The sequence below is a fragment of the Parafrigoribacterium soli genome (genome assembly GCF_040227235.1).
GTDB lineage: Bacteria > Actinomycetota > Actinomycetes > Actinomycetales > Microbacteriaceae > Parafrigoribacterium_A > Parafrigoribacterium_A soli.
This window is the reverse complement of record NZ_JBELNZ010000002.1, coordinates 566570-681671: the sequence shown is the minus strand read 5'-3', so window position 1 is coordinate 681671 and position 115102 is coordinate 566570. Positions and strand designations below refer to the sequence as shown.

Here is a 115102-nt window from a genome sequence, read left to right as displayed (position 1 = left end):
CGCATCCCGGGCCAGGAGGCCGAGCGCGCAGCCCAGGCCGATGCCGCCACGAGCGGCGAGGCATCCGAGGGCCTCGACCGCGTACCCGGCCAGGAGGCCGAGCGCGAGGCCAGGGCAGACGACTCCCACGGCGATGACGCCGCGGGCGAGGGCGCGCAGCAGTCGCGCAACTCCCGCAACCGCAACCGCAACCGCGGAGAACGTGGTGACCGCCAGCAGAACGACCGCCAGCAGGGCGACCGTCAGCAGGCCGACCGTCAGCAGGCCGACCGTCAGAACGACGAGCAGTCCGGCGACGGCAACCGCGGCAACAACCGCAACAACCGCGGCAACAACAACGACCGCGGCAACAACGACCGCCAGCAGAACGACCAGGATGATCGCGGAGGCCGCAACCGGTACCGCGACCGCAAGCGTCGCGGCCAGGGCGGCGACGACTTCGAGCCCGAGATCACCGAGGATGACGTGCTCATCCCGGTCGCCGGCATCCTCGACGTTCTCGACAACTACGCCTTCGTTCGCACGAGCGGCTACCTCCCCGGCAACAACGACGTCTACGTCTCGCTCGGCCAGGTCAAGAAGTACAACCTGCGCAAGGGCGATGCTGTCGTCGGTGCCATCCGCCAGCCGCGCGAGAACGACAACAACGGTCGCCAGAAGTACAACGCGATCGTGAAGATCGACTCCATCAACGGACTTCCCGTCGAGCAGGCAGCCGAGCGAGTCGAGTTCGGCAAGCTCACGCCGCTGTACCCGACCGAGCGCCTGCGTCTCGAGAGCGAGGCCAGCAAGCTCACCACCCGCATCATCGACCTCGTGTCGCCGATCGGCAAGGGCCAGCGCGGACTTATCGTCTCGCCGCCAAAGGCGGGCAAGACCGTCGTGCTGCAGGCCATCGCCAACGCGATCGCCAAGAACAACCCCGAGGTACACCTCATGGTCGTGCTCGTCGACGAGCGCCCAGAAGAGGTCACCGACATGCAGCGCACGGTGAAGGGCGAGGTCATCGCCTCTACCTTCGACCGTCCGGCAGAGGACCACACCACGGTCGCCGAGCTCGCGATCGAACGCGCCAAGCGTCTCGTCGAACTCGGTCACGATGTGGTCGTGCTGCTCGACTCGATCACCCGACTCGGCCGCGCATACAACCTGGCCGCTCCGGCATCCGGTCGTATTCTCTCCGGCGGTGTCGACTCATCCGCCCTGTACCCGCCGAAGCGCTTCTTCGGTGCGGCTCGCAACATCGAGGATGGCGGCTCGCTCACCATCCTGGCGACCGCGCTCGTGGAGACCGGCTCGAAGATGGACGAGGTGATCTTCGAGGAGTTCAAGGGCACCGGCAACATGGAGCTTCGCCTGTCGCGCCAGTTGGCCGACAAGCGCATCTTCCCCGCGGTGGATGTCAACGCGTCCGGCACGCGCCGCGAAGAGATGCTCATGGGCACCGACGAGGTCAAGGTCACCTGGAAGCTGCGCAGGGCCCTCGCGGGTCTCGACCAGCAGCAGGCGCTTGAGATCGTGCTCGGCAAGCTCAAGGAGACCAACTCCAACGTCGAGTTCCTCATGCAGATCCAGAAGTCGCTGCCCGGAGCCTCGGGGACCAAGGAAGACTGAGAACGTGTTCGAGTCAGTAACAACCCTGCTGGCCGAGCACGAGGAGCTTCAGGATCAGCTCGCCGATCCCGAACTGCACTCCAACCCGGCCAGATCGAAGAAGGTCAACCGCCGGTACGCGGAGCTCAGTCGCATCGTCGCCGCATACCACCAGTGGCATAAGTTGACGGATGACCTCGCGGCAGCCACCGAAATGGCGGGGGAGGACGAGTCCTTCGCCGCCGAGGTGCCCGTGCTCACCGAGCAATTGGAGACCGCGCAGGAGCGTCTTCGCAGGCTGCTCATCCCGCGCGACCCCAACGACGGTCGCGACGTGATCATGGAGATCAAGATGGGGGAGGGCGGCGCCGAGTCGGCGCTGTTCGCCGGGGACCTCCTGCGGATGTACCTGCACTTCGCGGAATCCAAGAAGTGGAAGACCGAGATCATCGAGCAGACCTCGAGTGACCTCGGCGGCATCAAGGATGTGCAGCTCGCCATCAAGGGCCACGCGAGCGATCCCGCAGAGGGCGTGTGGGCGCAGCTCAAGTACGAGGGTGGCGTGCACCGGGTGCAGCGCGTCCCGGCGACCGAGTCGCAGGGCCGAATCCACACCTCCGCCGCCGGCGTCCTCGTCTTCCCCGAGGTCGACGAGCCCGAAGAGGTCGAGATCAGCCAGAACGACCTCAAGATCGACGTCTACCGCTCAAGCGGCCCGGGCGGCCAGTCGGTCAACACGACCGACTCCGCCGTTCGCATCACCCACCTCCCCACGGGAATCGTGGTGGCGATGCAGAACGAGAAGAGCCAGCTGCAGAACAAGGAGGCGGGGATGCGTGTGCTGCGCGCTCGCATCCTCGCTCATCAGCAGGAGCAGGCGGATGCCGAAGCCTCGGCCGTGCGCAAGAGTCAGATCCGCACGATGGACCGCTCCGAGCGCATCCGCACGTACAACTTCCCGGAGAACCGCATCGCGGACCACCGCACGGGCTACAAGGCCTACAACCTCGACACCGTGATGAACGGCGCTCTCGGCCCCGTCATCGAATCGTGCATCCAGTGGGACGAAGAGGCACGGCTCGAGGCCCTCGGCGCCGACGACTGACGGTCGAGTTGCCGTCGGCATTACCCGCGGGTTGAGTAGCGTGCGAGGAACGAGCCCGCGTATCGAAACCCGCACGGGGTGACAGCTCAGAAGCGCTAGATTGGAACGCCATGCCCGCCACGATCGCCGACCTGCGCAACCGCGCGATCGAGGCCCTCGCGGCCGCGGGCATCGAGTCGCCCGACGTCGACGCGGATTTGCTGGTCGGCCACGTGCTGCAGCTCAGCCGCGGTGAGGTGCAGGCAAAAGCCATCACGGGCACCGAGGTCAGCGAACCGGATGCCGCAGCCATCCGCGACATTGTCACCCGCCGGGCAGCCCGCGAGCCGCTCCAGCACATCACCGGCCGGGCACCGTTCCGTTCGCTCGAACTCGCCGTCGGTCCCGGTGTCTTCGTGCCGCGACCGGAGACCGAGCACGTCGCCCAGTTCGCCATCGATGCCCTCGCGGCAGCGGCATCCGCATCGCCGATCGGTGTCGACCTCGGTACCGGCAGTGGTGCGATTGCTCTCGCTATGGCCACCGAGGTCCCGCATTCCACGGTCTACGGCGTTGAACTTTCGCCAGACGCCTTCCCGTGGACCGAGCGCAACTTCCGCGAGAGCGGCGCCACGAACGCCACCGCCCTCCTCGGTGACCTCGCCGACGCGCTGCCCGAACTCGACGGCACCGTGGCGGTCGTCGCCTCGAACCCGCCATATATTCCGACGGATGCGATTCCCCGCGACCCCGAGGTGCGCCTGTTCGATCCGGCGCTCGCGCTCTACGGTGGTGCAGACGGACTGGATGTCATCCGCACCGTCTCCACGGTCGCTCGTCGCCTGCTCTACGTGGGCGGCACTCTCGTGCTGGAGCACGGCGAACTGCAGGCCGCGCAGATCGCGGAGCTGCTCGCCGCGGACGGCTGGCACGCGATCGCCAGCCACCGCGACCTCCTCGGCCGTGACCGCGCGACGACGGCGCTCCGCTAGGGCCCACGTTCCCTGAGCTTGCCGAAGGGCGTCCACCCCCAAGCGGCGCGGCCTCTCCCGTTGCGCCACATGGCGGGTGTGCCACCGCGCCACCCACCACCTGCCGCAACGAGCGCCCCGAAATGGCGCAAGCTGGCGCCTCAGTGGCGCCTCAGCGGCGCTTCGCGGCCTCGCGCTCGCTTTTCTCCGCTTCACGACTCGCCTTCTCCGCGTCGCGCTGCTCGCGCTCGGCTGGTGCGCACTCATCCTCGTGATCGCCGTGCTGTGGGGAGCGGTCCTGTTCCGCCTCAAGGCCGGTCGTCGCTGACGAGAGGCCTCGGTTCAGGCCGAGCGGGCCGCTGCGAAGGCCTCGACGGCCGCCAGCAGTCCGCTCGGCTCGGTGAACAGATGCCCCGTGATGCCACAGGACTCCGCTCCTGCGATGTTCTCGGGCAGGTCGTCGGCGAAGAAGGCGTCGGATGCGTCGACGCCGTAGCGTTCGAGCACGGCCCTGAATACCTTCGGGTCGGGCTTGCGAGCGCCGTAGTCGCTCGAGGTGAAAAGGTGATCACCGAACACCGGCACGAGCTCGGGCGCGAGCGTCTTGATGTGCCTCGAGGTGAGTGGCCCATTGTTTGTCAGCAGGGTCACCTGACCGAGCTCGGATGCGCGCTTCACCGCGGCGATGGAGTCAGGCAGCGCCGTCATCGCACCACCGCGTGCGCTCAGCCAGTCGTCTTCGCTCAGAACAAACCCAATGGCCTCATTGAACGCGAGCAGATAGTCCTCGGGGGAGAGGTAGTCGCCGGCCTCGGCCGCGGCCTCCCCGCCCTGGTTCCACCACCGTTCGCGAAGCTCGTCCTGCGGCAGTCCGGTGATGCGGCTGAGGGCCGTCATTCGCGCATACCAGTCGAACTCGTACAGCACGTCGTCCATGTCGAAGATGTAGAGCAGGCTCATCCGTTTCGTCCCGCGAAGCGATCGATCGCGTCGTTCAGTGCGTCGACCTGCGGTACTCCGTCGATGGTCAGAAAGTGGTGCACGTGCATGCCGAGGGATGCGGCGCTCGCCACGTTCGCCCGCGAATCGTCGATGAAGAGTGTGTCTTCCGGTCGCGCGTCGTAGTGCCGCAGCGCTCGCAGGTTCGCCTCGTCATCCGGCTTCCGCGCCCCGAGCTGGAAGCTCACGAGCACATTCTCACCGAGGATCTCCGCGACATCCGGCGCCGTGTGATCGAGTGTCTCGGCAAACGGCGAGGGGTTGTTGGAGAACAGCGAGACGGTGCCGAGGGCGCTGCTGCGACGGAGCGCAGCAACGCTTCCGGTGATCGGCGTGCTCGCCTCGTGACGGGATTCGCACCACTGCTCGAGTGACAGCGGATACCCGGTGACCTCGGCAAACTTCTCGAGGTATTCGTGGGCGTTGCGCCAGGCACCCGCCTCAGCGCGCGCCTCGTAGCCTCCCGCCCACCAGCTCTTGGCCAGGTGATACTCGCTCGCACCCGTGATGCGAGCAAGCGCTGGCAGTCGCCGGCGAAAGTCGTAGGCATAAAGGGTCTTGTCGAAGTCGAACAGGTAGAGGTCCACTTCACTCCCTTTCCTCGATCCAGCCTAAACGCCGCAGGCGCGCGCGTGAGCGTTTCACGCACAGGCGCTCCCGCTACGATGTTCTTCGACATGGCGACCATCTATGACTGCTCGGATCAGAGCGAACTCCTCACTGGTATGCGGCTCGCACGCGCGGCGATCGGGCGGGGCGATCTGATCGTCATGCCCACTGACACCGTCTACGGCGTGGCCGTCGACGCGTTCAACTCCGACGCGGTGCTGCGACTGCTCGACGCGAAGAACCGCACGACGGCCTCGCCGCCGCCCGTGCTGGTGCCCGGCATCCCCACGCTCGACGCGCTCGCCGAGGTCGTGCCGGATGAGGTGCGCGCCCTGGTCAAGGCGTTCTGGCCAGGCGGCCTCACCGTCATCCTGCCCGCCCAGGAATCGCTCAAGTGGAACCTCGGGGAGACCCACGGCACCGTGGCCCTGCGCATGCCCGACGACCCCATCGCCCTCGAACTGCTCTCAGAGACCGGGCCGCTCGCGGTCTCTTCGGCGAACCTCACCGGCGAGCCCGCGGCGATGACGGTGCACGATGCCGAGCGGATGCTGGGCGACAGCGTCGAGGTCTACCTCGATGGCGGCATCGTGGGCAGCCGCTATCCCGCGGCCGGCGACGGCACGGGCTCCACCATCGTGGACGCGACCGGACTCTTGCGGCCAGGCGGCACCATCAGCATCGTGCGCCACGGCGTCATCTCCGACGAGGCGATCACTGAGGTTCTGGATGCCATGCCCACGGTGTCGCTCGCGCGCGCTGACCTCGTGGCAAGCCCCGCCGCGGAGCCTGCGGTGAAGGAGCCTGCGGTGAAGAAGCCCGCCGCGAAGAAGCCAGCCCCGGCGGCCGCGGCGAAGGCAGCGACCCCTAAGAAACCCGCTGCCAAGGCACCCGCGGCCAAGAAGCCCACCGCTAAGGCACCCGCGGTGAAGAAGCCTGCCGTTGCGCCGGCGGTCACGGCTGGGGCGGGAAAGCGCGCGGTGAAGCCGCCCGCCACGGCGAAGGTGGCCCCCGCGAAGAAGACGCCCGCGAAGGCGACCGCCGCGAAGAAGACGCCGACGAAGAAGCCAGCCGGCGAGACGGTTCCGAGCGAAACTACGCCATGAGGCTGGTCTATTACCTGCTGGCGGGCGTGCTCTCAGCGGGTATCACCTTCGGTCTCGCGGTGGTCATCTGGAAGCTCAGCAACCGGTACCGCCTCTATCCGAAGATCCGGGCTCGAGACGTTCATACCCGACCGACCCCCCGCCTCGGCGGCGTCGCGATGTTCATCGGCATCGGTGTCACCGTGGCCATCGCGTCGCAGTTCAGCCAGTTCCATCTCGTCTTTGCGCGACCGGGCCCCGTGCTCGCCATCTTCGGTGCCGCGCTCATCATCGTGCTCATCGGCGTCGCCGACGACATCTGGGACCTCGACTGGATGACGAAGCTGGCTGGACAGCTGATTGCCGCGGGACTGCTCGCCTGGCAGGGCGTGCAGCTCACCTCGATCCCCATCGTGGGCGGGGTCATTGTGTTGTCCTCCTACGCGGGGCTCGTCACGACGGTGCTGATCATCGTGCTCGTGATGAACGCGGTCAACTTCATCGATGGACTCGACGGCCTCGTGGCGGGTGTCGCCATCATCGCGAACATCGTCTTCCTCATCTACAGCTGGATCCTTGCCACCTCCATGGCCCAGGCGGAATACTTCAACCTAGCCTCGCTGCTCACGGCCGTGCTCATCGGCGCCTGCGTCGGCTTCCTGCCGCTCAACTGGCATCCGGCGCGACTCTTCATGGGGGACGCCGGAGCACTTCTGGTGGGGCTCCTAATGGCGACCTCCGCCATCTCCGTCACCGGCCAGGTCGACATCGCATCGCTCCAGTACACGAAGCAACTCGCGCCCGCGTTCATCCCGATCCTGCTTCCCCTCGCGGTGCTCATCGTTCCGCTGCTCGACTTCGCCCTCGCGGTCATCCGCAGGCTCAGGGCGGGCAAGTCGCCGTTCACCGCCGACCGCAAGCATCTCCACCACCGGCTTCTCGATATGGGGCACTCGCATTTCCACGCCGTCCTGATCTTCTACGCCTGGACAGCGGTGGTCTCGGTCGGCTGCCTGCTCTTCCTCTTCGTGCAGGCGGTTTGGGCGATCACCATCATCGCGGTGGGCCTGGTGGTCTGCACCTGGTTCACCATCGCGCCACTCACCAGACGCAAGGTCGCCGAGGCCGCCGTGCAGCTGGCAGAGACCGGTGACGTCGAACAGGCGGATGCCGCACGCTTCGACCCGCTCGACGAGGCCGCGAACCAGACGCCCGCGGGTGCCCACGGCACGTCCGATGCCCGGGCCGAGCAGGATGCCGCCGTCGGAGCCCTCGTGCGCGGCGACGGCGACGCGCAGAAGCGCCCCAGTCAAGACCTCCCGCAACAGAAAGAGAGTGGCACCGCATGAGCGCCGTTCCCGTATTGAAGAAGATCCTGCTCTGGGGCGGCGTTCTCGCCCTCGGCCTCGTCGTGGTCGGATCCGTCGTCGGCTACCTCGTGGCGGGATGGGCGGGCGTCGCCGGGGCACTGATCGGCACCGCGATGGCCGTGCTGTTCCTCGCCATCACTGCCCTCAGCATCCTCATTGCCACACGTTTCGGCCTCGCGGGCTTCTTCGCCATCGTCATGGGCGCGTGGATCCTGAAGTTCATCGTCTTTCTCATCCTCGTGTTCCTGCTGAAGGACCAGCCGTGGCTGCAGCCGACCGTGATGTTCGTGTGCCTCGTCGTCGCGGTCGTCGGAACCCTCGTCGTGGATCTCGTCGAGATCGCGCGATCCCGCATGCCGTACGTCAGTGACATCTCCCTTCCCGGCGATGGCACCGCGGATGCCGCGGGGGCAGCGTCGAGCGACCAGGCGGGGGATGCGCCGACCCGCTGAGATTCGGCCGGACGCAAATCTCTTGATAGAGTTTGAGGCGTTCGCCTCCCCCCTTTTTCCTCGCCGCGTGATGTCACGCCCCGATTCTGGAGTTAGCGCTGTTACTTAACGCCGTCACGTCGCTCCTCCCGCTTGCCACCGAAGGTGGCAGCGGAGATGGGGGTTTCCATGGGCCGTCGATCGAGGAATTCTTCCCCGACGTCATCCTCTTCGCGAACACGCCGTTCGAGATGAACCGCATCATGATGATCCGGGTGCTCGTCGCTGTGGTCATCGTGCTGGTGTTCTGGCTGGGGACGCGCAAGATGCGCATCATTCCCACGCGCGGCCAGAGTCTCATCGAGATGGGCCTCGACTTCGTGCGCGTCAGCATCGCGGAAGACCTGCTCGGCAAGAAGGACGGGACCCGGTTCCTGCCGCTGCTCACCGCGATCTTCTTCATGGTGCTCGGCCTCAACCTCACGGGTGTCATCCCGGGTCTGAACATCGCCGGCACCTCGGTCATCGGCGTTCCGCTGCTACTCGCCGTGATCGCCTACGGCACCTTCATCTACGCCGGTGTGCGCAAGAGCCCGAAAAACTTCTTCAAGAACGCACTCTTCCCGCCGGGCGTCCCCGGCGGCCTGCTTCCGCTTATCGCGGTGATCGAGCTGATCTCCACCTTCGTGCTGCGGCCGATCACGCTCACCCTCCGACTCCTGATGAACATGATGGTCGGCCACTTCCTGCTCGTGCTGTTCTTCGCGGCGACCCAGTTCTTCCTGTTCACGGCGGGCGGCTGGTACAGCCTCTTCGGAATCGGAACGTTCGCCTTCGGCATCGCGTTCACGCTGTTCGAACTGCTCATCATCGTGCTGCAGGCATACATCTTCACCCTCCTCACTGCTGTCTACATTCAGCTGGCAGTGCTCGAGGAACACTAAGCAAGGTCCGGCACCCGCCGGATCAGCAATAACGGAAGGAAACACCACTCGTGGATGCAACGAACCTCGCCGCCCTCAGCGGCAACATCGCCACCGTCGGTTACGGCCTGGCTGCGATCGGCCCAGGCATCGGCATCGGCATCGTCGTCGGCAAGACCGTCGAGTCCGTCGCTCGCCAGCCTGAACTGCAGGGTCGCCTCACGGTGCTCATGTACATCGGTATCGCCTTCACCGAGGCGCTCGCCTTCATCGGCATCGCGACCTACTTCTTCCTCAAGTAATGCTCGCCACAGTCCTCAGGGCGGCGGGAGGTGAAGCCGCGCCCAACCCGATCCTTCCCACGATTCCCGACCTCTTCTGGTCGTTCGTGGTGTTCGTCATCATCCTGGTCGCGTTCTGGTTCCTCATCCTTCCGAGGATGAAGAAGATGCTGGATGAGCGCGCTTCGCTCATCGAGGGTGGCATCAAGAAGGCCGAGATCGCGCAAGCCGAGGCCGCATCCGCTCTCGACAAGTACACGGAGCAGCTCGCCGAGGCTCGTGCCGAGGCCGCGAAGATTCGCGACCAGGCGCGGGCGGACGGAACCCGCATCCTCACGGAGTTGAAGGAGCAGGCACAGACCGAGGCTGCACGCATCCTCAGTAACGCGACGACGCAGATCGAGGCGGAGCGCCAGGGCGCACTCGTGTCGCTGCGCGCGGAGGTCGGCTCGCTCGCGATCGACCTCGCTTCCGGCGTCATCGGCGAGAGCCTGGCTGACGACAAGCGCGCGGCCAGCGTGGTCGACCGCTTCCTCGCGGAGCTCGAGGCCTCCGAAGGAGCTACGAAGTAGTCATGGGTTCAGCGACCAGAGAAGCACTCTCCGCCTCCACAGCGGCACTGTCGGCGCTGTCGGCCGATCAGGTGACCCTGCAGCTGGCGGAGGAGTTGTTCGCCGCCAGCCGCGTCATCGGTGACTCCGGCCAGCTGCGATCGCTGCTCTCTGATCCAGATGCAGGCGAGAAGGAGGCCGTGATTGCCGCGGTCTTCGGCTCCTCGGTATCCGACACGACCAGGCAGCTCCTGTTCGACATCGCGTCGCGCCGCTGGTCGAACGATCAGGACCTGATCGCCGGCCTCGAGGAACTCGGCTACCGTGCCGCCGCGGAATCGGCGGACTCGGCGGCATCGATCGATCGCGAACTCTTCGAGTTCGCGGGTGTTGTCGCCTCGAACAGCGAGCTGGAACTGGCCGTGGGCAGCAAGCTCGACGCCGCGGGCAACAAGGTTGCGCTCGTGGAGCGCCTGCTCGCGAACAAGGCCAGCGCGCAGACTACCGCGATCGTGAGGCACCTCGTGCAGGCGCCACGCGGCCGTCGCTTCGGTGCTGCGGTCCAGCACGCAGCATCCATCGTGGCGGCTCAGGCAGGCTTGGCCGTCGCAACGGTCACGAGTGCCGTCCCGATCGCACCGGCCCAGCTGGCGCGGCTCGAGAAGGGCCTGGCAGCGAGCTACGGTCGTGAACTCCGCATCAATCAGATCGTCGATCCCGAGCTCATCGGTGGCCTGCGGGTGCAGATGGGCGACGAGATCATTGACGGCAGCGTCGCGAGCAAACTGGGCGAACTTCGGCTCCAGCTCGCGGTGTAGTCGCACCCAGACCGTGCAGTAGTCGAACGCCGCAGGGTGTTCGAGAGAAAGATCCAGAATTCGGGAACAAAGCTCCCGTAAAGGTAAAGGGAAAAAATGGCAGAGGTAACGATCAGCCCGGACGAGATCCGCGACGCGCTTCGAGAGTTCGTCAAGTCGTACGACCCCACGAAGACCTCGAAGACCGAGGTCGGCCAGGTCGTCGACGCCGCCGACGGCATCGCTCACGTGCAGGGTCTTCCCGGTGTCATGGCCAACGAGCTCATCCGCTTCGCGGACGGCACCCTCGGCCTCGCGCAGAACCTCGACGAGAACGAGGTCGGCGTTATCGTGCTCGGCGAGTTCAGCGGCATCGTCGAGGGCATGGAGGTCACTCGCACCGGCGAGGTGCTCTCGGTTCCCGTCGGCGACGGCTACCTCGGCCGCGTCGTCGACCCGCTCGGCAACCCGATCGATGGTCTCGGCGACATCGCCTCGGAGGGCCGTCGCGCCCTGGAACTGCAGGCGCCGGGCGTCATGCAGCGCAAGTCGGTGCACGAGCCGATGCAGACGGGCATCAAGGCCATCGACGCGATGATCCCGATCGGTCGCGGCCAGCGCCAGTTGATCATCGGTGACCGCCAGACCGGTAAGACGGCCATCGCGATCGACACGATCATCAACCAGAAGGCCAACTGGGAGTCCGGCGATGTGAACAAGCAGGTGCGCTGCATCTACGTCGCCATCGGCCAGAAGGGCTCGACCATCGCGAGCGTCAAGGGCGCCCTCGAAGACGCCGGCGCCATGGAGTACACGACGATCGTCGCATCCCCGGCATCCGACCCAGCAGGCTTCAAGTACCTCGCTCCCTACACCGGTTCGGCCATCGGCCAGCACTGGATGTACGGCGGCAAGCACGTTCTCATCGTCTTCGACGACCTGTCGAAGCAGGCCGAGGCCTACCGCGCCGTGTCGCTGCTGCTGCGTCGTCCGCCGGGGCGTGAGGCATACCCCGGTGACGTGTTCTACCTGCACTCCCGCCTGCTCGAGCGCTGCGCCAAGCTCTCGGATGAGCTGGGCGCGGGTTCGATGACCGGCCTGCCGATCATCGAGACCAAGGCCAACGACGTCTCGGCGTACATCCCCACCAACGTGATCTCGATCACCGACGGGCAGATCTTCCTGCAGTCCGACCTCTTCAACGCCAACCAGCGTCCAGCGGTCGACGTCGGTATCTCCGTCTCCCGTGTCGGTGGTGACGCTCAGGTCAAGTCGATCAAGAAGGTTTCGGGAACGCTGAAGCTTGAGCTCGCGCAGTACCGCTCGCTCGAGGCCTTCGCGCTGTTCGCCTCCGACCTGGATGCGGCCAGCCGCCGCCAGCTCGCTCGCGGTGCCCGCCTCACCGAGTTGCTCAAGCAGCCGCAGTACTCACCCTTCCCGGTCGAGCAGCAGGTCGTTTCGATCTGGGCAGGCACCAACGGAAAGCTCGACGAGGTTCCGGTCGAAGACATCCTGCGCTTCGAGCGCGAGCTGCTCGATTACCTCGCTCACAACAGCAAGGTTCTCGAGACGCTTCGCGAGACCAACGTGCTGAGCGATGAGACGGTTGCCGAGCTCGAGAAGGGCGTCGACGCCTTCAAGCTGGAGTTCCAGACCGGCGAGGGCAAGCCTCTCGCATCGGTCGGCAAAGAGGTCTTCGAGGCCACGGCCGAGGAAGACGTCAATCAGGAGAAGATCGTTCGCCAGAAGCGCTAACCGCTCGTTCCCTGAGCTTGTCGAAGGGAACGCTTCGACAGGCTCGCGACCGATATCAGAAGAACTAAGAGGAAGAAAGACATGGGAGCGCAACTTCGGGTCTACCGGCAGAAGATCAAGTCTGCCCAGACGACCAAGAAGATCACTCGGGCCATGGAGCTGATTTCCGCTTCGCGCATTCAAAAGGCGAAGACGCGGATGGCGGCATCCGGTCCGTACTCGCGTGCCGTCACGCGCGCGGTCTCGGCCGTGGCCAGCTTCTCCAATGTCGACCACATCCTGACCACCGAGCCCGAGAAGGTCGAGCGCGCCGCCATCGTCGTCTTCGCTTCTGACCGCGGGCTCGCGGGCGCGTTCAACTCGAACGTGTTGAGGGAGGCCGAGGAGCTCACCACTCTGCTGCACGGCCAGGGCAAGGACGTCGTCTACTACCTCGTGGGTCGCAAGGCAGTCGGCTACTTCGCCTTCCGCAAGCGCGCCTCGGTGCGCAACTGGGTCGGTGGAACAGACAATCCGCAGTTCGACACGGCGAAGGAGATCGGCGACGCGCTCGTCGAAGCCTTCGTCACGCCGGCCGCAGAGGGCGGGGTAGACGAGATCCACATCGTGTACAACCGCTTCGTCAGCATGCTCACGCAGACCCCCGAGGTTGTGCGACTGCTGCCGCTCGAGGTCGTCGAAGGTATCGAGCCTCCGTCGAAGGATGAGCAGCTTCCGCTGTACGAGTTCGAGCCGGAGGTGGACGGGGTGCTCGACGCACTGCTGCCCGTCTACATCGAGAGCCGCATCTTCAACGCGATGCTTCAGTCGGCGACGTCGAAGCACGCGGCAACCCAGAAGGCGATGAAGTCGGCGAGCGACAACGCAGACAAGCTCATCACCGATTACACCAGGCTCGCCAACAACGCCCGCCAGTCCGAGATCACCCAGCAGATTTCCGAGATCGTCGGCGGCGCCGACGCACTCGCGACCAAGTAGTAGCTCACGAGCAACAACCAGGAACTACGAGAATAGAGAACAGATGACTACGACAGACTCAGGCGCGAAGACGCCTGCAGCCAAGAAGCCGGCGACGAAGAAGCCAGCCGCCGCCAAGGCTTCGGCCGCATCCGAGAAGCCCACCGGCTCGGCCGGTGTCGGCCGCATCGCCCGTGTCACCGGGCCAGTCGTCGACATCGAGTTCCCGCACGACTCGATCCCGGGTATCTACAACGCCCTGAAGACGAGCATCACCATCGCGGACAAGACCTCGGAGATCACCCTCGAGGTTGCCCAGCACCTCGGTGACGACCTGGTGCGCGCCATCGCCCTGAACCCCACGGACGGCCTCGTCCGCGGCCAGGAGGTGCGCGACACCGGCGAGCCGATCACGGTTCCCGTCGGCGATGTCACCAAGGGCAAGGTGTTCAACGTGATTGGCGACGTGCTCAACGGCGAGCCCGGCGAAAAGATCGAGATCACCGAGCGCTGGCCGATCCACCGCAAGCCCCCGGCCTTCGACCAGCTCGAGTCCAAGACCGCGCTGTTCGAGACCGGCATCAAGGTCATCGACCTCCTCACCCCGTATGTGCAGGGTGGAAAGATCGGCCTGTTCGGTGGCGCCGGTGTCGGCAAGACCGTGCTCATCCAGGAGATGATCCAGCGCGTCGCGCAGGACCACGGTGGTGTCTCCGTGTTCGCCGGTGTCGGTGAGCGCACCCGTGAGGGCAACGACCTCATCGCGGAAATGGAAGAGGCCGGCGTCTTCGACAAGACGGCCCTTGTCTTCGGCCAGATGGACGAGCCGCCAGGAACGCGACTTCGCGTGGCGCTCTCGGCTCTCACCATGGCCGAGTACTTCCGCGACGTGCAGAAGCAGGATGTGCTGCTCTTCATCGACAACATCTTCCGCTTCACGCAGGCCGGCTCAGAGGTCTCGACGCTGCTCGGCCGCATGCCGTCCGCGGTCGGCTACCAGCCGAACCTCGCGGATGAGATGGGCATCCTCCAGGAGCGCATCACCTCGACGCGTGGTCACTCGATCACCTCGCTGCAGGCGATCTACGTTCCCGCCGACGACTACACCGACCCCGCGCCGGCCACGACCTTCGCGCACCTCGACGCCACCACGGAGCTCAGCCGTGAGATCGCATCGCGCGGTCTTTACCCGGCCGTCGACCCGCTGACGTCGACCAGCCGCATCCTCGACCCGCGCTACCTGGGTGAGGACCACTACAACACGGCCATCCGCGTGAAGGCGATCCTGCAGAAGAACAAGGAACTGCAGGAGATCATCGCCATTCTCGGTGTCGACGAACTGTCTGAGGAAGACAAGGTCACGGTGTCGCGTGCGCGCCGGATCCAGCAGTTCCTCTCGCAGAACACGTACATGGCGAAGAAGTTCACCGGTGTCGAGGGTTCGACGGTTCCGCTGAAGAACACGATCGAGTCCTTCTCGAAGATCGCCGATGGCGATTACGACAGCGTTGCCGAGCAGGCGTTCTTCAACGTCGGTGACCTCGACGACGTCGACAAGAAGTGGGCCGAGATCCAGAAGGAGAACGGCTAGCAATGGCCGAACTCACGGTGAGCATCGTCTCCGCGGACAACGAGGTGTGGACCGGCGCCGCGTCGATGGTCATTGCGCGCACCACGGAGGGAGAGATCGGCATCCTGCCGGGTCACGAGCCTGTGCTCGCGATCCTCTCCACCGGTGAGGTGCGGGTGACGACCGGAGGCGCCACGATCACGGCAAACGCCAGCGACGGATTCCTCTCGGTCGAGCACGACACCGTGACGATCGTCGCGCGTAACGCCGAACTGGTCTCGAACCAGGCCTAGGCGGCGCGCGGTGCTGATTGCGATGGCGGGGTTGCCAGGCTCTGGAAAGAGCACGATCGCCCAGGTGCTGGGCGGGCGGCTCGGCGCATCCGTCGTCTCGGTTGATCCCCTGGAAGCGGCGATCCTGAAGGCGGGCATCGACAGCGATCAGCCCACCGGGCTCGCCGCATACCTGGTCGCCGAGACCATCGCAGAGTCGGTGCTGGTTTCCGGCCACGACGTCATCGTCGACGCGGTCAACGCGGTCGATCCGGCGCGCGAGCAGTGGGTGGGGCTCGCGCAGCGACAGGGCGTGAAGCTCAAGTTCATCGAAGTGGTGTGCCCGGATCCCGAGGTGCACCGCCAGCGGCTCGAGAATCGTGCACAGCGTTTCGCGCAGCTCGCCGAGCCGAACTGGCACGCGGTTGAGCAGAGTCTCGACGAGTACTCGAAGTGGGCCGGACCGAGCGCCGCGGTCGCGCGCATCACGATCGACTCGGTGCAGCCGCTCGGCTCGAACGTCGAACTGGCGCTCGCGTTCCTCGAAGACTGACGGTGCCCGCGCGAGCCGATCTGTGCTGATCCTGCTGCCTCCGTCGGAGACGAAGCGGGACGGCGGCGTTGCCGGTTCCGCGCTCGATCTCGCGTCGCTCAGGTTCCCAGGGCTCAGTCGACAACGGCGGTCCGTCGTCGCCGCACTCAGGAAGCTGGCCGGCAACCGCGCGAGCATGGCGGCGGCACTGCACCTTGGACCAACGCAGCACTTCGAGGTGCAGCGTAATCGCGAATTGCGCACCTCGGCGGTGATGCCCGCGCTGGATCGCTACACGGGCGTGCTCTTCGACGGGCTGGATGCCGGATCGCTGCCCGCCGGGTCGCGCAGCTTTGCTCTCGAGCATGTGGTGATCCACTCGGCCCTCTTCGGCCTGATCGGCGCCGCTGATGCCATTCCCGCGTACCGACTTTCGCACGACTCCCGGTTGCCCGACCTGTCGTTGAAGCGCACCTGGCGCGATGCGATCGCGGCGCAACTCTCGGGCCGCTCGGAACTCATTCTCGACCTGAGGTCCGAGGCCTATGTCGAGCTCGGTCCGTCGGTCGGGGCGCCACGGTCATACTTCCTCCGTGTGGTCAGCGAGGGGCCCGATGGCACGCGCCGAGCGCTCAACCACTTCAATAAGAAGGGCAAGGGCGAATTCGTGCGCGAGCTGGCTCTGGCGGCGATCGATCACGAGGATGTCGATTCGCTGCTGCGGTGGGCCGCGGACTCCCGCATCCGGCTGAGCCTCAGTGCCGGGCGCGAGCTCGAACTGGTGGTGTGAGCCGAGCCGAACGGCCTGCGCCCTTCGCTTGGCTAGGATGGCAACGAGCAGAGGAGAACTGTGGAATACGACCCCAATCCGATACTCCCGGCCTACGGTGTGCTCTTCGGGGTCGCCTTCGTCGTGTTCTATCTGCTCATCCTCGCCGGCGTCTATGCGGTGTTCGCGTGGTTGCTGAGCCGGGTGTTCCGCAAGGCGGGCATTCCCGCCTGGAAGGCCTGGGTGCCGATCTACAATTTCTGGGTCTTTCTTGAACTCGGCGGTCAGCCGGGCTGGATTGCAATCCTGGCTGTCGTTCCCTTTGCGGGCATCGTGGCCACGGTGTTCATGTGCATAGCGGCATACAACGTCGGGCTTGCGTTCGGAAAACCGGGCGCGCTGGTCGTGCTGTTTATCTTCGCGCCGTGGCTGTGGTTCGCCATAGTGGGGCTCGATGCGGAGCCCTGGCAACCCTGGCGTTCGCCGGCGTCGCCGGTCTACGGCACCAACGTTTTTCCACCGCGGCCGCCGACGCCGGGGTACTAGGGGCTAGCTGTCGCTCCGCCAGCACCCGGTGACATGATCGTCGACCATGCCGGTGGACTGCATGAGTGCGTACATCGTGGTGGGCCCCACGAAGCGGAAACCGCGCGCACGCAGTGCCTTGCTCATCGCCGTGGACTCCGGAGTCACCGCGGGCACGGCACCGAAATCGGCCGGTCGTGCTCGGTCGCTCGTCGGCGCGAAGCTCCAGAGGAGTCGGTCGAGCGCGCCCGGCTGCTCGCGACCCAGTTCCAACACGAGTCGCGCGTTCGAGACCGTGGCCTCGATCTTCGCCCGGTTTCTGATGATGGCGGCGTTCTGCGTGAGCGCGTCGACATCCGCGGTGCTCAAGGCGGCGACGCGTTCGGGATCGAAATCGAAGAAGGCCTCTCTGAAGGCCGGACGCCTGCGCAGGATCGTGATCCAGGAGAGGCCCGCCTGGAAGCCCTCGAGGCTGAGCTTTTCGAAGAGTTCACGGTCGCCGTGCAGCGGCGTGCCCCACTCCTCGTCGTGGTAGCGGCGATACTCCGCATCGGAGGCGCTCCACGCACAACGATCGCGACCATCGTCGCCGCGCACCAGGGCAGACCGGACGGCGGGACCGGCAGCGGTTGCGGTTTCGCTCACGACACAGCCGCGATTCCCTCGTGGTCGAGTAGCCACTGCTTGGTGGGGATGCCATTGCCGCCGCTGTAGCCCGTGATGCGATGGTTCGACGCGAGCACGCGGTGGCAGGGCACGATGATGGGAATGGGGTTCGCGCCGACGGCGCCGCCCACAGCGCGACCGGCGGTGGCGCGACCGGTCGCAATGCCGAGCTCGCCATAGGAGATGACCTCACCGAATTTCAGCTCGGAGAGCTGCTGCCACACCGCCTCCTGGAACGGCGTGCCAGACCAGGTGACGGGGAGGTCGAAGCTGTGCCTCGTGCCCGCGAAGTATTCGGTGAGCTGCGAGGCGGCGCGCTCGAGCAGCTCGTTCGAATGCTCGGCCAACTCTTCGAGGGGGAGATGCCCGGCCCGCTCCATCGAGAGCGAGGTGATGGCCGAGTCGGTGGCCGTGAGTTCGATGCGACCGATCGGGCTCTCGATGCGACGCAGGAACTGCGGGGAAGGTGAAGGGATCATGCCTCGACTGTAGCCGCGGCATCCGACCCCTCTCTGGCGTATTTCGGACATGGGATCAACTCGGTCTATCGAGCGGGTTGTGGAGGAGAGGTCGAGCGGCCGTACGCTGGCAGCATGGCTGAAATCGAATACCGCAATCTTGGGCGCTCCGGCCTCGTCGTCTCCACGATCGGCCTCGGCTGCAACAACTTCGGCAGGGCGAAGACCGCGACCGAGACGCAGGCGGGCACGGACGCGGTGGTGCACGCGGCGATCGATGCGGGCGTCACACTGTTCGACACCGCAGACATCTACGGCTCCGAGCGCGGGCTGAGCGAGCGCCTGATGGGGCACGCGCTCAAGGGCAGGCGCGGCGAGATCGTGCTGGCGACCAAGTTCGGCATGGACATGGCCGGGACCAACGGCCCCGACTGGGGCGCGAGGGGGTCCAGGCGCTACATCCGCCTTGCCATCGAAGCCTCGCTCAGGCGCTTGCACACCGACTGGATCGATCTCTACCAGCTGCACCAGCCTGACCCGCTGACTCCCATCGAGGAGACCCTGGCCGCGCTCGACGAGCTCATCACTGAGGGAAAGGTGCGCTACATCGGGCACTCGAACCTGGCGGGCTGGCAGATCGCGGATGCCGAGTACCGCGCGATCCTCGGCGCGCATCCGAAGTTCATCTCGGCGCAGAACGAGTACAGCCTGCTCAGGCGAGATGTCGAGGCCGAGGTGCTGCCCGCGGTCAATGCCTATGGACTCGGCTTCCTGCCGTTCTTTCCCCTCTACAACGGACTGTTCACCGGCAAGTTCAATCGTCGCGGCGGCCCCGCCGACAGTCGGATCATGGCACTGCGGCCGCACGTGCTCGAGGACGTGAACTGGGATGTGATGGAACGGTACGAGGCGTTCTGCTCCGAGCGCGGAATCAGCATGCTCGAGGCGACCTTCGGTTGGTTGCTGGCGCAGCCGGGGCTCACGAGCGTGATCGCCGGTGTGACAAAGCCCGAGCAGATCGTGCAGAACGCCGCGCAGGCGACGGCCTGGAAGCCGACGGCTGAGGAAGCTGCGGAGATCTCCGAGCTCTTCGTTTGAGTCCGGGCCCTTCGCTCCCCACCGGCACGGCCGCCCGATTCTTCGAGCCGTCCGGAACCGGCGGCGTGGGCCCAGGCTCAGGGGGCGATCAGTCGCCCAGTGTGAGCACGATCTTGCCGAGGCCGTGGCCGGACTCGAGGTCTTCGTAGGCGGCGCGCACCTCGTCGAGCGGGTAGCTCGCGCGCAGGGGAAGCACGAGCTCACCGTTCGCGACGAGGGTCGCGAGTTCTTCGAGCTCCTCGGCGGTCTTGCCGCCACCGCCAACGGAACCGAGCCCGTATTTCTCGGCCGCGTCGTGGTCGGCGATCGTGTTGATCCGCTGCGGCGGGATGCCGAGCAGCAGCGCCGCCTCGATGCTGTCGCCGCCGACGTTGTCGAGCGCCGCGGTGAAGCCCTGCGGGGCTGCCTCGCGAAGGCGGTCGAGCATCCCGGACCCGTAGGCGACGGGGGTGACCCCGAGGCCGCGCAGAAACTCGTGATGGCGCTCGCTCGCCGTGCCGATGACGGTGGCGCCAGTGCGCCTGGCCAGCTGCGCGCTCAGCAGCCCCACTCCTCCCGCGGCACCCGTGACAAGCACGGTATCGTCCGCGCCGAGTGAGAGGGATGCCGTCGAGCGCTTCGCGGTGTTGCCGACGAGCCCGACGCCGCCGGCGATCGCCCAGTCCAGCGCCGCCGGCTTCGGCGCGATCGAGGATGCCGGCACGACGACGTGCTCCGCCTGTGCGCCGCGACCGATCCATCCGAGTACCTCGTCGCCGACCTGCCAGTCGCCCGCGTCGGCGCCCACCTCGTCGATGACGCCCGCGAATTCGGAGCCCTGCCGGCTCGGCAGCACGAGCTTGGGAAGGACCCCGTGGCGGACCTTCACGTCGAAGGGGTTGAGCCCGGCCGAACGCACGGTGACGCGCACCTGGCCTGCGTCCGCGTGCGGCTCGGCCACGTCGATGACCTCGAGCACTTCGGGTGATCCGTACCTGCTGAAGCTCACCGCTCGCGACATCCGTCTCTCCCTCTCGACGATCTGAGGTCTCGTCCCTTCGATCCTAGGCAGCCGCGCCTCGATACCATGACAGGACGGCAAGCGATGGGAGCGGACAGTGGCGGATGACCGCGGTCGCTCCATGATCGCCCGCGCGGCGAGCGTGCTGCGGGCCTTCGATCAGCAGCGCGACTCGCTCACCGTATCTGAGCTTGCCGCGGCGGCCGGACTTCCGCTTGGCACCACCCACCGCATCGTCAGCGACCTCGTGCAACAGAGGCTGCTCAATCGCGAGGGCACGCACTATTCGATTGGCACCGGGCTCTGGGAACTCGGCGAACTCTCGGCGGTCAGCCTGAGGTTTCGCGAGGTCGCCCTGCCGTTCCTCCTCGGGCTGTACGAGGTGACCGGCGAGAACGTGCACCTCGCGATCCTCGACGGCTTCGACACGCTTTATGTCGCGCGCCTCGTGGGCCCGCGCTCGGTGCCGACGATTTCGAGGATGGGCGGCAGGCTGCCGCTGCACACTACGGGCGTGGGCAAGGCCCTGCTCGCCTTCCAGAACGAGGAGTTTCTCACCGACTTCTTCGCCCGGCCGCTCGCGACGCCGACGCGGCACTCGCTCACGAACGAGGCCGCCGTGCGGGCTGAGATCGCAACGACAAGGGCGCGCGGCTACAGCACCACGCACCAGGAGATGACGCTCGGTACGGCCGCGCTTGCGGTGCCGATCTTCGTCGACGACGAGGCGCCGTTCGCCTCGGTCAGCCTCGTGACGCACCTGGCCAGGGTGGACGCCAGGCGCAACGTACCGCTGCTGAAGGCCTCGGCCGCTGACATCGGCGCGGCACTGCGGGTGAGCCTCGCGGGCGGTCGTCGCTGGCCCACCTCGTTCCGCTCGTAGGGAGCCTTCCACTGAGCGGAAAATAGTCCTAGGTGAGCCGCTGCAACACTGGGAACCTTGACGGGTGAGCAATGACGCGAATCAGGCCGCTACTGCGGTCGACCCCCAGCAGCCCCCGAGCCAGGCCGACATCTCGGCCGAGATCGCCGAGAAGCACAAGCGATACCAGGATGGCGTCGCCGCGGGTGCGCCGCGATCGGAGCGCGTGGAGCTGGACTTCCTGCCATATCGCAGCAGCCTGCTGCGGCATCCGACCAAGGACCTGCACCACGTCGATCCCGAGACGATCGAGCTCGCCTCGCCCGCCTTCGGCCACCGCGATGTCGCCGAGGTTGAGGCAGACCTCACCATTCAGCACAGCGGAGAGCCGCTGGGCGAGCGGATGATCGTGACCGGCCAGGTGCTCGACGGCGACGGGCGGCCCGTGCGCCACCAGCTCGTGGAGGTGTGGCAGGCGAACGCGGCCGGACGCTACATCCACAAGCGCGACCAGCACCCCGCGCCACTCGACCCAAACTTCACCGGCACCGGCCGCTGCATCACGGACGAGAACGGCTTCTACCGCTTCCAGACGATCAAGCCGGGCGCCTACCCGTGGCGTAACCACACCAACGCGTGGCGGCCCGCGCACATCCACTTCTCGATCTTCGGCTCGGCATTCACGCAGCGGATCATCACCCAGATGTACTTCCCGGGCGACCCGCTGTTCCCGCTCGACCCCATCTACCAGTCGATCGTCGACGAGGATGCGCGGGCACGACTCGTCGCCACCTACGACCACGACCTCACCTCGCCCGAGTACGCGCTGGGCTACCGCTGGAACATCGTGCTCACCGGCACGAAACGCACCTGGACCGAACCGGAGGACGCAGAATGAGCGCGCAGAGGCTTCCGGTGACCCCGGCCCAGACGATCGGCCCGTTCTTCGGGTTCTCGCTCCCGTACGACGGGGGAGAAGACCTTGTCGCTCGCACGCATACCGCCGCCGTGCGCCTGCACGGTGCTGTTCTCGACGGCGCGGGAGCTCCGATTCCCGACGCCCTCGTCGAAATCTGGCAGGCGGATGAGCGGGGCGAGATCTCGACGAAGCCCGGCTCGCTGCGCCGCGACGGCTACACCTTCACCGGCTTCGGACGGGCCGCAACCGACGGGGCCGGCAACTACCAGTTCACGACCGTCGAACCCGGGCGAGTCGAGGGTGGCGGGCTTCCGTTCATCTCTGTCGTGGTGTTCTCGCGTGGGCTCCTCGGCACACTGCACACCAGGATCTACCTGCCGGAGCACGCGGCGGAGTTCGCGGCCGACCCGCTGCTCGGATCCCTGGATGAGCGTCGACGGGCCAGCCTCGTCGCAACGCGCGAGGCCGACGGTACTCTTCTGTTTAACCTGCATCTGCAGGGTGACGAGGAGACCGTTTTTCTTGACTTCGACTGAACACTCGACGGCCGGCTCCGCGAGCGCAGACTTCGGCCTGCTCTCGCCGCAGTGGGTGGGGTCTGCCGTGGCGGAGGCGACATCCGACCTGGCGGTGATCGCGGCGATCGTCGACGTGGAGGTCGCCCTCGTGCGCGCCTACGAGACGCTCGGGATTGCGCCGGCCGGGATGTCGGTCATAGTGCGCTCAGTCGCCGACACCGCCTCGTTCGACGTCGCCGATATCGCGCTGCGCGCGAGGGCCGGTGGCAATCCCGTCATCCCACTCATCAAGGACCTGCGCGCCGCGGTCGCCTCGGCCAACGCGGATGCTGCGCTCTGGGTGCACCGAGGCGCCACGAGCCAGGACGTTCTCGACACGGCACTCATGCTCGTCGCCAGTCGCTCGATCGCGCTCATACTCGCGGATGCCGAGGCCTGCGTCCACGCGCTCGCCAGCCTGGCAGATCACCACCGCCGCAGCATCATGGCGGCGCGGACGCTCACCCAACACGGCGTTCCCACGACCTTCGGTCTCAAGGCGGCCGGATGGCTCGGGGGAGTCTCCGAGGCCCGCAAGAGACTCACCTCGGCCGACTTTCCGGTGCAGTGGGGCGGAGCGGGAGGAACCCAGGCCTCCTTCGAGCTGCTCGGCGGCGCGGGCACCGGCGCGAGACTCTCCGATGCCATCGCGGCGACCCTCGGCCTCGCGACACCACCCGTGCCGTGGCAGACGCAGCGTGCACCCGTCACGCGCATCGGTGACGCGCTCGTCACCCTCATGGACGCGCTCGGCACGGTGTCGAGCGACGTGCTCGTGCTCGCCCGCCCGGAGATCGCGGAGCTCGCGGAACCGTCGAGTCCCGGTCGCGGCGGATCATCGGCGATGCCGCAGAAGCAGAATCCGATCCTGAGCGTGCTCATCCAGTCGGCCGCGCGCAAGGCGCCAGGCCTCGCGGCGGAACTGCACCGCTCGGCGAACGCTGTCGACGAGCGACCCGACGGCGCCTGGCACGTCGAGTGGCAGAGTCTTCGCGAACTCCTGCGCCTGGTCGGTGGCGCGACCGCGATCGCTGCGGAACTCCTCTCCGGCCTCGTCGTGCATCCCGACGCCATGCTGCGCAACCTCCGATCGAGCGGCCCGCTCATCGTGGCCGAGCGACTCATGCTGGAGTTCGGCCCCCTCGTCGGTTCGGCGAGGATGCAGGAGCTCGTCACGCAGACCGCCGCCGATCCCGGCTTCGACCTCGCCGGCGCGCTCCGCGCGGAAGCGGCACTCGAGGGCATCGGGAACGCCGCGATCGAGGAGGCGCTGTATCCCATCGCCTACCTCGGTGATGCCGAGCTTCTCATCGACCGCGCGCTCGCCGCGGCGGTGCTCGAGGTGCAGTCGTGACGGTCCCGGTGCTGACCGCTGCCCGCACCGAGCGTGCAGGCGCACCGACCCTCGTGCTCGGGCCTTCGCTCGGCACGACGACGCGGCTGTGGTCCGCTGCGATCCCGCTGCTCGCGCCGCACTTCGACATCCTCGCCGTCGACCTTCCCGGGCACGGCGCATCGCGCGCCGCAACGGAGCCTTTCAGCACGGGCGAGCTCGCCGACGCGGTCGCACGGGTCGCGGCGCTCGCGGGAGTGGAGCGCTTCTACTATGCCGGGGACTCGCTCGGCGGGCAGCTCGCGCTGGAACTGGCGCTGCGGCATCCGGAGAAGGCGATAGCGGTCTCGATCATCTGCTCGGCCGCCAAGGTGGGGGAGCCCGCGGCCTGGCTCGAGCGCGCCGCTACGGTGCGCTCGCAGGGCACGCCCGTGCTCGTCGGGCCGTCCGCCGGCCGCTGGTATGCGCCGGGCTTCATCGAGAAGCATCCGGAACTCGTCGGCGCCATGCTCATCGAACTCTCCGACACCGATGACGAGAGCTATGCGCTCTGCTGCGAGGCCCTCGCGGGCTGCGACCTTCGCTCGCGGCTCACCGAGATCGACGTGCCGGTGCTTGCGCTGTGGGGGGCACTGGATGTCGTGATCCCGCCCGCGGATGCCAGGGCCGTCGCCGAGGGCGTGCGGCGCGGTCGCGGCATCGAGCTTGCCGGCGTGGCCCACCTCGCGCCCGCCGAGAGCCCAGCCGAGGTCGCGCAGGCGCTCATCGAGTTCTTCAGCACAGGGCCGGAACACGGAACCGAATCGAGGAGAGACCAGTCGTGACGAACGATTCCCGCAGCAACCGTGACAGCTACGACGAGGGCATGGCCGTGCGTCGCCAGGTGCTCGGCGCGAACCACGTCGATCGCGCCACGGGGTCCATCGATGAGACGACCGCCGACTTCCAGGACCTCATCACCCGCTACGCCTGGGGTGAGATCTGGACGAGACCGGGTCTCGACCGGCGGATGCGCAGCGCGATCACGATCACCGCGCTCATCGCGCACGGGCACTACGACGAACTCGGGATGCACCTGCGCGCCGCCCAGCGCAATGGGCTGAGTCGCGCGGAGATCACCGAGATCTTGCTCCAGGTCGGGGTCTACTGCGGGGTGCCGGCCGCGAACTCCGCCTTCGCCATCGCCCAGAAGGTCTTCGCCGAGGAACCACCGACAGACTGATCCGCAGGCGTCTCTCGCTTGCTGAGTGAGCACTCACTCAGTTATCATCGTCGGGTGCCAGATTCCGAGACGCTGAAAGCACCGAGCGGGCGCGCCAGGCCGCTCTCGGTCGATGATCGCCGAGCGATGATCCTCGAGGCCGTCACGCCGCTCCTGAAGGAGCACGGCCGGGACATCAGTTCCAAGCAGATCGCCGAGGCGGCAGGCATCGCGGAGGGCACCGTCTTTCGGGCCTTCGGTGACAAGGAGAGCCTCATCGAGGCGGGGATCGTCAAGCTTCTCGACCCCGAGCCGCTGCGTGACGACCTGCGGGCCATCGACCCGGCGCTTCCGCTCGATCAGAAGGTACTCGCCGTGATCATGCTGATGAGGCGGCGCTTCGGCGAGGTCTTCAAGATCATGGCGATGGTTGGCGGCGGACCGCCGCCGAGACGGGATCAGCGCCACGAATTCGCGGTCATCATCGCCCGCCTGCTGCAGCCGGAGGCCGAGGAACTCAACTGGCCGCCGGAGCGGGTGGCGCATATCATCCGCCTCATCAGCTTCGCCTCATCGCTCCCCGTCCTCAACGAACACACCGAGTTCACCGAGACCGAGCTCGCCTCGATCGTGCTGTACGGCGTCGCCGGGCACCCTCACACACCGGACCACACCGCATCCATCCGAACGAAAGAAAGCCGGCACTGACCGCCCATGTTGCTCAAGATTCTTCGTCGCTACCTCAAGCCCCACTGGCCACTGCTCGTGGGCGTCGGCCTGTTCCAGGCCGCGCAGTCCATCGCCTCGCTGTTTCTGCCGAACCTCGTCGCCGACATCATCGACAACGGCGTGGCCAAGGGCGATGTCGGCCACATCCTCATGGTCGGGTCGATCATGCTCGCGATCACCCTGGGCCAGGTCGCCTGTGCGATCACGGCCGTCTACTTCGGGGCGAAGGCGTCGATGCTGCTCGGTCGCAACCTGCGGGGCGCGATCTTCCACCGGGTCAGCGCGTTCTCCGAGCGCGAGGTCTCGCAGTTCGGCGCACCGTCGCTCATCACACGCACGACCAATGACGTGCAGCAGGTGCAGATGTTCGTGCTGATGACCTGCACGCTGTTCGTGTCCGCGCCGATTCTCGCCGTCGGCGGGGTGATCGCAGCGATGCAGCAGGACCTCGGACTGTCCTGGCTCATGGCCGTGAGTATCCCTGTACTGCTGATCTCGATCGGCCTCATCATCTCGCGCATGGTGCCCCTGTTCCAGTTGATGCAGAAGCGCATCGACAAGGTCAACCAGGTCCTGCGGGAACAGCTCACGGGCATCCGGGTCATTCGTGCCTTCGTGCGGGAGAACGTCGAGACCGCCCGCTTCGAGAAGGCCAACGGCGAGTTGACCGAGACCGCGCTCGGCGCAGGCCGGTTGTTCGCGCTCATGTTCCCGATCGTCATGCTCGTGCTCAACGTGTCGAGCGTCGCCGTGATCTGGTTCGGCGGCCTCCGCGTCGAGTCCGGCGAAATGCAGGTCGGCGCGCTCATCGCCTACCTCAGCTACCTGCTGCAGATTCTCATGGCCGTGATGATGGCGACCTTCCTCGGCGTCATCCTCCCTCGCGCCTCGGTGAGCGGTGACCGCATCGGGGAGGTGCTGGAGACGAAGTCGTCCGTGGTCATGCCCGTGAATGGCGTCACGTCGCTCGAGGCCCGGGGAACCGTCGAATTCGTGGATGTTTCCTTCGCCTATCCCAAGGCCGAAGAGCCCGTTCTGCGCAACCTCAACTTCGACGTGCGCGAGGGGCAGACCACGGCGATCATCGGCAGCACCGGCGCCGGCAAGACGACGCTCGTCAACCTCCTGCCCAGGCTCTTCGACGCCACGGGTGGTGCGGTCTTCGTCGACGGTGTCGACGTGCGAGAACTCGACCCCGACCTGCTGTGGAGTCGAATAGGGCTCGTTCCGCAGAAGCCGTACCTGTTCGCGGGCACGGTCGCCAGCAACCTGCGCTACGGCAAACCGGATGCGACCGACGAGGAGCTGTGGGAGGCGCTCACGATCGCCCAGGGCAGACACTTCGTCGAGGAGATGGAGGGTGGCCTCGAGGCCGCGATCGCCCAGGGCGGCACGAACGTCTCGGGTGGACAACGGCAGCGTCTCGCTATCGCCCGGGCGCTCGTGAAGAAGCCGGAGATCTACATCTTCGACGACTCATTCTCCGCACTCGACAGTGCGACGGATGCGCGGCTCCGCACGGCCCTCGCCAAGCATCGCAGCGACGCGACCATCATCGTCGTCGCGCAGCGCGTGGCGACCATCGTCGATGCCGACCAGATCATCGTGCTCGAAGGCGGGCAGATCGTGGGTCGCGGCACGCACGAGGAACTGCTGACGACATCCGCCACCTACGCTGAGATCGTCGAGTCCCAGCTCACCGCAGAGGAAGCAGCATGAGCGCGACGACGGAAGAGCGAGAGCGACCGGCGCGGCCGCCGATGCGGCGCGGCCCGATGGGCGGGGCAAGCATGCCCGCCGAAAAGGCCATGAACTTTGGGCCGTCTGCCAAGCGACTGCTCAGTAGGCTCAAGCCGCACTGGATCGGCGTCGCCTCGGTGTTCCTGCTCACCGTGATCAGCGTCACGTTCAGCGTGATCGGGCCCAAGCTGCTCGGACAAGCGACCACGCTCATCTTCGAGGGCGTGATCTCGAAGGGGCTGCCCGCGGGCGTCACCAAGGCGCAGATCATCGCGGCGGCGCGGGCGAAGGGCAACGACGGCCAGGCGGACCTCCTGAGCGGAATGCACCTGACGCCGGGTGTTGGCATCGACCTGCAAGCGCTCAGCACGGTACTCATGTGGGTGCTCGCGCTCTATGTGCTCTCCTCCGTGTTCGGCTGGCTGCAGGCCTACGTGCTCAACGAGGTAGTGCAGCGCATCGTCTTCCGCCTGCGGCAGGACGTCGAGGAGAAGATGAATCGGCTTCCGCTGCGCTACTACGACAAGATGCAGCGCGGTGAACTGCTGAGCCGGGTCACCAATGACATCGACAACGTGTCGCAGAGCCTGCAGCAGACGCTGAGCCAGATGGTCACCTCCCTGCTCACGGTCGTCGGCGTTCTCGTGATGATGTTCGTCATCTCCTGGGTGCTCGCCCTGATCGCGCTCGTCACGATCCCCATGACCGTCGTCATCACGGCGCTCGTCGCCAAGCGCTCGCAGAAGCTCTTTGTGCAGCAGTGGAAGTTCACGGGCGAACTGAACGCCGACATCGAGGAGAACTTCACCGGTCACTCCCTCGTCAAGGTGTTCGGTCGCCAGCGCGAGGTCGGCACGGTCTTCGACGACAAGAACGAGCAGCTCTTCACGGCGAGCTTCGGTGCGCAGTTCGTCTCGGGCATCATCATGCCCTCGATGATGTTCGTCGGAAACCTCATCTACGTGGCGATCGCAGTGGTCGGTGGAGCCTTCGTCGCGGGTGGATCGATGCGCCTCGGTGACGTGCAAGCCTTTCTGCAGTACTCGCGCCAGTTCACCCAACCGCTGACTCAGCTCGGCAGCATGGCCAACCTGATCCAGTCGGGGGTCGCCTCGGCCGAGCGTGTCTTCGAGCTACTGGACGCGGATGACCAGTCCGCGGATCACGCGCCCGCGCAGTCCCCGACGGCATCCGCCGGGCGGCTCGTCTTCGAGAATGTCTCCTTCCGTTACACGGAGGAGAAGCCGCTCATCGACAACGTGTCGCTCGTTGCCGAGCCCGGACACACCATCGCCATCGTCGGACCGACCGGCGCGGGCAAGACCACTCTGGTCAACCTCATGATGCGGTTCTACGAGCTGGACTCCGGTCGCATCACGCTCGACGGCGTCGACATCGCCGAGATGTCCCGCGACGACCTTCGCGGGCGGATGGGCATGGTGCTGCAGGACACCTGGCTGTTCGGCGGAACCATCCGCGACAACATCGCCTACGGTCGCCCGGATGCGACGGAAGAGGAGATCATCGACGCGGCCACGGCGACCTATGTCGACCGCTTCGTGCGCTCGCTGCCCGACGGGTACGACACGATTCTCGCCGACGAGGCGGAGAACGTGAGCGCGGGGGAGAAGCAGTTGCTCACCATCGCGCGCGCGTTCCTCGCGAAGCCGAGCGTGCTCATCCTGGACGAGGCGACGAGCTCAGTCGACACGCGCACCGAGGTGCTCGTGCAGAAGGCCATGGCTGCGCTGCGTTCGGACCGCACGAGCTTCGTGATCGCGCACCGGCTCTCGACCATTCGGGATGCCGACCTTATCCTCGTGATGGAGAACGGCCAGATCGTGGAGCAGGGCAACCACGCCGAGCTGCTTGAGGCGGACGGCGCGTACGCCCGCCTGTACGAGGCTCAGTTCGCCGGGCCCGCGAGTGACTCGTTGGTCGACGAGGCGTAACTCGTCGTTCCGTCGGGATCGCGCCGAAGGCTCCGCCCACAGAGGCCCACCACGCCTCCGCCTTCGGCGCGATCCCCGACGGTGAGGTTTCGCGCAGGAAGGTCGCGAACGCCTCTTACCTCGCGCGCTACTCGACTAATACGAGTCAGTGACCGGTGAGGGGTGCCATCAGACGGGCGGTCACGGAGGGGCGGCGGGTGACGCGCTCCTCCAGGTCTGCCGCCTCCATCGCGAGGAGGCCGAGGTTCGATCCAGCGAAGCGCAGTGGCTCGATTTCCCACTCGGGGGAGCGGTGGTTGGTCCAGGGCAGACGTGTGAGTTCGGTCTCGCGCCCCGTCACGAGATCGGCGAGGGTTCGCCCCGCGAGGTTCGTGGTGCTGAGTCCGTCCCCCACGTAGCCTCCCGCGGTCGCGATGCGGGTCACCGGGTCGAAGCTCGCGTGCGCATGCCAATCGCGGGGCACGCCGAGCGGGCCGCCCCAGCGGTGGGTGACCGCCGCATCCGCAGCCTGGGGAAAGAGCTCGATGAGCGTTCCGCGCAGGTGCTCGAAGACGCGCGGCACCCGGTCGTACTCGGGGCGGATGCTGCTGCCCCAGTGATAGCGCGCACCGCGGCCGCCGAAGGCAAAGCGATTGTCTGCCGTTCGCTGCCCGTAGATGAGCAGGTGGCGATAGTCGGCGAAGGTCTGGCCGTGCTCGATGCCGATCTCGCGCCAGGTGTCGTCGCTCAGCGGCTCGGTCGCGATCATGAGCGAATAGAGCGGGAGTACGCGGCGGTGAGTCTTCGGCAGGGTGGACCCGTAGCCCTCGGTCGCGATGACGACCGTCTCGGCCGTGACGGTGCCACGAGAGGTGAGCACCGATCCCGTGCCCCAGTCGAGCACCTCGGTCGCTTCGTAGATCGTGGCTCCGAGTCGTTCGACGGTGCGGGCGAGACCGCGCACGAGCTTCGCCGGGTGCAGTCTCGCGCACGCGGGATCAAGTGTTGCCGCGAGCATCCCGGTCGGGCCGGTGGGGCTCGGCAGGAACCCGACGCGGTCGACGCCATAGTGCGCGGCCTCCGCGACCTCGGCCCTCGCGCGCTCGAGTTGCGGTCGCGACCGGGCGTAGCCGATCGTGCCGGCCTTGACGTAGTCGCAGTCGATGCCCTCGGCATCCGTCACCCTGCCGACCTCGTCGACCGTGCCGATCATGGCCCGGCGCATCGCGAGTGCCGCGGCGCGGCCATGACGGCGTTCAAGTGCCGTGGTGGATGCCGGGAAGAGTGTGGAGCACCAGCCGCCGTTGCGACCGGAGGCGCCGAAGCCCGTGATGTGCTTCTCGAGCACGACGACGCGCAGGCCGGGGTCGCGCTTGATCAGGTAGTAGGCGGTCCACAACCCGGTCAGCCCGCCGCCGACGATGGCAACGTCAGCGGTGGTGTCACCGGGGAGCGATGCCCTCGGCGCGAGGTCATCCACTCCGGACTCGGCGAGCGAGTCCATCCAGAACGAGAGCGCGCGGTAATCGGCCACGATGGTCGTTCGGTCGCTGAGGAGGACTACGCGCCTAGATTTTCGTCCAGGCCTCGGTCAGGACGCCGCGCAGGATCGACTCGATCTCGTCGAACTCCTTCGGGCCGATGGTGAGCGGCGGCGCGAGCTGAACGACGGGGTCCCCGCGGTCATCCGCCCGGCAGTACAGCCCGGCCTCGAACAGCGCCTTGGAGAGGAACCCGCGCAGCAGGCGCTCGGACTCGTCGTCGTTGAAGGTCTCCTTGGTGACCTTGTCCTTGACCAGCTCGATACCGAAGAAGTACCCGTCGCCGCGCACGTCGCCCACGATCGGCAGGTCGAGCAGCTTCTCGAGGGTCGCGCGGAAGATCGGCGAATTGGTGCGCACGTTCTCGTTGAGCTTCTCCTCCTCGAAGATGTCGAGGTTCTCGAGCGCGACCGCGGACGAGACCGGATGTCCACCGAAGGTGTAGCCGTGATAGAACGCGGTGTCGCCGTGCTTGAACGGTTCGTACAGCCTGTCGCTGATGATCGTCGCGCCGATCGGGGAGTAGCCGCTCGTCATGCCCTTCGCGCAGGTGATCATGTCGGGCTGGATGCCGTAGGTGGTCGAGGCGAACATGTTGCCGATGCGGCCGAAGCCGGTGATGACCTCGTCCGCCACGAGCAGCACGTCGTACTTGTCGCAGATCTCGCGCACTCGCTTGAAGTACCCGGGCGGCGGGGGGAAGCATCCGCCGCTGTTCTGCACCGGCTCAAGGAAGATCGCGGCGACGGTCTCGGGGCCCTCGAACTCGATCATCTCCTCGATGCGGTTCGCGGCCCACTGCCCGAACGCGTTGAGGTCGTCGGCGTGCTCCGGGGCGCGATAGAAGTTGGTGTTCGGTACGCGGAAGCCACCGGGGGTCACCGGTTCGAACATCTCCTTCATGGCGGGGATACCCGTGATGGCGAGGGCGCCCTGCGGGGTGCCGTGATAGGCGACGGCACGGGAGATGACCTTGTGCTTGGTGGGCCTGCCCTGCAGCTTCCAGTAGTACTTGGCGAGCTTGAATGCGGTCTCGACCGCCTCGCCGCCACCGGTGGAGAAGAAGACACGGTTGAGGTCGCCCGGCGCGTAGCCCGCGAGGCGGTCGGCCAGTTCGATGGCACTCGGATGCGCGTACGACCAGAGGGGGAAGAAGGCGAGCTCCTCAGCCTGCTTGGCCGCGACCTCGGCGAGTCGCCTGCGACCGTGGCCGGCGTTGACCACGAAAAGTCCGCTCAGGGCGTCGAAGTACTTCTTGCCCTTGGAATCCCAGATGTGGTGCCCTTCGCCCTTGACGATGATGGGCACGCCCGGGCCGTCCTCCATGACGGACTGCCTGGCGAAGTGCATCCAGAGGTGATCCTTGGCCTTCTGCTGCAGCGCCGCCTCGTCGTACTTGCTCGAAGGCGACCCTGCGGACGGTTTCGGCGTCTCGACGGTGGTTGTCATGATTACCTAGTTCCCCAGTTATAGAACTGTTTCTGCAGTTTGAGATAGACGAATGTTTCGGTGGACTGCACGCCGGGAATGCCGCGGATGTCCTGGTTGAGCAGTTCGATGAGGTCGTCGTCGTTCTCGCAGACGACCTCGGCGAGGATGTCGAAGCTGCCCGCCGTGAGCACCACGTAGTCGACGGCGGGGATGCGGCCGAGTCGCTCGGCGATGACCGTGGTGTCGCCGGTCGCGCGCACGCCGATCATGGCCTGCCGGTAGAAGCCGAGCTGCATCGGGTCGGTGACCGCGACCACCTGCATGACCCCGGAATCCGTGAGTTTCTGCACCCGCTGGCGCACGGCCGCCTCGCTGAGACCAACCGCCTTGCCGATCTCTGCGTAGCTGCGGCGGCCATCCGACTGCAATTGTTCGATGATCGCCTTGGAGACGTCATCGAGTTGCACGGCCTTGGTGGGCTTGCTCGAAGGTGTCATGCGTTGATTCTGTCAGTGAAAGCCGCTTCTCACAAGCGAATCCGCAGCCGTCTCGTAGTTGGACAACGAAATCGGTGGCAAGTTGCTGGCCAAGGGGGCGGCCGCTCGCTATCGTGGAGCCATGGAGAATCCCCTGCTGACCAACTTCATCGACGGCGAGCACAGGGCCGCCGAAGCCGAGGCGAGCTTTGCCGTCGTCGATCCGGCGACGGAGGAGACATACGCGCTCTCGCCGGTCTCGGGCACGGCGGATGTCGATGCGGCCTTCTCCGCTGCGGCCGCGGCCTTCGAGACCTGGGGCGACACCACGCCTGCCGAGCGGCAGCTCGCACTGTTCCGCATCGCGGACGCCATGGAGGCGCGCGCCGACGACTTCGCCGACGCGGAATCGAAGGACACCGGCAAACCACGCGCGACGCTGGTCGAGGACGAGATCCTGCTCTCGGTCGACCAGATCCGCTTCTTCGCGGGCGAGGCACGCAATCTTCAGGGCAAATCCGCCGGTGAGTATATGAGGGACCACACCTCCTTTATCCGCCGGGAGCCGATTGGTGTGATCGGGCAGGTGACCCCGTGGAACTATCCGCTCAACATGGCCGTCTGGAAGTTCGCCCCGGCGCTCGCCGCAGGCAACACCACGGTGTTGAAGCCGTCTGACACGACCCCGTCGTCCACCCTGCTGCTCGCCGAGGTCGCCGCGGAGTTCCTGCCGAAGGGCGTTCTGAACGTCGTCCTGGGTGACCGCTCGACGGGTGCCGCCATGGTCGACCACCCGACGCCGCAGATGGTGTCGATCACCGGTTCGGTGCGAGCGGGCATGGAGGTCGCCCGCGCGGCCTCGCGCGACCTGAAGCGCGTGCACCTGGAACTCGGGGGCAAGGCGCCGGTCATCGTCTTCGACGACGCCGACATCGAGCGCGCGGTCGAGGGCATCGCCGCGGCAGGCTACTTCAACGCGGGGCAGGACTGCACCGCTGCGACGCGGCTGCTCGTGCAGTCGGGCATCCATGACGAGTTCGTCGCGGCGCTCGCAGCGCACGCCCGCGACCACGCCAGGACCGGAGCGCCGGGGGAGCCGGATGTGCTGTTCGGCCCGGTGAACAACGCGAACCAGCTGGCGCAGGTGCAGGGTTTCATCGAGAGGCTGCCCGACAACGCCGTCATCGAGCTCGGCGGTCACCGGCAGGGCTCGAGAGGCTTCTTCCACGAGGCGACGATCGTCTCCGGCCTCGGGCAAACGGATGAGGCGGTGCAGAACGAGATCTTCGGCCCGGTGATCACCGTGCAGAAGTTCGGCGACGAAGCCGATGCGCTGGCCTCCGCCAACGACGTGCGTTACGGTCTCGCCTCGAGCGTGTGGACGCGGGACCACGGCCGCGCCATGCGCTTCGCCAAGAACCTCGACTTCGGTTGCGTCTGGATCAACACCCATATTCCGATCGTCGCGGAGATGCCGCACGGCGGCTTCAAGCACTCGGGCTACGGTAAGGACCTCTCGAGCTATGGCTTCGAGGACTACACCCGGATCAAGCACGTGATGAGTTACATCGGGGGCTGATTCGGTACGGGTGGCGCGCGTGCGGCGTGCGGAGTCCTAGGCTGGCTGCGTGAATGAGGATCTCGACGACACGGTCATCGTGCCGTCGCGCCGCATTTCGCCGCGTCAGGAGGACATCGACGAAGACACCGTGGTGCCGACGAAACCGGCACAGGCGGTGAACGTTCGGGCGGCCGTTGGAACGACCGGCGGAGCCGCCGTTGGCGCTCCCGCCGAGAACGGGGCGGAGACTCGCCCTCCCGCTTTGGTTGAGCCTGCCGCGACCAACCGCCGACGAGTGCCCCTCACCCACAGCCGACTGAACGAGACCCTTCGGGCGCCCTCGGCAGCGCGCGAGGTCGACGTGCTCCCACCCGCTGTCACCACCACCTCCCGCCCGGCGCCGGTCGTGCCAGTCACGCCGCCCGAGGCCCCCGAAACCATCGCGCCGCGCTACACCCGCGAAACCGCGGCGCCGCGCTATGCGCCCGCGGCCGTCCCGCCGCTGCTGCCGCCGGTCCCGATTCCGACCACTCCGGTCTCCAGCGCTCACGGCTTCCGCATCGGCGATCGCGCACCGGTCAGCCTCGATGTGCCGGCACTGATTGGCAGGCGGCCTACGGCTCCGCGCGTGCCCGGTAAGGTCTTCCCGCGTCTCGTGCGCGTGTCATCTCCGCTCAGCGAGGTGTCGAGCACCCATGTCGAACTCCGCCAGGAGGGCAGTTCCGTGATCGTCACCGACCTGAGGTCCACGAACGGCACGATCGTGCGGATGCCCGGGTCTCGGCCGGTGAAGCTGCGTCAGGGCGAGTCGATCGTGGTGCGTCCGGGGACGCAGGTGGACATCGGCGATGGCAACGTGCTGCACATCCTCCCCCCGCCCAGGCTCACGGTTCCCGGCGACGCGGGCGAAAGGGGCTGGTCGTGACCGAACTTGGTAGCAGCACCGCCGGGTTTGAGGTGGCACTGCCGGGCAGACAACCGGGCGAGCTCGTGCTGTCGTGGGGTGCCGCCACCGACATCGGTCGCAGGCGCGACCACAACGAAGACAGTTTCGTGGCTCGTCCACCGATCTTCGCCGTAGCCGACGGTATGGGCGGTCACTCCTCGGGGGATGTGGCGAGCGAGGCGGTTGTGACCCGCCTGGCCGACGCGGTATCCGGCGACTTCACCAGCCAGGATGTCATCACGGACGCGCTCAAGGCCGCGACCTCGGACATCGCGATGGCGGCGGATGAGCGGAAACTGGGCGTCGGAACGACGGTCACCGGCGCGGCCCTCACGCTCCAGGCGGGCAGGCCGTACTGGGACATCTTCAACATCGGCGATTCGCGCGTGTACATGTTCGAGCACAACGAACTCGTTCAGGTCACCGTCGACCACTCGGTGGTGCAAGAGCTCGTCGACGCGGGCATCATCAGCGAAGAGGATGCCGAGTCGCATCCGGATGGAAACATCATCACGCGCGCCGTCGGCTTCAACGCGGAACCGATGCCCGACCACTGGCTGCTGCCGCTTCGAGCCGGGCTGCGACTGCTCCTGTGCTCGGATGGACTGAGCAAGGAGGTCGGCAGCGAACGCCTGCGACTTCACCTTGCCTCGGGGCTGAGCGCGAGCGAGACCGCACAGGCGCTCGTCGACGCCGCGCTCGCGGCCGGCGGGCGGGACAATGTGACGGTGCTCGTCGTGGACGTCGTCGCGTATGGTGAGGCCACGACAAACGCCCCCCAAAAGGGGGGCAAACAGGCCCGTCATCAGGGGATTTAGTACTGATGGCACTCGCGCAGGCATGCCTACAATAGGACACTGGGCCTGACGGCTGCCCTGTTCGACGTTGCACGGATGCCGCCGGGATGAGCGAGGGGGAGCCATGGCACGACGACTGCCGTCTCAGCCTCCCGTGCTGCCCGGTTTCTCCCATATTCACGTGCTCGGATCCGGCGGCTTCGCCGACGTCTTCCTCTACGAACAGAACATGCCACGCCGCCAGGTCGCGGTCAAGGTGATGTTGAGCGAAATGGTCAACGACCACGTGCGCCAGATGTTCCAGGCCGAGGCGAACCTCATGGCGCAGCTCAGCGCTCATCCGTCGATCCTCACCGTGCACCAGGCGAGCGTCTCCTCCGACGGCCGGCCGTACCTCGTGATGGAACTGTGCTCATCGTCCCTCAGTGAGCGCTACCGCAGGGAGCGCTTGCCGGTGCCCGAGGTGCTGCGCATCGCGGTCAAGATCGGCAGCGCGGTCGAGACCGCGCACAGGGCGGGCGTGCTGCACCGCGACATCAAGCCTTCCAACATCCTGATGACCGCCTACGGGCATCCCGTGCTCTCCGACTTCGGCATCGCGGCGACGCTCGGCGAATCCGATGCGCAGGAAGCGATCGGGATGTCGATCCCGTGGTCGGCGCCGGAGGTGTTGATGGACGAAACCTCGGGCACCGTCGCATCCGAGGTCTGGTCGCTCGCGGCCACCGTGTATTCGCTGCTCGCCGGACGCTCGCCGTGCGAGATTCCGGGAGAGTCCAACAAGCCATCCGATCTGGTCTCGCGCATCAACCGCGCCAAGATCCAGCCGATCGGCCGCAGCGACGTGCCCGCGAGCCTCGAGCGGGCGCTCACGAGGGCGATGTCCCGCAAGCCGGAGAATCGCCCGCAGACCGTGCTCGAACTGGTGCACGAATTCCAGGCGATCGAGACTGAACTCGGCGTGCCGCAGACACCGATCGAGGTCGCGATGGATGACTGGGCCCTCGCCACGGCCTCGGACCTCGAGGATCGCACCCGCATCCGCGGCGTGGCCGGGGCGGTGTCCTCCACGAAGGCGCGTCGCCGCCGTCGCGCGGTCTCTGCCGACGCGAGCTACGCGGCCGTGGGAACGCTGCACCGCCAGGCTGCGGTGGGGCCCAGCACGAGCACCAGGCCGGCCACTCAGGGCAAGGGGATGCGCGCGCTCGCCTGGGGCGTCGTGGCGAGCGCGGTTGTCGTCATCGTGCTGCTCGCCACGGTGACGCTCGTGCTGCTCAGGTCCGGCAACGGCGGGATACCGCAGGTGACCGATGTCGCCGCAACGACAACGGCGCGCTCCATCGTCTTCAGCTGGAGCGATCCCGGGATCACGGTCGACGACTCGTACCAGGTGACGACGAGCGATGGGAAGTCGAGCATCCAGAGCGCGACGAAGTTCCCCGTCGACGCGCAGCCGGGCGACCGAGTCTGCATCACCGTGGCGGTCAACCGTGCGGGCAAGGTCGGCCCTCCGAGCACCGAGAAATGCGTCAACTTCACCGGATGATGGTCCCCGATGTTTAGGCGCTGGCTCTCCACCCGTACCTCGCTCCTGGTCACCGTGGTGAGCGCGGTCATCGTGGGCGTGCTCGTGGTGGCGGTAGCCATCGTGTCGAACGGCTACACCGCCCAGCACCTCGACCTGAACGACGGCTCGGTGTGGGTCTCCAACGGGGCGAAACAGGTCATCGGCCGCGCGAACACCCAGGTGCTCGAACTCAACACGGTCGTCGCGAGCACGGGCGTCGAGCTCAACGTGGTTCAGGACGATTCGGCCGTGCTGCTCGTCGACGAGAGCGACAGCAAGGTCGACATTGTCGATCCGGCGACCTCCAAGGTCACCGACAGCGTTCCGCTGCCGTCCGGAAAGCCCGAGGTGTTCCTCGCCCACGGCCAGGTCGTCATCCACTCCCGCGCGACGGGTGAGCTGTGGATAATGCCGTTCGGCTCGCTCCCGAAGTTCGATGCCGAGTCGCAGCCGACGCTGAGCCTCGGCACCGATTCCGTCGTGAGCATGACGCCGGAGGGTGTGCTCTACGCCTACTCTGCCGAGGCCGCCCAGGTGTACCGCGTCGACGTGTCGCAGTCCGACGCCGTGACCCAGACCACCGCGGTCCCCGGCTTCGGGAACGCTCGGAGTGTCATGTCCATCACCTCGGTGGCAGATACCTGGGCACTGCTCGACGCGACCTCGAGGAAGCTCCTGGTCGGCGGCCGTACCGTCGACCTGACCCGGTTCATCAGGTCCGACACCGCACCGGCGCTGCAGCACGCGGCGGCCGCGGGAAACGCGGTGCTCATCGCCAATCGTGACGGGCTCATCAGCGTGCCCCTCGCCGGCGGCGATCCCCAGTCCCTCGTCAGCGGTAGGAGCGGGTTCGCCGCGGCCCCCACGGTGGTCAACGGGTGCGCGTTCGGGGCATGGTCAGACGGCACGGCGTGGCGTCGCTGCGGTGAAGGTGCGGCCACCACCCTGCTTCTGAGGAGGGTGCCGGCGGCCGCCGCCCGGCTCGAATTTCTGTCCAACGGTGACCGCGTCGTCTTGAACGATCCGCGTGGTGGCGGCTCCTGGGCGGTGCAGCAGGACGGCGAGCTCATTGACAACTGGGCAGACCTCATCGTGGTCAAGCAGGATCAGCGACAGGTCGAGCAGAACGACGAGGACACCCCTCCCGAGTACGAGAAGACGCAGGTGCCCCCCGTCGCGGTCGCGGACGACTTCGGTGCCAGACCGGGTCGCTCGAGCGTGCTGCCCGTGCTGCTGAACGACTATGACCCGAACGGCGACGTTCTCGTCGTCTCCTCCGTCACGCCCATCGACGAGAGCGTGGGCCGACTCGACCTGATCAACAACCAGCAGCAGGTGCAGCTGACGCTCGCGCCGACCGCGAGTGCACCCATCAGCTTCGAGTACACGGTGTCCGATGGGCGCGGCGGCAGTGCCACGGCCATCGTCACGGTGACGGTGCGAACCCCCGGCGAGAACTCGGCGCCGGTACAGGTGCGGCACACGAGGGCGCTCGTCGCCCAGGGCGGCCGAGTGACCACCCCCGTGCTCGGCGACTGGGTCGATCCGGATGGCGATGCGTTCTACCTCTCCGGCGCGTCCACCTCGGAGCCCGACACCGTCAGCTACAAGCCGGAGGGCACCGTCGTCTTCACCGAGGGCGGTGCTGCCAGCGGGCTGCGCTCGGTGACGCTGACGGTCTCCGACGGAACGGCAAGCGGCACCGGCAACGTCGCGGTCACGGTGAAGCCCGTGGGCAAAGTGCCGATCCTCGCCGACCCCTTCGTCGTGCTCAGCTACGCGGGCCAGGAGACGACGGTCTCGCCGCTCGACCACGTTCGCGGCGGCACGGGCGTGCTTCGCCTCGCGAGCGTGCCCTCGAAGGCCGGCGCCACCATCACCCCGAGTCTCGAGACCGGAACCTTCCGCTTCACGAGCGACACCCCCGGCACCTACTACGTCGACTATGTGGTGAACGATGGGGACCAGACGGCCAATGGTGTGGTCAGGATCGACGTCGCCGCACCGCCGGATGCGAACACGAAACCGATCACGATTCCGAAGACGATCTTCGTCACGTCCCTGGGTACGCAAACCGTCGACGTCGCGACGACCGACATCGATCCGGCCGGCGGCGTGCTGCTGGCAACGCGCATCGCGAACCTGCCCGAGGCATCCGGTGTGCGGGCGGAGATCCTCGACCAGAGCACGGTGCGGGTCACGCTGACCGCGCCGCTCGAGGCCGGGCCGGTGCGCTTCAACTACTGGGTGACGAACGGCCTCGCGGAGGCCGAGGGCGTCATCACCGTGGTGGAGATCCCGGAGCTGGCGCGACTTCAGCCCCCCATCGCGAACGATGACAACGCGACGGCGCGCGTGGGTGACGTCATCAACATTCCCGTGCTCGCGAACGACGTGCAGCCGGATGGCAAGGAGCTGACCCTCAAGCCACAGCTCTCGACCGCACTCAGCGGCAGTTCGGGCCTGCTCTTCGCCTCGGGCGACGTGCTCCGCTACCTGGCGCCATCGCGGCCGGGCAACTTCACCGCCGTGTACGAGGTGGCCGGGCCGGATGGCCAGGTGGCTCAGGCGCAGGTGCACATCGCCGTGCGCGAGGCCGTGCAGGCCACCAACAGTCCGCCCGCTCCGCTGACGGTCACCGGCAGGGTCGTCGCCGGTGAGACCGTGAGGATCAAGATTCCACTCGGCGGCACAGACCCGGATGGCGACTCCGTGCAGCTGCTCGGTCAGGCGACGAACCCGCAGAAGGGTTCGGTGACCACGGTCGGAACCGACTACATGGACTACGAGGCCGGCAGCTACTCCGCGGGCACGGATACCTTCACCTACACGGTCATCGACTCACTCGGGGCACGAGCGACGGGAACCGTGCGGGTGGGAATCAGCCCGAAGGCCGAGGGAGCTCGCAACCCGGTTGCGACCCAGGACGACGTGCTCGTTCGTCCCGGCCGCACCGTGTCGGTGCGGGTGCTCGATAACGACTCCGACCCCGACGGCGGGCTGCTCACCGTTACGAGCGTCAAGCCGAACGGCAGTGACGTCACCGCGAACATCGTCGACGACTACGTGCGGGTCACGCCCCCGAAGACGCCCGGCCGCTACGGCCTCGTCTACACGATCGAGAACAGGTACGGTGGAACGGCCTCGGCATTCATCACCGTCACGGTCGATCCGAATGCGCCGCGCGCCTATCCGATAGCGAGCGACACCGTGCTGACCCTGTCCGACATCCTGGGCCAGGACAGCGTCAACGTCGACGTCTTGAAGAACGTCTTCTTCGCCGACGGTGCTCCGAGTGAGCTGAACGTGTCGATCATGCCGGGGTACGGCTCGTCCGCGAGCGTGATTGCAGGCAAGCGGGTGCGGGTGGCGATCGGACAGAAGAGCCAGATCATCCCCTTCGCGGTCGCGAATCCCGATGATTCGAGCATCGTCTCCTACGCCTTCATCTGGGTGCCCGGTCTCAACGACGCCCTGCCGCAGATCAACCGCAAGGCGCCGCCGCTGCAGGTGCGCAGTGAATCGACGCTGACCATCGACCTCAACGACTACGTGGTCGCCGTCGACGGCAAGCGCGTGCGCCTGACCGGTTCGAGCACCGTGCAGGCGACGCATGCCAACGGCGACAACCTCGTCGTCAACGACCACACCCTGAGCTTCACCTCGTCGTCGAAGTACTTCGGGCCGGCATCCATCTCGTTCGAGGTCACCGACGGATCGAGCGCGACCGACCCCGACGGGCGCAAGGCAACCCTCGTGCTGCCGATCACCGTGACCCCCAGACAGAACCAGCCGCCCGTCTTCAACGGCGGCGTGATCGAATTCGAACCGGGCCAGTCGAAGCACCTCGACCTGCTCAAGCTCACGACGTACCCCTATCCGAAGGACGTCGACGAGCTCGCTTACTCGGTGCTCGCACCGCTGCCGACGGGGTTCAGCTACACGCTCACCGGTCAGAAGCTCACCATCAAGGCGAATGAGAACGCGGTGAGCGGCAGTACCACCGCGATCGTTCTCGGGGTGCGCGACGACGTGACGACTGGGCAGTCCGGGCGAATCGAACTGGATGTCGTGGCCTCCAGCAGGCCGCTCGCCTCCGCCGCACCAGACACGGTCACCGTGCCGCGCGGGCAGACCAAGACGGTGGACGTGCTGGCCAATGACGAGGCGACCAACCCCTTCCCCGGCCAGCCGCTGCGGGTCGTGGCGATCAGGGGACTCGACGGCAACGCCATTCCGGCGGGCCTCCACGTTGCGCCGAACGCCGATAAGAGCAGGCTCACGGTCACGGCCGATCAGTCGGCGAAGCCGGGCGACACCAGCCTTCAGTATCAGGTGGCAGACGTCACCGGCGACCCGAATCGTTACGTCTGGGGCACGGTCACCATCTCGGTGCAGGACCGACCGGATGCGCCGACCGGCGTGCAGGAACTCTCCTTCGGCGACGGCGTCGTAAGGATCGCCTGGACCGCGGCGCAGTTCAACAATTCACCGATCATCGGCTACGACGTGACGACCGTGCGCGCGGACACGGGAGCGGTGTTCGGCAAGACGCGGTGCCTCGTGACGAGCGGTTGTGACATCCCGACGCCCGGAAACGGCCCGGATGACGCCGTTCGGATCTCGGTCACGGCCACCAACGGGATCGGTGAGTCTGACCCGGGCTCGCTCGGGCGCACGGTCTGGTCGGATGTGCTGCCGGCCGCCCCGGCATCCATCACTGCCACCGCGACCAACTCGGCGCCTGGCGGCGGTTCGGTGCGGGTCAACTGGACCACCGTACCCACCCCGGCCCACGGCAGCGCTGTGGTCGGCTACACCGTCCTGATCGGCGGGATGAGCGTCGACGTCGGGCCGGGCCAGAACAGCTACGAGTTCCTCAACGGCGGCGGCGAACTCGCCACCAACAACACCTACACGGTGACCGTGATCGTCAGGAACGGCGCGCAGGTGACCAGTTCGGCGGACTGGAACCGGGGCACCACCTCGGTCACGACCGTGGGTCCGCCGAGCCAGACCGCGGGGGGAGTCACCGCGATCAGCGACGCGGCGACCGGCAACATGCAGGTCAGTTGGGGTGCGAGTGACCCCAACGGGCGTCCCTCGGTGAGCTACCGCGTCAACCGGTACAACGCGGACCAGGCTCCACCGACAACCTGCCCGAGCGGCGGTACCGCTGGGGTGACGTCACCCTGGACAGACACGACCGCCGTCGACGGGCACTCCTACTTCTACGTCATCAGCGCGGACAACGGGCTCTACTGCACTCCGACCGTGTCGGCGAAGGCGATCAGCCAGACGGCGCCCGGTCAGGCCAGCGGCACCGCAAGCATCGAGGACCACGGTGGCTCCGGCCAGTTCGACGTCCAGGCCGGATCGACGGCCTCGGTCGCATCCGGCACCGCGACCCGCTACGAGTATCGGTTGAACGGCGGCGGCTGGGCAAGCGTGGCAGCGGGCCAGTGGCTCACCTCGGCGGCGGATGCGAGCGTGTACGGCACAACAGTGACCATCGAATACCGCGGGTGCCGTGACGCGACCGAGAACTATTGCGGTGCGGCGTCCGCGCCCATCCAGCTCGTTCCGGTGAACACGCGCGCCAGCATCCTCAGTTGCCAGGTGGGGAGCACTCCGCGCTCGAGCGTGCCGCTCAACGCGGGATCGCCCGTCGTGCACTGGCTGTACTCCTACGACGACGGACTCGGGTGGTCGAGCTATGTGGAGGACGCTCCGGCGCCTCCTCCCGCCGTCGCCGGTGGCACGACATCCGTGCGCGTGAAGGCGGTCGTCGAGATCGGTCCGCCACCGTATTACACCGACCCCGGCTACGGCGAGGGAACGTGCACGACATGATAGGTATTCACCGAACGATGATCGACTCCAGCCGAAAGAACCGAGGGGCAGCGCAATGACCATGACACCCGAACAGGCCGCCTGGTTCTCCGACATCTTCAACCGGCTGGTTGCGAACGTCGACCAGGTGCTGCTCGGCAAGACATTCGTGGTCAAGCTCTCCTTCACCGCACTGCTCAGCGAGGGCCACCTGCTGCTCGAGGACTTCCCGGGAACGGGCAAGACCTCGCTCGCTCGCGCGATGGCACAGAGCGTGAAGGGGCTGAACAACCGCATCCAGTTCACGCCCGACCTGCTCCCGGGCGACATCACCGGCGTGAGCATCTACGACCAGCGCTCGGGTAGCTTCGAGTTCCACCGCGGACCGATCTTTGCCAACATCGTTCTCGCCGACGAGATCAACCGAGCGAGCCCCAAGACCCAGGCGGCCCTGCTCGAGGTCATGGAGGAGGGGCACGTGACGGTAGACGGCGTCAGCCACGATGTCGGCGCCCCGTTCATGGTCATCGCCACCCAGAATCCGATCGAGCAGGCGGGCACCTATCGGCTGCCAGAGGCCCAACTCGACCGATTCATCATGAAGGCCTCGATCGGCTACCCCGATCACGCCTCGACGCTGCGGATCCTCGAGGGCGCCGGCACCAAGGCACACGAGGTGACCGTGCCCGCGATCGCCACCGCGGATGTCATCCTCGAGATGGGCGCGCTCGCCCGCACGGTGCACGTCGACCCCTCGATCAACGACTACGTCTCGAGGATCGTGGATGCCACGCGCACCGCCGTCGAGGTGCGTCTCGGTGTGAGCGTGCGCGGTGCCCTCGCTCTCATCCGCACGGCGAAGACCCTGGCGGCGGCAAACGGTCGTCACTACGTCATCCCCGACGACATCAAGGCGCTCGCCGAGCCCGTGCTCGCGCATCGTCTGGTGCTCGACGCCGAGGCGGAGTTCGAGGGTGTAACGCCCTCGAGCATCATCAGCCAGATCCTCATCGAGACCCCGCCGCCCGCCGACAGGCAAGCGGTGTGAACACCAGGACCGACTCGTCGCGGACCACGACACGGTCTGTGCGCGGCGTCACGTCAACGAGGTCCGCGCGCTTCGATTCCGTCCACGACACCTCGACAGAGGGGCTGACGAACGCCAGGACGAAGATCGTCGGAAACCGCACGGGGTTCCTCGCAGACCTGGTGATCGCGTTCGTGCGGGCGACCAAAGGCATCCGTGGCGCCATCGCGGTCGGGTGGACCCGGGCCTCGGCGGTCGTCACACCGCTCGGATGGTCCTTCACGCTTTTCGTGCCCGTCGCGTTCTTCTTCGGCTACCTGCTGTCCTGGCTCGAGCTCGTTGCCATCGCCTGGGCCGGGCTCGTGCTGGTGATCGTGGCCGCGATCTACCTGATCGGGCGCACGGTCTTCGTCGTGCAGCTCGGCGTCCCGCATCGCCGCGTTGTCGTGGGGGAGGAGGCGACCGGCGTGGTCACCCTGACGAACCCCACCAGGCGACGCCTGCCCGGGCTCAAGGTCGAAATTCCCGTGGGAGACGGGCTCGCCGAACTCGCCCTCCCGGGCCTCGCGCGAGGAGCGGTCGCGACCCACACCTTCGCCATCCCCACGACGCGCCGCGGCGTGCTCTCGGTCGGTCCCGTGCGCACGGTGCGCGCGGATCCCATCGGTCTCGTGCGCAGGGAACTGTTCTGGACGGACTCGACCGAGCTGTTCGTGCATCCGAGAACCATCGCGATCCCGAGCACCAGCACGGGGTTCATCCGGGACCTCGAGGGTTCTCCCACCCGCGACCTCAGCAACAGTGACGTCTCGTTCCATGCACTGCGCGAGTACCTTCCGGGCGACGAACGGCGCAACATCCACTGGAAGAGCACGGCCAAGACCGGCACGTACATGGTGCGGCAGTTCGAAGAAACCAGGCGCAGCCACCTCGTGATCGCGCTGAGCCTCGCGAGCGCCGACTATGCACATGACGACGAGTTCGAGATGGCGGTGAGCGTGGCCGGATCGCTCGGCACGCGCGCCATTCGCGACGCCCGCACCGTCTCCGTCGTCGCGAGCGAACGCACGCCGGAATTCGCCAAGCGCAAGGTGTTCGCGGTGCGTAACCTCAGCACCGTTACGGCGTCCAGGCTGCTCGACGATCTCGCGGTGGTGGAGAAGGCAGACTCGGCGCTCGCGATCCTCGACGTGGCGAGGGTGACATCCGAGCAGGTCAGCGGGATTTCGGTCGCGTTCCTGGTGTGCGGCTCGACGCCCACGCCGGCGCAGCTGAGGGCGGCGTCCACCCGCTTCCCGATCGGCGTCGAGGTGGTCGCGATCGTCTGCGACCCCGAGACGGTACCTGGACTTCGCCGTGTCGCGGGACTCAGCGTGCTCACCATCGGCTTTCTCGAAGACCTGCGCAAGTCCCTCGCACGATCGGCCGCCGCGTGACGACTCACACTCCGCGCGCGAGCTTCATCGTGGTCAACACCGCGATGATGTGGTTGGCGACCGCCGTGGCCTCGGTCGCACTATGGCCGATCTACCGCAGCCAGGCGATCATCGTGCTCGTGGCGATCACCACGGTCGCGGCATCGGCACTGGCGATCCTCGGTGCCCTGTACCGGTGGCGCAGTTACGTCATGCTGCTGGCGACTTTTGGCCTGTACCTCCTCCTCGGTGTGCCGCTCGCCGTGCCCGATCGTGCGCTCTACACCGTGCTTCCCTCGATCGATGGGATCCTCGCTCTGCTGAGTGGTGCGGCACTCGGTTGGAAGCAGCTGTTGACCATCACCCTTCCGGTGGGCAGCTACCAGGCGCTGCTCGTCCCCACCTTCCTGCTCGTGCTCGTCACGGTGGTGGTCGGACTCTCGCTCGCGCTGCGGTCCAGACGCGGCGACCTCGGCGCGCTCGCCCCCGCCGTTCTGTTCATCACCGCCCTCGCCTTCGGCCCGGAGCGCGCGACCTGGCCGCTGCAGGTCTCACTCGGTCTACTTGCGACGCTCCTCGTCTGGCTCGCCTGGCGTCGCTGGCATCGCAGACGTGAGGCGATCAGACTCCTCGCGCGCGTGGGAACCGCCGGCGACGGCACCCCGGCCACACTTCCACAGCTGCACGGATTCTCGGGGTTCCGCGCCCTCCTGAGCGCCGGCATCATCCTCGCCATCGCCGCCGCGTCCGGAATTGCGGCCTCCGTGCTCGCGCCGCCGACCGGGCCGCGCGAGGTCGTGCGTTCCGCGATCGTGCAACCCTTCGATCCGCTCGACCACCCCAGCCCGCTCAGCGGCTTCCGGAGCTATGAGAAATCGCCGCGAGCGGGTGACACGATGCTGGTCGTCACGGGACTGCCCGCGGGTTCCCACCTCCGCATCGCCACGCTCGACAGCTACAACGGCGTCGTGTATTCGGTGGGCAGCGGTCAGCCGGATGCCGCATCCGGCTCGTTCACGCGAGTGCCGTACACGTTCGACCAGTCCGCGGTGCGCGGCCGTCAGCTCACGCTGACCGTCAGCGTCGGCGACTACTCCGGAGTGTGGGTGCCCACGATCGGCAAGCTCGAGAGCATCGACTTCCGCGGCAGCAGAGCGACGACGCTGCGCGATTCCTTCTACTACAACGACAACAGCGGAACCGCCGCGGTCGTTCGTCCGCTCACCAAGGGTGACAGCTACAGGCTCACGGCCGTGCAGCCCGTGCAGCCGAGCGCGGCGCAGCTGGCTTCGCTGAAACCCGGCACGGCGCGCGTGCCCGACGTCGAGGTCGTGCCCGACAGCCTGCTGACCGTTCTGAACGGCTACGTGGGCGGGACGACGGGCGAGGGACCGAAACTCGTCGCGATGCTCGCCGGGCTGAAGAAGAACGGCTACATCAGCCATGGTGTCGCGCCGAACGAGCCGCTCAGCCGCTCCGGTCACGCCGCCGACCGCATCACACAGTTGCTGACCGAGCCGCGCATGATCGGCGACCAGGAGCAGTACGCGGTGACCGCGGCGCTCATGGCGAGGCAACTCGGCTTCCCGGCGCGTGTCGTCTTCGGATTCGCGCCCGCGACCGTCTCGGTGGACGGTTCCACCGTCATCCGGGGCAAGGATGTCTCGGCCTGGATCGAGGTGGACACCGCGCAGTACGGCTGGGTCACCATCGACCCGAACCCTCCCGTGCGCGAGATACCCAAGGAACAGCCGAAGGATCCGAAGCAGATCGCGAGACCGCAGTCTCCCGTGCAACCGCCGCCGGAGCAGCCGCACAAGCACGAGACTCAGACACCGCCCGACAGCACGCAGGACAACCCCGCCGACGCTGACGCACTGCTCGCAATCATCTTCGCGGTGCTGCGCATCACAGGGTGGGTACTCCTGGCTATCGCCATTGCACTCTCGCCGTTCCTCGCCGTCATCGCCGCAAAGTATCGCCGCAGGGTGCTGCGGCGACGCGCGCCGCTCACGGTCGATCGCATCAGCGGCGGATGGCAGGAGTTCGAGGACGCCGTGATCGACCACGGCTTCGTTGCGCCCGCCTCATCCACGCGAACCGAGATTGCTGGCGTGGTGGGCGGTATGCAGCCCCTCGTGCTCGCCTCCATTGCAGACCGAGCCGTGTTCTCGCCCAACGATCCGAGCGACGACGAAGCGGATCAGCTGTGGCGCTCCGTTCGCGAGCTGCGCTCCTCGCTGGATGATGGCCTTACCCGCTGGGAGCGCATCAAGGCCCTGATCTCCGTGCGATCGCTCGGTGGTTATAGTGTGAAGAACCTGTTCAAGCGATAGAGGGTGCCCCGGTGAACTGCTCGTACTGCGACGCGGAACTTCCCGCTGGCGCCATGTTCTGCGGAGAATGCGGCCGTGCCGTCGCCGCGGAACCCGCCGCGAAGGCCGCCCATGCTCGCGGTAACGGACATCGCAGGGCCACCGCCCCCGGCGGCTCGCCGGCGGCCGTGAGCGATGCCGGCGTTGGTGCAGGCGCACCGCATCCGGAACCCGCGACCGAGGCTCGCGCGGAGGCCGCCAAGCCGGAACTGGTCGACCTCGTGACGACCTGCGAGCAGTGCGGTGCGGAACTCGGCAGCGACGACATCTTCTGCGGGGAATGCGGCTACGTCACCCGCTCGGCGAGCCGCCACTTCAGTCGTCCCCGCGACACCGCCATCATCCAGGCCGCGCAACTCGAACGCGATGCCCTGTCGGCCGCGGCGTCCCTCGCGCGAGAGACCCCGAGAGAGCCCGAGGCGCAGTGGGGCCTCGACGAGCAGATCGACCAGATGGATGACATCGAGGCCACTCGCATCGTGAGCCATCGCCGAACGGGCGCACGGTTCGTGCTGCAGTTCAGCACGGGCGAAAGTTTTACGGTCTACGGCACAGGCCTCGTGGGACGCAACCCACAGCCGGAACCGGCGGAATATTTCGACCACATCGTCAGGGTGCTCGATCCGAGCAGGTCGGTGTCGAAGACACATCTCGAGTTCGGGCAGGAGGCCGGCGCGTTCTGGGTCAAGGACCGCTTCTCCGGCAACGGCTCGATCGTGCGCGAGCCGGAGGGCGATCCCGTGCGCTGCCAGCCCGACCGGCGCTACCGGGTCGTGCGGGGCACGCGCGTCGAGATGGGCGAGCAGTTCTTCATCGTCAGCTGACCCGTCCCGGGAGCGACCTCTCCTCAACCGGTCATCCCATGCTGAGGTAGTGCAGCGCCGGGGCTCTGTTGCTCCGGGCGAGCACGCCCACCTGCTTGGCTGGGCGCGTGGCCCCGTACATCACATCACGTCAGGTTTCCGGAGGGCCCGCAGCGTCAGAGCCGCGCGTGCCGATCGTTCCGCGAGGTTCGGTGCCGCTCTCGCTGCCACGTCCGCCGCAACCGCCCGAGCGCAGGGGATTCCCGCTCGTCGCGACACTCGCACCCGTGCTCGGTTCGGTGGTGCTGTGGGCGGTCACCCATTCGGCCTACGTTCTCGTGTTCGCCCTGCTCGGGCCGCTCGTGGCGGTCGCAAGCCTCGGCGACGCGGCACTGCAGGGGCGTCGCCGCCGCACACGAGAGCGCCAGCGTTTTGCCGCGGATGTGGCAGCGAGCGAGGAAACGATCGCCCGCGAACACGAGGCGGAGCGCAGCGAGCTCGCCGGCACGCACCGCGCACTGAAGCACCTTCTGCGAGCTCCGGTGCGCGATCCGGAGCGCTGGCGTGGTTCGCTCGACTCAGAACTGCCCGTCGTCGTGGGAACCGGCAGCATCGCCAGCAGTCTGGGCGCGGAAGTCGCGACCAGCCCGAGTGGTGAGCCGGACGAGTTCGCGGCACAACTCGATGCGCTGCGCAGCAGTGCGGCGGTGCTGCACGATGCGCCGGTCGTCGTGGACGCCCGCCTCGGCATCGGTGTGTGCGGTGCGCCAGCGCTTGCTTCCGCGGTGGCGCGGGGCATCATCCTTCAGCTGGCAAACCAGCTGTCACCGGCGGGAGTCGAGCTCGACGTGGCCGCGGGAGACGAGGAGGCGTGGCTAGCGGCGCTGCCGCATCCGCTCGTCGAGTCTGCGAAGGACGGCACCGTGCTCTTCCGCCGGCGCGGGCAACACACCGCGGCGTTGCCTGGCGAGTTCGCCATCGTCGCCGTGGCAGAGACCGCGGACGGCCTGCCGCGAGACTGTCGCACGGTGTTGGAGGTCGCGGTCGCATCGCTCGCACGACTTCGCCCGCGGCCCGTTGGTCTCCTCGACGAGGCGGTCGCGCCCGAATTCGTCTCGCGCGAGCAGGCGCGCGTCTTCGCGACGCGGCTTGCTCGTGCCGCCGAGAGTGCGGGACTGGGGGATGGCTCTGCGGTCCTTCCGGACGTGCTCGCCTTCGCGACGCTCTACCCTCGTTCGGCCGCCCCGGCGCACGACCCCGCCGCTTCTCGTCGCGACTCGCTGGCCTGCACGCCGGTCGTGACGGCCGCGGGTGCGCTCACTCTCGATCTCGTGCGCGACGGTCCGCACGCCGTCATCGGTGGCACGACCGGCAGCGGCAAGAGCGAACTTCTCATCGCCTGGGTGCTCGCCATGGCCGCGAGTCATCCTCCGAGCTCCGTGAACTTTCTGCTCGTGGACTTCAAAGGCGGTTCCTCGTTCACCGCCGTGCAGCGGCTGCCGCACAGCGTCGGCGTCATCACCGACCTCGACGAGCGCTCCGCTCACCGCGCGCTCACGAGCCTCCGCGCCGAACTGCGGTATCGCGAGCGGGCGATGGCGGATGCTGGGATGCGGTCCATCGAGCAGCTCCCGCAGCAGCATCCGCTGCCCAGGCTCGTGATCGTCGTCGACGAATTCGCCGCCATGGTGCAGGACTTTCCCGAACTGCACGAACTGTTCGCCGACATCGCGGCGCGGGGCAGATCGCTGGGAGTGCACCTGATCCTCTGCACGCAGCGGCCGGCCGGTGTCGTGCGAGACGCCATCCTGGCCAATTGCACCCTGAGGATCTCGCTGAGGGTCACGAGCGCCGCGGACAGCAGCGCCGTCATAGGAACCGGCGCCGCCGCCGAGCTACCCCGGCTTCCTCTCGGCCGAGCGCTGCTGTGCCTGGCCGGAGATCAGCCGCAGCCCGTGCAGATCGCGCTCGCTGAGGAGGAGGACAGCGCGAGTGTCGCGGCCAGGTGGGCGGATGCGAATGCCTCACCGCGCAGACCCTGGTGCGAGGAACTGCCCGCGAGAATTCGGCTGCACGACCTGCCGGGGCACGGCTCTCGAGGCGGCGACGGCATCGACTTCGGACTTCTCGACCGCCCGCAGGAACAGCGGCTCGACGTGGCGCGGTACAGTCCGCGGCGTCAGGGCAGCCTCCTGGTCATCGGTGGGCACCACTCCGGCAAGAGCGGACTGTTGGATGTGCTCCGCGCCGATCGCGCCGCCGGTTGCGTTCTCGTCCCACGGGAGCAGGAGGCGGCCTGGGACGCCATCACCGGGCGGCTCGGGTCGGTGCGCGCGGGGAACGCAGCACCCGCCCTGCTTCTCATCGACGACCTTGACGTGCTCCTCGGCAGCTTCTCCGAGGAGTATGCCCACGCACTCTCGGAGGTGGTGGTGGCGCTGCTCAGGGAGGGTGGCCGGGCGGGCACTCACCTCGTGATCACCGCGAGGCGCCTCTCCCCGAGTCTGCAGTCGATCGCGGCGCTCTGCGACTCCAGACTTCTGCTGCGGCTGCCCGATAAGCAGGAGCACGTGGTCGCCGGTGGCGAGGCGAGCGAGTTCGACGCGCGACTGCAGCCGGGCGGCGGCTATTGGCGCGGACATCGGGTGCAGCTCGCTCTCCCCGACGAGGACGAGTCCGCGGCGGAACCGCCTGCTGCGAGCGACGAGCAGCCCGACTGGAGCGGATGGGGCGGCCTGGTCGTGGTGACAGCGCATCCGGCGGAACTGCTGAGGAGGCTGGGAACGGAGGCGGGGGACAGCGCGCCCGCCGCCATCCGCGGGTTGCCGGGCTGGCAGCTCACGACGGTGCAGGGCAGGTCGACGACCGATCTCACGGCACTGTCGCTCGACTCACCACCACCGGGCAGGCTGCTGCTCGCCGACCCCGAAACCTGGCAGTCGCAGTGGACCCTCTTCGGCACGCTGCGCGTGACCATGCCGATCCTCTTCGACGGATGCGGCACCGCCGATTTTCGGGCCCTCAGCCGCTCGCGCGAGCTGCCGCCTCCGATCGCCGCCGGTTCGGCCGCGGTGTGGCTGCTGACTCCGGACGGCAGGGTGGAGCGCGCCCTGCCGCCATGGGCCGAGGCCCAGACGTGACGGCCCGTGAGACGCTAGGCGAGAACCGCGGCGACCTCGACGTGATCCAGCCGGTTCGCGGTGGCGACCGCGGCGTTCACCACGGCGCCATCGTGCACGTTGAGGCCGGAGGCGAGCGCGGAATCGGCACGCAGGGCCGCCCGCCAGCCGAGGTTCGCGATCGCGCGCACGTAGGGCATCGTCGCATTGGTGAGCGCATAGGTCGAGGTGTTCGGAACAGCACCCGGCATGTTCGCGACGCAGTAGAAGAGCGAGTCGTGCACGGTGAAGGTCGGGTCGGCGTGGGTTGTTGCGTGGGAGTCTTCGAAGCATCCGCCCTGGTCCACGGCGATGTCGACCAGCACGCTGCCCGGCTTCATCCTGGAGACGAGCTCGTTGCTCACGAGCTTGGGAGCCTTGGCGCCAGGCACCAGCACGGAGCCGATGACGAGGTCGGCCGCGACGCAGGCCCGTTCGATCTCGAATCCGTTCGAGGCGATGGTCTGCACGCGCCCCGCGTAGAGCGCATCCAGTTCGCGCAGCCGCTGGATGTTCGTATCGAGCACCGTCACCTGGGCACCGAGGCCCACGGCCACCGACACGGCATTCGTGCCGGCGACCCCGCCACCGAGCACGACGATCTTCGCGGGATGGGTTCCCGGGACGCCGGGAACAAGAAGCCCCGGCCCGCCGTTCGGCTTGAGCATCGCGTTCGCGCCGACGATGGGCGCCAGACGCCCGGCGACCTCGCTCATCGGGGCGAGCAGCGGCAGCGCCCTCGACGGCAGTTGCACGGTCTCGTAGGCGATGGCGGTGACGTGCTTCGCCAGTAGCTCGGTGGTGAGCTCGGGCTCCGCGGCCAGGTGTAGGTAGGTGAACAGCAGCAGGTCGTCCCTGAAGTAGCCGTACTCGCTCGCGATCGGCTCCTTCACCTTCAGGAGCAGTTCGGCCGCGGCCCAGGTGGACGCGGCATCCGCACCGATCGTCGCACCGGCGGCACCATAGTCTTCGTCCCGGATCGAGGATCCGAGTCCCGCACCGGTTTCGATCAGCACCTCGTGTCCGTGGGCGACGAGATCGTGCACACCGGCCGGCGTTATCGCCACCCGGAACTCGTTGTTCTTGATTTCCCGGGGAACGGCGACTCTCATGACACTCCAGCTTTCACAACGTCCGAAGCGACGCTTCGGGGAACGCAACGGCACTGTTGATTCCGTCTGTAGCGTACTCGCCCAACACGAACGATTCCGCATCAAAAACAGGCGCTGTGTGCTGATTTCGTGACATTCCGGGCGAAATGTAGTGGTTTCGGTCATAAGCAGGTGCGACGGAGGCCCGGACTGTGTCAGTATCTACCAAACAACAGGACAAAGCCGTCCACTCGATACGCACCTGTCGATAGAGGAGTTGCATCCACATGTCCAGAGCACTGCCCGAAGACCCATTCATCCGCAGCCTCGTGCAGCAGGCGCAGCGCGCGCAGTTCTCGAGACGACACATCCTGAAGGGCGCGGGGATCGGTGCGGCCGCACTTGCGCTCGCCGCCTGCTCAAGCACCGGGGTGACCAAGCCGAAGTCCGCGAAGGACGTCTCGGACACGGACAAGACGGTGCGCTGGGACAACTGGGCGCTTTACCTCGACGTCGACGAGGCCGGCAACTATCCCACTCTCGAGGCCTTCGAAAAGAAGACCGGCATCAAGGCCACGTACACCGAGGCCGTGGATGACAACAACACCTACTACGGCAAGGTCAAGGACCAGCTGAAGCTCGGCCAGGACATCGGCTGCGACACGGTCTGTCTCACCGACTGGATGGTCGACCGCCTCATCCGCTTCGGCTACACGCAGAAGTTCGACGATGCCAACATCCCGAATAAGAAGAACCTCGTGCCCGCGCTGAAAGATGTCGACTTCGACCCGGGCCGCAAGATGTCGCTGCCGTGGCAGGGCGGATTCGCGGGCATCGCTTGGAACAAGGACCAGCTGCCCGGCGGCCTGAAGTCCGTCTCCGACCTCTGGGACAAGTCGCTCAAGGGCCGCGTGGGCGTGCTCTCCGAGATGCGCGACACGATGGGCTGCATCATGCAGGACCTCGGCACGCAGATCGACGGCAAGTGGGGCGACGACGACTACAGCGCCGCGATCGACGTGCTGCAGAAGCAGGTGGATGACGGCCAGATCCGCAACATCAAGGGCAACTCCTACAAGGAGGACCTTCAGAACGGCGACACCCTCGCGGCGATCGTCTGGTCTGGCGACATCACCCAGCTGAACGCGGAGGCCGGCGACCACTGGGAGTTCGCCATCCCGACCAAGGGCGGCACGCTCTGGAACGACAACTTCGTCATCCCGGTGGGCTCCGACCACAAGAAGAACGCCGAGACGCTCATCAACTACTACTACGACCCCGAGGTCGCGGCGCAGGTGGCGGCATACGTGAACTACATCCCGCCGGTCAGCGGCACGAAGGAAGCGATGATGGCGCTCGATCCGGAGCTCGCCGACAACCAGCTCATCTTCCCGAGTGACGAAACCCTGAAGAAGGCGCACGTCTTCCGTAGTCTCTCCAGCAGCGAGGAGCAGAAGTACAGCACGCAGTTCCAGGCAATCCTGCTCGGGGCCTGAGGCATGGCATCCGGGGCCTTCGCCGAAAGCGGGGCAGACCTCGAGCTCGAGGGAATCAGCAAGCGATTCCCGGGCTTCACCGCGATCGAGCGGCTCGACCTCACGATTCCCGCGGGCTCGTTCTTCGCTCTGCTCGGACCATCCGGCTGTGGCAAGACGACGACGCTTCGACTCGTTGCCGGGCTCGAGGAACCGACGGCGGGCAGGATTCTCATCGGCGGCAAGGATGTGACGCCGCTGAAGCCATACCAGCGCCAGGTCAACACCGTGTTCCAGAGCTACGCGCTGTTCCCCCACATGACCGTGCTCGAAAACGTGGCGTTCGGACTCCGCAGGCGTCGGATCGCCGATCCGGTGGGCAAGGCCCACGAGGCGCTGCGGCTGGTCGAGCTCGACCACCTGGCCACTCGCAAGCCGCAGCAACTCTCCGGTGGCCAGCAACAGCGGGTCGCACTGGCCCGCGCCGTGGTCAACCGGCCGGCGCTGCTGCTGCTCGACGAGCCGCTCGGAGCGCTCGACCTCAAGCTGCGTCGCCAGATGCAGCTCGAGCTCAAGTCGATCCAGGATGAGGTCGGCCTCACCTTCGTGCACGTCACGCACGACCAGGAGGAAGCCATGACCATGGCCGACACCGTCGCTGTGATGAACAAGGGCCGTATCGAGCAGCTCGGCGCTCCGGAGGAGCTCTACGAACTGCCGCGCACGGCCTTCGTCGCGAACTTCCTCGGGCAGTCCAACCTCTTCACCGGCAACGTCTCCGGCACGACGAGCGACAGCATCACCGTGAGCATCGATGGCGTCAAGATCACCGTGCCGAAGGCCAGGGCGCAGCGGCACACGGGCGAGGTGACCGTCGGCATCCGTCCGGAGAAGCTGCTGCTGCACACCTCGGACCCGAAGACCGCGGCCAGCACGAACTCGCTCGGCCCCGGCCGGGTCATCGACGTGTCGTTCAGCGGCGTGAGCACCCAGTACATCGTCGCCTTCCCTGGCATCGGTACCGTCACCGTCTTCGCGCAGAACCTCGACTTCGGGCCCGTCGTTCCCGACGGAACCGAGGTGTGGGTCAGCTGGCGCGTCGACCACGGCTTCGGGCTCGAGGATGAGGCGCTGTCGCAGCCGAGATTCCCCGCAGACACCGACACGGCCACCATCGCCGTGCAGAGAAAGCGCGCGCTGATGTCGGAGCTCGAGGAGGCCTAGCGTGGCGTTCAGCGCATTCGCCACCGGCACGGCACAGGAACAGGCTCCGCGGCGCAAGAGCCGCATCGCGCTCTTCCTGCTGCTGCCCGGCATCCTGTATCTGATTCTGTTCTTTCTCGTGCCGCTCGTCTCGCTCGTGATCACCTCGTTCCAGCAGCCGATCGTGAACGGCGACATCGGCGAGTACCAGACGGCGTTCCGCTGGGAGAACTACACCGACGTGATCGGTCTCTACGGCGAGCACATCCTGCGCTCCTTCATCTACGCGATCCTCGCGACGATCTTCGCGCTGCTGTTCAGCTATCCGCTGGCCTACTTCATCGGCGTCAAGGCGAGGCGCTGGCCGCTCATCCAGAACCTCATGCTCGTGCTCGTGATCGCGCCGTTCTTCATCAGCTTCCTGCTGCGCACCCTCGCCTGGAAATCGCTGCTCTCCGACGAGTCGGTCGTTGTCACGGGGCTCAAGGCGCTCGCGCTGATGGCACCGGATGCCCACTTCACCGGCACGCCGGCCGCGGTCATCTTCGGCCTCACCTACAACTTCATCCCGTTCATGACGCTGCCGCTGTATGCCACTCTCGAGCGGCTCGACACGAGGCTGCTCGAGGCAGGCGGCGACCTGTACTCCAGGCCGTTCACGACGTTCCGAAGGGTCACCATTCCCCTGTCGATGTCCGGCATCGTCTCCGGCGTGCTGCTCACCTTCATCCCGGCCGCGGGTGACTACATCAATGCGAGCAGAGACTTTCTCGGCGGGACCGGCACGGCCATGATGGGCAACGTGATCGAGAGCAACTTCCTCGTCACGCTCAACTATCCGGCGGCCGCGTCGCTCTCGATCATCCTCATGGCGGTCATCCTCGTGATGGTCACCGCCTATGTGAAGCGCAGCGGGACGGAGGACCTGCTGTGACCGTTCAGGAGGGATTCATCGCGTCCGAGACGCTGTCCGCGAAGCAGCCCGCGGCCAAACCGCGGCAGTTCCGCTGGGGATTCGGCAGCTGGCTGCTGCCCGCGTACACGATCATCGCGCTCGTGTTCCTGCTCATCCCGATCGCGTACACGTTCGTCTTTTCGTTCAACAATTCGGTGAAGTCGAACATCGTGTGGCGCGGATTCACGCTCGACAAGTGGGCGAACGTCTGCGACAAGGCGGAGGTGTGCGAGGCATTCGGCAATAGCCTCATCATCGGCGTCGTCGCGACGGTCTGCGCGACGATCCTCGGCACCATGATCGCCATAGCGCTCGTGCGCTATCGCTTCCGCTTCCGCTCCGCGATCAGCCTGTTGCTCTTCCTGCCGATGGCCACCCCCGAGGTCGTGCTCGGCGCGGGACTCGCGGCGGAGTTCCTCTCGGCCGGCGTCGAGAAGGGCCTCGTGACGATCATCATCGCGCACACGATGTTCTGCGTGAGCTTCGTCGTCGTCACCGTGAAGGCGCGGGTCTCCACCCTCGACCCGGCGCTCGAGGAGGCGGGCCGAGATCTCTATGGTTCGCCCAGCCAGGTGTTCTGGCGCATCACCTTTCCGCTGCTGCTCCCGGGCATCATCGCCGCCGCGCTGCTGTCGTTCGCGTTGAGCTTCGACGACTTCATCATCACGAACTTCAACGCGGGCACGACGAGCACCTTCCCCAAGTACATCTACATTTCGGCGGCGAGGGGCATCCCGGCGGAGGCGAACGTCATCGCTTCGGCCGTGTTCCTCCTCGCGATCATCCTCGTGCTCATCTCGCAGCTGTCCGCGGCGATGAGGCGAAAGCGGCTCGCGAAGATTGGATAGGAACTGACCTTGACCAGCTATCGGGACCGCGGTCGCCTCATCGAGCTGTGGCGCATCGAAACCGAGACCTTCAGGGCCGCGCGTCCCGAGTCGGAACGTCTCTGGCGCGAGGCCAGCAGGCACCTGCCCGACGGTGTTCCGATGCTCTGGATGGCCAAGTGGCCTGGCCCCTGGCCCGTCTACGTCGAACACGCTGCGGGCGCTCACTTCTCCTGTGTTGACGGCATCGACCACGTGGACCTGTGCCTCGGCGACACGGGTGCGATGTGCGGGCACGCGCCCGCCGCATCCGTTCGTGCCATCAGCGAGCAGCTCGCGAGGGGCTCGACGTTCATGCTGCCCACCGCGGATGCCGCTGCCGCGGCCGAACTGCTCACCGAGCGATTCGGCGTGCCCAGCTGGCAGTTCAGTCTGTCCGCCACGGACGCCAACCGCAGCCTCATCCGCTACGCACGCCAGGTGACCGGTCGCCCGAAGATCCTCGTGCATGACTTCTGCTATCACGGCAGTGTCGACGAGGCCTTCGCGACGCTCGACGCTGACGGCGCGGTGGTGGAGCGGCGTGGCAACATCGGCGCGCCGGTGCCGCCATCGGAGACCACGGCCGTGGTGCCATTCAACGATCTCGCGGCGCTCGAGGCGCAGCTCGCCACGGGCGAGATCGCCGCCGTGCTCATCGAGCCGGCGCTGACCAACATCGGCATCGTGCTGCCCGAACCCGGCTATCACGCGGGCGTGCGGGAACTGTGCACTCGCTTCGGCGTCATCCTCATCCTCGACGAGACCCACACCTTCAGCGCGGGCCCGGGTGGCATGATCGCGCGCGACGGGCTCGATCCGGATGCCGTGGTCGTCGGCAAGAGTATCGGCGGCGGCATCCCGGCCGGAGCGTATGGCATGACCGCGTCGTTCGCGGCGCTCGTGCGCTCGAGCCTCGAGCTCGAGGACATCGACGTCGGCGGAGTGGGCGGAACCCTCGCAGGCAACGCGGTCTCGCTCGCCGGCATCCGGGCGACGCTGTCGGAAGTGCTGACTGCCCCAGCCTTCGAGCGGATGACCGCGCGTGCCACCGAGTGGACCGTGGGCGTGCAGGCGGCGATCGACGAGTTCGAGGTGCCGTGGCAGGTGACGCAACTCGGTGCTCGCGCGGAGTACAGCTTCCGCGCCACACCACCTCGCGATGGTGCGGAGGCCGCCGCCGCGGACGACTTCGAGCTGCAGCAGTACCTGCACCTGTTCGCCCTCAACCGCGGCATCCTCATCACGCCGTTCCACAACATGGCCCTCATGTCACCAGCGACGACCGCTGCCGATGTCGAGCGCCACACGGTCGTCTTCCGCGAGGCGGTAGTCAGCCTCTTCGGTTAGCGGGCTGTCGCCGGTAATCGCACCAAAGGCTCCGCCCATAGAGGCCCACCACGCCCCCGCCTTCGGCGCGATTACCGGCGACCTACGCAGACCGCTGGTACGCGCGGAAGGCGAGGGTCGCGAGCGCCGTCATCACCACGACGAGCGCGGCAAGCAGGCCGAGGTTCGCCCAGATCGCGCCCCAGTCCGGAGCGTGCTGGAGCGCCTGTCGCCCCGCGACCACGGCCCACTCGAAGGGGTTGAACCTCGCGACATTTCGCACCCATTCCGGAGAGAGTGCCGTGTCCATGATCGCCGAACTCAGGAACATGAGCGGGAAGGAGATGAGCTGCGAGATGCCGATGAGCGCGGTTTGCTGTCGCGCGAGCAGGGCGATCGCGTTGGAGAACGCCGCGAAGACGAACGTGAGCAGCACCGCGGCCAGCAGCAGCACGAGGATGCCGACGATACCGCCCGCGAAGCGCGCCCCCGTGAGCCAGGCCACGCCGAGCACCACGAGAGTCTGCAGGATCGTGAGCACGGCCTGATAGAGCATCGAGGAGACGATGAGGCCGCCGCGACTCGTGGGTGACGTGAGGAACCTGTCCATGACGCCGCGATCCATGTCCTCGATATAGCTGGTGCCAGCCCAGGCTGCTCCGAACAGGGCCATCATCATGACGATGCCCGGCGTGAGGAACACCGTGTAGTCGCTGCCACCGCTGAAGCCAGGGATATTGACGACCGAGGCGAAGAGCTGCCCGAACAGGAGGAGCCAGATGATCGGCTGGACGAGGTTCATGACGAGAAAGGCGGGCATCCTCATGAATGCTCGCAGCTGGCGGGTGGTGAGGATGGCGGTGTGGGTGATGGGGTTGTAGCCGAGTGTGGTGCTCATGATGCGTCCTCCTGGGTGCGTGCGAATGCGTGTCCGGTGTGCCGGAGGTAGACGTCGTCGAGGCTCGGCCTCGCGACAGTGGCGGATGCAACCCTCAGGGAGTTCGCTTCGAGCGCGGCCAGCACCATGGGGAGGGCGACGGCGCCGACGACCGCCCTTGCTCGCAGCGTGCGGCCATCGGAGAGCACCTCGCTGAGCCCCGGGACGCCGGTGACGATATCGAGTGCGCTGGCCGGGTTCTCGCCGGTTGCGAGCTCGACGACGATGGCATCTCCGTGCAGTCCGTTCTTCAACTCCTCCGGTGTGCCTTCCGCGACCACCCGACCGTGATCGACGATCGCCAGGCGGCTGGCGAGGTGGTCGGCCTCATCGAGGTAATGGGTGGTCAGGAGCACTGTCATCTGCTCCACCCGTGCCATGGTCTCGAGTTCGGCCCACATCTCGCTGCGCGCTTCCGGGTCGAGACCGGTGGTCGGCTCGTCGAGGAAGAGCACCTGGGGTCGGTGCATGAGGCCGATTGCCACGTCGAGCTTGCGTGCCATCCCGCCGGAGTAGGTGTTGACCTGACGCCGTGCCGCTGCCGTGAGGGAGAAGCGGTCGAGCAGTTCGGTGGCGCGTGCTCTCGCGGCCCTCGCGGTCATCCCCTGCAGGCGTCCCGCGAGCACGAGATTCTCGGTGCCCGTGGCCATGGGGTCGGAGACCTGCTTCTGCGCGACGAAGCCGATGGCGCGCCGTACGCGCTCCGGATGCCGGCCCACGTCGATCCCGGCGACAGTCGCCGTTCCGGAGTCCGCCCGGGTCAGGGTCGCGAGGATCTTCACCGTGGTCGACTTGCCCGCGCCGTTCGGCCCGAGCAGACCGAAGATGGTTCCCGCCTCGGCCTCGAAGCTGAGCCCGTCGAGCGCGGCAACGGGGGGTCGGCTGCGGCCGCCCGGGTAGGTTTTTCTGAGCTCGCTTGCCCGCAGCGCGGACGAGCTGGATGAGTGTGCCATGTTGGCTCCTTCGATTGGAGTCTCCGCAGGCGCGAACGAGGAATACCTGTCTCGGCCCATAAGCTGGCATCGAGACTCAGGTGGCTGTTGGGCAGGTCTGGTACGACACCCTCGTGGGCGGCGAGGTGCCCACAGATCCCGCTTGCGGGAGACCGGGTTTCGGTGGCCCGGATGTTCCAGCATCCGGGCCACGCCTGTGTGTGGTTACCGTTCCTTGTGCCCTTCCTTCCGGTCCGGCGGGAACAGCATCCGCGCGAGGGTGAGGAAGAACACGGCGAAGCCGGCGAGCAGAGCGAGCCACGACCAGGCGAAGCCGGCGGTGGTACTGAGCACGGCGAACGCGGCGAAGGCGAGCAGCCAGATGACGACGGTGTACATCCCGAACCGGGCAGCGGCCACCGGGTCCTGGGAGAAGCGGTCCTCGAAGGACTGATCCCGGGCTGCTGCTCGCACCCAGGTCTTCGTGCGGTTGGTCTGGGTAGCGCCGAGGAAGGCGAACAGAACGATCGCCGCCACAACGCCGAGGGCCGCGATTGCTACCACCCACGCGGGCACCGCTCCGAGGGCGAAGAGGCCGCCGATCGCGAGGCCGTAGGTTCCGAGCAGCGAGGCGAGGAAGTATCCGGCGGCGCGCTTCCGCGGCATCGGATGGTGCACTGTCGTCTCGTGCGCAAGGGAGTCGCCGACGACCCAGGCGATGCCGGCGGAGGCGACGCCTGCCAGAGCGATGATGGCACCGATCGGCAGTGGGAGGACTCCGGTGGCGCCGAGCGCCGCGAGCAGCAGCTCCACCACCGTCGCGAGGGAGGCAATGACGATGCCGACCACGAAGGCGGGCCTCGGTCGCACTCGGTGCAGCACGTAAGCATCCGCATTGCTGGAGCCGGTGGAGCGGCGCGGTTCGCCCTCGTCGATCTGCGCTACCAGTTCGCGGATGTCGCCGAGCTCGTCCACCGCCTTCGTCGCTGCCGCGCTCAGCTCCATGCCGCCCCCCGTGAGCTCGTCGACCCTGGCGGCGAGGTTGCCGCGGATCTCCTCCTTCAGGTCCTGGATCTCGGGCGTCAGTTCGATACCGGCGAAGGCCGCGTCGAGATGGCGGTGGATGCTCGAGTTGTCGATCGCGTTCATTCTGCGCTGCCTTTCACGTTCAGGAGGGTGTTGATGATGCGCTGGGTAGCCGTCCAGTCGCGCACGTTCTGGTGGTAGACGGCGCGACCCGCGTCGGTGATGCGGTAGTACTTGCGCCTGCCGCCCTGTGTCTCGTCGCCCCAGTACGCCTCGACGAGACCGTCTTTCGCGAGGCGACGGAAGGTGGCATAGAGGGTCGCTTCCTTGATCTCGTAGTCGCCGCCCGTGGCATCCCGGATGGTCTTATAGATCTCGAAGCCGTACTGATCGCCACGCAGCAGCACACCGAGCACGATCGTGTCGGTGTGCCCGCGCAACAGATCTGAGGCGAAGGCCTCGGACTGCCGGGTGGTCGACGACGCTGCGTCTGGGTGCACTGCCATGCCGAGTACTGTATCAGACACACTACTGTCCCACAACGACATTTGTACCTCGCGACGAGAGGGGTGGCCGCGGCTAGGGGAGGATGCCGTTGGCCAGGCGCAGCTCGCCGACGGGAACGCCGCCGCCGAGCACCGGCGCGGTGAGTTCGCGTGCGACGTCGGACGCGAACGACGCATCGACGGCTCCGACCGAGGCGAGGATGTGGAGGGCCACCAGGAACCCGGCCCGGCGGCTTCCGTCGAGGATCTTGAGCGCGACCGCCGTGCCATCCGGAGCGCCGAGCACCATGACGCCCTCGGCACCCGCCTTCGCGAAGAGCCCGAGCCTTTCGATGATCACGGTGTCGGGTTCGCCAGGGCCGTCGATCGCCCAGGGGTTCGCGAGCACCGCGCGCACCAGCTGCGCGGCGTGCGAGGAGGGGTCTTTCGCGGGCGAGCCCGCGACGCGAGCGATGGCCGTGGCGAGGCCGCGCAGGGTGATCGCGAACAGCGGCGCACCGCATCCGTCGACGCCCGTGTGGGCGACGGTCTCTCCCGCGAACTCTTCGATCGTCTGCCGCACCAGCCGCTGCAGCGGATGCGCGGGGTCGAGATAGCTCTCGAGCGGCCAGTCGTTCTGCACGCAGGCCGCGAGGAATGCCGCGTGTTTGCCCGAGCAGTTCATGGCGATCCGGCGCTTACCGAGTCCGGCCTCGCGGGCAGCGAAGGCGGACTCCACGTCGCTCGGCCAGTCGACGGGGCACTGCAGTGCCGCTTCGTCGAGGCCGGCCGAGTCGAGAATCTCGCGCACGACGGCCACGTGACGCGCGGTGCCGGTATGGCTCGCAGTGGCGAGGGCGAGCCGTTCGCCCTCGAGCGTGAGACCGGATCGCCGCACGGCGATGGCCTGCAGCGGCTTGAGCGAGGAACGCGGGTAGATGGGGACGTCGACGTTTCCCCAGGCGCGCAGCTCCGTGCCGTCAGCCCTCGTGACCACGGCCGCCCCGACGTGACGCGACTCGATCATGCCCGAGCGCTCGAGCACGGCGAGTTCGACGCAATCGGCGACATTCAGTGGTGAGGGCGAGTGGGCTGCGTGATCGGTCATGGTGAATCGACCATACCGCCGAGGGGAGCGCGGCCCTTCGAGCAGCGCGCGGAGTAGCGTTGCAGCATGAACCTCGAGCACCACTACTCCGTCAGCCTCGAATGGACCGGGAACCGCGGCACCGGAACGAGTGGATACCGCGCTTACGGCCGCGACCACGTGCTCTCGGCCGGTGGCAAGCTGCACGAGATCGCGGGCTCGAGCGACCGCACCTTCCACGGCGACGCGGACCGCTGGAACCCCGAGGAGCTGCTGCTCAGCGCGCTCAGCCAGTGCCACCTCCTGAGCTACCTGCACGTCGCCTCGAGCCGCGGCGTCGTCGTCACCGCCTACACCGACAGCCCGGTCGGCACGATGACGCAGACCCCGGATGGCGGCGGCCACTTCACCGAGGTCACCCTGCGACCCGTCGTCACCGTGCAGTCTGCTGACATGGTGGACGCGGCCAGGGACGCGCACCACGAGGCGAGCCTCAAGTGCTTCATTGCGGCATCCGTGAACTTTCCGGTGCTGCACGAGCCGGAGATCCGCGTGGAGTCTGCGGCGGCCTAGGCCGGCAGCCAGCCGTTCTCCTCGGCGATCGTCACGGCATCCGCCCGGTTTCGGGCATTCGTCTTGCCGATCGCGCTCGACAGGTAGTTGCGCACGGTGCCCTCGGAGAGGTGCAGGCTTCGGGCGATGTCGGCGATCGAGCCCCTCGCCCTCGCCGCGCTCAGCACATCGGTCTCGCGCTCGGTGAGCGGCGACTCACCGCTCGTGAGCGTCTCGGCGGCGAGCGTCGGGTCGACAACGCGAAGTCCGGATGCGACCCTGCGCACGGCATCCGCGAGTTGCCTCGCGGGCGTGTCCTTCACAACGAAGCCGCTGGCCCCCGCCTGCATCGCGCGTCGCAGGTAGCCCGGGCGGCCGAAGGTCGTGACCATGAGGATCTGGCACCCGGGCATCGCCCTCTTGAGCAGCGCGGCGGCCGCGATGCCGTCGAGACCAGGCATGTCCACGTCGAGCAGCGCCACCTCGGGCTTCGATTCGAGGGCCGCATCGACCACCTCGTCGCCGCGCCCGACCTCGGCGACGACCTCGATATCGTTCTCGAGCCCGAGCAGCGCCGCGAGCGCACCGCGCACGAGCGCCTGATCGTCGGCGATCAGCAGCCGGATCACAGCGAGACCCGCAGCGAGAATCCGCCAGAGGGCGATCGGCCGATCGTCATCCGCGCGCCAACGGGAGCGATACGTTCGTGAAGCCCGGCCAGCCCCGTGCCGCCCCTCGAATCGGCGGCAGGTCCGCGCCCGTCGTCGAGCACCTCGACGAAGGACGCGCCGAGCACCACGCTGCACACGGTCGCGCCGGAATGGCGCACGACGTTGGTCACGCCCTCCCGGATGACCCAGCCGAAGAGCTCGCGCAGCTTCGCGGGCACGTCGTCGACGCTTCCGGGCAACTCGGCACGGATGCCCGCCGCCTCGAGGGCGGTCCTCGCGTTGGCGAGCTCCGCGGCCACGTTGGTGCCGCGGAAGCCGGCCACCGTCGCCCGCACGTCGGCGAGGGCACCCCGGGCGAGCTCTTCCACCTCGGCGATCTCCCTGCCGGCTCGCGCCGGATCGCTCTCGATGAGCGCGCCGGCGAGCTCCGCCTTCACGGTGATGACGGTGAGCGAGTGCCCGAGGATGTCGTGCATGTCCCGCCCGACTCGCGACCGCTCCTGTTCCACGGCGAGGCGTGCCATCTCGTGCTGAGTCGCCCGCAGCTGGTTGGTGCTCTGAATCTGCCTGGCGAACGCCGCCATCATGAGCGACACCGACGCGATGACGGCGGGCAGGGCGAAGAGCGCGTCACCGGCGACGCCGTCCCGCAGCTCGAAGATCACCGCGGTGAGCGTGAGCGCGGCGACGTAGCCGAAGACCCAGCGCATCCGCACCATGCTCATCGCCACCGCAACACCCACATAGGTCCACAGGGAATAGACACCCCAGCCGAGCCACGGCAAGAAGCTGAACGAGAGCGCAAAGAGCACCGTCGGAGGCAGCAGTCGGAAGCGTGCCGGAAGCATCCAGTTGACCGGCGGCACCACGGCGAAGACCACGGCGAAGAGCACCAGCAGCAGGAGGATGATCGCGCGGTCGCCGGCGCCCGGGTAATGGGCGAACAGGTCGGCGCCGGAGATCACGAGCCAGGTGAGGCCCACGAGCGAGCCCGCATACCAGCGTCTGGCACCGGGCCTCGTGAGGTTTCCCCAGACACCGCTCGGTGCGGCGCTCAGATCCCACATGCCGGTCACGCTGTCGATAGTAACGGCACGCGCGTCCGGGAGCCCCGACTGGAGGGACTCCCGGATGATCGTGCAGCGGTGATGCTCACACCCGCTTCGTGTCTCGGCGGAACATGAGGGCCGCACCGGCGCTGAACAGGATGAGCCAGGCGATCACGTTCACCACGGCCGCCCATTCGACGGTGCCGCCGAGGAGCGGGAGCCTCGCGATCTCGCCGAGTCCGTACACCGGCGTCCACTTGGCGAGGTCCTGCACGAGCTGCGGGAACTGGCTGAGCGGGGTGAACAGACCGCCGAACAGGGCGAGGATGGCGAGGATCGGTCCGAGGAACTGCATCACGTTCTCTGAGGGAACGGTGTAGCCCATGAAGAGGCCGAGGGCCGTGAAGACGAGTGAACCGAGCCACGCGGCGAGCCCCGAGAGGACCCATACGTCGAGCGGCATGGTCACGCCGCAGATGGCACCGGCGGCGAAGGTGGCCACCACGGCGAGCAGCCCGAGCGCGAGTGTCGCCACGACCTTGAGGGCGATGTAGGCGACCGGGTTCACCGGCGTGAGCCGCAGCTGCCTGCTCCAGCCGGTGGCACGTTCGACCGCAACCGCTCCGCCGCCCGCCGTGGACGTGACCATTGCGCCGTATACCGCCATCGAGATGAGGATGTACGCGGCAACCGAAAGCCCACCTTTACTCACCGGCACGCCCGTGAGAGAGGTGTTTCTGAGCGGCAGGCCCACGATGAGGAACAGCACGATGGGCATCGCCACCGTGAACACGATGGTCCTGCGATTGCGGAGGCTGCGGCGCAGCTCGATGAGCAGGAAGGTGAGGTTGAAGCCACCGAACGGCGGCACCTTGCGCTCGAGTCGAGCGGATGCTGTGGACAGCGATGGAGCGATCGTGGTCATGGTCAGTTGCCCTTTCCGGCGGTGACGGGCGACGCATCGTCGTCCGAGGTGAGTGCGAGGAAGGCGTCCTCGAGGTTGTGCGAGGTGATCTCGAGGTCGTGCGCGTCGGTGCGTTCCAGCAGGTAGCGCGCCACCGCATCCGAGTCCTTGCTGCGCACGAGCACCGAGTCCGAGTGCAGTTCGACGGAGTCGACACCGTCGAGCGCGGCGAGTTCCGCCTGGTCGAGATCGGTGACGGATGCGCGCACCGTGCGGCCGGCCGCGAGGTTCTTGATCTCCGCGGCGCTGCCGTCCGCGACGATCTCGCCGCGACGGACGAGCACGATGCGGTCGGCGTAGGCGTCCGCCTCGTCGAGGTAGTGGGTGGCGAAGATCACCGTGCGACCCGAGCGGGCATCTTCCCTGATCGCCGACCAGAAATCGCGGCGGCCCTCGACATCCATTCCCGTCGTCGGCTCATCCAGGATCAGCAGCCCCGGATCGGAGAGCAGGGCCATGGCGAACCGCAGGCGCTGCTGCTGGCCGCCGGAGCACTTCTTGACCATGCGATCGCCGATGTCGAGGATGCCGGCGCGCTTCAGCACCTCGTCGACCGGCCGCGGATCGGCGAAGAGGCTCGCGGTGAGCTGCACGGTTTCGCGCACCGTCACATCCTTGAGCAGGCCGCCGGTCTGCATGACCGCCGAGACGAGACCGTGCGCGATCGCGCTGCGCGGACTCTGGCCGTAGATGCTCACGGTGCCGGCATCCGGTCTCGTGAGGCCCAGCAGCATGTCGATTGTGGTGGTCTTGCCCGCGCCGTTCGGACCGAGGAAGGCGATGATCTCGCCCGGCCGAACCTCGAGGTCGATGCCATTGACGGCGCGTACCCCGCCGAAGTTCTTGATGAGTCCGCGCGCCGACACGGCGCTCACGGTGTCCGCGAGTCGTGGCTCGGCCGCGCTCGTGCCGGCCGGAGTGGAGGTGGAGGTGTTTGTCATGCCTCCACGATGAAGCACCGGATGCCGTCGACCCGCACACGCGCGTCACGGATGCGGGATGACGTTTGTCATGTTCCCTCCCGCGTGCGATTAGGCTCGTACAGCTTGCGCTTAGGCGAGTCATGGACACTGGTTCAGGCTTTTCGAGCATTCCCGCCCCCATCCTTCTTCGTCAGAGAGCAGTCGCGTGTCACAGTCGCAGTCCCCTTCACGGTCGTTGTCCAAGCTGCTGAGCGCCGTCGCCGTCGCCGGGCTCCTCGTCTCACTCGTGGGCTGCAGTGGAGGCGCAGGGGCATCCGGCTGCACCCCGACGGCCGCCGGCAGCGCGAGCGCCAAGGTCTCGGTGAGTGGCAAGCTCGGAACGGAGCCGAAGGTCAAGGTTCCGAAGAAGCTGACGAGCAAGACGACCGAGCGCACCGTGGCGATCGAGGGTAAGGGCAGGGTCGCGCAGACCGACAGCTCCGTCGACATCGACTACGCGGTGTACAACACCACGACCGGCAAGAAGATCGACGCGACGAAGTATGGTGCCAAGGGCACGGCGCTGACGCTGGACAAGGCCAACCTGCTTCCCGGCCTCTACAAGGCAATCCGCTGTTCAACGCCCGGCTCGCGCATTGTCGCCGTGATTCCGCCGGTGGACGCATTCAAGAGCCAGGGCTCGACGGGACTCGGCATCTCCGCGACCGACACGATCGTCTTCGTGATCGACGTGCTGAAGACCGAGGCACCCGTCAAGGTGCTGAAGAAGGCCGATGGCAAGGCGCAGGAGCCGAAGGCGGGCTTCCCCACGGTCACGCTCGCGAAGAGCGGAGAGCCCACCATCACGATGCCGAAGACCGACCCGCCGAAGGACCTGCAGATCGAGGTGCTCAAGAAGGGCACAGGCAAGACCGTCAAGGATGGCGCGACCGTCACGGTCAACTACACGGGTGCGCTCTGGGCCACCGGTAAGACCTTCGACTCGAGCTGGACGCGTGGAACCCCCGCGACCTTCGCCACGACCGGTGTCGTGAGCGGCTTCGGCAAGGCCATGATCGGTCAGACCGTCGGCTCGCAGGTCGTCGCGGTCATCCCGCCGGCCGACGGCTACGGCGCGGACGGAAACCAGGCCGACCCGAGCGTGCCAGACCAGATCTCCGGCACCGACACCATGGTGTTCGTGATCGACATCCTCGCCGTTCGCTAGCCTCGTTCGCTGAGCTCGTCGAAGCGCGCCTCGGTCGCTGAGCCCGTCGAAGCGCGGCGCCGGGTTCAGCGTCCGAGCAGCTTGTCGAGATCGCGCCGGTCCCGCTTGGTCGGGCGGCCCGCGCCGCGGTCCCGCTGCGCGACGACCACGATCTCTTCCTTGGGCGGCGGCGGGGGAGTGAGGTCGTTGAGGCATTCCGCGGCGATGACCGCGCCGACGCGCTTGACGACGAGACGCCGCACACGCACGATGCGCTCGAGACCCTCGGCGCGCATCCGAATCTCGTCATCGACGTGCACGGCCTGTGCAGCCTTGACGCGTTCCCCGTTCACGCGAACGTGACCCGCCCGGCACGCGGCGGTGGCCGCAGACCGGGTCTTGTAGAGCCGCACCGCCCACAGCCAGGCATCCACCCTTGCGGTGGTGGGCGCTGCGGTCGGTTGGGGCATGGTCCCAGCGTACGAGCAATCGCGACTCTGCCAGCCGCTCGGGCTAGTTTGTACGCATGCGTCGAGTCATAGTTCTGGGGTCAACCGGGTCGATCGGTGTGCAGGCGCTCGAGGTCATCGCCGCCAACCGCCACCGCTTCGAGCTTGTCGGGCTCGGTGCGGGGCGCAACAGGGCGCTGCTCGACCTGCAGGCCGCGGAGTTCGGCGTGAAGGATACTTCCCTCGGTGCTGCGGAGGCGGAACAGCTGGTGCGCGGCGTCGAGGCGGATGTCGTGCTCAACGGCATCACGGGTTCCGTGGGTCTCGGCCCCACCCTCGCCGCGCTCGAGAGCGGTGCGACGCTGGCCCTCGCCAACAAAGAGAGCCTGATCGTCGGGGGCGAGCTCGTCACCGCGGCGGCGGCCCCTGGGCAGTTGGTGCCGGTGGACTCAGAGCACTCGGCCATCGCGCAGGCGCTGCGCTCGGGCAGCCGCTCGGAGGTTAACAGGCTCGTGCTCACGGCATCCGGCGGCCCGTTCCGTGGTCGCAGTCGCGAGTCCCTGAACAACGTCACCCCGTCGGAGGCCCTCGCGCATCCCACCTGGGACATGGGCGTGGTCGTGACCACGAACTCGTCGACGCTCGTGAACAAGGGACTCGAGGTGATCGAGGCGCACCTGTTGTTCGACGTGCCGTATGACGACATCGAGGTGACCGTGCACCCGCAGTCAATCGTGCATTCGATGGTCGAGTTCGTCGACGGGTCCACCCTCGCCCAGTGTTCGCCCCCGAACATGCGGCTGCCCATCTCCCTTGGGCTGGGCTGGCCCAACCGGGTCGCGGGCGTCGGGCTGCCGCTCGACTGGCGCACCGCGAGCAAGTGGACCTTCGAACCGCTCGACGCCGAGGCGTTTCCCGCGGTGGAGCTCGCAAAGCAGGTCGGGCGCGCGGGCGGTACCTGGCCGGCGGTGTTCAACGCCGCGAACGAACAGGCCGTTCTCGCGTTCCATGACGGGCGCATCCGGTACCTCGACATCGTCGAGGTTATTTCCGCTGTCGTGGATCAGCATGCGCCGGAGGAGAGCTCGGTGACGCTCGAGGGGGTTCTGGATGCGGAGCGCTGGGCTCGCGAGGCAGCGGAACGCGTGATGGCGTCCACGCTGAGTGCCTAGGGCTTCTTCTTGCCCGGGCCCTTTCCCGGCTTCTGATCCTTCTGCTGCTCTTGTTGTTGTTGCTGCTGCTGGAGTTGCAACTGCTGCAGCTGTTGTTGCTGCTCCTGTTCCTGCTTGGCCTGTGCCACCGCCGCCTCGAGGTCGCTTCGCACCAGCGCGATGGCCGCGGAGATGCTCGCGTAGCGCTCCTCGGTCACGGTGCCGCGGGCCCTCGCATCCTTGAGCCTCGCGGACAGCTCGGCCAGGCGCGTGAGTGACACGTCGAATTGCCCGCTCGCCGCACCATCGGCCACAGAGAGCACCTGCTCCTGCAGCGGCCTCGCCGTCGCTGTCGAATAGTCGCTGGGCTGCGCCTGGCATGAGCACAGGGCGAGACTGACAGCGAGGGCGACGACGCCGAGCGCACTCTTCCTCACGGTGTCACCGCCCTCTCGAGCTGCTTGAGGTGAACGCCGAGATCACCGGGAACGGAGGGGTAGCTGATGGTCGTTGTCGTCGCGTGCGGAGAGGGTGCACGCGAGTTGATGAACCACAGGCCGGCCAGGACGATGAGGGCGAGTGCGGCGGCGACGATGCCCGCGATGGCGAGAATTCTGCCCCGACCGGCACCACGTCGCCGGGGCGGGGACGGGTGCCCGACACTCGGCACGGTGGCCGGCTGCGTCGCACGAGTAGCCGGGTGCGCTTGAGTGCGAGCTGCCGCCATGGCGACCGTCGCCGTGTCGGATGCCGGATAGCGCATCGTCGCGTCCACCACCTCAGGCTGGGTGAGCGCAATCTCGCGCAAGGCCGCGGCGGCCGCGAGTGCACCGATGCGCTCGCCGGGGTCGCGCACGGTCATCGACCGCAGGAGAACCTCCCACTCGGGGCCGAATCCGTCGGGAACGACCGGGTCGCTGCTGAGCCGTGCCGCCACCGACTCGAGGGCCGTGCCGGGGAACGACTTGTCGCCGGTGAGGCATTCGATGAGCACGAGACCGAGTGAGTAGACGTCCGTCGCTCCGGAGACGGCGGTGCCGGCGGCCTGTTCCGGGCTCAGGTAGCTCGCCGTGCCCAGCACGGAGCCGGTGGCCGTGAGCCGCGTGCCGTCCACGATGCGGGCGATACCGAAGTCGGCGAGCATCGCACGCGGCCCCGTCACCTCGCTTTCGCGCTCCGGGAGCAGGATGTTTCCCGGCTTCACGTCGCGGTGCACGACGCCGCGACCGTGCACGTAGGCGAGTGCATCGGCAACGTCCGCACCCATGAGGGCGGCCGTGCGCGGGTCGAGGGGGCCGCGAGACAACCTGTGACGCAGATCCTCACCGTCGACGTACTGCATCACGATGAACGCGTTGCCCTCGCCGACGACGGAGTCGTCCGCGACCGCATCGAACAGGGTGACGAGCGCGAAATGGTTGAGGCCCGCGATCAGGCGGATCTCATCGCGCTGGCGGCGCACGTCGTCGGCATCCGCCAGATCGTCCCTGAACGACTTGATCGCGACCGTGCGGCCGAGCGCCTCGTCGGTCGCCCGGTAGACCGTGGCCATTCCACCGCGACCGATGACCTCTTCAATGCGATAGCGGTCGACGAGAAGACGGCCGACCTGCCCCAGCTGGCCGCCCCGTTCATCCGTCGTGTCGATGCTCATCCCCGCAGATTGTACCGATCGTCGATGGGGAGATGCCGAGCGGGCGTCCAGCTTGCTGGGGATTCGGCACCGCTATCCTTGGCGCGTGGAAACCGTGCTGCTCTATGTTCTTGGCATCGTCATCGTGGCGATCGGTTTCGTCGTGTCGATCGGGCTGCACGAACTCGGCCACCTCAGCTTTGCCAAGCTCTTCAAGGTGCGCGTCGGCCAATACATGATCGGTTTCGGACCCACCATCTTCTCCCGCACGAGGGGCGAGACCGAGTACGGCATCAAGGCCATTCCGCTCGGCGGTTACATCTCGATGGCCGGGATGTACCCTCCCGCCCGTCCGGGGGAGGCGGCGCGCACCGCGGGAACAGACACCTTTGCGTTCCAGGGCGAGGATGCCGTGCAGTCCGACGGAGCGCCGGCCGCGACGGCGGGGCGCACGGCCAGCACCGGCATCCTCCAGACCCTCGTGCAGGATGCCCGCACCGCGAGCTCGGACGCCGTCCCCGTGGATGACGACAGCCGCTCGTTCTACCGCCTCCCCATCTGGAAGCGCATCGTCATCATGCTTGCCGGGCCCTTCATGAACCTCGTCATCGCCGTCGTGCTGTTTGCCGTGGTGCTGTGCGGCTTCGGCATCCAGGGCGTCAGCACCACCATCGGCAACGTGTCCACCTGTGTCGTCGCGAGCACCGCACCGTCGCAGAAGTGCACCGCGGAGACCCCTGAGGCTCCCGGGGCGCTCGCCGGGATCAAGCCGGGCGACAGGATCGTCAGCATCGACGGCAAGCCGATCGACACGTGGGCCGAGGCGACGGCGATGATCCAGGCCTCGCCGAATACAGAGATGACCATCGTGGTCGATCGCGACGGCGCGAAGAAGACGCTCGCCGCCACGCCGCAGCTCACCGAACGCTATCGGTACAACGCCGATGGCACGGTGAAGAAGGATGCGAACGGAAAGTCACTCACCGAGGAGGTGGGCATGCTCGGCATCACAGCGGCCTACGAGCTCCAGCGCCAGCCGATCACGGCCGTGCTGCCCGCCGTCGGCAACAACATCGCACAGGTGACCCACGTCATCCTCAACCTGCCGCAGCGCCTGATTGACGTGGCGAAGGCGGCCTTCGGCACGGAAAAGCGTGACCCCAATGGGCCCGTCAGCGTCGTCGGAATCGGTCGCATGGCCGGCGAGGTGGCGAGCGTCAACACGGTGCCCTTCGTCGAAAGGATGTCGTACCTGGTCGGTCTCATCGGCTCCGTGAACGTGGCGCTGCTGGTATTGAACCTCGTGCCCCTGCTTCCGCTCGACGGCGGCCACGTCGCCGGTGCACTGTGGGAGGGCATCCGCCGCTTCTTCGCGAAGCTCTTCGGACGCAGGGACCCGGGCCCGGTCGACATCGCCAAGCTCGTGCCGCTGACGCTCGTCGTGGTGCTCGTGCTCGGTGCCATGAGCGTGCTGCTGATGTACGCCGACATCGTGAAGCCCATCACGGTCCTCTAGCGCACCCACGTTCCCTGGGCTCATCGAAGGGGTCCGCGCTTCGACAAGCTCAGCGACCGAACAGCGCGCACGCCTAGACTTTGCTCGTGCCAGCGATCAACCTCGGAATGCCGCAAGCCCCAGACACCCTTGCGCCGCGCCGCCGTTCGCGCCAGATCTCCGTGGGCCGGGTCAAGGTGGGCGGAGACGCTCCCGTGAGCGTGCAGTCGATGACGACGACGCAGACCACGAACATCAACGCGACCCTGCAGCAGATCGCCGAGCTCACGGCATCCGGATGCGACATCGTGCGCGTCGCGGTGCCGCACCAGGACGACGCAGACGCTCTCAAGATCATCGCGGCGAAGAGCCAGCTGCCGGTCATAGCCGACATCCACTTCCAGCCCCGCTACGTCTTCACGGCGATTGACGCGGGGGTCGGCGCGGTTCGAGTGAACCCGGGCAACATCCGCAGGTTCGACGACCAGGTCGGCGCCATCGCCGCCGCGGCGAAGGCGGCCGGGGTCTCCATCCGCATCGGAGTGAACGCCGGATCGCTTGAGCCGAGCCTGCTGCAGAAATATGGCAGGGCGACGCCGGAGGCGCTCGTGGAGAGCGCCGTGTGGGAGGCGAGCCTGTTCGAGGAGCACGACTTCCACGACTTCAAGATCTCGGTGAAGCACAATGATCCGGTCACCATGGTGAAGGCCTACCGCCTACTCGCCGAGCGCGGTGACTGGCCGCTGCACCTCGGCGTCACCGAGGCCGGGCCAGCGTTTCAGGGCACCATCAAGTCGGCGACCGCCTTCGGCATCCTGCTCTCTGAGGGCATTGGCGACACGATTCGCGTCTCGCTCTCGGCTCCACCGGTCGAGGAGGTCAAGGTCGGACTGCAGATCCTGCAATCGCTCGGGCTGCGCGAGCGCAGGCTCGAGATCGTCTCCTGCCCGAGCTGCGGCCGCGCCCAGGTAGACGTTTACAAGCTCGCCAACGATGTGACGGATGGCCTCGAGGGACTCACCGTTCCCCTGCGCGTGGCCGTGATGGGCTGTGTCGTCAACGGCCCGGGGGAGGCCCGCGAGGCCGATCTCGGTGTCGCGAGCGGCAACGGCAAGGGCCAGATCTTCGTGAAGGGCGTCGTCGTCAAGACCGTCCCGGAGTCCGAGATTGTGGCGACGCTCATCGAGGAGGCGAATCGGCTGGCCGCCGACCTTCCCGCCGCCGCCGTCGGATCTGTGCAGGTCGTCACCGCCTGAACCGCGCTCCCCGCGCGTTCCGCCCCCCTACTGGGGTCGCGATCGGGACACTTTGTACCCCGGATCGGGGTTCACGCCCTACTCACTGCCCTATAGAGTCTTAGCAGCAAGGGCATTAGCCAGTGAAACGTACCCCATTCGGTGGGTACTTCGTGACTTCCCTGCGATGCATCGCGTCCGCCGCTGCCTTTCGGGTAGGCAGCGGCGGAGCGCGGCGGGCGGGGAAGGCCCGCGGCTCTTTCGAGCCCCCCTCGAGGGAACCGCGGGTCGCCATCCTGCTCGCGTACCGACCGCCGTGAAGGGTCGCCGACGCTCCAAAGCTAAAGTAGCTGTGTGCCCACTCGACTCTCCCAGCTCTTTGTCCGCACGCTCCGCGAGGACCCGACCGACGCCGAGGTGACGAGCCATCGCCTGCTGGTGCGGGCCGGCTACATCCGGAGGCAGGCGGCCGGCGTGTTCGCCTGGCTGCCGCTCGGACTGAAGGTGCGCCGCAAGATCGAGGCTGTCATCCGCGAGGAAATGGCGGCCGCAGGATCGCAGGAGGTGCACTTTCCCGCGCTCATGCCGCGCGAGCCCTACGAAGCCACCGGACGCTGGGACGAGTACGGCGATCTCCTCTTCCGCCTCCAGGACCGCAAGGATGCCGACTACCTGCTCGCGCCCACGCACGAGGAGGCCTTCACGCTGCTGGTCAAGGATCTCTACAGCTCGTACAAAGACCTGCCGCTGTCGCTGTACCAGATCCAGGACAAGTACCGCGACGAGGCGAGGCCGCGCGCGGGACTCCTGAGGGGACGAGAGTTCTCGATGAAGGATGCATACTCCTTCGACGTGGATGATGCCGGCCTCGAGGTCAGCTATCAGGCCCAGCGCGACGCCTACGAGCGAATCTTCCAGCGCCTCGGTCTCGACTACGTGATCGTGCAGGCGGATGCCGGGGCAATGGGCGGATCGCGCAGTGAGGAGTTCCTGCACCCGACCCCGGTCGGCGAGGACACCTTCGTGCGCTCCGCAGGCGGGTACGCCGCGAACGTGGAGGCCTTCCACACCGAAGCACCTCCGGCTCGCTCATTCGAGAAGCTCACGCCCGCAGAGGTGCTCGACACCCCAGACTCGCCCACGATCGACGCTCTCGTCGAGGTCGCGAACCGGCAGCATCCCCGTCCGGACGGGCGCCCGTGGACGGCCGCAGACACCCTGAAGAATGTCGTGCTCGCGGTCACCGCGCTCGACGGCACCCGCGAACTTGTCGTGGTCGGCCTGCCGGGCGACCGTGAGGTCGACCTCAAGCGCGCGGAGGTCGCCTTCGCTCCCGGCGAGGTCGAGGCGGCAAACGACGCGGACTTTGCCAAGAATCCGGGCCTCGTCAAGGGCTACATCGGTCCGTGGAGTGCGACCGGTGCGGTGCTCGGCGACGGATCGACGACCGGCATCCGATATCTCCTCGACCCCAGGGTCTCGGAGGGCTCCGGGTGGATCACCGGTGCGAACGAGCACGGGCGGCACGTCTTCGGACTCGTTGTCGGTCGCGACTTCCAGGCGGACGGCATCGTCGAGCTCGCGAACGTGCGTGCGGGCGATCCCGCTCCGGATGGTTCGGGCCCGGTCGAACTCGCGCGTGGCATGGAGATCGGCCACGTGTTCCAGCTCGGCCGCAAGTACGCCGAGGTGCTCGGCCTCAAGGTGCTCGACGCGAACGGCAAGCTCGTCACGGTCACGATGGGCTCGTACGGCATCGGGGTCACGCGCATCATGGCGGTCATCGCCGAGTCCAACAACTACGAGCGAGGTCTCATCTGGCCCCGCAACGTGAGCCCGTTCGACGTGCACGTCATCGCCGCGACGAAGGAACCCGTCGTGTACGAGGCTGCGGAAATGCTCGTCGCCGAACTCGAGTCTGCCCGCTTCGACGTGCTCTTTGACGACCGACTCAAGGTCTCTCCCGGCGTCAAGTTCGGCGATGCCGAACTCATCGGGGTGCCGATCATCGTGATCGTCGGCAAAGCGGTGGCGGAGGGCAACGTCGAGCTGTGGGATCGCAGAACGGGGGAGCGCACTGCCGTGCCGCTCGCCGACGTCGTGGCGGCCATCCCGGCCGAATAGCACCGGCACGATCACCACTGCCGCCGCATCGGATGCCGCGGCAGCCATGGAGTCTGCCGTCCGGTACCGTAGACAGAGAACGTCCGTCCGCACCTGTCGACGGAGTTACCAGAACCTGAATAGTGGAGGCCCTCAGTGGACATCGATCTGAGCGTGCTGCGCCTCATGGAGCGCGAGCGCGAAATTCCCTTCGAGGAACTGGTCGTGATCATTGAGCAGGCAATTCTCACCGCCTATCTCAAGCACACCGGCCAGGCCGAACGCAAGGAAGAGGTTCCCTCGGCGAGGGTCAGCCTCGACCGCAAGTCGGGTCACGTGAGCATCTTCGTGCCCGAATTCAACGACGAGGGCGAGGTCATCGGCGAGGCCGAAGACAGCCCGAGCGACTTCGGTCGCATCGGCGCGTTCGCCGCCAAGCAGGTCATCAACCAGCGCCTGCGCGACATTGCGGACGACCACGTGCTCGGCGAGTTCAAGGGCCGCGAGGGCGACATCGTCGCCGGCATCATCCAGCAGGGTCCAAACCCGCGGATGATCCACGTAGACCTCGGCACCGTCGAGGCGATACTGCCACCCGAGGAGCAGGTGCCGGGCGAGGACTATGCGCACGGCTCGCGCATCCGGGTGTACGTCACCTCGGTGAGCAAGGGACTCAAGGGGCCGCAGATTACGGTCTCGCGCACGCACCCCTCGCTCGTGCGCAAGCTCTTCGCGCTCGAGGTGCCGGAAATCGCGAGCGGCGCCGTGGAGATCATCTCGCTCGCTCGCGAGGCGGGTCACCGCACCAAGATCGCCGTGCGCGCCAACGAGCCCGGCGTCAACGCCAAGGGTGCCTGCATCGGCGAGCTCGGCCAGCGGGTGCGTGCCGTCACGGCGGAACTCAACAACGAGAAGATCGACATCGTCGATTACAGCGAGGACCTCGCGACCTTTGTGGCCAACGCGCTGTCACCGTCCAAGGTCACCTCGGCCTTTGTGATCGACGCGTCGACCAAGGCCGTTCGTGCACTCGTTCCCGACTACCAGCTCTCGCTCGCGATCGGCAAGGAGGGCCAGAACGCCCGGCTCGCCGCCAAGCTGACGGGCGCAAGGATCGACATCCAGCCGGACTCCATCCTCGAGTCTTAGAACTATAGGGCGGCTGAATGTCGATTCTTGCGCCGGGTCGACGACGCGCCAGCGTTGGCGGCCCGGTTTAAGCGGGCCGACATCCAGCCGGACTCGATCCTCGAGTCTTAGAGCGCTTCGGGCGAGCGACGGATGCGGCGGAAGCCCGCCGCGAGAGCCCGCCAGCCGAGCAGGAACACGGCCAGAGTCACGGTCGCGACGATGACGAAGGGGAGCGCGACGCCCTGTCCGCTCGCGACCCGCAGCAGCATCCCGATCAGAACGGTGCCGACCCAGAGCAGCACGCCAGGTTGCAGCACGCCGAGCGGGTTGCGCCAGGCACGCATCCCGACCCAGGCGACGACCAGACCGGTGAGGAATGGCCAGGCGGTCTCGAGCACGCCGAGTGGCGTGATGCCCTGATCGTGGCTCTGGCGCCCGATGGCCACGAAGACGAGCACGAGCACGACGTCGACCACGGCCGCGGTGATGATCGTGGTTGCTGAAGTGCGGCGAACGGTCATGAAGAGCAGTCTAGGTAGGGCAGCATGGAGGCGACAGCACGGAATGTCGCTGTGCCGGAATGTTGCGGGGCCGGAAGGGGTTCTTGATGAGTGGGTCTAGTATGGAACCCGTAAGAACCTGTCTTGGCTGCCGGAAACGCGATGCCAGATCCTCCCTGCTGAGGGTCGTCGCGCGCAACGGCGAGGTGGTTGTGGATCCCTCCGCGACGCTTCCCGGCCGGGGCGCCTGGGTGCATCCCACCCTCAGTTGCATCGAGACTTCGATTGCACGCAAGGCTTTCGGCCGTGCGTTGAGAGTGGATGGACCGCTTCGGGCGCAGGGGTTGATTGCAACAGTCGGTGTCTCATCCGAGACACCCGAACGAACAGGCTGATTGAACTATGGACAACTAATGAGCGGCTCGAAATGAGACCCGTCCGTAACTAACGGTCTGCCCCTGTCCGGGTGCAGGCCCAGACAGGAGAATTGTGGCTGCAAAACCACGCGTACACGAAGTCGCTGCCGAACTCGGCATCGATAGCAAGGTCGCCCTCGACAAGCTCAAAGAAATGGGCGAATACGTCAAGGGCCCGTCCTCGAGCATTGAACCGCCGGTCGCCCGCAAGCTGAAAGCTGCGCTCGCCGAGGCAGGTATCACCGCTCCGGCAAAGCCCGCAGAGGCGCCCGCGCCCGCGAAGGCACCGGCTCGCCCGACTCGGGCACCGGCCGCTCCCGCCGTTGCAGAGCAGACCCCTGCCGAGGCACCCGCCGCGTCAGAGCCGAAGGCTCCGGATGCGCCTGCCGCGCCGGCACCGGCTCCGGCTGCGCCGACTCCCGCTGCAGAGACCCCCTCGATCCCGCGCCCCGGCGCGGCACGACCGGGCAACAACCCCTACGCAACCACGCAGGGTATGCAGCGCCCGGGCGCACCCCGCCCAGGCAACAACCCCTATGCCAGCACGCAGGGCATGAACACGCGTCCACCGTCACCCAGCGGCATCCCGCGCCCCTCCGCACCTCGTCCGGGCGCGCCGCGCCCCGGTGGGCCAGGACAGGGCCAACGTCCGGGCGGCTTCGGTCAGCGTCCTGCCGGAGCGGGTGGATTCCGTCCCGGTGGCGCAGGCCGTCCGGCCGGTGCCGGTGGCTTCCGCCCGGCCGGCGCTCCCGGATCCAACTTCGGACCGAACCGACCCGCGGGTGGTGGCGGCCGCGGTCGTGGACCCGGCGGCGGCACCGCAGGTGCCTTCGGTCGCGGTGGCGGCAAGAGCAAGGCGCGCAAGTCGAAGCGCACGAAGAGGGCGGAATTCGAGCTCAGAGAGGCTCCTTCGCTCGGCGGCGTCAGCGTTCCCCGCGGTGACGGCAAGACCGTCATCCGCATGCGGCGCGGCGCATCCATCACCGACTTCGCCGACAAGATCGACACGAGCCCCGGCAACCTGGTGACCGTGTTGTTCCACCTGGGGCAGATGGCCACCGCGACCGAGTCGCTCGACGAGGCGACCTTCGAGATCCTGGGCGCCGAGCTCGGCTTCAAGATCGAGATGGTCTCGCCCGAGGACGAGGACCGCGAACTGCTCGCGGGCTTCGATCTCGACCTCGACCAGGAGCTCGAAGACGAGACGGATGAAGACCTCGTCGCCCGTCCGCCGGTCGTCACGGTCATGGGTCACGTCGACCACGGTAAGACCAGGCTCCTCGACGCCATCCGTAATGCGAACGTGGTCGCCGGCGAGGCCGGTGGAATCACGCAGCACATCGGTGCGTACCAGGTGGTCACGGAGCACGAGGGCATCGAGCGCGCCATCACCTTCATCGACACCCCCGGTCACGAGGCGTTCACCGCCATGCGTGCCCGCGGCGCCCAGGTCACCGACATCGCGATTCTCGTGGTGGCGGCGGACGACGGCATCATGCCGCAAACGGTCGAGGCGCTGAACCACGCCCAGGCCGCCAACGTGCCGATCGTGGTCGCGGTGAACAAGATCGACAAGGAGGGGGCCAACCCCGCCAAGGTGCGCCAGCAGCTCACCGAGTTCGGTCTCGTCGCGGAAGAGTACGGCGGGGACACCATGTTCATCGACGTGTCCGCGCTCAACAAGGTCGGTATCCCCGAGCTTCTCGACGCGGTGCTGCTCACGGCAGACGCCGGGCTCGACATGCGCGCGAACCCCAACAAGGATGCGCGCGGCGTGGCGATCGAGGCCAAGCTCGATAAGGGACGTGGCGCCGTGGCGACCGTGCTCATCCAGTCGGGAACCCTTGAGGTCGGCGACCCGATCGTGGCAGGGACGGCCTACGGCCGCGTTCGTGCCATGTTCGACGAGAACGGCGAACCGGTCACGGCCGCGACGCCCGCTCGCCCGGTCGCGGTGCTCGGACTCACCTCCGTGCCGCGCGCCGGCGACACCTTCCTCGTCACCGACGATGACCGCACCGCCAGGCAGATCGCCGAAAAGCGCGAGGCAGCAGAGCGCAACGCCCTGCTCGCCCGCAGCCGCAAGCGCATCAGCCTCGAGGACTTCACGCGGGCTCTCGAAGAGGGCAAGGTCGAATCGCTCAACCTCATCATCAAGGGTGACGTCTCCGGTGCCGTCGAGGCACTCGAGGAGTCGCTGCTCAAGATCGAGGTCGACGATTCGGTTCAGCTGCGCATCATCCACCGCGGTGTCGGTGCCGTCACGGAGAGCGACATCAACCTCGCCACCGTCGACAACGCCATCATCATCGGATTCAACGTGCGCCCCGACCCGAAGGCCCGCGAACGTGCGGCGCGCGAGGGTGTCGATGTGCGGTTCTACTCGGTCATCTACGCGGCCCTCGAAGACGTCGAAAACGCCCTCAAGGGAATGCTCAAGCCCGAGTTCGAAGAGGTGCAGTCCGGCGTCGCCGAGATTCGCGAGATCTTCCGTTCCTCCAAGTTCGGAAACGTCGCGGGTGTCATCGTGCGCTCCGGAACGATCACGAGGAATGCGAAGGCGCGCGTCATCCGCGAGGGTGTCGTCGTCGGCGACAATCTCGCCATCGAATCGCTGCGTCGCTTCAAGGATGACGTCACCGAGGTCCGCACGGACTTCGAGGCCGGCATCGGCCTCGGCAAGTTCAACGACATCCAGGTCGGCGACGAGATCGAGACGATCGAACTCAAGGAGAAGCCGCGGGTGTAATCCGTGGTGTCGGCGTCGGATGCCGATACCCGGCACGGAAAACGGGGCCCCTACCCCGAGTTTCCTTAGCCGGGCATCGGCATCCGACACCTCCGAGCCGTGACGACACCCTTACGGTGGAAACGGCAAAAAGACATACCGCTGGTCGAGACCCAGGGCGTCACATCAGACAGGAGTACAGCAATGGCTGATCCAGCACGCGCCGCCAAGATGGCGGACCGCATCAAGGTGATCGTGGCCAAGACGCTCGAGCGCGGCCTCAAGGACCCGCGGCTCGGCTTCGTCACCATCACGGACGTGAGGGTGACCGGCGACCTGCAGCACGCATCCGTCTTCTACACCGTGTACGGCAGCGACGAGGAGCGCGCGGATTCCGCGGCCGCTCTCAAGTCGGCCACCGGCATGCTGCGCAGCGAAGTGGGCAAGAACATCACCGCGCGGCTCACGCCCTCGCTCGAATTCATTGCGGATGCGGTGCCCGAGAACGCGGCCCTCATCGAGACGCTGCTCGCCGAGGCACGCAATCGCGACGCCGAGGTCGAGAACCTCAAGAGGTCCGCGAAGTACGCGGGCGACGAGGACCCCTACGTCAAGCCGCGCGTCATCGCTGACGACGACGAAGACGACGACGAAGACGAAGACTGACCCGTCGCTGAGACACGGTCGCTGAGCTCGTCGAAGCGCCCGTTACTTCAGCAGACGCGACAGCACGCGGTCGGCGAGCGGCCTGCCTCCGGTCTGGCAGGTGGGGCAGTACTGCAGCGTCGAATCGGCGAAGCGCACCTGCCGCACGGTGTCTCCGCACACCGGGCACGCCTCGCCGGTGCGGCCGTGCACCCGCATACCCGACTTCTTCTCCTTCTTGAGCTCGGATGCCGCGAGTCCGTCCGCGCGCGCCAGCGCATCCCGCAGGGTCGTTCCGATCGCCTCGAACAGCCGATGGACCTCATCCGCTGTCATCGCGGCCGGCTTGAACGGCGACATCTTCGCGGTGTGCAGGATCTCGTCGGAGTATGCATTGCCGATGCCGGCGATGAGCGACTGGTTGCGCAGCACACCCTTGATCTGCGACCGCCCGGCGTCCCGAAGGATCTGCGCGAATGCCTGCTCGGTGAATGCCGCATCGAGCGGGTCCGGTCCGAGTCGCGCGATGCCGGGAACGCTCATCGGGTCGGTGACGAGATAGATGGCGAGGCTCTTCTTGGTGCCGGCCTCGGTCACGTCGAGGCCGGATCCGCCCTCGAGCACGAGCCGCGCGGCGAGTGGTCCCTTGCCGAGGCCCGTCGCCGGTGGTGGTGGCGCATCCCTCCAGCGGATCCAGCCCGCTCGCGCGAGGTGCATCACGAGGTGAAGCTCATGGCCATCCGGTGGCTGTGCGGCGATATCGAGAAACTTGCCCTGACGCGACACCCCGCGAATGACGGCACCCCCGAGCGCCGTGACGCTCGGCTCGAAGGTCTTGAGCGCCGCAAACGCCATGATCTGCAGGCGCTCGATCACGCCTCCCTTGAGCCTGGCGCCCAGGTCGGTCGCCAAGGCCTGCAGTTCGGGCAACTCCGGCATCGCCCCATTGTGCCTGCATCGGCTGACATCCAGCCGTCAGGCGTCGACACCCGAGGTGATCGCGCGGAGGGCCGCGATGTGACGGGCGAGAGCGCCCCGGCCGAGTTCGGTTGCGCTCAGCCAGGTGCGCGGGCGCTTGCCCACGTAGCCCTTGCGCACCGCGACGTAGCCCACGGATTCGAGCAGCGACACCTGCTTGCTCAGAACAGAGTCGCTGAGTTCGATCGCGTCGCGCACGACCTGGAACTCGGCATCCTCCACCTTCGCGAGTGCAGCAATGATGCTGAGCCGCACCGGCGAGCTGAGATGCTCGTCGATCTCGTGCCGGGGGTGCGTCGCCTCGGTGCTCATCGAGACCCGCCACGAACCATGCCGGCAAGAACGACCGGAGTCGCCGTGACGACGGCGTAGGGCAGCCAGAACCACGGGGTTCGCCAGTCAGTCGCGACACTCAGCGCGACGCCGATCGCATAGAACGCCATGGTGACGGCGAGTCCCGCCGAATAACGACGCGACCAGCCCGGGTTCGACGCACGCCGCGCGCGCTGGAACCACACGCAGGCGCTGCCGATGCCCAGCCCATACAAGACCGTCACGGTGATGACGAGCCAGAGGATGTGGGTGGGATACACGTAGACCACCGCGAGGAGGAAGAGCGCGATCGATGCACCGAGCAAGCCGGTGAAGAAGCCGGAGATGCGTCGCGCGGATCGCGCGAGGTCGGAACCCCTGCCGCCGCCGAAATCGGCCGCCTGGAGCTGCTCCTGAACGTTGGCGGATAGACGATCTGTCGCGGCGTCGTTGGTCACTGCTGCCTCCTGTGTCGGGGAATGCCACCAAGCTAGCAAGTACTTTCCAAGTTGGCAAGTAAGTGACCAAGCCAGACGTCAGGGGAGCGCGTATCCGCCGTCCACGGCCGCAACGAGGCCGTCACGCAGCAGGCCCGCGAGCGCGCGGTCGCGCTGCACCGCATCCGGCCAGAGGGTCTCGATTTCTTCGGCCGTCACGGGAATGTCGGATGCGCGCAGCTCGGCAACGATGAGCCCGCGCACCTGGCGATCCGAACCCTCGAACTTCTTCTGCACGGCCGCACGCGGACCCAGATAGGCCGGATAGCCGGCGAGGCGCCACGCGCACTTCCCGGCGATCGGGCACGCGTCACAGCGCGGGGCGCGAGCGGTGCAGATCACGGCACCGAGCTCCATCATCGCGGCATTCGCGATCCGCGCCTCCGCCCGGTCGAGCGGCAGGATGGCGTCCATCGCTGCGAGGTCTCGCCTGGTTGACGGCGGCCCGGCCTCGCCCTGTCCCTCGATGGCGCGCGCGATCACTCGCCGCACGTTGGTGTCGACCACCGGATGCCGATGGCCGTATGCGAAGGCGGCGACGGCCCGAGCGGTGTAGTCCCCAATCCCGGGCAGGGCGAGCAACTCATCGACGGACTCGGGAACCACCCCGCCGTGCAACTCGGTGATCGCGACCGCGGCCGCGTGCAGCCTCAGCGCGCGCCGAGGGTAGCCGAGCCGATGCCAGGCGCGCACGGCCTCTCCAGGCGGCACCGCGGCGAGATCCGCGGGCGTCGGCCAACGCTCCAGCCACTCCTCGAGCCGCGGAATGACGCGCACGACCGGCGTCTGCTGCAGCATGACCTCGCTCACGAGAATGCCCCAGGCGCCGAAGCCGGGGCGCCGCCACGGGAGGTCGCGCGCCTCCCGCCGGAACCACGCGTTCACGGCGGGGACGATGCTCACCGCTCAACTCTAGGTTCATCCCCGCAGCCCGGCGTCCCGGTGGCCACCGGAATATGCTGAAGGCATGGCTAGATGGGCTCCGTTGAAGAAAGACCAGATCGAAGCGCTCGCGAAGGAGATCCTGCACAACTACGGCCGCGGTCGAGCCATCGTCGCCATCGACGGCGGCAGCGACGCCGGCGCGCGAGAGTTTGCGGATGACCTGGCCGCGACGGTGCGCACCCTCGGCCACGAGGCCTTCCGCGCCTCCATCGACGACTTCCAGGCGCCGCGCAGCATCCGTGAGAGCGGCGGACGCCCCGCCGCATCCGCTCGATACGAGCACGGCTACGACTACTCGCTGCTGCAGCGCGTGCTGCTCGACCCCTTCCGCGCCACGAGCGGCACCGGCTTCGTGCTCGCGGCCTTCGACGCGCAGCGGGACGCACCATTTCAGTCGAAGTGGACCACGGCATCCGCAGACGCGCTTCTCATCATCAACGGCGTATTCCTCAACCGCCCGGAGCTCGCCGGCTTCTGGAACTACTCGGTCTGGCTCGAGACGCCGCAGCGAGAGCCCGGCGAAACCGCGCCGAATGCCGAGCGGGACGCGGCGGCCGACGCGCTCTACGTCGCCGAGGTGAACCCGCGCGGCAAGGCCGTGGCGATCATCGACAACAGCGACCCGGAGCATCCGCGCCGCAGCTTCGCCGACAGCTGCTGAACCAGCGGCTGCTGCACCGCTAGCTGAGCCGCGCCACGACCTCGCTCGGCATGAGGAAACGGCCCTTGGTCTCCACCTCGTGCACCATCGCCACGAGCGCCCGTTCGGTCGGGGTGGCGACTCCGACGCGCTCTCCGGCCGCGACGACTGCGCCGTTCAGAAAGTCGATCTCGGTCGCCTGACCGCGGCGGATGCTCTGCAGCGTCGATCCCGGATTGGGCGTCGCGCCCATCCGCGACCTCATCGCCAGCGGGATCAGTTGCCCGGCCGTCACCGGCAGGCGAACGAGCAGCTTCAGCAGGCGATCGCTCAGCCCCTGCACCTTTTCGAACTCGATGCCACTCGCGAGGCCCACGCGCACAGCCTCGCGCATGCTCTCGGTCATGATGTGCCTGAGCTCCCGGTCGGAGATCACGTCCTGGGCGCTCATGCCCGTGATCGCGGGCAATGCGTTGATGTGGTTCACGATGAGCTTCGTCCACTGCGCGCCCTCGAAATTGTCGGTGAGGGTCACCGGCATCACGGCTCCGAGCACGCGTGACGCGTAGAGCGCGCCGCTGACGGAACCGCCCAGACACGTGACGCCGTCCGTCGTCACCGCGACGGCGCCGGGGGAGAGGTACGACGCCGCGTAGAGCGCGAGCCCGCCCACGACATCCGCGCCGGGGAGAATGCGCTGTGCGACGGTGAGCGCGTCCAGGCCGTTCTGCACGACCACGACCGGCACCCCGTCGAGGAACCGCGCGTTCTGACGAAGCGCGGCCTCGGCATCCTGCGCCTTGGTCGTCACGAAGGCGAGTTCGGGGCTGCGGTTCAGGATGTCGGTGGCCGACACTCGCGCGGTGTAGTCGCCCCACACGCCCGTGAGTTCGAGTCCGCGATCGAGGATGGTGTGCAGCTGTTCACCGCGGGCGGTGACGGTCACGTCGTGCCCACCCCGTGAAAGCAGGGCGGCGATCGTGCTGCCGACAGCGCCGGCACCCACGATCGCCACTCTCATGCGCAAATCCTATGCCGCGGTGGTCTCCAGCTCGGTTTGCGCGACGGCGTCCGGCGCGCCCTGCTCGTGTCGTGCCGCTCGACCCGCGGGGAGGAAGAGCCCCACCACGGCCGTGCCAGCGAGCACCGCGGCGCCGACCACCACGGCGGGAATCGCCGCGTCGACGTAGCCCGTCGGCGTGAGCTGGCCGCCATCACCCGTGAAGACGGCGGTGAGCACGGCGATGCCGAGGGCCACGCCGATCTCTCGCAGGGTCGAGTTCGTGCCGCTCGCCTTGGCGTGGTCCTCGGCCCGCATGGTGGCGAGCACGGCGGTAGATGAGGGGGCGAAGACGAGGCCCATACCAACCCCGGCGATGATGAACGGCGCGACCATCTGGGCATAGGGGATCGTCGCGCTCATCGTTCCGGCGAGCCAGAACAGCGCGATCGCCTCGAGCGAGAGCCCGGTGACAATGAGAGCGCGGGTGCCGACGCGACCCGAGACGATTCCGGCCAGCGGCGCGATGACCATGGGCGCGAGCGTCCACGGCATCGTCTGCACCGCGGCCTGCAGCGGAGATGCACCCTGCACCACCTGCAGGAACTGTATAAGGATGAAGACGGCTCCGAACATCCCGAAGCTGAAGCCGACGCCGACGAGGTTCGCGACGGTGAAGCTGCGGTCGCGGAACAGCCCGAGCGGCAGCAGCGGAGCCGCGGTGTGCGACTCCCAGAAGACGAAGGCGATGAGCAGCACGCCGCCCGCGACGAGCGAGCCGATCACCTCGAAGCTGTCCCAGCCGGCGGGGTTGCCGCGCACAATGCCGAAGACCACGGCGAGCACGCCGACGCCCACGAGCAGCAGGCCCAGGATGTCCGCGCGCAGCCTCGCGCCGAAGCTGTTCGGCAGCGCGAGGAGGGCGAGCGGGATCGAGATGACGCCCACGGGCACGTTGATCCAGAAGATCGCCTGCCAGTTCCAGCCCTCGACGACGGCACCGCCGATGAGGGGGCCCGCCGCGACACCGAGCCCGGCGACGCCGCCCCAGATGCCGATCGCGAGCGGCCGCAGGCGCAGCGGCACGGAGCCCGCGATGAGTGTGAGCGAGAGTGGCATGAGCGCCGCGCCGCCGACGCCCTGGATCGCCCGGGCGGCAATGAGCTGGCCTGGGTCGGTGCTGAGTCCCGCAAACGCCGAGGCGACGGTGAAGACGAGGATGCCCGCGGCGAAGACGGTGCGCCTGCCGAAGCGGTCGCCGAGGGCGACGGCCATGAGGATGAAGGCGGCGAAGCTCAACGTGTAGGCGTTCATGAACCACTGCAGTTGTTCTACGGTGGCGCCCATCTCCTCGTGGATGACGGGCAGGGCGTTGGTCATGACGAGGTTGTCGAGGCTCGCCATGAACATCGGGAGCGAGGCGGCGAGAATGGCGAGCCAGATGGGAACGCTGCGCCGTTGCGCCGTGCCGGCGGCGAGGGTGGGGTTGGGGGTCATGGGATTCTCCGGGACGGAACTTGTAATCGAACGATTACTAAGCGGCAACATTAGTTATCGACTGATAACCTGTCAAGCGTGAACGAGAAAACCCGGATGCGCGCGGAAGATCGGCGAGAACTGATCCTCGCGGCGGCAACCAGGGTGTTCGGCGACTATGGCTATGTCGGCGCGACGACGAGCCAGGTCGCGCAAGCGGCGGGCGTGAGCCAGCCCTATGTCGTGCGCATGTTCGGCACCAAGGAGACACTCTTCATCGAGGTGTTGCGTCGTGCACTCGACAGGCTGCTGCAGACCTTCCGCGCCGTGCTCGCGGAAGAATCGGATGTACCGCTCGCTCGTCGCCTGGGCCTCTCCTACGTCAACCTGGTCAGCGAGCCCGGGCTGCTGCTGTCGCTCATGCACGGCTTCGTCCTCGGCAGCGATCCCGTCGTCGGCACGGCGGCTCGCTGCGGGTTCATGGAGGTCTATGCCTTCCTGCGCGACGAAGCGGGATTCGGACCAGACGAGGTGCAGAGTTTTCTTGCCGGCGGCATGATGGTGAACACCATGGTCGGCCTCCGGATGACCGACGACTACGACTCGAATCCCGCGGTTCGTGAGTTGCTGGTCGCGGCATTCCCCGAAAAGCTCGAGCTCCTGCGCGCGGTCGCGCGGCGGCAGCGGGCGGCCGAGCGCGAGGTCGAGGAGTGACCGAAACCGAGAGTGGCGCCGCCGGCAGCAGTACGACCGGCCGGCGCAGCGGCATCCTGCTCGTCGACAAGCCGCAGGGCATCACGAGCCACGACGTCGTCGCCCGCACGCGCCGCCTCGCCGGAACACGCAAGGTCGGGCACGCGGGCACCCTCGACCCGATGGCCACCGGCCTCCTCGTGCTCGGGGTCAACTCGGCAACGAGGGTGCTGACCTACCTGGTCGGGCTCGACAAGGAGTATTTCGCCACCATCCGGCTCGGCATCGCAACGAACACGGATGACGCGGAGGGCACCGAGCTGAGCCGCGCCTCGGCCGCATCCGTCGCCGCGATCACCGAGCAACAGCTTGCGGCAGGAATCGCCGTGCTGAGCGGCGAGATCAGCCAGGTGCCGAGCAGCGTCAGCGCGATCAAGGTCGACGGCAAGCGGGCCTACACGCTCGCGAGAGCGGGGGAGACCGTGGACTTGGCCTCCCGCGCCGTGACCGTGTCGGCCTTCGAACTGCTGGCCACGAGGCGGCAGGACGACCTTCTCGACCTCGACGTGAGGGTCGAGTGCTCCTCGGGCACCTACATCCGCGCGCTCGCCCGCGACCTCGGCGCCACGCTCGATGTCGGCGGCCACCTCACGGCGCTCCGGCGCAGCAGAATCGGCCCCTTCGGGCTCGCGGATGCCGCTCCGCTCGAATCCATGGACGTCCAGGCCGCGCTGCTCGACCCCGCGCTCGTGGCCTCACGCCTGTTCCCGAGCCACCACCTCGATGCCCAGCAGAGCGTCGACCTCGGTCACGGCAAGCGGATCTCGATCGACGATCCCCTGCTCCGTGAAGTGCGTGGCCCCGTTGCCGCGATCGAACCGGATGGGAGACTGGCGGGACTCGTCGAGATCCGCGATGGGGTGGCGAAGCCGCTGGTGAATTTTCCGAAAGACGAGGGCACGGCGTGATCGAGTGGTTTTCCTGGCTGCAGATCGGTGTGGCCGTGCTCGCCGGAGTGTTCTGCATCGCGATGGGGGCGCTCGGCCGCCTGCCGAACGACTTCACGCTGGGTGTGACGCTCCTCGTCGAAATGCTGTTGATCGTGCAACTCGTCATGGCGATCATCGCGCCCGCCGTGGGCAACGCGCCGAGCGGCAGCCCGCTCGAGTTCTACGTGTATCAGATCTCCGCTGTGCTGTTACCGCCGGCCGCGGTGTTCTGGGCGCTCATCGAACGCAACCGCTGGAGCACCGTGATCCTCGGCGTCGCCTGTCTCGCGATCGCCGTCATGGTGTACCGGATGGGGCAAATCTGGTCAGTGCAGTTGGCCTAATCTTGAGCGTGATGCCTAATAAATCCAGCCGTACCGGCAAGTCCCGCGCTACCGGTGTCGGTCGCCTTCTCGTCGTCGTGTACGCGATCCTGGCTCTTGCGGCGACCGGCCGCTCGGTCGTGCAGATCATCGAGCGCTTCGACGAGGCGCCGCTCGCATTCTCGCTCTCGGCGCTGTCGGCGGTCATCTACATCGTCGCCACGGTCGCGCTCATTGTGCCCGGCATCCGCTGGTATCGGGTGGCCTGGGCCACCATCACCTTCGAGCTGCTCGGAGTGCTCGTCGTCGGCACGATCAGCGTTTTCGCGCCAGCCGTGCTCGGCCTGTCGAGCATCGAACCGTTTGGCCGCCAGTCCACCGTGTGGTCCGCTTACGGTCTCGGTTACCTCCTGATCCCGCTCGTGCTCCCCGTGCTCGGGATGCTGTGGCTGAGCCGCCACCGCCCGACGCCGGTAGATGGTCGGGCCTGAGCCATGCAGTTCTATACCTCGCTGAACGAGGTTCCCCACGACTTCGGCCCGAGCGCCGTCACCATCGGCAAGTTCGATGGCGTGCACTCCGGCCACCGTGCCGTCATCGGAGAGCTGCTCTCGATGGCGCGGCCGCTGCACCTCGTGCCGACCGTCGTCACCTTCGACCGGCATCCGCTCGCCCTGTTGAACCCACCGGCTTGTCCGCCGCAACTCATCAGCAACGAGCAGAAGGTCGAGCGACTCTCGGCCGCGGGCGTCGAGGCGACGCTCATGCTCACCTTCGACCGCGCGCTCAGCGAGCAGTCGCCCGAGGAATTCGTGCAGCACGTGCTCGTCGACGCGCTGCACGCCAGAATCGTCTTCGTCGGCAGCGACTTTCGTTACGGAGTGCGCGGCAGCGGCACAGTCGAGACACTGCGAGAGGCCGGTCGCGAGCACGGTTTCGAGATCCGGCTCGTGGATGAGGTGCGAGCCAAAGAGGGCCGTCGCGCCTCCTCGACCTGGATCCGGGAGGCGCTCGCGGCGGGCAACGTCCGCGAGGCGGGGGACGTGCTCGGCGCGCTCCCGACCGTGCGCTCCGTTGTCGTGCGCGGTGAGCAGCGCGGCAGAACGCTCGGCTACCCGACCGCAAACCTTCGTCCGGGTCCGGAGGGGCTGATTCCCGCCGACGGCGTCTACGCGGGGTGGCTCGCGGTGGCCAGCGAGCGCTACCCGGCCGCGATCTCGGTGGGCAACAACCCGACTTTCGAGGGGGTTCCGGATCGCCAGGTCGAGGCCTACGTGCTCGATCGTGACATCGACCTGTACGACAAGACCGTCGAGGTCTCGTTCGTCGACTACATCCGGGGCATGAAGAAGTTCGACGGGGTGGCGGAGCTCATCGCGGAGATTGAGCACGACGTGTCGAGGGTGCGAGAAATCCTGGGGGCACCGCATCCGAACGCCTGAGACCACGCCGCTGCCCCTGTGGGCGGGCAGAACCCTCGCGCTCTCAGGCATCGTGCTGGTGGCGCTGAATTTGCGCACCGCGGTCGCGGCCGTTTCGCCGATTGTGGGCGAGATCGGCAAGGACATCACCCTCACCGCGGTGGGGCTCGGTGTGCTCGGGATGCTGCCGCCGGTCTGCTTCGCGCTCTTCGGTATCCTCACCCCGATGGCCACCCGACGCGCGAGCCTCGAGCTGATCACCGCGATGGCCATGGTCGTCGTGATTGCCGGTCATCTGCTGCGAGCGGCGTCGAGTTCGTTCACCCTTCTCGTGATCGGGTCCGTGGTGGCCTTCGCCGGGATGAGCGTCGGCAACGTGCTCCTGCCTCCGCTCGTCAAGCGCTACTTCCCGGATCGCATCGGGCTCGTCACCTCGCTGTACGCGACGGTCATGGCCGTCAGCACCTTCCTGCCGCCGCTCATCGCCGTGCCCATCGCCGACAGCGCCGGTTGGCGAGTCTCGCTCGGTATGTGGGCGCTGACCGCTCTCGTCGCCGTCGCGCCCTGGAGCATCCTGCTGGTGCGAGCCAGGGCGGATAAGGAAGACCCGACCGAGCCGACGACGGCGGAAGTCGAAGCCGCCACGGTTGCGGCGATGGGTCGCGTCTGGCGCACGCCGGTCGCCTGGGCGATCATGGTGGCCTTCTCGATGTCGTCTGTCAACGTGTACACGATCTTCGCCTGGCTGCCGGACATGCTGCGGGACATCGCGCATGCCACGCCCGGAGAAGGCGGAGCCCTGCTCGGGCTGTACGCGGCAATGGGCCTTCCCTCTGCCCTGCTCGTGCCGGTGCTCGCGGCGCGCATGCGCAACGTCGGAATTCTCATCTATGCGGCTGTCGCGATGTTCCTGCTCGGCGACTTCGGGCTGCTGCTCCTGCCCACCACCGTCACCTGGCTGTGGGTGGCGCTTGGTGGCCTCGGCAGCCTCCTCTTCCCTCTCGCCCTTGTGCTCATCAACGCGAGGACGCGCACTCACGAGGGATCGGTGGCGCTCAGCGGATTCGCGCAGGGGGTCGGCTACGTCATCGCGGCATTCGGTCCGCTGCTGTTCGGCGTGCTCCACGAGGTGAGCGGCGGCTGGACCTTGCCGCTCGTGTTCCTCATCCTGGTGGCACTCGTTCCCATCTGGGCCGGCGTCGTGCTCACTCATCCACGCATGATCGAAGACGAGTGGCACGCCTCGGACGCGCCGCGTCCGGCCTCGAGAGGCTAGCTCAGAACCTCGGCACGATGGATGAGCGCGGCCGCGCCGATGAGCGGCCCGTCGCTCGAGAGTCCGCTCGGCACGACCTTCACCTTGGTCACGAACTCGAAGTTCTTGCGCGTGGTGATGGCGGTGCGGATGTGATCGAACAGTTGCGGGGCGACGTGCGAGAACCCGCCGCCGATGGCCACGATCTCGAGGTCGACGAGGGACGTGGCCGAGGCGATCGCCTGGCCGATGGCGCGGCCGGAGCGCTCCACGGCCGCCGCCGCGATCGCGTCGCCCGCCGCGAAGCTCGCGCTCAGTTCCTCGCCGGTGGAACCCTCCCAGCCCTGTCTGCGGGCCCAGGCCACGGTCATCGGCCCGGAGGCAATGGCCTCGACGCAGCCGATTCCGCCGCAGGGGCACGGGTCGTCGAAGCCGGCGACCTCGACGTGGCCGATATGCCCCGCGTTGCCGGTGGGCCCGGAGACCGTGTTGCCGTGCAGGATGAGGCCGCCGCCGATGCCGGTGGAGACGATCATCCCCATCACGTTGTTGTAGCCGCGCGCGGCACCGACCCAGTGCTCCGCGAGGGCGATGCAGATGCCGTCCATGCGCAGCTCGACCGGCACGTTCACGCGGGAGGCGACGAGTTCTCGCAGCGGAAAGTCGCGCCAGACCGGAAGGTTGAGGGGAGACACCCGACCGTCGGCCTCCGAGACGGGACCGGCCGACCCGATGCCGACCCCGGCCAGGTTCGCACCTGCGGGGAGGGCCGCGATCGCCTGATCGACGACGCTCGTGACGCTCGCCGCGAGTTCCTCCGAGCTGCGACCGGGACCCGTGGGAGCCCGGAATCGCGTGCCGCTCAGCACCGTGCCGGTGTCATCGACCGCGGCCGCCTCTACCTTGGTGCCGCCCATGTCCAGGGCGAGTGCAATGCTGCCTGCGGTGCTGCTGCTCATGGCCTAAAGCCTATGGGACACCAGCCATCCGCCCGTCTCGCAGCGTACAGTGGCAGCGTGCCCGCAATGGAACTGGTTTTCGAGCGCGAGATCGAGCTGTCTCCCGCGATCGTCTGGGACGCGCTCGTCGACGACGAGCTGGTTTCGGGCTGGCTGGCAAGCGCGAGTATCGACGCAGTTCCCGGTGGTCACTACGACCTCGTCTGGCAGTACAGCACCGATCAGCCGCCGACCGCCGGAGTCATCACGAACCTCGTCGAGCCCAGCCTCCTCGTGGTTGACACCGACAATCGAGGGCGCATCGAGTTCGCACTCGAGCCGTTCGCCGGCGGCGGGAGGGGCGTCGCGACGCGACTGCGGCTCTCGGTCGAGCTTGAGCTCGACCGGGCGTTCGTGGCGCGGGTGCGAGCGAACTGGCTGATCAGCCTCGACCAGCTAGAAGAGGTGCTGCGCGGGCATCCGGTGGACTGGGAGAACTGGGACAGGGATCACATCGAGACCTGGACCGGGTACCGCGACGGATTCGCGCACCGCGGCTGATCTCCCCGTTCCTGAGCCTGTGGTTCGTTCTCTGAGCTTGTCGAAGGGGTCTGTAATTCCGCGACGGAGCTGGCCGCTCGATTGAGCAGAACCCTCCGCCGAGTCTGCTCGTTTGAGCAAACATGCCAACGAATGTTGGAATAGCCACAGACCACGCCTAACCTTGGAGGGGGAGGTGCCTCATGGTGTCGGAGGTCGAACTGCAGACCGTTCGCGTCGCCGAGCTCTATTACGACGGCGACAAGACCCAGGACGAGATCGGCGCGCTCCTCGGCATCACCCGCTGGAAGGTGGGTCGGCTGCTGAGCCAGGCACGCCAGGACGGCATCGTGCGCATCGAGATCGTGCACCCGCGCGCGAGACGTCTCGGCGTCGAGCGCGAGCTGCGCGAGAGATTCGGGCTGCGGGATGCCGTGGTCATCCCCGCGACGGACGCCCCGGCGGTCGAGGCGGCCGGCCTCGTTGCGCAGGCGGCGGCGGACTATCTCGCGGCGCTCCGCCCCGTGCCGCGCACCCTCGGCATCAGCTGGGGCCGCACCCTCAGCCAGGTCGCCGATCGCCTCCGCGAAGGCTGGGCGACCGGCGTCACCGTGGTGCAGATCAACGGCGGCGTGAGCCTCAACCGCCGGGCCGGCACCGCCGCGACCACCGCGGCCACGATCGCCGAGAAGGCCGCCGGCCACGCCGTGCTGCTGCCGAGCCCGGCGATCCTGGAGCGGGTGGAGACCCGGCGCGCGATCGAGGCCGACCGCACCGTGGCCGGGGTGATGGAGCTGGCCGGGCGGGCATCCGCGTATCTGTACAGCGCGGGAGTCGCAGACGAGAGTTCGGTGCTCGTCGACAGCGGCTACCTGACCGAGGCGGATGTTGCCGAACTCGTGCGCAAGGGAGCTGTCGGCGACGTGGTCGGCCGCTACATCGACGCGAACGGCAACATCGTGGACCCCGCGCTCGACGAGCGCACCGTGGGTCTCGAGCACGACCAACTGCGCCTGGCCGAGACGGCGATCTTCGTCGTCGCGGGCAAGGCCAAGCACGACATCGCGCGCGCGGTGGTGACGAGCGGCCTGTGCACCGTTCTCGTCACCGACGAATCAACGGCGCTCGCACTGCTTTCAGACGTTAGACACGAGGAGAAGGAATGACTCTCACACAACCCGTCACACTGGCGCCGGCCGAACGGGCGGTCAACCTGATCGGCGGTGATCTCACCGAGAAGAGCCTCAGGCTGCACCTCGAGGGGCTCGCCGGAGTCGACGCCGTGGGACTCGAGGCCCGCGCCGCCGACCTCGGCACGCGCTCGATCAAGACCACATCGAAGGCCTGGGCGCTCGACAAGGTCATCTCTCTCATCGACCTGACGACACTCGAGGGCACGGACACCCCGGGCAAGGTGCGCTCGCTCGTCGCGAAGGCGATGACCCCGGATCCATCGGACCCGTCGACACCTCGCGTCGCGGCGGTGTGTGTCTACGGCGACATGGTGCCCTACGCCGTGGAGGCGCTCGGCGCCGCGCATTCGCCGAATGGCATCCAGATCGCATCCGTCGCGACCGCGTTTCCGAGCGGGCGCGCCTCGGTGGCGGTGAAGCTCGCCGACGTGCGGGATGCCGTGGTCGCCGGTGCGGACGAGATCGACATGGTCATCGACCGTGGTGCATTCCTCTCCGGCCGCTACGGCGAGGTCTTCGACCAGATCGTCGCCGTGAAGGAGGCCTGCCGCCGCGACGACGGCAGCTATGCGCACCTCAAGGTCATTCTCGAGACCGGCGAGCTGAACACCTACGACAACGTGCGCAGGGCGTCCTGGCTCGCGATCCTCGCCGGGGGAGACTTCATCAAGACCTCCACAGGCAAGGTGTCCCCGGCCGCCACGCTTCCGGTGACGCTGCTCATGCTGCAGGTCGTGCGCGACTGGCACCGCCTCACCGGCGAGCGGATCGGCGTGAAGCCGGCCGGCGGCATCCGCACCTCCAAGGACGCGATCAAATACCTCGTCACCGTCGCCGAGACGGTGGGGGAGCAGTGGCTCGACCCGCACCTGTTCCGCTTCGGCGCATCCAGCCTGCTCAACGACGTGCTGCTGCAGCGCCAGAAGCTCACCACCGGCCGCTACAGCGGCCCGGACTACGTCACCCTCGACTAACCCCACCACGATCGCTGGTCGAGCTTGTCGAGACCCGCAAGGAGAAAACCAATGTCATTTCTGGAATACGCCCCGGCCCCCGAGTCGAAGGCGATCCTTAACCTGCAGAAGAGCTACGGGCTCTTCATCGACGGCGAGTTTGTCAAGGGCCACGGTGAGTCGTTTGCGAGCATCTCGCCCGCCACGGAGGAGAAGATCGCCGAGATCTCCACCGCGAACGCCAAGGACGTGGATGTCGCCGTCGCAGCAGCGCGCCGCGCCTACGACCGCACCTGGTCGAAGCTCTCTGGCGCCGACCGCGGCAAATACCTGTTCCGCATCGCTCGCCTGGTGCAGGAGCGCGCTCGCGAACTCGCGGTGGCCGAGAGCCTCGACAACGGCAAGCCGATCAAGGAGAGCCGGGATGTCGACGTTCCGCTCGTCGCCGCGTGGTTCTTCTACTACGCGGGGTGGGCCGACAAGCTCGACTATGCCGGCCTCGGGCCGAACCCGCGCGCGCTCGGAGTGGCCGCCCAGGTCATCCCGTGGAACTTCCCGCTGCTCATGCTCGCGTGGAAGATCGCGCCGGCGCTCGCGGCGGGAAACACCGTGGTGCTGAAGCCCGCGGAGACGACCTCGCTCACTGCCCTGCTGTTCGCCGAGATCCTGCAGCAGGCGGAGCTTCCGGCCGGCGTCGTCAATATCGTCACGGGCGCGGGGGAGACCGGCTCGCTGCTCGTCAACCACCCGGATGTCAACAAGGTCGCCTTCACCGGCTCGACCGCCGTGGGCCGGGCGATCGCGAAATCGACAGCGGGCACCGGCAAGAAGCTCACGCTCGAGCTCGGCGGCAAGGCGGCCAACATCGTCTTCGATGACGCGCCGATCGACCAGGCGATCGAGGGCGTTGTCAACGGCATCTTCTTCAACCAGGGTCACGTCTGCTGCGCCGGTTCTCGACTGCTCGTGCAGGAGAACATCCAGGATGAGGTCGTCGACCGACTGAAGCAGCGGCTCTCCACGCTGCGGCTCGGAGACCCGCTCGACAAGAACACCGACATCGGCGCGATCAACTCCAGGGAGCAGCTCGACCGCATCCGCACTCTGAGTGACCTCGGCGAGCAGGAGGGCGCGGAGCGCTGGGCCGCGGACTGCGCCATTCCCGACAAGGGATTCTGGTTCGCGCCGACGATCTTCACGAACGTCTCGACCAGTCACCGCATCGCGCGGGACGAGATCTTCGGACCGGTGCTGTCCGTGCTGAGCTTCCGCACCCCGGCCGAGGCGATCGCGAAGGCGAACAACACGCCGTACGGCCTCTCTGCGGGCATCTGGAGCGACAAGGGAACGAAGATTCTCGCCGTGGCGGACAAGCTGCGCGCCGGCGTCGTGTGGGCCAACACCTTCAACAAGTTCGACCCCGCGAGTCCCTTCGGCGGCTACAAGGAGTCCGGATACGGTCGCGAGGGGGGCCGCCACGGTCTCGCCGCCTACCTGCAGTCCGCCGGCTGGTCCGACACAGCTGGTCGAGTAGCGAGGAACGAGCGTATCGAGACCTCACCCACGCGCAAGTCCATCAAGAAGGGAGCCACCAAGTGAGCCACCTCACCATTCCCAAGACCTACAAGCTCTACATCGGCGGAAAGTTCCCGCGCAGCGAATCCGGCCGCACCTACGAGGTGCTCTCCGCGAAGGGCGCCTTCCTGGCCAACGCCGCCAAGGCGAGCCGCAAGGATGCCAGGGATGCGGTCGTCGCCGCCCGCGCGGCGGTCTCCGGTTGGTCGGGCGCCACCGGCTACAACCGCGGCCAGGTGCTGTATCGCATCGCCGAGTTGCTCGAGGGGCGTCGCGCCCAGTTCGTCGACGAGATCACCTCCTCCGAGGGCGTCTCCGCCGCAGCGGCGAACCGCCAGGTGGACGCCGCGATCGACCTCTGGGTCTGGTACGCCGGCTGGGCCGACAAGTACGTGCAGGTCGCGGGCAACGGAAACCCCGTGAGCGGTCCCTACTTCAACATCTCGACCCCGGAACCCACCGGTGTCGTGGCGATCGTCGCGCCGCAGGACTCCTCGCTGCTCGGCTTCGCGAGCGTCGTCGCCCCCGCACTCGTGAGCGGCAACACGGCGGTGGTGCTCGCGAGCGAGCGGCTGCCGCTCAGCGCGATCAGCCTGAGCGAGGTGCTCGCGACGAGCGACGTCCCAGGGGGAGTGGTCAACGTGTTGACCGGTTCCTCGGCGGAGGTCGCTCCGTGGCTTGCGAGCCATGCGGATGTCAACGCTCTCGACCTCGCAGGAGCCGGCACTGTCGACTGGATCGACCTCCAGATCACCGCGGCGGACACCCTCAAGCGCGTGCTCCCACCGGAGGACGGCACCCCGGCACCGTCGGTGGAGCGGGTGACCTTCTTCACGGAGACCAAGACCGTATGGCACACCAAGGCGCTTGTGTGAGTAGACCTGGTGCCGGCTCCCGCGCCACTGACGGCTGCCGTTTGTCGCGAGGGCGCGCGTTTACACGACCGCCGTCGCGACACACGGTAGCCCTCGCTGTGAAGTCGCCGCGACGCTAGGCACGCTCAGGTCCGGCGGCTAGAATGCGGGGAGCGCCACCCGGAGCCACCAGCGCATCACCGTTGGGTCTGGATCCACAGCAGGCGCCTTTCCCGATGGACTCATCGGGCACCGACAGTCGGGCGGCCCGGATTCTCGCGGCCGCGCGAGCGATGCAGCGTGCGCTGCGATGCGCAACGCCCACAAGGCTCCTGCGCCGAGAAAGAAGACGAATGACCCACCACCTCGTGCTCGTAGACACGACCCCGTCGCACTCGCTCGATCGCGACGATGTCGTGCTGCGCAAGGGGCAGTTCACGCTGGCGAACACGCAGCTGACGCCCCAGCAGGCCATGGTGGAAGACCTGATCGCCGTGCGAGCGGTGCTGGATGCCGCAAAGCTTCCCTACCTGCTCGTGCGCGGGAGCAATGGGCGTCCGGTGCTCGCCGTGGACCGCGCCCTGCGCACGTCCGTGGCCAGGGCGCTCGCCGCGGCCTTCGTGAACGAGCCGTTTTATTCCAAGTCGGGCAAATCGCGCGCGGTGTTCCTCGGCGACGGGAGCCTCTCGCACTCGCGCAAGGCTCGCGTGTTCCGCCTGTTCCGGCCTCGCATCGAGCCGAACGGGCGGCTGCGCTACGGTGCCGCGAACGGCATCCGGCTCGAACTCTGGGACTTCGGTGCAGACGAGATCGTCGCGCCGGCGGAAAACGCGCTCATGCGCACGAGCGTGTCGCGGTCGGAGGCCGTGGACGCCACGGTGAACCTGTTCGGGCTCGACTGGCCGACGCTCGAGGGCATGTTCGAGCCGCACGCGAGCGACGTCACCTTCGACATCGACGTGGTCTTCTCCTGGGTCGACGGCACCGACGTCGAGTTCCAGCGCGCGAGGGCGGCGCGGATGCGGGCCTACGTCGTCGGTGAGGGCGACGACTCCGAGGCCAGGTACCGACAGATCGACGAGCTCAAGTACGCGCTTCGCAGCGTCTATCTCTTCGCACCGTGGGTGCGGCGAATCTTCATCGTCACCGACTCGCCGCGGCCCACCTGGCTCGCCGAGCATCCCTCGGTCACGATCGTGCGCAGCGAGGAGTTCTTCCAGGACCCGGAGGCGCTCCCCACCCACAACTCGCAGGCCGTCGAAAGCCAGCTGCAGCACATCCCGGGCCTCAGCGAACACTTCATCTACTCGAACGACGACATGTTCTTCGGTCGCCCGGTGTCGCCCGACATGTTCTTCTCCCCGGGCGGCATCACGAAGTTCATCGAAGCCTCGACGCGCATCGGACTCGGCGACGCGAATCAGGAGCGCAGTGGTTTCGAGAACGCCGCGCGAGTGAACCGCCGGCTGCTCAACGAGCGCTTCGGCAGGGTGACCACCCGCCACCTCGAACATGCCGCCACCCCGCTGCGCAAGAGTGTGCTGCTCGAGATGGAGCGCGAGTTCGCGGAGGACTTCGCCCGCACTGCCCGCAGCCCGTTCCGATCCAGCACCGACATCTCGGTGACCAACTCGCTTTATCACTACTACGCGCTGCTCACCGGGCGCGCGGTCACCCAGACCCAGGCGAAGGTGCGCTACGTCGAGACGACGCTCGCCGCCTCCCTCGGAGCCATGGACGAGCTGCTGCGCAAGCGCTCCTACGACTTCTTCTGCCTCAACGATGGCAGCGCACCCGAGATCTCGGTCGAGGAACGCACCACCGCCGTACGCTCATTCCTCGAGCACTACTTCGGCATCCCCGCCCCGTGGGAGGCGGCGTCCGCCGGCGCCGAACTCGGCGAGGTGCAGGGCCTGTAGCTCGCGGAATCGCTCAGGCGAGAACGGGAATCGGCATCGTCAGCGGCGGTTCCTGCGCTACCGCCGGGCTCTCGGCATCGGCGATGCGAATTCCGGATGCCGCCAGCCGTCGGCGGGTCTCCGCGGCATCCACGTAGTCGAGCGCCGCATACTCGCCGACCGGCACGACGGAGTGGAGCACCGTGCCGCGGTACACGTGCACGAGGTTGAAGGCGCGCGCCCCGTCCCGGCCCCGCGTGCCGCCCACCGGAACGTTGAGGTCCTGCGTGTAGCAGGTGGCCGAGGCGACAGAGACCGGGATGCCCGCGAAGGTGCCCATGGATGAGTAGTGCAGGTGTCCGGCGATGATGCTGCGCACATCGCTGCCCTCGAGCACCTCGGCGAGCCCGGCCTGATCACGCAGCTCGACGGCGACGGCGAGATCGAGCACGCTCGGCAGCGGCGGGTGGTGCATCGCCAGGATGCTGCCGTGCGGTGCAGGCACCGAGAGTTCCTCTGCCAGCCAGTCGAGTTGGGCGTCGGTCACTTCGCCGTGGTGATGGCCTGGCACGCTCGAATCGAGCGAGATGATCCGCAGCCCGTTGACGTCGTAGACGCGATCGATGGGATTGCCCGTGGGCAGTTCGCCGAACAGGCCTGAGCGGAACGCCTGCCGATTGTCGTGATTGCCCATGACCCAGATGACCTGCGCGCCGAGCCGATCCGCGACCGGCTCGACGATCGAGCGCAGCTTGCGGTAGGCATCCGGCTCGCCCTTGTCGGCGAGGTCGCCGGTGAAGACGATTGCCTCCGGGCGGCTGCCGGATTGCTCGAGCTCGTCGAACAGCTGCCGCAGGTGGCGCTCGCTGTCGACCGCGTCGTAGAGGCGCCCGCGCCCGGCAAGCAGGTGCGTGTCGCTGAGGTGGAGGAGAAAATGGTCGGCCCGAGGATATTCGGCCGTTCGAATGCTCACGCGATCCGTCCCTGGCTCTGGTGTGCGGACGCGGCGATCGCGCCAACGGTGTTACAGCACACAGTCGACCACCGAGCGGCCAAGGTTAGGGCGCGCCACGCGGCGATTCACCTGATGGCCTCGATCTCGGCTGGCGCTTATGGGCGCAAGCGCGCAAGATGGAAGGGCTCCACCCGACGAGCGGCAATGCGAAGAGGTTCCGAAGATGACCGAAGAAACCATCGTTTTCCTGGGCGACAGCATCACGCAGGGCGGGGACTGGGCCGCCTGGTTCCCCGACGTCAACACCGTCAATCTGGGTGTCGGCGGAGACACCACCGACGACGTTCTGCTGCGGCTCGGTGCCGTGGTCGCGGCGGATCCGGACGAGATCTTTCTGCTGATCGGCACCAATGATCTCGGCACGAGGCAGTCCGTCGAGCACCTCGTGCGCAACATCCAATCAATGCTGGTGGAACTGCGCCGCGATCTGCCCGGTACCAGGATGCTCGTGGAGTCGATCCTGCCGCGCGGCCGCGAGTTCGCCGACCGCATCCAGGAGGCCAACATCCACCTGCGCCAGTTCGCGGCGACGGTTCACGCGCAGTACCTCGACCTCTGGCCGACGTTCGCCGAGCCCGATGGCGAGATCAATCCGGCCTATTCGGATGACCGACTTCACCTGAACGCGGCGGGTTACGAGGCCTGGCTGAGCGAGCTCCGGCCCGCGCTGCAGCGCCTGAAGGACGAACCGCCGATGACGAGCCCCATCCAGGCCATCCACATCGACGATTTTGCGAGGCCCGAGCCGGTCTGAGGCAGTCCCAGCCGCGCCTAGAGCTTTCCGACCAACCGCGTGTAGAAGTCCACGCCGCGCAGGAAAGTCGCCACGTGCATCCGCTCGTTCATCGCGTGCAGAGTGCCGCGCTCCTCGGTGGACATCTCGAACGGGCTGAAGCGGTAGACGTGCTCCGAGATCCGCGTGTAGTACCGGCTGTCGCTCGCGGCCATCATCACGTAGGGCGTGACGATCGTGCCGGGGTGGGCCTGCTCGATGATTGACTTCACGAGCTCCCACGCAGGCCCGCTCGTGGGGGAGACGGGGGACGGCTCGTTCGGGTGTAGCACCGAGATGGTCACGGCAGGATCGCGGATCGCCCTGCGCACGTGCTCGACCGCCTCGGCGACCGAGGAGTCGATGGCGACACGGATGTTGACGATCGCCTTCGCGCGCTCGGCCAGCGCGTTCGCGGCCTGGCTTCCACTCAGCATGGTGACCGCCTGCGTCGTGCGCACCATCGCCGCGGTCTCGTCGCTGAGCCGCGCAAACAGCACGCGCAGCAGCGGTGCGGTAAGCCAGAGCTGGGTGAAGACGAAACGCAGAGGCCCCCTCGCGTGCGCACCGAGGGTGCGCACCATCTCCGACGTCGGAGCGCTGAAGCCGGAGCGGAATGGCCTGCGGTTCAGGCGCAGGATCGCTCGCGCGAGCCGTACCGTCGCGCTGAGCTTCGGGGGAGTCGAGGCGTGGCCGCCGCGCTGCTCGACCGCGAGTTCGAGGCTCAGGATGCCCTTTTCGCTGACCCCGACGACCGCCACCGGTTCGCTGACCCCGGGGAAGATCTTCTGGACCACGGCGCCCCCCTCGTCGATGACGAGCCCCGGTCGCACGCCCCGCGCCTCGAGCAGGTCCACGATCGTGCGGGCGCCGCTGCCGACCGTCTCCTCGTCGTGGCCGAAGCTGAGATATACGTCGTGCTCGGGCGTGTGGCCCGCGTTCAGCTGCGCCTCGACGCCCTCGAGCACGGCCGTGAGCGCGCCCTTATCGTCCAGCGTGCCGCGCCCCCAGATGAGCTGCTCCTCGCCCTCGCCGACCAGTTCTGCGGCGAACGGCGGATGCGTCCAGCCCTCGTCGGTTGCCGGCACGACGTCGTAATGCGCCATCAGCACCGTGGCCGGACCCTCGGTGCGACCCTTCCAGCGGTAGAGCATGGAGTGGCCCGCCACGACTTCGCGTTCGAGCGCCGCGTGGATCGCGGGATAGAGCGAGGGCAGCAGCGCCACGAAGTCGTCGAACGGCGCCCAGTTCGTCTCTGCGACGTTCTCCCTCGAGATCGTGGGCAGGCGCACCAGCGCCTGGAGGCGAGTCACGGCGGTGTCGGTCATGGCCCCATTCTGCTGCATGGCCGCCGTGGCCAGTCGGGCGCTGTCTCACCCGGGAGAATGGGAGCATGACGTCATACCCCGCACCGGAGTTCCGCCGCACCGCCCTCGCCCCCGGCATCCTGGCCGCGATCGTGCTGCTCGCGGGTCTCGCCCTGCTCGACAGCGGTGATGGCTACCTGTGGATCCGCTTCCCGGTCAGCATTCTCGGCGTGATCGTCGGCATCTACGCCTGGCAATCGAAGCAGTTCTGGTGGCTCGTCGGGCTCGTGCCGATCGTCGTGCTGTGGAACCCGGTATTCATCATCGAGTTGCACGGACAGTTCTGGGTAGCCATGCAGTTCGTTGCCGCCCTCGTCTTCATCGCCGCGGGCATCCTCATCAAGATTCGCAACCCGGATGCGCGCAAGGGCGGGCGCCCCGCGGCCCGGCCGCAGCGGCGCCGCTAACAGCACGCGGCGACATCCGCAAGCTCTCGTCACGGCTTAATACCTGGGCGTAGCGTCGAACCGACGGAAAGGGCTTGCGATGACCTCACTCTGGCTTGACACCGCGCAACCGATCGACACCGATCAGTTCGTGCCGAACTCCGAATACGACGTCGTCGTCGCCGGAGCGGGCCTCACCGGGCTCGTCACCGGGTTGCTCTTCGCGAGGGCAGGGATGCGCGTGGCGATTCTCGAGGCGCGCACCGTGGGCGCCGTCACCACCGGCAACACGACGGCGAAGCTCAGCCTGCTGCAGGGCAAGCATCTCTCCGAGATGATGCGGCACACCTCCCTCGGCACCGGAAAGGCGTACGTCGACGCCAACCGCGAGGGCATGGAGTGGCTGCTGCGCTACTGTGCCGACCACGACATCCCGGTGCAGCACCGCGACGCCTACAGCTACGCCAGCACGGAAGACGGCCTCGCCCGCGTGGACGAGGAGTATCGGGCGAGTTCGTCGCTCGGCCTCGATGTGAGCCGCGTCGGCCCGGTCGACGCGCCTTTCCCGAGTTTCGGGGCCGTGCGCCTCAAAAATCAGGCGCAGTTCAACCCGATGGATGCGCTGGCCGCGCTCGCGAGGGACTTTCGGCACCACGGCGGCGTGCTCTGCGAGGGCGTGCGGGTGAACCGGGTGCAGTCCGGCAAACCGGTGCAACTCGGCACGACGAAGGGGCCGGTGAGCGCGAAATACCTCATCCTGGCCACGGGTACCCCGTTCCTCGACCGGGGGCTGTACTTCGCCAAGCAGGAGGCCCAGCGGTCGTACGCGCTCGCCTTCAGGGTGCCGGGCGAACTGCCCGAGGGAATGTACCTCTCCGTCGACCAGCCCACCCGCTCCGTGCGCACGACGCCGGCGGGTGGGGCGGAGCATCTCGTGGTCGGCGGCAACGGCCACACGGTCGGGCGCGCGGCGTCTCCCCTCGAACTCGTGAACGACCTCACCCGCTGGACCGAGCACTACTTCCCCGGTGCCGAGCGCACGCACAGCTGGTCCGCACAGGACTACCGGCCCGCCGGCCGAGTGCCGTTCGTCGGATGGCTGCCTCGCGGCCGTGGTCACATCTACTTCGCCACCGGCTTCGACAAGTGGGGCATGGCGAATTCGGTGGCGGCGAGCCTGACGCTCGCCGCAGACATCCTCGGTGGTCACCTGCCCTGGGCCACGAAGCTGCATCATCGCATCACCACCCCGGCCGACGCCGGATCCTTCATCGGCGCGAACGCCGCGGTGCTCGTGGCGGCGGCGCGCGGCTATCTGAACGCGTGGTCCTCGCCGAGCCCAGCGCGGCCGCCGAGCGAGGGTCGCGGTGTCGTCACGCACTCCGGCATCCGGCCCACGGGCGTCTCCACGGTCGACGGTAAGACGTGCTCCGTCTCGGCGGTGTGCCCGCATCTCGGGGGAGTGCTCAGCTGGAACGACGCCGAGACGTCCTGGGACTGCCCGCTGCACGGCTCGCGGTTCACCGCAGACGGCACACTCCTCGAGGGCCCGGCCAAGCACGGCCTCGCGCACTAGCGCGGGCCCCCATCCGCCGAGCGTGCCCGTTGGCGCCGAAGGTGCGCGCCGGGGCGGGCACGCTCGACGCGCACGGGCACGTTCGGCGAAATGTAACGCGCGCGGGTACCGAATTCCGCGGATGTGGGCGTAAACTTGCCCTGCGCCTGACGAATTCGTTCATCGCCCCGACCTTGGTCACAAGTTGCTTCTGGGCTGAATTCGCCGCCTATCGATCGCTTCGACCGGTTCTGTACCGGTTGCTGAGACGCGAAGAGCGCATCCACCCGGGTGCGGCGCGGCCACCGCTATGAAGTGGTGGCCTGTGTACCCGATCCAGGAGGACCATGGCCCGCTCAGGCCAATCGCGCGGCAACGCCACCCAGGGACAGACGGCCCAGGACCACGGCAAGGCGACGCGCAAGCCCGCTCAGCGCAAGGCATCCGGCCGAGGGACCCAGCGCCGTTCGCGAGGCAACGACGACGTCGGGGTCATCCCGGTGCTCGCCCGCGCCGTGCGCGAGATCGAGGGCGCGGCGGAGCGCGGCAAGGTCGGCCCGTCGAACCGCATCAAGTTTCAGGTGATCGCCCTGCTCATGCGCGAGGAACGCGCCAAGGCCAAGTCGGATGCCGACCTCACCGACGCCGAGCGCACCGAGTTGCTGAAGCGCCTCGATGGTGTCGCGACCATCCTCGCGAAGACCGCGGCCAGGGATACCTCCCTCATCGCCCTCCTGGCCGAAGAAGCGGTGGTGACGGATGCCGCGCGCAAGCTTCGCCGTGACATGCTCATCGCCTCGGGCGTCGAGCTCGGCCCCGAGGAACTCATCATCGTCAAGGAGCCGGTTGCGCCGGCCCCCGAGGTCGAGAAGCAGGTCGTGCCGCAGTCGGTGATCGCGCGCCAGCTCTCGAACCCCTTCCTCGCGCCGGACTTCAGCCGCGTCGCGCGGCCTGAACCGACGACCCATCGGCTCGCCAACTGGGAGCTGCTCGATCCGCTGTTCCGAGCCTTCGAGTACGGCTCGGGCGGAACCGTGGCGAGCATGGAGCTGCCGGCTCCCACGGCCGCGGACCGTGCCGTGCCCCCTGGACTCGTGCTGTTCGACCACCAGGCCGAATTCGTGGCGAGTGCCCGAGAGGGTCACCGCACCTACCTGCTCGCAGACGAGCCGGGCCTCGGCAAGACCGCGCAGGCGCTGCTCGCGGCGCAGGTCTCGAACTCCTATCCGCTCCTCGTCGTCGTGCCGAACGTGGTGAAGATGAACTGGGCGCGCGAGGTGGAACTCTGGACGCCCAGCCACTCGGCCACGGTCATCCACGGTTCTGGCGAGAACCTCGACGCCTTCGCCGATGTCGTCATCGTGAACTACGACGTTCTCGACCGCCACATCGGCTGGTTGCGCACCCTCGGCTTCAAGGGCATGGTGGTGGACGAGGCGCACTTCATCAAGAACCGCGAGTCGCAGCGCTCCAAGCACGTGCTCGCGCTCGCCGACAGCATCCGTCTGAGATCTCCGCGCGCACTCATGATCGCGCTCACGGGAACCCCCCTGATCAACACGATCGACGATTTTCGTGCGATCTGGCAGTTCCTCGGCTGGATCGACGGGGAGAAGCCGACCGCACAGCTCATGGCAGAGCTCGAAGAGAACGGGCTCACGCCGGCCGACTTCGGCTTCTTCGCGGAGGCACGGCAGACCGTGATCGACCAGGGCATCGTGCGCCGCAAGAAGATCGATGTGGCGAGCAACCTGCCGTCGAAGCGTGTTGCCGACCTGCCGGTCGAGCTCGACGACGACCTCGGGCGCAGCATCAAACAGGCCGAGGCGGCCCTCAGCGCACGGCTGCTCGAACGCTACCACCGTGCCGTCAGCCTCTCGAAGACCGAGCACGAGCGCTCCAGCCTCATCCGCATGGTCGCTCACGCCGAACTCGAGGAGTCCAAGGCGGCCAAGAGTGGAGACAACGTCTTCACGATGGTGCGCAAGATCGGCCAGGCCAAGGCGGTGCTCGCCGCCGACTACACGGCACAGCTCGCCCGGTCCGTCGGCAAGGTCGTGTTCTTCGCCAAGCACATCGATGTCATGGATGCGGCGGAGGAGACCCTCGCGAAGCGCGGTCTGAAGACCGTGTCGATTCGCGGTGATCAGAGTGCAACCTTCCGCGAGAGCCAGGTGCGCGCGTTCAACGAAGACCCGGACGTCTCCGTGGTGGTCGCCTCGCTCACGGCCGCGGGCGTCGGCATCAACCTGCAGGCGGCATCGAACGTGGTGCTCGCCGAGCTCAGCTGGACCTCGGCGGAGCAGACCCAGGCGATCGACCGCGTGCACCGCATCGGCCAGGAGGAACCGGTCACAGCCTGGCGCGTCATCGCCTCCCAGACCATCGACGCGAAGATCGCTGAACTCATCGACAGCAAGGCGGGTCTTGCCGCCCGCGCGCTCGACGGTGACGATTCCGAGGTCGTCGCGGAGTCCAGCGTGCAGCTCGACGCCCTCGTGCACCTGCTCGAGGTGGCGCTCGACTCCGAGTAGTGCCGCGCCGGTAAATGCTCGAGACTGCCTCAGCGATGGGGAGTCCTCCCCATGTCCCGCGCGTGCGGCTCGCCCTAGGCTTGTCGACAGCGACCCGCGGACTGCGTGGGCGCGAAATCGGGAAGGGTGGAACTGATGAGCGACCTTCGGATCGACACTCACTCTCTCAGGGACCTGGGTGGTGAGCTGGGGCGCATCGGAGCGGAGTTCGAGCATGCCAACACGCGCAGCGACACGATCGCGGATGCGGTGGGCCACGACGGTCTCGGGGAAGCGATAAGCGATTTCGCGCACGGGTGGGACGATCGCCGCAAAGACATGGTCGACTCCATCCAGTTCATGGCGAAGGCCGCGACCGGCATAGCCGACGCGTTTGACGATGCGGATTCACAGCTGGCGCAGGCGCTGACGAATCCCGCGCCCGCTTCAGCGCCGCCAACCTCGCAGCCGCACGGCCCAGCAGCGCGATGAAGAGAGTGGAGGTGCGAAGGTGAGGCCTACCGACTGGAGTCCCGTCGACTACGGTTCGGATCCGATACCGGGCGACCCGACGATTGTGCTCACGGGCGGCCAAGACTATCTCGAGGTCGCTGACGCCATCCTCAGCGCGGAGCGCCGTCTGCGCAGCCTCGATATCGGAAGCCTGGTCGAATCGGAGGCGGTGGATGCCCTGGCCAAGACGGCCGACGAGGTGGCGGGCAATATCGCGCGTGCGGAGAAGCGGTACCGTGCCGCGGGGAACGCACTGGTCGCCTACGCTCCCAAGCTCGAGAACGCTCAGCGCGAGTCATACGATGCGCTGCTGAGCGCGAGAAGCGCGCAGGATGCCGCCGCGGAGTCTCGCACCCTCCACACGCACTACCTGCGCCTCGCCGACGACGCGCAGGAGCCGTCGCAGTCGATCAGCTATCGGCAGCTGTCTGACAACTACGAGTCCGACGCACACACCGCGCTGGCGCAGCGCAGCCAGGCGATTTCGCGCGTGCACGATGCCATTCACGTTCGCGACGTCGCGGCGCAGTCGGCCATCGGCCAGATCCGCGAGATCACGAAGTCCGATGACCTGAACGACAGCTGGTGGGACAACTGGGGCAAGGATGTGCTGTCCGTCATCACCGATGTCGCGGGTTGGGTCTCGGCCATCGCGGGAGTGCTCGCCCTGCTGGTCTCGTGGATCCCCGTGGTGGGCCAGCTCCTCGCTGGCGCCCTTCTCGTGATCGCCGGCATCGCCGCGATCGTCAATGCACTGGGCAACATCGTGCTCGCGTCCACCGGCGACCGCAGCTGGGCCGAAGCTGGGCTGAGTATCGCTGGAGCGGTGCTGTCGTGCGTTGGCATGGGGGCTGCGGTGCGCCTGGTTGCGAAGGCGATGACTCTCGAGAAGGTCACGATGAAGGTCGGCCAGCAGATAACCGTGAGGCAGGCGATGCGGCTCAAGCCGAGCGACTGGAGCCAGTGGGTGAAAGACATGCGCACGCCGGTGCCCCAGCCAAGGCCGGGTCAACCCCTGTGGCGGGTCTACGGTGGGGACGCACGGCCGACGGGCGGCTCATTCAGCCCGGTCGATCCCGCATCTCTCCCGAATCCGCGCATGCAACTCGGTCTTCCGAACAACAATGCGATGTCGGATGTCGTGGTCGCCACCCTCGACGACCCAGGCGCCGTTCAAGTCGTGCGACACGCACTGCCGTACGACGGCAATTTGGGTGGTGCACCGGAATACCGGATCCCCTGGGACAAGCAGCCCGGCGGCATCACCGTGCTGAGCGACACACCATTCGTCGTGCGATGATCTGGGGCCGCGCGACCGTCGCCGAACTCGAGTTTGATCAGCCCTTCGGCGTCTACGCTGGGCCCGGACCGTTTCGCGCGCAGGCGCTTCGCGGCTCCGCGAAGATCGGAGGTCTGAGCAGGGGCGTGTTCTTGCTCAACGACGCCTGGCCGGACTCGGATCTTCCGGCGCAGTACCTCTACTCCGTCGCGCGCGCCGGATGGCTTGCCGATGACGCGGACCCCTCGAGTTGGACGGAGAGCGCGCTTCTGTATCCGGCAGACGGTGCGCTGACACCCGAGCAGGTGCGCCGGCGGGTCGCCAAGGGCGCGATCGAAGCCTTCGGCGAGTTCGAACTGGTCGGGAACGCGGAACGTGCTCGAGAGACTCAGCAGAGAATCGATCGGGCCCAGGCCGAGTTGCGGGAGAAGACTCCGTGGCTCGTCGATTCCTCCTATGACGGCGATTACGCGGGGGCCCTGTGGGCGTACGACGCCTCCGGCCGCTTCGAGCCGTTCCCGGTTTCCGTGGCATTGAGGCCGCATCCGCCCTATCTCCCCCTGCTGGCTCCCCTCAAGCGGCCGCAGGGATGGCAGATCGCGAGCCTCTACCTCACCTCGCCGTTCACCGAGGAACGGCCGGCACCAGCCCTCGACGCGGCACCGGTGACACTCGAGGTCTTCGCCGTACTGCCGGGAGAAGATGAGAGGATCGTTGGCGAGCTGGCGGAGCGAGGGGAGCGCGATCCCATCGCGACGCTGAGCATCGGACCGAAGCGGCGCGAGAACTTGGAGCAGGACGGATGACCGGCGAGATGGACAAGATCGTGGTCGACGCGACCGAGCTCGTCGGTTCCGCACGCCTCGCGGCCGCCCTCGAGGCACAGGATGCCTCGGCCATCGGTGCCGCACTGCGGCACGATTTCGTCGTCGTACCGGTGACGCGCAACGCCGCCGGCGAAGTGGAGACGAGGGTCTTTGCCGCGGCCTCCTCGACCGACGATGCGCCGCGCTACGATCTGTGCCTGTTCTCCTCGACGGAAACATTTCAGCGGTTTCTCGGTGATGTGTCGGACCGTGAGTTCGCCCTGCAGCGCGGGAGCAGCCTCGAAGGTTTCCTGGCGCAGTACGTCGACTTCCTCGACGCTGTGATGTTCGACCCGGCGGGTCCGCATCCGATCACTGCGACGGCCGCGGATGCGCTCGCCGCGCTGCAGCCCCGACCGGAGGACGACGACGTTGCCTGGGTCGTTGAGGGTGATCTGGTCGACCCGATCGGCCTGCCAGATTTTCCTGAGGACGCCGATCCGCGAGCATCGCGGGTCACGGGGTTCGACCTCCCCCTGTCTGGCGACTGGTTCCCGATCAGCGTGGACGATCCGGCCCAGCGTGACGAACAGGTGGCTGCCCTCGTCTCTCAGCAGCTCGCAACGCTCGGACCGGCACCGGTGCTTCGCGCCGAACTGACGCGGTGGCTCACCGAGACCTGCGCGCGCGCGGCGGCCGGCGGTGCACAGTTTCTCGCCTACCTCCTGCAGCGGAACAAGAAGGGTGCGCTCGCGCTGAACCTCGTGCTCTATTGGCAGGAGCTCGGTCCGCAGCTGGGTGGAGTGAGTCACCTCGATGCCCAGGGCTCGCGGCTGCGGGAGCGCCTCGCGCCGGAAGGGAAGCTGCTCACGGCAGACACGCCCGCCGGGCCCCTGATTCGGTACAGTCGCATCGCCAAGGGTGCCGAGGAACTAGGCGGCTCGCAGGTGCCACTGCTGCTGGTCGACTACTGGCTCGAGTTTCCTGATCGCCGTGGCCTCTGCCTGATCGCGTTCTCGAGCCCGCAGGCCGAACTCGGCGACGCGCTCCTGACGCTCCTGGACAACATTGTGCTCTCCGGCGCGTGGGTGCTGGAGACCGCTGCCGAGTAGGCCCCTGCCGAGCAGGACCGCGGGCAGGTCTCAGCCGACGCTCGAGCGCTGCGCGAGTCGACCGATCGCCGCAACGGGGATCGACAGCCAGTCCGGTCGGTTGCGGGCCTCGTAGATCGCCTCATAGATCGCCTTGTCGATCTCGAAGGCATCGAGCAACAGTCGATTGGCGCGCAGGTCGTGGCCCGTGCGCTCGCTATAGCCGCCCACGAAGGCACGACGGCAGGCGAGTGCCCAGTCCGTGGCCGAGCGGCCCAGATTCGCGAGCGCGAACGCCCCGGCGACGTAGTCGAAGGAGCGCAGCATGCCCGCGACGTCGCGCAGCGGAACGTCGGGCCGGTTGCGCTCAATCATCGGGCGCAGCGGCTCTCCCTCGAAATCGAGGAGCACCCAGCCACGCCCCGCCACCGCGAGCACCTGGCCCAGGTGCAGGTCGCCGTGGATGCGCTGCAACCGCGGCCATGGGGCCACGACGGCGCGCGCGTACACGATGCCGATCGCCTCGCGCCATCTGGCGAGTTCGGGCACCTCGTTGATCGCGATGTCCAGGCGCCGCAGCATACTCGCCACGACGCTGTCGATGTCGGCAGCGGAACATTCGCTGGTCCCCAGCGCCGCGGCGAGGGTTTCGTGCACCTCGGCGGTCGCCTCGCCGAGGGCTCGCGCAGCAGTCGTGAAGTCGCGCCCCTCCTCGGCGGCGCGAAGCGTGAGCCGCCAGGCATCCTCGGCCTCGGGGAAGAATTCCTGCGCGAACGCCAGATGTCCGCGGGCGCGTCCATCGTCCCGCCCGGCGTCCTGCCACTCGCCGGTGACGTGCCCGATGGAGCGCGGCACCACGCGCGACTCGGCGGCTCCCAGCGCTTCGAGGAGCACGACGTCGGGGTTGTCACCGTGATGCAGGGCGCGGAAGAGCTTGCAGATGACGGGCGCAGTCGGCTCGCCCTCGGCATCCTTCATGTCGTAGACGATGGAGGTGTTCGACTGTTCCCCGCCGAGCACCCGCGACGAGACGATCTGGGCCAGGCTGCCGGGGAATGACGTGTGGCCCTGCACGAGCACGGGTGCTTCCGCGGTCTGCGAGGAAGCGCCATCGCCGAGGCCGACCCCCTCGTCGAGGATGAGCCGCAGCAGCGCGTGCGCGAACGCGGGATCGCGCGGTCCGTCGTAGAAGTACAGCGGGTCGTCGCCGCCGCTCATCGCCGCGAGAGCCTCGGACAACTCCCCGACGGGCCCGCTCCGCACGGTCAACGGCACCTGATAGAGCTTTGGCGTCTCGGCCTCGTCGAGCACGAGGTGCACTCGGATGGCGGCGCTTCCCGAGGGGTCCGCGAGCCCGTAGCTGCCGATGAACCTGAGGCTGGGTGCGCGACCCTTGCCCGCATACCAGCGCTGGGCGCACATCCATTCGGTGAACTGGCGCATCGTGTCGGGCTCGGTCAATGCTGCACCGGCGCGCGCGTCATCCGGCGCCCCGCCGACAGACGTGGGGTCGGTGGGAACGTCGATCACGACCACCTCCAGCGGCGTACGAAATGGGAAAGCCTTGTTCCACGATACGCAGACGCTGAGACCCGCGACCGCTATTTCAGGGGATTCGCGGGTGATTGACGGACCGTGGACACGGGAACCACGTAGCGTGGAGGAATGGCAGGGCGGCAGCCGCGGGCGCACATTGGCATCTCCGGCTGGCGTTATGCACCGTGGCGAGGCGTCTTCTATCCGACCGGTCTCGCCCAGCGAAGGGAGCTCGAGTACGTCGCCGAGCGGCTCGGATCGGTCGAGTTGAATGGCTCGTTCTACTCGTTGCAGCGGCCGGAGAGTTATCGCCGCTGGCACGATCAGACTCCCGAGGACTTCGTGTTTGCGGTGAAGGGTCCGCGCTTCATCACCCACATGCTGCGACTGCGCGGTGCACAGACCGCCCTCGCGAACTTCTTCGCCTCGGGGGTCCTCGCGCTCGGACCGAAGATGGGACCCGTGCTGTGGCAACTGCCCGAGCGGCACGCCTTCGACGCCGAGCAGCTCGACGAGTTCCTGACCCTCCTGCCCCGCACCCTCGGCGACGCCGCGCGCCTCGCCACGAGCCACGACGCCCGCCTCGATGGCCGTGCATTCGTCGATCTCGAGCCCGGCCTGCGAGAGCGGCCCATCCGCTACGCGCTCGAGGTGCGCTCGCCCAGCTTCGGTGACAGTGCGGAGTTCCCCGCGCTGCTGCGCGCGCACGGCGTCGCCCTCGTCGCAGCGGATGCCGCTGGCCGCTGGCCCATGCTGCGTGAGGACACCGCCGACTTCCGCTACCTCCGGTTGCACGGTGACACCGAACTGTACGCGAGCGGCTACGGCGAGGAGTCGCTCGATTCGTGGGCGGCGGCGATTCGAGGCTGGGCGGCGGCCGGCCAGGACAGCTACGTGTACTTCGACAACGACGCCAAGGTGCACGCGCCATTCGACGCGCTCTCCCTGCAGGAGAGGCTGAGCGGACTCGCCTGAGAGATCGCCGCCAGCGGTGCCGGGTCCGATTCGGGATACTGGAGTGATGATCTCCACAGCGCTCGCCCGCACGCTTCGCGAGCTCGGGCTCGAATGGCAT

Annotated in this window: 107 protein-coding genes and 1 pseudogene (2 of these 108 cut by a window edge); 76 read left to right on the top strand and 32 right to left on the bottom strand. The window is 67.4% G+C overall.

All coding sequences use genetic code 11. From position 1 onward, the window contains the following. The 4 genes from rho to ABUA37_RS07530 form a co-directional block, all read left to right on the top strand. Positions 1-1614, top strand: the 3' portion of a protein-coding gene (rho, locus tag ABUA37_RS07545; protein WP_349898515.1) for a transcription termination factor Rho. The gene continues 507 nt to the left of window position 1, outside the view; the window shows 1614 of its 2121 coding nt (coding positions 508-2121); the start codon falls outside the window, past its left edge; the stop codon is at positions 1612-1614. 4 nt (positions 1615-1618) lie between these two features. Further along, positions 1619-2698 (top strand): peptide chain release factor 1, encoded by a 1080-nt coding sequence (prfA, locus tag ABUA37_RS07540; RefSeq protein WP_349898514.1) that lies wholly within the window; start codon positions 1619-1621, stop codon positions 2696-2698. A 110-nt stretch (positions 2699-2808) separates the two neighbouring features. Further along, positions 2809-3669, top strand: coding sequence for a peptide chain release factor N(5)-glutamine methyltransferase (gene prmC / locus ABUA37_RS07535; protein WP_349898513.1), 861 nt, complete (start codon positions 2809-2811; stop codon positions 3667-3669). Between the two features lie 76 nt (positions 3670-3745). Beyond that, the gene (locus ABUA37_RS07530; RefSeq protein WP_349898512.1) at positions 3746-3976 is read left to right on the top strand and encodes a hypothetical protein; all 231 of its coding nucleotides are present in this window, start codon (positions 3746-3748) and stop codon (positions 3974-3976) included. A gap of 14 nt (positions 3977-3990) precedes the next feature. Here the strand turns inward: ABUA37_RS07530 and ABUA37_RS07525 are convergent, their stop codons facing one another. Both ABUA37_RS07525 and ABUA37_RS07520 read right to left on the bottom strand, forming a co-directional pair. Beyond that, entirely contained in the window at positions 3991-4608 is a 618-nt protein-coding gene (locus ABUA37_RS07525; RefSeq protein ID WP_349898511.1) for an HAD family hydrolase, read from the bottom strand. Then, entirely contained in the window at positions 4605-5234 is a 630-nt protein-coding gene (locus ABUA37_RS07520) for an HAD-IA family hydrolase (RefSeq protein ID WP_349898510.1), read from the bottom strand. Before ABUA37_RS07520 ends, ABUA37_RS07525 begins: the two co-directional genes overlap by 4 nt. A 90-nt stretch (positions 5235-5324) precedes the next feature. Between ABUA37_RS07520 and ABUA37_RS07515 the strand changes: the two are divergent. The 14 genes and pseudogenes from ABUA37_RS07515 to ABUA37_RS07450 all read left to right on the top strand — a co-directional run. Then, positions 5325-5984: pseudogene (locus ABUA37_RS07515) on the top strand (L-threonylcarbamoyladenylate synthase); the annotation flags it as partial. A 380-nt stretch (positions 5985-6364) separates the two neighbouring features. Continuing rightward, entirely contained in the window at positions 6365-7690 is a 1326-nt protein-coding gene (locus ABUA37_RS07510; protein WP_407075361.1) for an MraY family glycosyltransferase, read from the top strand. Continuing rightward, positions 7687-8163 (top strand): hypothetical protein, encoded by a 477-nt coding sequence (locus ABUA37_RS07505; RefSeq protein ID WP_349898508.1) that lies wholly within the window; start codon positions 7687-7689, stop codon positions 8161-8163. The genes ABUA37_RS07510 and ABUA37_RS07505 overlap by 4 nt, the downstream gene beginning before the upstream one ends. Positions 8164-8261: 98 nt before the next feature. Then, complete coding sequence (gene atpB, locus ABUA37_RS07500) at positions 8262-9086, top strand: F0F1 ATP synthase subunit A (RefSeq protein WP_349898651.1); 825 nt, start codon at positions 8262-8264, stop codon at positions 9084-9086. Positions 9087-9136: 50 nt separating this feature from the next. Then, positions 9137-9367, top strand: coding sequence for an ATP synthase F0 subunit C (atpE, locus tag ABUA37_RS07495; RefSeq protein ID WP_325518293.1), 231 nt, complete (start codon positions 9137-9139; stop codon positions 9365-9367). Continuing rightward, positions 9367-9918: a F0F1 ATP synthase subunit B gene (locus tag ABUA37_RS07490; protein WP_349898507.1), complete on the top strand. Its 552-nt coding sequence runs from the start codon at positions 9367-9369 to the stop codon at positions 9916-9918. The genes atpE and ABUA37_RS07490 overlap by 1 nt, the downstream gene beginning before the upstream one ends. A 2-nt stretch (positions 9919-9920) precedes the next feature. Then, the gene (locus ABUA37_RS07485) at positions 9921-10715 is read left to right on the top strand and encodes a F0F1 ATP synthase subunit delta (RefSeq protein ID WP_349898506.1); all 795 of its coding nucleotides are present in this window, start codon (positions 9921-9923) and stop codon (positions 10713-10715) included. Between the two features lie 96 nt (positions 10716-10811). Further along, the gene (atpA, locus tag ABUA37_RS07480; protein ID WP_349898505.1) at positions 10812-12449 is read left to right on the top strand and encodes a F0F1 ATP synthase subunit alpha; all 1638 of its coding nucleotides are present in this window, start codon (positions 10812-10814) and stop codon (positions 12447-12449) included. An 81-nt stretch (positions 12450-12530) separates the two neighbouring features. Continuing rightward, complete coding sequence (locus ABUA37_RS07475) at positions 12531-13427, top strand: F0F1 ATP synthase subunit gamma (RefSeq protein ID WP_349898504.1); 897 nt, start codon at positions 12531-12533, stop codon at positions 13425-13427. Positions 13428-13470: 43 nt separating this feature from the next. Next, the gene (atpD, locus tag ABUA37_RS07470; RefSeq protein ID WP_349898503.1) at positions 13471-14997 is read left to right on the top strand and encodes a F0F1 ATP synthase subunit beta; all 1527 of its coding nucleotides are present in this window, start codon (positions 13471-13473) and stop codon (positions 14995-14997) included. Positions 14998-14999: 2 nt separating this feature from the next. After that, positions 15000-15269 carry a F0F1 ATP synthase subunit epsilon gene (locus ABUA37_RS07465; protein WP_349898502.1) on the top strand — a complete coding sequence of 90 codons (270 nt, stop codon included), beginning with the start codon at positions 15000-15002 and terminating at the stop codon, positions 15267-15269. Positions 15270-15291: 22 nt separating this feature from the next. Further along, positions 15292-15801: an AAA family ATPase gene (locus ABUA37_RS07460; RefSeq protein WP_349898501.1), complete on the top strand. Its 510-nt coding sequence runs from the start codon at positions 15292-15294 to the stop codon at positions 15799-15801. A gap of 22 nt (positions 15802-15823) precedes the next feature. Next, entirely contained in the window at positions 15824-16570 is a 747-nt protein-coding gene (locus tag ABUA37_RS07455) for a YaaA family protein (RefSeq protein ID WP_349898500.1), read from the top strand. A gap of 60 nt (positions 16571-16630) precedes the next feature. After that, positions 16631-17095 carry a DUF5684 domain-containing protein gene (locus tag ABUA37_RS07450; RefSeq protein ID WP_349898499.1) on the top strand — a complete coding sequence of 155 codons (465 nt, stop codon included), beginning with the start codon at positions 16631-16633 and terminating at the stop codon, positions 17093-17095. A gap of 3 nt (positions 17096-17098) precedes the next feature. Here ABUA37_RS07450 and ABUA37_RS07445 read toward each other — a convergent pair whose 3' ends face one another. Continuing rightward, positions 17099-17719: a DNA-3-methyladenine glycosylase I gene (locus ABUA37_RS07445; RefSeq protein ID WP_349898498.1), complete on the bottom strand. Its 621-nt coding sequence runs from the start codon at positions 17717-17719 to the stop codon at positions 17099-17101. Further along, the gene (locus ABUA37_RS07440; protein ID WP_349898497.1) at positions 17716-18219 is read right to left on the bottom strand and encodes a methylated-DNA--[protein]-cysteine S-methyltransferase; all 504 of its coding nucleotides are present in this window, start codon (positions 18217-18219) and stop codon (positions 17716-17718) included. The genes ABUA37_RS07445 and ABUA37_RS07440 overlap by 4 nt, the downstream gene beginning before the upstream one ends. 114 nt (positions 18220-18333) lie before the next feature. On the opposite strand from ABUA37_RS07440, the gene ABUA37_RS07435 reads away from it, so the two are divergent. Then, positions 18334-19296: an aldo/keto reductase gene (locus ABUA37_RS07435; protein ID WP_349898496.1), complete on the top strand. Its 963-nt coding sequence runs from the start codon at positions 18334-18336 to the stop codon at positions 19294-19296. A gap of 88 nt (positions 19297-19384) precedes the next feature. Here ABUA37_RS07435 and ABUA37_RS07430 read toward each other — a convergent pair whose 3' ends face one another. Beyond that, on the bottom strand, positions 19385-20296 hold the full coding sequence (locus ABUA37_RS07430; RefSeq protein ID WP_349898495.1) for an NADP-dependent oxidoreductase: 912 nt from the start codon (positions 20294-20296) through the stop codon (positions 19385-19387). 97 nt (positions 20297-20393) lie between these two features. Between ABUA37_RS07430 and ABUA37_RS07425 the strand changes: the two genes are divergently transcribed. From ABUA37_RS07425 to ABUA37_RS07385, 9 genes are all read left to right on the top strand, one after another. Then, positions 20394-21179 carry an IclR family transcriptional regulator gene (locus ABUA37_RS07425; protein ID WP_349898494.1) on the top strand — a complete coding sequence of 262 codons (786 nt, stop codon included), beginning with the start codon at positions 20394-20396 and terminating at the stop codon, positions 21177-21179. A 64-nt stretch (positions 21180-21243) separates the two neighbouring features. Then, complete coding sequence (pcaH, locus tag ABUA37_RS07420; RefSeq protein ID WP_349898493.1) at positions 21244-22056, top strand: protocatechuate 3,4-dioxygenase subunit beta; 813 nt, start codon at positions 21244-21246, stop codon at positions 22054-22056. Further along, the gene (gene pcaG, locus ABUA37_RS07415) at positions 22053-22613 is read left to right on the top strand and encodes a protocatechuate 3,4-dioxygenase subunit alpha (protein WP_349898492.1); all 561 of its coding nucleotides are present in this window, start codon (positions 22053-22055) and stop codon (positions 22611-22613) included. The genes pcaH and pcaG overlap by 4 nt, the downstream gene beginning before the upstream one ends. Beyond that, a complete protein-coding gene (locus ABUA37_RS07410) occupies positions 22600-23988 on the top strand; it encodes a lyase family protein (RefSeq protein WP_349898491.1) in 1389 nt (462 codons plus the stop codon). Before pcaG ends, ABUA37_RS07410 begins: the two co-directional genes overlap by 14 nt. After that, complete coding sequence (locus tag ABUA37_RS07405) at positions 23985-24791, top strand: alpha/beta fold hydrolase (RefSeq protein ID WP_349898490.1); 807 nt, start codon at positions 23985-23987, stop codon at positions 24789-24791. Before ABUA37_RS07410 ends, ABUA37_RS07405 begins: the two co-directional genes overlap by 4 nt. Continuing rightward, positions 24788-25189 (top strand): 4-carboxymuconolactone decarboxylase, encoded by a 402-nt coding sequence (gene pcaC / locus ABUA37_RS07400; RefSeq protein ID WP_349898489.1) that lies wholly within the window; start codon positions 24788-24790, stop codon positions 25187-25189. Before ABUA37_RS07405 ends, pcaC begins: the two co-directional genes overlap by 4 nt. A gap of 54 nt (positions 25190-25243) precedes the next feature. After that, positions 25244-25876 carry a TetR/AcrR family transcriptional regulator gene (locus ABUA37_RS07395; RefSeq protein WP_349898488.1) on the top strand — a complete coding sequence of 211 codons (633 nt, stop codon included), beginning with the start codon at positions 25244-25246 and terminating at the stop codon, positions 25874-25876. A gap of 6 nt (positions 25877-25882) precedes the next feature. Then, a complete protein-coding gene (locus tag ABUA37_RS07390) occupies positions 25883-27616 on the top strand; it encodes an ABC transporter ATP-binding protein (RefSeq protein WP_349898487.1) in 1734 nt (577 codons plus the stop codon). After that, a complete protein-coding gene (locus ABUA37_RS07385) occupies positions 27613-29589 on the top strand; it encodes an ABC transporter ATP-binding protein (protein WP_349898486.1) in 1977 nt (658 codons plus the stop codon). The genes ABUA37_RS07390 and ABUA37_RS07385 overlap by 4 nt, the downstream gene beginning before the upstream one ends. Positions 29590-29734: 145 nt before the next feature. Here ABUA37_RS07385 and ABUA37_RS07380 read toward each other — a convergent pair whose 3' ends face one another. Genes ABUA37_RS07380 through ABUA37_RS07370 form a run of 3 tightly spaced genes read right to left on the bottom strand, consistent with a single transcriptional unit; the run spans position 29735 to position 33037 of the window. Further along, a complete protein-coding gene (locus ABUA37_RS07380; RefSeq protein WP_349898485.1) occupies positions 29735-31102 on the bottom strand; it encodes an NAD(P)/FAD-dependent oxidoreductase in 1368 nt (455 codons plus the stop codon). A gap of 34 nt (positions 31103-31136) precedes the next feature. After that, entirely contained in the window at positions 31137-32558 is a 1422-nt protein-coding gene (locus tag ABUA37_RS07375; RefSeq protein ID WP_349898484.1) for an aspartate aminotransferase family protein, read from the bottom strand. 2 nt (positions 32559-32560) lie between these two features. Continuing rightward, complete coding sequence (locus ABUA37_RS07370) at positions 32561-33037, bottom strand: Lrp/AsnC family transcriptional regulator (RefSeq protein ID WP_349898483.1); 477 nt, start codon at positions 33035-33037, stop codon at positions 32561-32563. 121 nt (positions 33038-33158) lie between these two features. Here ABUA37_RS07370 and ABUA37_RS07365 point away from each other — a divergent pair, with 121 nt between their 5' ends. The 10 genes from ABUA37_RS07365 (at position 33159) to ABUA37_RS07320 (ending at position 52479) form a co-directional block, all read left to right on the top strand. After that, positions 33159-34595 (top strand): aminobutyraldehyde dehydrogenase, encoded by a 1437-nt coding sequence (locus tag ABUA37_RS07365; RefSeq protein WP_349898482.1) that lies wholly within the window; start codon positions 33159-33161, stop codon positions 34593-34595. Positions 34596-34644: 49 nt separating this feature from the next. Further along, on the top strand, positions 34645-35502 hold the full coding sequence (locus ABUA37_RS07360; protein ID WP_349898481.1) for an FHA domain-containing protein: 858 nt from the start codon (positions 34645-34647) through the stop codon (positions 35500-35502). Then, on the top strand, positions 35499-36341 hold the full coding sequence (locus ABUA37_RS07355; RefSeq protein WP_349898480.1) for a PP2C family protein-serine/threonine phosphatase: 843 nt from the start codon (positions 35499-35501) through the stop codon (positions 36339-36341). The genes ABUA37_RS07360 and ABUA37_RS07355 overlap by 4 nt, the downstream gene beginning before the upstream one ends. A 103-nt stretch (positions 36342-36444) precedes the next feature. Then, entirely contained in the window at positions 36445-37866 is a 1422-nt protein-coding gene (locus ABUA37_RS07350; protein WP_349898479.1) for a serine/threonine-protein kinase, read from the top strand. Positions 37867-37875: 9 nt separating this feature from the next. After that, positions 37876-43740: an Ig-like domain-containing protein gene (locus tag ABUA37_RS07345; RefSeq protein ID WP_349898478.1), complete on the top strand. Its 5865-nt coding sequence runs from the start codon at positions 37876-37878 to the stop codon at positions 43738-43740. A gap of 55 nt (positions 43741-43795) precedes the next feature. Then, positions 43796-44767 (top strand): AAA family ATPase, encoded by a 972-nt coding sequence (locus ABUA37_RS07340; RefSeq protein WP_349898477.1) that lies wholly within the window; start codon positions 43796-43798, stop codon positions 44765-44767. A gap of 38 nt (positions 44768-44805) precedes the next feature. Beyond that, positions 44806-46182: a DUF58 domain-containing protein gene (locus ABUA37_RS07335; protein WP_349898476.1), complete on the top strand. Its 1377-nt coding sequence runs from the start codon at positions 44806-44808 to the stop codon at positions 46180-46182. Further along, positions 46179-48497 carry a DUF3488 and transglutaminase-like domain-containing protein gene (locus ABUA37_RS07330; RefSeq protein ID WP_349898475.1) on the top strand — a complete coding sequence of 773 codons (2319 nt, stop codon included), beginning with the start codon at positions 46179-46181 and terminating at the stop codon, positions 48495-48497. Before ABUA37_RS07335 ends, ABUA37_RS07330 begins: the two co-directional genes overlap by 4 nt. Positions 48498-48508: 11 nt before the next feature. After that, positions 48509-49360, top strand: a complete 852-nt coding sequence (locus tag ABUA37_RS07325; RefSeq protein ID WP_349898474.1) for a double zinc ribbon domain-containing protein — start codon at positions 48509-48511, stop codon at positions 49358-49360. 167 nt (positions 49361-49527) lie between these two features. Then, on the top strand, positions 49528-52479 hold the full coding sequence (locus tag ABUA37_RS07320) for an FtsK/SpoIIIE domain-containing protein (RefSeq protein ID WP_349898473.1): 2952 nt from the start codon (positions 49528-49530) through the stop codon (positions 52477-52479). Positions 52480-52493: 14 nt separating this feature from the next. Here the strand turns inward: ABUA37_RS07320 and ald are convergent, their stop codons facing one another. Then, entirely contained in the window at positions 52494-53609 is a 1116-nt protein-coding gene (gene ald, locus ABUA37_RS07315) for an alanine dehydrogenase (RefSeq protein WP_349898472.1), read from the bottom strand. A gap of 266 nt (positions 53610-53875) precedes the next feature. Here ald and ABUA37_RS07310 point away from each other — a divergent pair, with 266 nt between their 5' ends. Genes ABUA37_RS07310 through ABUA37_RS07290 form a run of 5 tightly spaced genes read left to right on the top strand, consistent with a single transcriptional unit; the run spans position 53876 to position 59437 of the window. Beyond that, on the top strand, positions 53876-55084 hold the full coding sequence (locus ABUA37_RS07310; protein WP_349898471.1) for an ABC transporter substrate-binding protein: 1209 nt from the start codon (positions 53876-53878) through the stop codon (positions 55082-55084). Between the two features lie 3 nt (positions 55085-55087). Continuing rightward, entirely contained in the window at positions 55088-56287 is a 1200-nt protein-coding gene (locus tag ABUA37_RS07305; protein ID WP_349898470.1) for an ABC transporter ATP-binding protein, read from the top strand. Position 56288: 1 nt separating this feature from the next. Beyond that, positions 56289-57200 (top strand): ABC transporter permease, encoded by a 912-nt coding sequence (locus ABUA37_RS07300; protein WP_349898469.1) that lies wholly within the window; start codon positions 56289-56291, stop codon positions 57198-57200. Positions 57201-57232: 32 nt separating this feature from the next. Further along, positions 57233-58069, top strand: coding sequence for an ABC transporter permease (locus ABUA37_RS07295; protein ID WP_407075360.1), 837 nt, complete (start codon positions 57233-57235; stop codon positions 58067-58069). A gap of 9 nt (positions 58070-58078) precedes the next feature. Then, on the top strand, positions 58079-59437 hold the full coding sequence (locus tag ABUA37_RS07290) for a transaminase (RefSeq protein WP_349898468.1): 1359 nt from the start codon (positions 58079-58081) through the stop codon (positions 59435-59437). 82 nt (positions 59438-59519) lie between these two features. Here the strand turns inward: ABUA37_RS07290 and ABUA37_RS07285 are convergent, their stop codons facing one another. The 5 genes from ABUA37_RS07285 to ABUA37_RS07265 form a co-directional block, all read right to left on the bottom strand. After that, the gene (locus tag ABUA37_RS07285) at positions 59520-60314 is read right to left on the bottom strand and encodes an ABC transporter permease (protein WP_349898467.1); all 795 of its coding nucleotides are present in this window, start codon (positions 60312-60314) and stop codon (positions 59520-59522) included. After that, complete coding sequence (locus tag ABUA37_RS07280) at positions 60311-61306, bottom strand: ATP-binding cassette domain-containing protein (RefSeq protein ID WP_349898466.1); 996 nt, start codon at positions 61304-61306, stop codon at positions 60311-60313. The genes ABUA37_RS07285 and ABUA37_RS07280 overlap by 4 nt, the downstream gene beginning before the upstream one ends. A gap of 204 nt (positions 61307-61510) precedes the next feature. Beyond that, positions 61511-62434: a permease prefix domain 1-containing protein gene (locus ABUA37_RS07275; RefSeq protein WP_349898465.1), complete on the bottom strand. Its 924-nt coding sequence runs from the start codon at positions 62432-62434 to the stop codon at positions 61511-61513. Beyond that, on the bottom strand, positions 62431-62817 hold the full coding sequence (locus ABUA37_RS07270) for a PadR family transcriptional regulator (protein ID WP_349898464.1): 387 nt from the start codon (positions 62815-62817) through the stop codon (positions 62431-62433). The genes ABUA37_RS07275 and ABUA37_RS07270 overlap by 4 nt, the downstream gene beginning before the upstream one ends. Before the next feature lie 73 nt (positions 62818-62890). After that, entirely contained in the window at positions 62891-63904 is a 1014-nt protein-coding gene (locus ABUA37_RS07265) for an asparaginase (protein ID WP_349898463.1), read from the bottom strand. 66 nt (positions 63905-63970) lie between these two features. Between ABUA37_RS07265 and ABUA37_RS07260 the strand changes: the two genes are divergently transcribed. Then, positions 63971-64456 carry an OsmC family protein gene (locus ABUA37_RS07260; protein ID WP_349898462.1) on the top strand — a complete coding sequence of 162 codons (486 nt, stop codon included), beginning with the start codon at positions 63971-63973 and terminating at the stop codon, positions 64454-64456. Here the strand turns inward: ABUA37_RS07260 and ABUA37_RS07255 are convergent. The 4 genes from ABUA37_RS07255 to ABUA37_RS07240 form a co-directional block, all read right to left on the bottom strand. Continuing rightward, on the bottom strand, positions 64453-65064 hold the full coding sequence (locus ABUA37_RS07255) for a response regulator transcription factor (protein ID WP_349898461.1): 612 nt from the start codon (positions 65062-65064) through the stop codon (positions 64453-64455). The genes ABUA37_RS07260 and ABUA37_RS07255 overlap by 4 nt on opposite strands. Next, complete coding sequence (locus ABUA37_RS07250) at positions 65061-66173, bottom strand: sensor histidine kinase (RefSeq protein ID WP_349898649.1); 1113 nt, start codon at positions 66171-66173, stop codon at positions 65061-65063. The genes ABUA37_RS07255 and ABUA37_RS07250 overlap by 4 nt, the downstream gene beginning before the upstream one ends. 85 nt (positions 66174-66258) lie before the next feature. Further along, the gene (locus ABUA37_RS07245; RefSeq protein WP_349898460.1) at positions 66259-67080 is read right to left on the bottom strand and encodes an ABC transporter permease; all 822 of its coding nucleotides are present in this window, start codon (positions 67078-67080) and stop codon (positions 66259-66261) included. Positions 67081-67082: 2 nt separating this feature from the next. After that, positions 67083-68060 carry an ABC transporter ATP-binding protein gene (locus tag ABUA37_RS07240; protein WP_349898459.1) on the bottom strand — a complete coding sequence of 326 codons (978 nt, stop codon included), beginning with the start codon at positions 68058-68060 and terminating at the stop codon, positions 67083-67085. A gap of 187 nt (positions 68061-68247) precedes the next feature. Here ABUA37_RS07240 and ABUA37_RS07235 point away from each other — a divergent pair, with 187 nt between their 5' ends. Then, positions 68248-69249, top strand: coding sequence for an FKBP-type peptidyl-prolyl cis-trans isomerase (locus ABUA37_RS07235; RefSeq protein ID WP_349898458.1), 1002 nt, complete (start codon positions 68248-68250; stop codon positions 69247-69249). 65 nt (positions 69250-69314) lie between these two features. Here the strand turns inward: ABUA37_RS07235 and ABUA37_RS07230 are convergent, their stop codons facing one another. Beyond that, a complete protein-coding gene (locus tag ABUA37_RS07230) occupies positions 69315-69698 on the bottom strand; it encodes an RNA-binding S4 domain-containing protein (RefSeq protein ID WP_349898457.1) in 384 nt (127 codons plus the stop codon). 56 nt (positions 69699-69754) lie between these two features. On the opposite strand from ABUA37_RS07230, the gene dxr reads away from it, so the two are divergent. Next, entirely contained in the window at positions 69755-70849 is a 1095-nt protein-coding gene (gene dxr, locus ABUA37_RS07225) for a 1-deoxy-D-xylulose-5-phosphate reductoisomerase (protein WP_349898456.1), read from the top strand. Here dxr and ABUA37_RS07220 read toward each other — a convergent pair. Next, on the bottom strand, positions 70846-71265 hold the full coding sequence (locus ABUA37_RS07220) for a hypothetical protein (protein WP_349898455.1): 420 nt from the start codon (positions 71263-71265) through the stop codon (positions 70846-70848). The genes dxr and ABUA37_RS07220 overlap by 4 nt on opposite strands. Next, positions 71262-72482, bottom strand: a complete 1221-nt coding sequence (locus ABUA37_RS07215) for a serine/threonine-protein kinase (RefSeq protein WP_349898454.1) — start codon at positions 72480-72482, stop codon at positions 71262-71264. The genes ABUA37_RS07220 and ABUA37_RS07215 overlap by 4 nt, the downstream gene beginning before the upstream one ends. An 85-nt stretch (positions 72483-72567) precedes the next feature. On the opposite strand from ABUA37_RS07215, the gene ABUA37_RS07210 reads away from it, so the two are divergent. From ABUA37_RS07210 to nusA, 4 genes are all read left to right on the top strand, one after another. Continuing rightward, on the top strand, positions 72568-73977 hold the full coding sequence (locus ABUA37_RS07210) for a M50 family metallopeptidase (RefSeq protein ID WP_349898453.1): 1410 nt from the start codon (positions 72568-72570) through the stop codon (positions 73975-73977). 86 nt (positions 73978-74063) lie between these two features. After that, positions 74064-75212: a flavodoxin-dependent (E)-4-hydroxy-3-methylbut-2-enyl-diphosphate synthase gene (gene ispG / locus ABUA37_RS07205; RefSeq protein WP_349898452.1), complete on the top strand. Its 1149-nt coding sequence runs from the start codon at positions 74064-74066 to the stop codon at positions 75210-75212. Between the two features lie 333 nt (positions 75213-75545). Beyond that, positions 75546-77315: a proline--tRNA ligase gene (locus tag ABUA37_RS07200; protein WP_349898451.1), complete on the top strand. Its 1770-nt coding sequence runs from the start codon at positions 75546-75548 to the stop codon at positions 77313-77315. 135 nt (positions 77316-77450) lie between these two features. Continuing rightward, the gene (gene nusA / locus ABUA37_RS07195) at positions 77451-78443 is read left to right on the top strand and encodes a transcription termination factor NusA (protein WP_349898450.1); all 993 of its coding nucleotides are present in this window, start codon (positions 77451-77453) and stop codon (positions 78441-78443) included. A gap of 107 nt (positions 78444-78550) precedes the next feature. Here nusA and ABUA37_RS07190 read toward each other — a convergent pair whose 3' ends face one another. Further along, positions 78551-78946 (bottom strand): DUF3054 domain-containing protein, encoded by a 396-nt coding sequence (locus ABUA37_RS07190; protein WP_349898449.1) that lies wholly within the window; start codon positions 78944-78946, stop codon positions 78551-78553. 59 nt (positions 78947-79005) lie between these two features. Between ABUA37_RS07190 and ABUA37_RS07185 the strand changes: the two genes are divergently transcribed. The 3 genes from ABUA37_RS07185 to rbfA all read left to right on the top strand — a co-directional run bounded on the left by ABUA37_RS07185 (position 79006) and on the right by rbfA (position 82735). Then, the gene (locus tag ABUA37_RS07185; protein WP_349898448.1) at positions 79006-79320 is read left to right on the top strand and encodes a YlxR family protein; all 315 of its coding nucleotides are present in this window, start codon (positions 79006-79008) and stop codon (positions 79318-79320) included. Between the two features lie 94 nt (positions 79321-79414). Continuing rightward, on the top strand, positions 79415-82090 hold the full coding sequence (infB, locus tag ABUA37_RS07180; RefSeq protein ID WP_349898447.1) for a translation initiation factor IF-2: 2676 nt from the start codon (positions 79415-79417) through the stop codon (positions 82088-82090). Positions 82091-82273: 183 nt separating this feature from the next. Further along, entirely contained in the window at positions 82274-82735 is a 462-nt protein-coding gene (gene rbfA, locus ABUA37_RS07175; protein ID WP_349898446.1) for a 30S ribosome-binding factor RbfA, read from the top strand. Between the two features lie 42 nt (positions 82736-82777). Here the strand turns inward: rbfA and ABUA37_RS07170 are convergent, their stop codons facing one another. The 4 genes from ABUA37_RS07170 to ABUA37_RS07155 all read right to left on the bottom strand — a co-directional run bounded on the left by ABUA37_RS07170 (position 82778) and on the right by ABUA37_RS07155 (position 85404). Next, positions 82778-83653: an Fpg/Nei family DNA glycosylase gene (locus tag ABUA37_RS07170; RefSeq protein WP_349898445.1), complete on the bottom strand. Its 876-nt coding sequence runs from the start codon at positions 83651-83653 to the stop codon at positions 82778-82780. 36 nt (positions 83654-83689) lie between these two features. Continuing rightward, positions 83690-84004 carry a winged helix-turn-helix domain-containing protein gene (locus tag ABUA37_RS07165; protein WP_349898444.1) on the bottom strand — a complete coding sequence of 105 codons (315 nt, stop codon included), beginning with the start codon at positions 84002-84004 and terminating at the stop codon, positions 83690-83692. After that, complete coding sequence (locus tag ABUA37_RS07160) at positions 84001-84462, bottom strand: hypothetical protein (RefSeq protein WP_349898443.1); 462 nt, start codon at positions 84460-84462, stop codon at positions 84001-84003. The genes ABUA37_RS07165 and ABUA37_RS07160 overlap by 4 nt, the downstream gene beginning before the upstream one ends. A 78-nt stretch (positions 84463-84540) precedes the next feature. Further along, positions 84541-85404, bottom strand: a complete 864-nt coding sequence (locus ABUA37_RS07155; RefSeq protein ID WP_349898442.1) for an A/G-specific adenine glycosylase — start codon at positions 85402-85404, stop codon at positions 84541-84543. 64 nt (positions 85405-85468) lie between these two features. On the opposite strand from ABUA37_RS07155, the gene ABUA37_RS07150 reads away from it, so the two are divergent. Next, a complete protein-coding gene (locus tag ABUA37_RS07150; RefSeq protein ID WP_349898441.1) occupies positions 85469-86107 on the top strand; it encodes a nucleoside/nucleotide kinase family protein in 639 nt (212 codons plus the stop codon). Positions 86108-86126: 19 nt separating this feature from the next. On the opposite strand, the gene ABUA37_RS07145 is transcribed toward ABUA37_RS07150, so the two are convergent. Together ABUA37_RS07145 and ABUA37_RS07140 are read right to left on the bottom strand one after the other, a co-directional pair. Further along, on the bottom strand, positions 86127-87107 hold the full coding sequence (locus ABUA37_RS07145) for a ketopantoate reductase family protein (protein ID WP_349898440.1): 981 nt from the start codon (positions 87105-87107) through the stop codon (positions 86127-86129). A 9-nt stretch (positions 87108-87116) separates the two neighbouring features. After that, entirely contained in the window at positions 87117-88583 is a 1467-nt protein-coding gene (locus tag ABUA37_RS07140; RefSeq protein WP_349898439.1) for a DHA2 family efflux MFS transporter permease subunit, read from the bottom strand. A 78-nt stretch (positions 88584-88661) separates the two neighbouring features. Here ABUA37_RS07140 and ABUA37_RS07135 point away from each other — a divergent pair, with 78 nt between their 5' ends. From ABUA37_RS07135 to ABUA37_RS07110, 6 genes are read left to right on the top strand one after another with little or no spacing between them, the layout of a single operon-like run. Next, positions 88662-89276: a TetR/AcrR family transcriptional regulator gene (locus ABUA37_RS07135; RefSeq protein ID WP_349898438.1), complete on the top strand. Its 615-nt coding sequence runs from the start codon at positions 88662-88664 to the stop codon at positions 89274-89276. Continuing rightward, the gene (gene truB / locus ABUA37_RS07130) at positions 89273-90223 is read left to right on the top strand and encodes a tRNA pseudouridine(55) synthase TruB (protein ID WP_349898437.1); all 951 of its coding nucleotides are present in this window, start codon (positions 89273-89275) and stop codon (positions 90221-90223) included. The genes ABUA37_RS07135 and truB overlap by 4 nt, the downstream gene beginning before the upstream one ends. Further along, complete coding sequence (locus ABUA37_RS07125) at positions 90220-90588, top strand: hypothetical protein (protein WP_349898436.1); 369 nt, start codon at positions 90220-90222, stop codon at positions 90586-90588. The genes truB and ABUA37_RS07125 overlap by 4 nt, the downstream gene beginning before the upstream one ends. A gap of 11 nt (positions 90589-90599) precedes the next feature. Further along, positions 90600-91058: a hypothetical protein gene (locus tag ABUA37_RS07120; protein ID WP_349898435.1), complete on the top strand. Its 459-nt coding sequence runs from the start codon at positions 90600-90602 to the stop codon at positions 91056-91058. A 3-nt stretch (positions 91059-91061) separates the two neighbouring features. Continuing rightward, positions 91062-92009, top strand: a complete 948-nt coding sequence (locus tag ABUA37_RS07115) for a bifunctional riboflavin kinase/FAD synthetase (RefSeq protein WP_349898434.1) — start codon at positions 91062-91064, stop codon at positions 92007-92009. A 58-nt stretch (positions 92010-92067) separates the two neighbouring features. After that, positions 92068-93264 carry an MFS transporter gene (locus ABUA37_RS07110; RefSeq protein WP_349898433.1) on the top strand — a complete coding sequence of 399 codons (1197 nt, stop codon included), beginning with the start codon at positions 92068-92070 and terminating at the stop codon, positions 93262-93264. Here the strand turns inward: ABUA37_RS07110 and ABUA37_RS07105 are convergent. Beyond that, positions 93261-94202: an ROK family protein gene (locus ABUA37_RS07105; protein WP_349898432.1), complete on the bottom strand. Its 942-nt coding sequence runs from the start codon at positions 94200-94202 to the stop codon at positions 93261-93263. The genes ABUA37_RS07110 and ABUA37_RS07105 overlap by 4 nt on opposite strands. A gap of 66 nt (positions 94203-94268) precedes the next feature. Between ABUA37_RS07105 and ABUA37_RS07100 the strand changes: the two genes are divergently transcribed. The 6 genes from ABUA37_RS07100 (at position 94269) to ABUA37_RS07075 (ending at position 101215) form a co-directional block, all read left to right on the top strand. Continuing rightward, a complete protein-coding gene (locus ABUA37_RS07100; RefSeq protein ID WP_349898648.1) occupies positions 94269-94742 on the top strand; it encodes an SRPBCC domain-containing protein in 474 nt (157 codons plus the stop codon). Between the two features lie 182 nt (positions 94743-94924). Beyond that, positions 94925-95887 (top strand): sugar-binding transcriptional regulator, encoded by a 963-nt coding sequence (locus tag ABUA37_RS07095; protein ID WP_349898431.1) that lies wholly within the window; start codon positions 94925-94927, stop codon positions 95885-95887. Then, complete coding sequence (gene deoC / locus ABUA37_RS07090; RefSeq protein ID WP_349898430.1) at positions 95884-96888, top strand: deoxyribose-phosphate aldolase; 1005 nt, start codon at positions 95884-95886, stop codon at positions 96886-96888. Before ABUA37_RS07095 ends, deoC begins: the two co-directional genes overlap by 4 nt. 51 nt (positions 96889-96939) lie before the next feature. Next, positions 96940-98466, top strand: coding sequence for an aldehyde dehydrogenase family protein (locus ABUA37_RS07085; RefSeq protein WP_349898429.1), 1527 nt, complete (start codon positions 96940-96942; stop codon positions 98464-98466). Further along, the gene (locus ABUA37_RS07080; RefSeq protein ID WP_349898428.1) at positions 98463-99317 is read left to right on the top strand and encodes an aldehyde dehydrogenase family protein; all 855 of its coding nucleotides are present in this window, start codon (positions 98463-98465) and stop codon (positions 99315-99317) included. Before ABUA37_RS07085 ends, ABUA37_RS07080 begins: the two co-directional genes overlap by 4 nt. A gap of 332 nt (positions 99318-99649) precedes the next feature. Further along, positions 99650-101215: a stealth family protein gene (locus ABUA37_RS07075; RefSeq protein WP_349898427.1), complete on the top strand. Its 1566-nt coding sequence runs from the start codon at positions 99650-99652 to the stop codon at positions 101213-101215. Between the two features lie 13 nt (positions 101216-101228). Here the strand turns inward: ABUA37_RS07075 and ABUA37_RS07070 are convergent, their stop codons facing one another. Continuing rightward, on the bottom strand, positions 101229-102167 hold the full coding sequence (locus tag ABUA37_RS07070) for a phosphodiesterase (protein ID WP_349898426.1): 939 nt from the start codon (positions 102165-102167) through the stop codon (positions 101229-101231). A 205-nt stretch (positions 102168-102372) separates the two neighbouring features. Between ABUA37_RS07070 and ABUA37_RS07065 the strand changes: the two genes are divergently transcribed. Further along, positions 102373-102963: a GDSL-type esterase/lipase family protein gene (locus ABUA37_RS07065; RefSeq protein WP_349898425.1), complete on the top strand. Its 591-nt coding sequence runs from the start codon at positions 102373-102375 to the stop codon at positions 102961-102963. Positions 102964-102980: 17 nt separating this feature from the next. Here ABUA37_RS07065 and ABUA37_RS07060 read toward each other — a convergent pair whose 3' ends face one another. Beyond that, entirely contained in the window at positions 102981-104309 is a 1329-nt protein-coding gene (locus tag ABUA37_RS07060) for a M20/M25/M40 family metallo-hydrolase (protein ID WP_349898424.1), read from the bottom strand. A gap of 65 nt (positions 104310-104374) precedes the next feature. On the opposite strand from ABUA37_RS07060, the gene ABUA37_RS07055 reads away from it, so the two are divergent. The 7 genes from ABUA37_RS07055 to ABUA37_RS07025 all read left to right on the top strand — a co-directional run bounded on the left by ABUA37_RS07055 (position 104375) and on the right by ABUA37_RS07025 (position 112512). Continuing rightward, complete coding sequence (locus ABUA37_RS07055; protein ID WP_349898423.1) at positions 104375-104755, top strand: DUF6804 family protein; 381 nt, start codon at positions 104375-104377, stop codon at positions 104753-104755. Positions 104756-104834: 79 nt separating this feature from the next. Then, a complete protein-coding gene (locus tag ABUA37_RS07050) occupies positions 104835-106310 on the top strand; it encodes an FAD-dependent oxidoreductase (RefSeq protein ID WP_349898422.1) in 1476 nt (491 codons plus the stop codon). Between the two features lie 326 nt (positions 106311-106636). Next, positions 106637-108823: a DEAD/DEAH box helicase gene (locus tag ABUA37_RS07045; protein WP_349898421.1), complete on the top strand. Its 2187-nt coding sequence runs from the start codon at positions 106637-106639 to the stop codon at positions 108821-108823. 135 nt (positions 108824-108958) lie between these two features. Next, positions 108959-109294: a hypothetical protein gene (locus tag ABUA37_RS07040; protein ID WP_349898420.1), complete on the top strand. Its 336-nt coding sequence runs from the start codon at positions 108959-108961 to the stop codon at positions 109292-109294. Positions 109295-109313: 19 nt separating this feature from the next. Then, positions 109314-110615, top strand: a complete 1302-nt coding sequence (locus tag ABUA37_RS07035; protein WP_349898419.1) for a hypothetical protein — start codon at positions 109314-109316, stop codon at positions 110613-110615. Further along, positions 110612-111400, top strand: coding sequence for a hypothetical protein (locus tag ABUA37_RS07030; RefSeq protein ID WP_349898418.1), 789 nt, complete (start codon positions 110612-110614; stop codon positions 111398-111400). The genes ABUA37_RS07035 and ABUA37_RS07030 overlap by 4 nt, the downstream gene beginning before the upstream one ends. Beyond that, positions 111397-112512 (top strand): hypothetical protein, encoded by a 1116-nt coding sequence (locus tag ABUA37_RS07025; RefSeq protein WP_349898417.1) that lies wholly within the window; start codon positions 111397-111399, stop codon positions 112510-112512. Before ABUA37_RS07030 ends, ABUA37_RS07025 begins: the two co-directional genes overlap by 4 nt. 30 nt (positions 112513-112542) lie before the next feature. Here the strand turns inward: ABUA37_RS07025 and ABUA37_RS07020 are convergent, their stop codons facing one another. Further along, complete coding sequence (locus ABUA37_RS07020; protein WP_349898416.1) at positions 112543-114021, bottom strand: maltokinase N-terminal cap-like domain-containing protein; 1479 nt, start codon at positions 114019-114021, stop codon at positions 112543-112545. 135 nt (positions 114022-114156) lie between these two features. On the opposite strand from ABUA37_RS07020, the gene ABUA37_RS07015 reads away from it, so the two are divergent. Together ABUA37_RS07015 and ABUA37_RS07010 are read left to right on the top strand one after the other, a co-directional pair. Continuing rightward, positions 114157-115002 carry a DUF72 domain-containing protein gene (locus tag ABUA37_RS07015; protein WP_349898415.1) on the top strand — a complete coding sequence of 282 codons (846 nt, stop codon included), beginning with the start codon at positions 114157-114159 and terminating at the stop codon, positions 115000-115002. 46 nt (positions 115003-115048) lie between these two features. Then, on the top strand, positions 115049-115102 hold the beginning of the coding sequence (locus tag ABUA37_RS07010) for a hypothetical protein (protein ID WP_349898414.1). The gene runs 354 nt beyond the window's last position; only the first 54 of its 408 coding nucleotides appear in the window; the start codon lies at positions 115049-115051; its stop codon lies off the right edge, out of view.

Excerpts from the sequence above, each read along its gene's own strand:
- ABUA37_RS07115 (WP_349898434.1), top strand. The coding sequence starts at position 91,062 with ATGCAGTTCTATACCTCGCTGAACGAGGTTCCCCACGACTTCGGCCCG.
- ABUA37_RS07340 (WP_349898477.1), top strand. The coding sequence starts at position 43,796 with ATGACCATGACACCCGAACAGGCCGCCTGGTTCTCCGACATCTTCAAC.
- ABUA37_RS07165 (WP_349898444.1), bottom strand. The coding sequence starts at position 84,004 with ATGAGCACCGAGGCGACGCACCCCCGGCACGAGATCGACGAGCATCTC.
- ABUA37_RS07025 (WP_349898417.1), top strand. The coding sequence starts at position 111,397 with ATGACCGGCGAGATGGACAAGATCGTGGTCGACGCGACCGAGCTCGTC.
- ABUA37_RS07275 (WP_349898465.1), bottom strand. The coding sequence starts at position 62,434 with ATGAACGCGATCGACAACTCGAGCATCCACCGCCATCTCGACGCGGCC.
- ABUA37_RS07075 (WP_349898427.1), top strand. The coding sequence starts at position 99,650 with ATGACCCACCACCTCGTGCTCGTAGACACGACCCCGTCGCACTCGCTC.
- ABUA37_RS07390 (WP_349898487.1), top strand. The coding sequence starts at position 25,883 with ATGTTGCTCAAGATTCTTCGTCGCTACCTCAAGCCCCACTGGCCACTG.
- ABUA37_RS07525 (WP_349898511.1), bottom strand. The coding sequence starts at position 4,608 with ATGAGCCTGCTCTACATCTTCGACATGGACGACGTGCTGTACGAGTTC.
- prmC (WP_349898513.1), top strand. The coding sequence starts at position 2,809 with ATGCCCGCCACGATCGCCGACCTGCGCAACCGCGCGATCGAGGCCCTC.
- ABUA37_RS07345 (WP_349898478.1), top strand. The coding sequence starts at position 37,876 with ATGTTTAGGCGCTGGCTCTCCACCCGTACCTCGCTCCTGGTCACCGTG.
- ABUA37_RS07365 (WP_349898482.1), top strand. The coding sequence starts at position 33,159 with ATGGAGAATCCCCTGCTGACCAACTTCATCGACGGCGAGCACAGGGCC.
- atpA (WP_349898505.1), top strand. The coding sequence starts at position 10,812 with ATGGCAGAGGTAACGATCAGCCCGGACGAGATCCGCGACGCGCTTCGA.
- ABUA37_RS07280 (WP_349898466.1), bottom strand. The coding sequence starts at position 61,306 with ATGGCACACTCATCCAGCTCGTCCGCGCTGCGGGCAAGCGAGCTCAGA.
- rbfA (WP_349898446.1), top strand. The coding sequence starts at position 82,274 with ATGGCTGATCCAGCACGCGCCGCCAAGATGGCGGACCGCATCAAGGTG.
- ABUA37_RS07375 (WP_349898484.1), bottom strand. The coding sequence starts at position 32,558 with ATGACAACCACCGTCGAGACGCCGAAACCGTCCGCAGGGTCGCCTTCG.
- deoC (WP_349898430.1), top strand. The coding sequence starts at position 95,884 with ATGACTCTCACACAACCCGTCACACTGGCGCCGGCCGAACGGGCGGTC.
- ABUA37_RS07060 (WP_349898424.1), bottom strand. The coding sequence starts at position 104,309 with ATGACCGACACCGCCGTGACTCGCCTCCAGGCGCTGGTGCGCCTGCCC.
- ABUA37_RS07215 (WP_349898454.1), bottom strand. The coding sequence starts at position 72,482 with ATGAGCATCGACACGACGGATGAACGGGGCGGCCAGCTGGGGCAGGTC.
- ABUA37_RS07145 (WP_349898440.1), bottom strand. The coding sequence starts at position 87,107 with ATGAGAGTGGCGATCGTGGGTGCCGGCGCTGTCGGCAGCACGATCGCC.
- ABUA37_RS07260 (WP_349898462.1), top strand. The coding sequence starts at position 63,971 with ATGAACCTCGAGCACCACTACTCCGTCAGCCTCGAATGGACCGGGAAC.
- ABUA37_RS07430 (WP_349898495.1), bottom strand. The coding sequence starts at position 20,296 with ATGTCGCGAGCGGTGAGCTTCAGCAGGTACGGATCACCCGAAGTGCTC.
- ABUA37_RS07040 (WP_349898420.1), top strand. The coding sequence starts at position 108,959 with ATGAGCGACCTTCGGATCGACACTCACTCTCTCAGGGACCTGGGTGGT.
- ABUA37_RS07140 (WP_349898439.1), bottom strand. The coding sequence starts at position 88,583 with ATGACCCCCAACCCCACCCTCGCCGCCGGCACGGCGCAACGGCGCAGC.
- ABUA37_RS07085 (WP_349898429.1), top strand. The coding sequence starts at position 96,940 with ATGTCATTTCTGGAATACGCCCCGGCCCCCGAGTCGAAGGCGATCCTT.
- ABUA37_RS07370 (WP_349898483.1), bottom strand. The coding sequence starts at position 33,037 with ATGACACCTTCGAGCAAGCCCACCAAGGCCGTGCAACTCGATGACGTC.
- ABUA37_RS07245 (WP_349898460.1), bottom strand. The coding sequence starts at position 67,080 with ATGACCACGATCGCTCCATCGCTGTCCACAGCATCCGCTCGACTCGAG.
- pcaG (WP_349898492.1), top strand. The coding sequence starts at position 22,053 with ATGAGCGCGCAGAGGCTTCCGGTGACCCCGGCCCAGACGATCGGCCCG.
- ABUA37_RS07385 (WP_349898486.1), top strand. The coding sequence starts at position 27,613 with ATGAGCGCGACGACGGAAGAGCGAGAGCGACCGGCGCGGCCGCCGATG.
- ABUA37_RS07050 (WP_349898422.1), top strand. The coding sequence starts at position 104,835 with ATGACCTCACTCTGGCTTGACACCGCGCAACCGATCGACACCGATCAG.
- ABUA37_RS07045 (WP_349898421.1), top strand. The coding sequence starts at position 106,637 with ATGGCCCGCTCAGGCCAATCGCGCGGCAACGCCACCCAGGGACAGACG.
- ABUA37_RS07055 (WP_349898423.1), top strand. The coding sequence starts at position 104,375 with ATGACGTCATACCCCGCACCGGAGTTCCGCCGCACCGCCCTCGCCCCC.
- ABUA37_RS07150 (WP_349898441.1), top strand. The coding sequence starts at position 85,469 with ATGGCTAGATGGGCTCCGTTGAAGAAAGACCAGATCGAAGCGCTCGCG.
- ABUA37_RS07190 (WP_349898449.1), bottom strand. The coding sequence starts at position 78,946 with ATGACCGTTCGCCGCACTTCAGCAACCACGATCATCACCGCGGCCGTG.
- ABUA37_RS07270 (WP_349898464.1), bottom strand. The coding sequence starts at position 62,817 with ATGGCAGTGCACCCAGACGCAGCGTCGTCGACCACCCGGCAGTCCGAG.
- ABUA37_RS07265 (WP_349898463.1), bottom strand. The coding sequence starts at position 63,904 with ATGACCGATCACGCAGCCCACTCGCCCTCACCACTGAATGTCGCCGAT.
- ABUA37_RS07490 (WP_349898507.1), top strand. The coding sequence starts at position 9,367 with ATGCTCGCCACAGTCCTCAGGGCGGCGGGAGGTGAAGCCGCGCCCAAC.
- ABUA37_RS07015 (WP_349898415.1), top strand. The coding sequence starts at position 114,157 with ATGGCAGGGCGGCAGCCGCGGGCGCACATTGGCATCTCCGGCTGGCGT.
- ABUA37_RS07310 (WP_349898471.1), top strand. The coding sequence starts at position 53,876 with ATGTCCAGAGCACTGCCCGAAGACCCATTCATCCGCAGCCTCGTGCAG.
- ABUA37_RS07485 (WP_349898506.1), top strand. The coding sequence starts at position 9,921 with ATGGGTTCAGCGACCAGAGAAGCACTCTCCGCCTCCACAGCGGCACTG.
- ABUA37_RS07505 (WP_349898508.1), top strand. The coding sequence starts at position 7,687 with ATGAGCGCCGTTCCCGTATTGAAGAAGATCCTGCTCTGGGGCGGCGTT.
- ABUA37_RS07105 (WP_349898432.1), bottom strand. The coding sequence starts at position 94,202 with ATGAGCAGCAGCACCGCAGGCAGCATTGCACTCGCCCTGGACATGGGC.
- ABUA37_RS07435 (WP_349898496.1), top strand. The coding sequence starts at position 18,334 with ATGGCTGAAATCGAATACCGCAATCTTGGGCGCTCCGGCCTCGTCGTC.
- ABUA37_RS07465 (WP_349898502.1), top strand. The coding sequence starts at position 15,000 with ATGGCCGAACTCACGGTGAGCATCGTCTCCGCGGACAACGAGGTGTGG.
- atpD (WP_349898503.1), top strand. The coding sequence starts at position 13,471 with ATGACTACGACAGACTCAGGCGCGAAGACGCCTGCAGCCAAGAAGCCG.
- ABUA37_RS07185 (WP_349898448.1), top strand. The coding sequence starts at position 79,006 with ATGTTGCGGGGCCGGAAGGGGTTCTTGATGAGTGGGTCTAGTATGGAA.
- ABUA37_RS07475 (WP_349898504.1), top strand. The coding sequence starts at position 12,531 with ATGGGAGCGCAACTTCGGGTCTACCGGCAGAAGATCAAGTCTGCCCAG.
- ABUA37_RS07460 (WP_349898501.1), top strand. The coding sequence starts at position 15,292 with ATGGCGGGGTTGCCAGGCTCTGGAAAGAGCACGATCGCCCAGGTGCTG.
- ABUA37_RS07230 (WP_349898457.1), bottom strand. The coding sequence starts at position 69,698 with ATGCCCCAACCGACCGCAGCGCCCACCACCGCAAGGGTGGATGCCTGG.
- ABUA37_RS07305 (WP_349898470.1), top strand. The coding sequence starts at position 55,088 with ATGGCATCCGGGGCCTTCGCCGAAAGCGGGGCAGACCTCGAGCTCGAG.
- ABUA37_RS07285 (WP_349898467.1), bottom strand. The coding sequence starts at position 60,314 with ATGAGCACCACACTCGGCTACAACCCCATCACCCACACCGCCATCCTC.
- ald (WP_349898472.1), bottom strand. The coding sequence starts at position 53,609 with ATGAGAGTCGCCGTTCCCCGGGAAATCAAGAACAACGAGTTCCGGGTG.
- ABUA37_RS07065 (WP_349898425.1), top strand. The coding sequence starts at position 102,373 with ATGACCGAAGAAACCATCGTTTTCCTGGGCGACAGCATCACGCAGGGC.
- dxr (WP_349898456.1), top strand. The coding sequence starts at position 69,755 with ATGCGTCGAGTCATAGTTCTGGGGTCAACCGGGTCGATCGGTGTGCAG.
- ABUA37_RS07170 (WP_349898445.1), bottom strand. The coding sequence starts at position 83,653 with ATGCCGGAGTTGCCCGAACTGCAGGCCTTGGCGACCGACCTGGGCGCC.
- ABUA37_RS07030 (WP_349898418.1), top strand. The coding sequence starts at position 110,612 with ATGATCTGGGGCCGCGCGACCGTCGCCGAACTCGAGTTTGATCAGCCC.
- ABUA37_RS07240 (WP_349898459.1), bottom strand. The coding sequence starts at position 68,060 with ATGACAAACACCTCCACCTCCACTCCGGCCGGCACGAGCGCGGCCGAG.
- ABUA37_RS07095 (WP_349898431.1), top strand. The coding sequence starts at position 94,925 with ATGGTGTCGGAGGTCGAACTGCAGACCGTTCGCGTCGCCGAGCTCTAT.
- ABUA37_RS07250 (WP_349898649.1), bottom strand. The coding sequence starts at position 66,173 with ATGTGGGATCTGAGCGCCGCACCGAGCGGTGTCTGGGGAAACCTCACG.
- ABUA37_RS07100 (WP_349898648.1), top strand. The coding sequence starts at position 94,269 with ATGGAACTGGTTTTCGAGCGCGAGATCGAGCTGTCTCCCGCGATCGTC.
- ABUA37_RS07120 (WP_349898435.1), top strand. The coding sequence starts at position 90,600 with ATGCCTAATAAATCCAGCCGTACCGGCAAGTCCCGCGCTACCGGTGTC.
- ABUA37_RS07440 (WP_349898497.1), bottom strand. The coding sequence starts at position 18,219 with ATGATCCCTTCACCTTCCCCGCAGTTCCTGCGTCGCATCGAGAGCCCG.
- ABUA37_RS07350 (WP_349898479.1), top strand. The coding sequence starts at position 36,445 with ATGGCACGACGACTGCCGTCTCAGCCTCCCGTGCTGCCCGGTTTCTCC.